We start from the raw sequence: 98,426 nt of genomic DNA on the forward strand, positions 1-98,426 counted from the left end.
GCGCGGCGACGAGTCGAGCACGGAGGTCTGGCGCGTACGGGATGCTGTCCTCGTGCAGCACCGTGCCGTGCAGCGCGCCATCGCTCTCCTCGAAATCCACGACCGTGACGTCGATGCCGTCGTGCGAGGTGCCCGAGAGCAGTCCGAGTATGCGCATGCGTGTTCCTTCCGTCGCCTGCTATGAGCGTAAGGCCGATTTGTTAGGGAGGCGAACGGAATCCATGTCGAACCCGTAATACTGCAGAATGCTTGGCGGGAGGGCACCATCGAACCATGCCCGACCCGGACTTCATCCTTGCCCTCATCGTCTCCGACATCGCCATCGTCGCGATACTCGGAACGGGGTTGCTTATCGGTTTCCGAAAGCTCGGCAGGAGCCTTGATGCACTCGAGGCGGATATCGGGGCTGCCCTCGACAGATTGGCGAAGTGCGGCGCTGAGGCGTCAGCGCAGGACGAGCGCCGCGGCGCCGATGAGCGGACCCTCGTCACCGAGTCCCGAGCGCACGACTCGGGTGCGACGCGAGTAGTCGTGCGCCGCGCTCGCGGTGAGGGCCTGCTGCACGAGGTCGATGTAGTCGGCGGAGACCCGAGAGAAACCGCCGCCGATCGCGACGGTGTCGAGGTCGACGAGGGTCGCGGCATCCGCCAGGGCTTCGCCGACGGCCTTCGCCGAACGTTCGATGGCAGCGCGGGCGATGGTGTCGCCCGCCGCAGCATCCCGCGCCAGGTCCTCGCCGGTCGATCCCGTCCAGCCCTGCTGCTGCGCCCAGGCGGCACTCGCCGGGCCGGAGGCGATCTCCTCGAGCGTGAGTCCGCCCTCGCGGCGCACCTGGCCCAGGTGTCCGGCATTGCCGGTGGCGCCGGGAATGTATGCGCCGTTGACGACGAACCCTCCGCCGACTCCGGTCGAGACGACGATCGACAGTGAGGCGCCGGCATCCTGCGTGGCACCGAGCCACGACTCGGCGAGCGCGAGCGCCCCGCCGTCGTGGCCGAGAATGGTCGGCACCTCGCGGCCGAGCGCAGCGGATGCCGCAGAGCGCACCGATTCCGCGAGCCCGAATCCCCGCGCAAGCGGCATGTTCACCGGCATGATCGCGCCGGCGCCGCGGTCGATCGGGCCCGCACTGCCCGCTCCCGCACCGACGAGTTCCGCGTCAGCGGGGAGAGCAGCCAGAGCATGCGTGACGATCGCGATGACGGCCAGGTCCAGCGATTCGAGCGTCGCCTCGCGTCCGGTCGCCTGACGCGAGCGGCTGCCGTCGACCAGCACGCCGTGCTCGCTCACGAGCGCGGCCTCCATCTTGGTGCCGCCGACGTCGACGGCGAGTGCGTAGCGGGTCACTGGGGGTCGAGTCCGAGGTCGTCGAGGTCGAAGGCCGCGCGCCATTCGAGACCCTCGGCTTCGATCGCGGCCTGAGCGCCGGTCTTGCGGTCGACGATCACGGCGACGGCGGCGATCTCGGCGCCCTCCTTGCGCAGCGCCTCGACGGCCTTGAGCGCGGACTGGCCGGTGGTCGAGGTGTCCTCGAGCACCACGACGCGCTTGCCCTTTACGTCTGCGCCCTCGATCTGGCGGCCGCGGCCGTGATCCTTCGGCTCCTTGCGCACCACGAAGGCGTCGAGCGGCTTGTCGGCGGCGACCGAGGCGTGCAGCACCGAGTTGGCGATCGGGTCGGCGCCGAGGGTCAGGCCACCGACCGCCACGACGTCGAGGTCGCCGATCAGGTCGAGCATGATGCGGCCGATCGCGGGAGCGGCGCGGTGGTCGAGGGTGAGCTTGCGCATGTCGACGTAGTACGTCGCCTTCTTGCCGCTCGAGAGCGTGAAGTCTCCGTGGAACACGGCCTCGTCCTTGATCAGGTCGAGGAGGGTCTGGCGGTCAGCGTCGAGTGCGGTCACGGCATCCAGTGTAGGAGGTGGGCCCTAGGCTTGACGCATGCGCTTGGCCACCTGGAACGTCAACTCCATCCGCACCCGCGTCACCCGCACCGTCGAGTTCGCCGTCAGGGAAGACATCGACGTGCTGGCGATGCAGGAGATCAAGTGCAAACCCGAGCAGTTCCCCTACGCTCCGTTCGAGGAGGCCGGCTACCACGTCGAGGTGCACGGACTGAATCAGTGGAACGGCGTCGCGATCGCGAGCAGGCTGCCGATCACCGATGTGCGCACGGCGTTCGACGGCATGCCGGGCTTCGCCAAGGGGCATGAGGGGCCGGATGCTCCGCTCGAGGCTCGCGCCCTCGGTGTGCTCGTCGACGGCGTGCGCGTGTGGAGCCTGTACGTGCCGAACGGCCGCTCGCTCGACGACCCGCACTACGCCTACAAGCTGCACTGGCTCGAAGAGCTGAAGAAGTCGACCGCTGCCGAGCTCGCGGCGAACCCCGATCTGCCCCTCGCCCTGGTGGGCGACTTCAACATCATCCCGTTCGACGCCGACAACGGCGACCCCGACATCGTCGAGGGTGTCTCGACGCACGTCTCGCCGCAGGAGCGCCAGGCCTTCTTCGCGTTCGGCGACGCGGGAGTCACCGACGTCGTGCGCCCGCTGCTTCCTGAGGGCTACACGTACTGGGACTACCAGCGCCTGAAGTTCCCTCGCAACGAGGGCATCCGCATCGACTTCATCCTCGGCTCGAAGACGCTTGCAGAGGCCGTCACCGGCGCATCCATCCACCGGGAAGAGCGCAAGGGCGAGCAGCCCAGCGATCACGTTCCCGTGGTCGTCGAGTTCGACCTCGGCGGTGCCGACGAAGACGACGACGACCTGCCGATGATCTTCTCCTGACTTCCCCGTCGTTGAGCGAGCGAAGCGAGACGAAACGGATGACCCTGCGCCTGATCGCCACGGACCTCGACGGCACTCTGCTGACGTCGGCATCCGAGGTGAGCGTGCGCACGCGCGCGGCGCTCGACGCGGCGCGGGCACGCGGCATCCACGTCGTTCCGGTGACGGCCCGTCAGCCGATCGGCTTGCGCACTCTCGCGAGTGATGCAGGATTCGACGGATGGGCGCTGTGCAGCAACGGCGCCTACGCGACCCACCTCGTCGACGGGCGGATGCTGTTCGCCGAAGAGCTTCCGGCAGAGACCATCCGCACCCTGGCCGAGGCGCTGCGCGCCAGCATCCCCGGGCTGCTGTTCGCGAGCGTGCGGGAGCGAGGCGAGACGTTCGTGGCCCAGCACGGCTACGCCGAGATCGCCGACCTCGCCGACCACAAGCGCGATCCGCGCACGATGGGCGGCGTCGCCCTCGACCACGTGCTCGCCGCACCGAGCCTCAAGTTGGTGATCCGGCATCCGGAGCTCGCCCCGACAGCGCTGTTCGACGCACTGTGCGCGCTCGAACTCACCGGCTTCGAGGCGACGCTGTCAGGCGCCCCGTTCCTCGAGGTCATGGCCGACGGCGTCACCAAGGCCACGGGGCTGGCTCGCCTCTGCGAGCACCTGGAGATCGAACGCCGCGACGTCATCGCCTTCGGCGATGCCCTCAACGACGTCGAGATGCTGCGCTGGGCGGGCCACGGCGTCGCGATGGCCGGCGCGGCGGACGTCGTGCAGGATGCCGCCGACGAGACCACCGCGTCGAACGACGACGACGGAGTGGCGAGGGTGATCGAGCGGGTGCTCGGGGTCTGCTGACCGGACATGACACGAGAGCCCGGCCGCTTCCGCGGAAGCTGCCGGGCCCTCGTCAGCATTCGGGTCAGTTCTGAGCGCGTCGACGACGGACAAGCAGCATGCCGGCGAGCAGCAGGCCGGATGCCATCATCACCGCGAACGCCGGTGCATCGGCGCCAGTGCTGGCCAATGGTGCGCCGGCCCCTGTCACCGCCCCCGTGACCGTGGCGCCGGGTGCCGCAGTCACCAGGAGCCGGGCACTCGCCACGACCTCCGACTGCGCGTTCAACGCCACGAGCGTGTGCGTTCCGGGCGACGTGCTCGCAGGGACACGGAAGGTACCCGTCAACGCGCCGCTCGCATCGGCGGTCAGAGTTCCCAGCGCTTGAGGAGCCGAGCGCAACTCGAATGCGATCTTCGCGCCAGGCGCGAACCCCGTGCCCGAGATGTCGATGTCGCTGCCGGCCCGGATCGACCCCGTTGCGAGCGCGAGTGCCGGCCCGGGCTCTGGCTCCGGCTCCGGCTCCGGTTCCGGCTCCGGTTCCGGCTCGGGCTCCGGGTCCGGCTTCGTGATGGGCACGAGCGTGAAGTCGATGCCGCCCACTGTCGTGGACGCTGCCGCCGTCACGGGAGTCGCGAGATCCGCCGTCTCGACGCCGTCGTAGAACTGCGGCTTCGCCGTCGTCAGGCTGTCGTTGTAGAAGATCACGGATGCCTTGAGGATGTACGTTCCCGCCGGGACGTTGAGCGTGTATGACCCCGTCTGCCAGTCGGCGATCACATATCCGACACGCTCATCGCCATCCCAGGCTTCGACGAGCATCTCGCGGCCCTCCGAGCTCACCATCGTGACGGTGCCGGTGATTGTCGCTGCTGAGTCGAGCTGAGCATCGGTGCCTGTGATGTCGTCGCCAGATTCGACGACCACTGGAGTCGCAGCCTCCTCGGTGGCGGCGATATTTCGATTCAGTCCTCGAACGTCCCGACCTCCGGCACCCGATCCGTTCGTCCGTAGCGCAGCAGCATCACGCCGCTGTCGTCGACGACCGGCGGCTCGAGCAGGCGCAGCACCGACGGCATGGCACCGTCGTCGAACACCTTCTTGCCCGTGCCGAGCAGGATCGGATACACCCACAGGGTGAGCTCGTCGAACAGCCCTCCGGCGAGCAGCGAGTGCACGAAGTCGATGCTGCCGATCACGTGCACCTCGTCGTGCTGTGCTCTCAGTTCGGCGATCTCGGCGGCGAGATCGTCCCCGACGCGGTGACTGTTCTGCCACGAGAGCGCGACATCAGGGTTCCGCGACGCGACATACTTCGGCACCCGGTCGAAGAGCCTGCCGATCTCCCCCGACGGGCCTTCCGTGTGATGCGGCCAGTACGACGCGAAGATGTCGTAGGTGCGGCGGCCGAGCAGCAGGGCGTCGAGCCGCTGCATCCCCTGCGAGACGGTCTCTCCCATGCCCGACGACGGATACCCCGCCTGCCAGCCGCTGAATTCGAACCCTCCGGACGGATCCTCGTCGGTGCCGCCCGGGCCCTGGGCGACGCCGTCGAGGGTCATGAAGAGGTCGATCAGGATGCGTCCGGTCATCAGAGTGCTCCTTTGCACAAGAGTGCGGCGATGTTCCCAGTATGCGCTCGTGCGCTGCCGTCGCGCCGTCTACCCTTCCGCGCCCCAGCGCCCGAGCTGCTCGATGGCCTCGCGAAGCGCGAGACCACGATCAGTGAGCGCGTAGGCACGCGTGTTGTGCCGCAGCGGAAGTCGACTCAAGACCCCGGCCGCTTCGAGCTCGCGCAGACGGGTCGCGAGGATGTTGGTCGGCACCCCGAGCTCACGCTGCAGGTCGCCGTATCTCTGCGGCCCAGCGAGCAGCTGCTCGACGATGAGCAGCGCCCACCGGGCGCCGACGATGTCGAGGGCGGCAGCGAGGTCGCTCACGCGTTCTGATCGGAATCCGACTTCATCCAGAACGGCGAGTAGTGATACCCGTCGGGGTCGTCGAACTGGCGCTGATACATGAACGAGTAGTCGTCGGTGTCGCCGATCCTGCCACCGGCGGCAGCGGCACGCTCGACGAGCTCATCGACGGCCTCGCGGCTGCCGAGATCGAACGAGACCGTGACCTTCGACGGCGTATCGGGTCCACCGATCACGTCCTCGGTGCCGCCGACGCTCGCATACATCTCGCGGCTGCCGAGCATGACGTACTGCTCGGGCGCGATCGCGAAGCACGACACGTTGTGATCGGACATCTCGGCGTTGAGGGTCCAGCCGAGAGCGGTGTAGAAGGCGGTGGCCCGGTCGACGCTCTCGACGGGGCAGGTGATGAAGATGCTCATGCGCCCACACTTGCAAAATACAAGTAACACGTCAAGAGGTCTCCGCGGCGAGCACACGATCCCCCGTGCGGGGGATGCCACCGCATCCGCCCCGGCTCTACGGTGGGGGGATGCCTGCAGCGCCGTTCACCCGCATCCCCAGCGTCCGCGAGCAGCGCGGCGATCTCGTGCTCGCTGCGGTCATGTTCGTCGGTGCGGTTCTGAGTGCCGCGCTCTCGACGGTGGCCGAGATCTACGGCGACACCAGGGCAGAGCCGTGGACCGCGCTGGTCTACGCGGTCGCCGTCACCGCGCCGCTCGCCGTGCGCCGGCGCTGGCCCGCCCCGGTCGCCGTCGCCATCTCGCTCGCGTACTTCCTCGCGATCACGTTCCAGGTGCCCGAGATCTACGTCGGCAACATCGCGATGTTCGTGTCGCTGTACACGGTGGGCGCGTGGATGAACAACCGCAGAGCCGCGATGATCGTGCGCGTCTCGATCATCGTCGGCATGTTCGTCTGGCTGATCATCACGATGTACCGACAGGCGATCGAAGAGGCCGACAAGGCCGAGGTCGCGGCGGGCCTCCTCTCGCCCTATCTCGCCTTCATGCTCATCCAGCTGCTGCTGAACGTGCTGTACTTCGGAGGCGCCTACTACTTCGGGGAGCGCTCGTGGCACGCCGCACAGGAGCGAGCGGTGCTGGAGCAGCGCACGGCCGAGCTCGAGAAGGAGCGCGAGGTCACCGCTGCCCAGGCCGTCGCGCTCGACCGCGTGCGCATCGCCCGAGAGCTGCACGACGTCGTCGCCCACCATGTGTCGGTGATGGGCGTGCAGGCGGGAGCCGCCCGGCTCGTGATCGATCAGGATCCGGAGAAGTCCAAGAGCATCCTCACGGGGATCGAGGCATCGGCGCGTGATGCGATCCACGAGCTGCGGCAGCTGCTCGAGACCCTCCGCACCCCTGGCGGCGAGACGACGGATGTCGCATCGACGGTGACGCTCGACGACATCCGCTCGCTGGTCGAGGCGTCGACGGAAGCGGGCCTGCCCACGCACTACGTCGTGATCGGCGAGCCGGTGCCCGTGCCCTCGATCGTCGCCGTGAATCTGTATCGCATCGCCCAGGAGTCGCTCACGAACGCCCGCCGTCACGCCGGCGTCGGCGCCACCGCCGATGTGCGCGTGCGTTACGACGACGACGGCGTCGAGGTCGAGATCGTCAACACCGGCCGCGCAGTGGCGGTGCTGCGCCCCGGGCTCGGCCAGCTCGGCATGCGCGAGCGCGCCGCAGCATCCGGGGGCACGCTCGACGTCGCCCCGCGTGCGGCGGGAGGGCTGCGCGTGCGGGCTCGCGTTCCCCTGACCGGCGACGGCAGCCCGACCGCCCCCACCGCCCCCACCGCGCCCACCGCCCCCACGGCGCCCACCGCCCCCACGGCGCCCACCGAGACGTTGATCGAGACGAACACCACCTCATGAGCCAGACCGATGCGCCGATCCGAGTCCTGCTCGTCGACGATCATGCGATGCTGCGAGCAGGATTCCGGACCATCCTCGACACGCAACCCGACATCACGGTGGTCGGCGAGGCGGCAACCGGCGCCGAGGCGGTCGCCCAGGCGTCTGCCCTGCGCCCCGACGTGATCACGATGGACGTGCAGATGCCCGACATGGACGGCATCGAGGCCACCAGGCGGATCGTCGCCGATGCGGGCGTCGGAGCGGCCATCGCGATCGTGACGACGTTCGACCGCGACGACTACCTCTACCAGGCGCTGGATGCCGGAGCGAGCGGCTTCCTGCTCAAGAACGCCGGTGCGGAGGATCTCATCGCGGCGGTCCGGGCTCTCGCAGCGGGCGACGGGATGCTGGCGCCCGAGGTCACGCGTCGAGTGCTGGCTCGATTCACGACAGCATCTTCTCCGGCATCCTCTCGGGCATCCGGCCCGGCATCCGCTTCGGCATCCGCTTCGGCATCCGCCGGGGAATCGACGCCGACCGCCGCGCCGTCACCGGTCGCTCCGACCGTGCTCCTCGACCCGCTCACCGACCGCGAGGCCGAGGTGCTGGTGCTGCTGGCCGACGCCCGCAGCAACGCCGAGATCGCCGGCGCCCTGTTCATCGGAGAGGCCACCGTGAAGACCCACGTCTCGCGGATCCTGCAGAAGCTCGGTGCGCGCGATCGCGTGCAGGCCGTGGTGCTCGCGCACCGGATGGGACTCACGTAACGCTGACCCCGATACCCTCGGATCCATGACCACCGCCGCACCTCTGTCTCGACCGATCCTGGCCGGGGTGGTCACCGCACTGGTCGGATTCACGAGTTCGTTCGCCGTCGTGCTCACGGGTCTCGGCGCTGTCGGCGCCACACCTGCGCAGGCGGCCAGCGGACTGCTCGCCGTCAGCCTCACGATGGGACTCGCCTGCATCGTGCTCGCCTGGCGGTATCGGATGCCGATCACCGTCGCCTGGTCCACCCCCGGCGCCGCACTCCTCGCCGCGACCGGAGTGGTCGACGGCGGATGGCCTGCCGCCGTCGGCGCGTTCCTCGTCGCGTCCGGGCTCATCCTGCTCACGGCGCTCTGGCCGGCGCTCGGTGCGCTGATCGCCCGCATCCCGCCGTCCATCGCGCAGGCGATGCTCGCCGGAGTGCTGCTGCCACTGTGTCTCGCGCCGATCACCGGCCTCGTGGCGAACCCGTGGGGCGTGGTTCCGGTCGTGCTGACGTGGCTGGTCTTCGCACGTATCGCGCCGCGGTGGGCCGTGCCCCTCGCCTTCGTCGCCGCAGCGGTCGTGGTGGCCGTCTCGCTGATCCAGGAGCGCTCAGCAGTCGACGCCGGACTCCTCGTGCCCCGGCTCGAACTCACCGCCCCCACCTTCACGGTCGGCGCTCTCGTCGGTCTGGCTCTGCCGCTGTTCATCGTCACGATGGCCTCGCAGAACGTCCCCGGCATCGCCATCATGCGCAGCTTCGGCTACGAGGTCCCCTGGCGTCCTGCGATGCTCGTGACGGGTGTCGGAACGGCGGTCGGCGCGACCGCCGGCGGCCATGCCATCAATCTCGCGGCGATCAGCGCCGCCCTCGCCGCCTCGCCCGACGCCGACCCCGATCCGAAGCGCCGTTGGGTCGCCGGGGTCTCGACCGGAGTCTCGTACCTGCTGCTCGGCGGGTTCTCGGCGGCCTTCGCCACGCTCGTGCTCCTGGCCCCCGAGGCGGTGATCCCTGCGGTGGCAGGTCTCGCGCTGTTCGCCGCCTTCGGGTCGTCCGTGCAGCAGGCGATCGACGACCCGGGCGAGCGCATCCCCGCGGTCGTGACCTTCCTTGTCGCGGCCTCCGGCATCGCGGTGCTGGGAGTCAGCGCCGCCTTCTGGGCTCTCGTCGCGGGCCTCGTCGTGCGCACGGCGCTGCATGCCGGGCGCCGCTGACCCCGGCCAGCACTGGCACCGGCCAGCACTGACACCGGCCAGCACTGGCACCGCACGGCGCCGGCATCTCACGGAACGCCCTCGGCTACCGTGGACGCGTGACAGTTCCCACGCCTGCTCCTGTGCCGTCGGCCGGTGCGCCAGTCGGATACTTCGACGCACGTGCACTGCTCGACCCGGTGAACCCCGCCGAGGTCGACGCCTTCGCCCGAGCGCAGCGCGCGGCGAACCCCACGCCGGGCGGTCGGATCGTCGCGTGGGTGGTCGCGGGGTTCGCCCTGCTGTGCGTGGTGCCGGTCCTCGCGATCATGATCCTGGGCCTGGGCTATGCGATCGGTCGTGAGACGGGGGTCGCGGTCGCCGCTCTCCTCGGACTGATGATGCTCGCGGGCCTCGTCATCGGGATCGTGATGCTGGTGCGTCGCGGCATCCGTCTGCGCAATCTCACCCGATTCCGCCTCGCGCGCTTCGCCGGGGCGAACGCGATGAGCTACATCGAGCGGATCGACGACCCGCCGCTGCCCGGCATGATCTTCTCGTCGGGGTCGAGCCGCATGTCGACCGACGTGCTGCGAGGGGTCGAACCGCGCTTCGTCGAGTTCGGCAACTACCAGTACACGACCAGCAACGGCAAGCAGTCGACGACCCACCGCTGGGGATACGTCGCGGTGAAGCTCGACGTGCCGCTGCCGAACATCGTGCTCGACGCGCTCGGCAACAACACTCTCGGCAGCACGCTCGCGGCTGCGTTCCGCAGCGACCAGCGACTCTCGCTCGAGGGCGACTTCGACCGGTACTTCTCGTTGTACTGCCCGACCGGATACGAGGTCGACGCCCTGTATCTGTTCACCCCCGACGTCATGGCGCGGTTCATCGACCACGCGGCGCAGCTCGACGTCGAGATCGTCGACGACTGGCTCTTCCTCTATGCGCGCCGCAACCTGTCGACACTCGACCCCGCGACCTGGGCGTGGCTCTTCGGCGCGGTCGGGGCGCTGCTCACCAAGCTCGATCAGTGGGCGCGCTGGCGCGACGACAGGCTGCGGCTCGCGGCGCAGCATCCGTCCCTCCCGACCTACGGCGCCCCGGCTCCGGCGCCTGCCGGAGCACCCGCCTTGCCGTTCGCCGCTCCGGCGGGGGTGCTGACCCCTCCGCCCATCGGCGTCGCCCCGCCCGGTCAGCGCCTCAGGCGACGCAGTCCCTGGCTGATCGTCGGGATCATCCTGGGGATCACGTTCGTCGTGACCGCGGCGCCGTTCGCGCTCGGGATCTTCTCGGTGCTGTTCCTGCACTGAGCACTTTGCTCTCCCGCGCGCGCTTCACCGCTCTCCCCCGCACGGCTGACGACTGCCCACGCGGGGCACTCGCAGATCCCCCGCACGGATCCGCCGCAGGGGGGATGCCGAGGCCGATCACCGCGCCATAGCGTGAGGGCATGCGATGCACTGAGCGAACGGAGTAAGTCGAAGTGACCACAGGAAAGCTCGTACTCACCGGTATCACCAAGAGCTACGGCTCTCGGCGCGTGCTCGACGACGTCTCGTTCGAGGTGTCCCCCGGGCGCCTCACCGGGTTCGTCGGCGGCAACGGCGCCGGCAAGACCACGACGATGCGCATCGTGCTGGGCCTGCTCGGCTCCGACGGCGGACGCGTCGAACTCGACGGCGTCGCCCTGACCAGCGCAGACCGCCGCCTCTTCGGCTACATGCCCGAGGAGCGTGGCCTGTACCCCAAGATGAAGGTGCTCGAGCAGATCGTGTACCTCGCCCGACTGCACGGGATGAGCAAGGCGGATGCCACGGCACGGGCGACCGCGCTGCTCACCGAACTCGGGCTCGAGGAGCGCCTCGACGACACGATCGAATCGCTGTCGCTCGGCAACCAGCAGCGCGCGCAGATCGCCGCAGCGCTCGTGCACGACCCCGAGGTGCTGATCCTCGACGAGCCGTTCTCGGGCCTCGACCCGCTCGCCGTCGACGTCGTCGCGTCGGTGCTGCAGGCGAGCGCCGCCAAGGGTGCGTCGATCCTGTTCTCGTCTCACCAGCTCGACGTCGTCGAGCGACTCTGCGACGACCTCGTGATCCTCGCCGGAGGCACGATCCGCGCGTCCGGCTCCCGTGACGGGCTGCGCACGCAGCACGCCGGCAACCGGTACGAGCTCGTCTCGGCAGGGGATGCCGGATGGCTGCGCGCCGAACCCGGCGTCACCGTCGTCGACTTCGAGGGCGGCTACGCCCTGTTCGATGCCGACGACGTCGACACCGCCCAGCGGGTCCTGCGCACCGCCGTCGACCGCGGCGATGTCGCGAGCTTCGCGCCCAAGCATCCGTCCCTCGCCCAGATCTTCAAGGAGGTCATCCAGTGAGCACCTCGAACACCACCGGCTCGCCGTCGCAGGCATCGCTGATCTGGCTCGTCGCCGAGCGGGAGATCGGATCGAAGCTGCGCAGCAAGGCCTTCCTGATCTCGACCGGCATCCTGCTGTTCCTCGCCCTCGCCGCCATCGTGATCGGCGGCTTCGCGAGCAAGAACACCGACGCGATGCCCGTGGCCGTGACCTCTGAGACCGCATCCGCGGTGTCTGCCCTGCCCGATCTCGAGATCACCGAGGTGGCCGACCAGGCCGCGGCCGAAGAGCTCGTGCGCTCAGAGAAAGTCGATGCCGCGGTCGTCCCCGGCGAGGGCCCGACCGGGGTCACGATCGTCGCTCTCAAGGACGCGCCGACCGGTCTCGTGTCTGCGCTCTCGCAGGCTCCGGACATCGAGATCCTCGAGCCCGCGACGACGAATCCGCTGCTGCGGTACTTCATCGCGATCGCATTCGGCGCCGTGTTCATGGGTGCGGCCGCGACCTTCGGCGGCACGATCGCGCAGAGTGTCGTCGAAGAGAAGCAGACCCGCGTCGTCGAGATCCTGCTGTCGACCATCTCGGCCCGCACCCTGCTCGCCGGCAAGGTGATCGGCAACACGATCCTCGCGATGGGGCAGATCCTCGCCCTGGCGGCGGTCGCGACGATAGGGCTCATAGCGACGGGTCAACGCGAGGTGCTGTCGACCCTCGGCGCCCCCATCATCTGGTTCGCGGTGTTCTTCCTGTTCGGGTTCATCCTGCTCGCGGCCCTGTTCGCCGCCGCCGCATCGATGGTGTCGCGTCAGGAGGACATCGGCTCGACCACGACTCCGATCACGATGCTGATCATGGCGCCCTACGTGCTCGTGATCGTCTTCAACGACAACCCGCTGGTGCTGACGATCATGTCGTACGTGCCGTTCTCGGCTCCGGTCGGCATGCCGATGCGGCTCTTCGTGGGCGAGGCGCAGTGGTGGGAGCCGCTGCTCAGCCTCGTGATCCTGCTGGCCAGCTGTGTCGCGGCGATCGTGATCGGCGCGAAGATCTACGAGAACTCGCTGCTGCGCATGGGTTCGCGGGTCAAGCTGGGCGAGGCGCTGCGCGGCTGATCACAGCCCCGCCCCGGACGCCCGCTCCGACGACGAGGCCCCACACTGCAGATGTCTGCGGGGTGGGGCCTCGTCGTTCAGATGGTCACGGACCGGTTCAGATCAGGCCGTCCGACAGGGTGGTGGGGTTGCCGAACCGGTGGTTGGTGATCGACACGGCCTGCTCGTGCAGGAACGGCAGCATCTCGACGCGACCGGCACCCGTGACCGCATGCGACCAGACGGCGACATCGGGCGTGCCGCCGAGCGCCTCGAACAGCGCAGCCGCATCGCCGCCGACGAGACGCACGCGCTGCCAGCTGTGCTCGGCCTTCGCCGCAGCCTTCGCGTAGCGCTTGACCCAGGCGGCGTCGTTCTCGAGCTTCGGAGTCACTCCCTGGGCGCGCAGCGCCTTCTCGACCCGCGAGGGCAGGGCCGATGCGGACACCGTGAACGGGCTGCCGCTGCGCAGGGCCGCGGCGATCACGCGGATGCCGTCGGCGAGCGGTGCGTCCTCGGCGATGCGCACGTCGACGGCGACCGGGCGGTACCGGAACACGTTGCGCTCGACGCCGAGACCCGACTTGTCGCTCACGGCGCCGAACTCGTCGACCCAGGCGCGCTCGTCGGAGGCGGCGGCACGGTGCAGCCACTCGATCTCGACGGCGCCGAGGTCGGAGCCGGCCGCGCTGAGCACCGCCTCGACCGAGGGGTTCACCGCAGCCCCGGGAGCCGCGGCGGGGAGCTCGGCCGGAGCCCACTCGCCGAGACCGAACAGGTAGTTCGGGCCACCGGCCTTGGCGCCGGCGCCGACGGCCGACCGCTTCCAGCCGCCGAACGGCTGACGCTGCACGATCGCGCCGGTGATGCCGCGGTTGACATAGAGGTTGCCGGCCTCGACGCGGTCGAGCCAGGTGGCGACCTCGTCGGAGTCGAGCGAGTGGATGCCGGCGGTGAGGCCGTAGTCCACGGCGTTCTGCAGGCGGATCGCCTCGTCGAGGTCCTTGGCGTGCATGATCCCGAGCACCGGTCCGAAGAACTCGGTCAGGTGGGTCGTCGAACCGGGGGCGACGCCGATCTTGACGCCCGGCGTCCACTGCGTGCCCTCGTCGTCGAGCTTCTTCGGCTCGACGAGCCAGCGCTCGCCCTTCTCGAGGGTCGTCAGCGCGGTGAGCAGCTTGCCGTTCGCCGGCTCGATGATCGGACCCATCTGCGTGGCGGGGTCTTCGGGCAGTCCGACGCGCATCGAGGTGACCGCATCGACGAGCTGACGCTCGAACCGCTGCGAGTCGGCGACCGAGCCGACGAGGATCGCGAGCGATGCGGCCGAGCACTTCTGCCCGGCGTGGCCGAATGCACTACGGGCCACATCGGCGGCCGCCAGGTCGAGGTCGGCCGAGGGTGTGACGATGATCGCGTTCTTGCCGCTCGTCTCGGCGAGCAGCGGCAGGTCGGAGCGGAACGAGCGGAACAGCTGCGCCGTCTCGTATGCACCGGTGAGGATCACGCGGTCGACCACGGGGCTGGCGACGAGGCGGGTGCCGAGGTCGCGGTTCGCGAGATCGACCAGTGCGAGAAGGTCGCGCGGAACACCCGCGGCCCACAGCGCCTCGACCATGACCGCGCCGCAGCGCTGCGTCAGCTTGGCCGGCTTGATGATCACACCGGAGCCGGAGGCGAGACCCGCGAGCACGCCACCGGCGGGGATCGCGACCGGGAAGTTCCACGGCGGGGTGACGACGGTCACCTTCGACGGCACGAACTCGGCACCCGAGATGTTCTCGAGGTCGAGGGCGCGCTCGGCGTAGTAGTGCGCGAAGTCGATCGCCTCGGAGACCTCGGGGTCGGCCTCGGCGATGGTCTTGCCCGCCTCGTGCGCCATGATCTCGATCAGCTGACCACGGCGGGCGGCGAGCTCATCACCCGCGCGGTGCAGCACGGCGGCACGCTCGGCGGCAGGAAGCGCCGCCCATCGAGCGGCGGCGGCGGATGCGGCGGCGAAGATCCCGTCGAGCTCGTCGGTCGTCTCGACCTTGGCCAGAGCGATCGAGTCCAGACCCAGCGTCGAATCGACCGAGCGCTGCAGGATCTCACGACCCCAGGTGCGGTTCACGGCGATCGCCGGGTCGCTGTCGGGCTGATTCTCGAAGCCGGTGGTGACGGCCCCGCCCGCACCGGCAGCCGCCTCAGCGGCGCGGTCCTGCACGCGGTTCGACGAGGGCACCGAGCGGTCGGCCTCGAGGCCGGCGAGCGAGCGCTCGAACCGCTCGCGCTCCCGGGTGAGCAGCGCCGGGTCGGAGGCCAGCTCGAACACGGCAGACATGAAGTTCTCGGGGCTGGCGTTCTCTTCGAGGCGACGCACGAGGTAGGCGATGGCCACGTCGAACTCGGCCGGGTTCACGACGGGTGTGTACAGCAGCAGCTGGCCGACGTCCTTGCGCACGGCCTCCGCCTGGCCGGTCGCCATGCCCAGGAGCATCTCGTATTCGACGGCGTCCGTCACGCCACGCGCCTGCGCGAGCAGCCACGTGTAGGCGATGTCGAACAGGTTGTGGCCTGCCACGCCGATGCGCACGGCATCCAGTCGCTCGGGAGTCATCGACCAGTCGAGCACGCGCTTGTAGTTCGTGTCGGAGTCCTGCTTGGTGCCATAGGTCGCCAGCGGCCAGCCGTGCACCTTCGAGTCGACCTCTTCCATCGCCAGGTTCGCGCCCTTGACGACGCGGACCTTGATCGGCGCTCCGCCCTTCGCGCGCCGGGCGGCGGCCCACTCCTGCAGGTGCTGCATCGCGCCGAGCGCGTCGGGCAGATAGGCCTGCAGCACGATGCCGGCCTCGAGCTTCTCGAGACCCGGCTGGTCGAGGATGCTGGTGAACGCCGCGATCGTCAGGTCGAGGTCGCGGAACTCCTCCATGTCGAGGTTGATGAACTTCGTCTTGCCTGCGGCCTCCGAGGTCGCCGCGAGCTCGTAGAGCGGGGTGAGCTTCTCGACGACGTCGGCCACGGCCTCGTCGAACGACCACATCGACAGCTGGCTGACGACGCTCGAGACCTTGATCGACACGTAGTCGACGTCCTTGCGGGCGAGGAAGTCGTAGGTGCCCTGCAGGCGACGACCGGCCTCGCGCTCACCGAGCACGGCCTCGCCGAGGAGGTTGAGGTTGAGGCGGTTGCCGCTCTTGCGCAGCTTCGCGATCGCGGGGCCGAGCTTCGACGGGGTCGCGTCGAGCACGAGGTGTCCGACCATGGCGCGCAGCACGCGCCGCGAGATCGGCACCACGACGCCGGGGAGCTTCGGCGCCCAGAACCCGCCCGTCTTGATGGCGGCACGCAGGTATCCGGGCAGCAGCGAGGGGGTGATCTCCGAGAGGTCGGCGAGCGCACGGCCCGCGACGCTGAGATCTTCGGGGCGCATCACGCCGTCGACGAAGCCGACGGTGAACGCGAGTCCGTTCGGGTCCTTGAGGACCTCCGACAGGCGCTGGGCTGCGGGCTCGACGGGGTGGGTCTCGCTCTCGGCGAGCCAGCGCTGCACGAGGGCGGCGACCTCTTCCGTGCGGGGGGTGGCGCCGCGGGAGGTGGCGTCGGGGGTGGCGGTGTCGGCGGCGACAGTCATCGGGGAACCTTCCAGGGGGATCGCACACCCGGGTACGTGTGCGGCTCGATCATTGTCAGGCGCGCGAGTAGGCTACGTCTATCAACCGATTCGCGAGCATTCTGTTCATTCAGAGTGAACGATTCGAACCACTCGGAAAGGGAGCGGATGCTCGACGTCAGCCGACTGCGGATGCTGGTCGAACTGTCGCGTCGAGGAACCCTCTCAGCCGTCGCCGACGCGCTCTCCTACAGCAAGGCCTCGGTGTCTCAGCAGCTCAGCGCGCTCGAACGAGACGTGGGAGTCCCGCTGCTCCGCCGCGTCGGGCGAGGCGTGCAGTTCACCCCGCAGGGCAACGTGCTCGTGGGTGAGGCCATCGGCATCCTCGATCAGCTCGAGCACGCCGAGGTCGCCGTCGCCGAATCGCTGACGGAGGTGACCGGAACGGTGCACATCGCCGTCTTCCAGTCCACGGCGCACTCCCTGCTGCCCGGCGCGCTCAACACGCTGCGTGAGCAGCATCCCGCGCTCCGCGTCGAGGTGACCGAGAGCGACCCCGAGACCGGACTCGTGGGCGTCTCGAGCCGCGACTTCGATCTGATCCTCGCCGAGCAGTACCCCGGTCGCACCCGCCCGATCCACGCCGACCTCGACCGGGTGGTGCTCGTGCACGACTCGATCGCGCTCGCCCGGCGCCCGGGCACGCCGGAGTCCGCCAATGCCACAGCTGCCACTGCCACAGCTGCCCTTGTCACAGCCGCCGAGGCCACCGCGGCGCTGTGGTCTACGAGAGACGAGCCGTGGGTGCTCGAGCCCGCAGGCACAGCGTCACGAGCCTGGGCCGAGCAGCTGTGCCGCACGGCCGGCTTCGAACCCGACGTGCGCTTCGAGGTCGCCGACCTCACCGCGCACGTGCGCCTCATCCGCGCGGGCCTCGCCGTCGGTCTGCTGCCCGAGCTCGTGTGGGCCGGCGAGGCGCCCACCGTGGCGCTCACGCCCTTGCCCGATGAGCCGCGTCGGGAGATCTTCTCGTCGGCTCGCCGGGTGTCGGCCGCCGCCCCGTCGATCCGCGCGGTGCGCCGCGCACTGGCATCTGCCGCATCCCGCAACCTGCTGGACTGAGGCGCCGACGCGTCGGGCACGGATGCGGGCCCGCTCGGGCGCGCGCGGGGTGCGACGTCAGGTCGCCTACAGGGTCGCTGCGTGATCGGGCACGAATGCGTGCTCGTCGATCGGCGGGCGCGGAGCTCCGGACGCCGCGGGACGATCGGGAAAGTGGACCTCTTCGGGGTCGAGCCGGCGATAGGGGATCTGGCTCAGAAGGTGGTGGATGGTGTTGAGCCTGGCGGCCTTCTTGTCGTCGCTGTCGATCGACCACCAGGGCGCTCTCTCGCGATCGGTGACGTCGAACATCGCGTCCTTGGCCTGGGAGTAGTCCTCCCAGCGGGAGATGGAGGCCAGGTCGGTGTCTGAGAGCTTCCAGCGTCGCATCGGATCGTTCAGGCGCGATCGGAATCTCTTCTCCTGCTCGATGTCGGATACGGAGTACCAGTACTTCAGAAGGATGATCCCGTCGTCGACGAGCATCTGCTCGACGACGGGAACCTGCGCGAGGAAGCGATCGTATTCCTCGTCGGTGCAGTAGCCCATCACCTTCTCGACGCCGGCGCGGTTGTACCATGAGCGATCCATCAGCACGATCTCGCCCTTCGTGGGCAGCCGTTCGATGTACCGCTGGAAGTACCACTGCCCCTTCTCGCGCTCGGACGGCTGCGGCAGGGCGACCACCCGGGCGTGCCGTGGGTTGAGGTACTGCATCACACGCTTGATCGCACCGCCTTTGCCCGCGGCATCGCGGCCCTCGAAGATCACCAGAATCCGCGCGTCGGCCGCGATGACCCACTGCTGCATGCTGACGAGCTCGATCTGCAGGCGCCGCAACTCCTTCTCATAGAGCTTCTTGTCGATGCGAGCGTGCTTCTGCTTCTTCTTCTTGTCATGGGTCTTGCTGGCCATCTTGTTCTTCCGTCCGTGGCATGGGTGAAGGGCGGCCGCCCCACGCCCGATCTCGAGAGACAACCAGACCTCGGTCGACCGGAGAAGCCCCTTGCTTTCGGGCAGCGCAGCGGATCGCGCGCCGAACACGGACGCCGCGATGCCCGGTGACAGACGAGCTGGACGTCACGCGGCGTCATCGGGAATATGCATTCACATGCATCTGTTGAGATCCTCGTACCCGGACGAAGGAGTCCGATCGATTCCTTCTGAAAGGCACTTCTGTGAGCACTCCCGTGATCGACCGCACCGCCCCCACCGAGCACCCCGTCCTCGACGTCCTCGCCGGGCGCTGGAGCCCGCGCGCGTACGACGCCGAGAACTCGATCGACGACGCCAAGCTGAACGCCGCCCTCGAGGCCGCTCGCTGGTCGCCCTCCGCCTACAACCTGCAGCCGTGGCGCTTCATCGTCGCTCGGCGCGGCACCGCTCTGTTCGACCAGGTCGTCGACTCCCTGGTCGAGTTCAACCAGCTCTGGGCCTCGAAGGCCTCGGCTCTGATCGTCGCGATCGCCGAGACCGAGTCCGAAGACGGCAAGGCCATCAGCCACGCCGTCTACGACCTCGGCCAGGCCGTGGCGCACTTCTCGGTGCAGGCCCACCACGAGGGTCTCCTCGTGCACCAGATGAGCGGTTTCGACCCCGAGGCCGTCCGCGAGTTCGCCGACCTGTCGCCGCGGTTCTCCGCCATCACCGTGATCGCGGTCGGCGAGCTCGGCGACGCTTCGGGCCTCCCGGAGGGCCTCCAGCAGGGCGAGACGGCGCCGCGCGTGCGTCGCCCGATCGCCGAGACGGTCATCCTCAGCGCCTGACACAGCGCCAGACACAGCAGTCGCCCCCGACAGGGGGCACACAAGAGGGGCGGATGCCGCAGCATCCGCCCCTCTTGTCGTACCCGGTTCTATTCGTCGAGCAACTCGGCCTCGATCACGTCGTCGTCTTCGCCGGATCCCAGGTCGGGTTCGGGCTCGGGCGAGGTCGACGTGAGCACGAGGCCCGCGCCGTCGACCGCGACATCGACCCTCACCAGGTCGCCGTCGTGCACGCCGCCGGAGAGCAGCGCCGTGGCCAGCTTGTTCTGCACCTCGGTCTGGATGAGACGGCGCAGCGGGCGAGCACCGAACATCGGGTCGTATCCGCGCTCGGCGAGCCATGCCCGAGCATCGGGAGTGACCGCCAGCGTGAGTCGCCGGTCGTGCAGCCGGTCGTGCAGCTGATCGATCGACAGCTCGACGATCTGGGCCAGGTCGTCTTGGCTGAGCGCCGAGAACATCACGATGTCGTCGAGACGGTTGAGGAACTCGGGCCGGAATGCCTGGTGCACGAGAGCCATCACCTGCTCGCGCTTCTCATCGGGAGACAGCGTCGGGTCGATGAGGATCGGTGAACCGAGGTTCGAGGTCAGGATCAGGATCACGTTCGTGAAGTCGACCGTTCGCCCCTGCCCGTCGGTCAGACGACCGTCGTCGAGAACCTGCAGCAGCACGTCGAACACCTCGGGGTGCGCCTTCTCGACCTCGTCGAGCAGCACGACGCTGTACGGACGCCGCCGCACGGCCTCGGTGAGCTGCCCGCCCTGCTCGTAGCCGACGTATCCCGGAGGGGCGCCGACGAGCCGCGAGACCGAGTGCTTCTCGCCGTACTCCGACATGTCGATGCGCACCATGGCGCGCTCGTCGTCGAACAGGAAGTCGGCCAGAGCCTTCGCCAGCTCGGTCTTTCCGACGCCTGTCGGCCCGAGGAACAGGAACGATCCGGTCGGCCGACCGGGGTCACTGATGCCCGCCCGCGAACGGCGGACCGCATCGGACACGGCCTTGACGGCATCCTTCTGCCCGATGAGGCGCTTGCCGAGCTCGGATTCGAGGTGCAGCAGCCGCTCGCTCTCACCCTGCAGCAGTCGACCGACGGGGATGCCGGTCCACGCGGCGATCACGGCGGCGATGTCCTCGTCGGTGACCTGCTCGTTGACCATGCGCCCCTCTGTCGAGACCGCGGCCTCGGCCTGCTCGGCTTCGGCGATGTCGCGCTCGAGGCGCTTGATCGTCTCGTATTCGAGCTTCGAGGCACGCGTGTAGTCGGCCTCGCGCATGGCGAGGTCGCGCTGCGTGATCGCGTCGTCGAGCTGCTTCTTGAGTTCTCCGACCCGGTTCAGCCCCTGGCGCTCGCGCGCCCAGCGGGCTTCGAGCTCGGCCAGCTGCGCTTCCATGCCCACGAGCTGCTCGCGGAGGGCCGCGAGTCGTTCTTTCGAGGCGGCGTCCTTCTCGCGCTTGAGAGCGAGCTCTTCGAGCTTCATGCGGTCGACCTGGCGCTTGAGCTGGTCGATCTCGACAGGAGACGAATCGATCTCCATCTTGAGACGCGACATCGACTCGTCGATCAGGTCGATCGCCTTGTCGGGGAGCTGCCTCGCGGGCAGGTACCGGTTCGACAGTGCAGCGGCGGCGACCAGCGCGCTGTCAGCGATCGTCACCCCGTGGTGCGCCTCGTAGCGCCCCTTGAGCCCTCGCAGGATCGCGATGGTGTCTTCGACCGTGGGCTCGCCGACGTAGACCTGCTGGAAGCGCCGCTCGAGAGCCGCATCCTTCTCGATGAACTCGCGGTACTCGTTGAGGGTCGTCGCGCCGATCAGTCGCAGCTCACCCCTGGCGAGCATGGGCTTGAGCATGTTCGACGCGGCCACCGAGCCTTCACCACCGCCGGCGCCCATCAGCACGTGCAGCTCGTCGATGAAGGTGATGATCTGCCCGTCGGATTCGGTGATCTCCTTGAGCACGCTCTTCAGCCGCTCTTCGAACTGCCCGCGGTACATGGCCCCGGCGACGAGGGCCGAGATGTCGAGCGACACCAGCTCCTTGTCCTTGAGCGACTCTGCGACGTCGCCCGCGACGATGCGCTGGGCGAGGCCCTCGACGACGGCGGTCTTGCCTACGCCCGGCTCGCCGATCAGCACCGGGTTGTTCTTCGTGCGGCGCGTGAGCACCTGACTGACGCGGCGGATCTCGCTGTCGCGTCCGATCACGGGGTCGAGCTTGCCCTGGCGGGCGCGGTCGGTGAGGTTGATCCCGAACTGCTCGAGGGCGGACTGCTGGTCGTCGTCCTGCGTGCTCTGTGGGCTGGGCATGGGTTCCTCCTGGGGAGACTCCTTCTGATCACTGTCTTGTCGTCATGGTCCGCAAAGTTGAGTGGACTTGACTCAAGTTTAGCGCATACTGCGCACGGCATCCAGGATCGCTCGTGCGACCGCATGCTTAGAGCCTGACGCGGATGACACGACGGCGCCACCCCCTCCTACGATCTCGACGGCGTTGTCCCTCTTCTCGAAACCGTGATCGGCATTCGCGAGGTTGACGGCAAGCAGGTCGACGCCCTTCCGCTCCCGTTTGCGGCGAGCACGTTCCCGGCGCTCGACCGGATCCTCCGAGGTCTCGGCGGCGAAGGCGACGATCGTCTGGCCGTGCGGCGCTCGGCCCTCGGCGCGCGATGCGGCGAGCGCGGCGACCACGTCTTCGTTCTCGACCAGATCGAGGCGCGTCAGCACGCCCTGCTCCTTGGTGAGCTTGTGCTCCGACACCGTCGCGGGGCGATAGTCGGCGACGGCCGCGGCCATGATCACGATGTCGGCCGCCTGCGCCGCCTCCTTCATCGCGTCGGCGAGCTCCGCTGCGGTGCCGACCGGGACGACTCTGATGGACGGATGCCGCGCATCGGCGAGCACATCGGCCGAGATGTTCGCGGCGACCACCGTCACGTCGGCGCCGCGCGCCGCGGCATCCTCGGCGAGCGCGATGCCCTGCCGACCACTCGACCGATTGCCGAGGAAGCGCACCGGATCGATCGGCTCACGCGTGCCGCCCGCCGAGACGACGACCCGAAGCCCTTCGAGGTCGCGCGGCGCGAGCAGCGCGAGGGCCGCCTCGAGGATCTGCTCGGGCTCCGCCATGCGGCCGGGTCCGCTGTCGCCGCCGGCGAGCTCGCCGTCGGCCGGGCCGACGAGGTGCACTCCGCGCGACGTCAGCGTCGCGATGTTCGCCTGCGTGGCGGCGTTGCGCCACATCTCGGCGTGCATCGCCGGCGCGAGCAGCACCGGCGCTTCGGTGGCGAGCAGCGTGGTGCCGAGCAGGTCGTCGGCGATGCCCGCGGTGATCTTCGCGATCGAGTTGGCCGTCGCAGGGGCGACGATCACGAGTTCGGCACCCTGACCCAGCGCGACGTGCCGCACGCGGGCGACGTCATCATGCACGCTGGTCGTGACCGGATGCCGACTGAGCGCCTCCCAGGTGGGGGTGCCGACGAATCGCAACGCGTCCTCGGTCGGAACCACGGTCACATCGTGTCCCGCCTTGGTCAGCAGACGCACGAGGTGCACTGTCTTGTATGCGGCGATGCCACCCGTAACCCCGACGACGATGTTCACGCTTCGATTCTGCCCCAGCATCCGAGGCCGCGGGCCCGAGACTGCTCGACCCGCTTCTAGACTGAAACGCGTGTGCACCGTGGTGATCGATGTGGCCGGCCCCGATACCGCGCGGCTGCTCGCGGTGCGAGATGAAGACCCTCAGCGTGAGTGGGACGCCCTCGGCGAATGGTGGCCCGACGCCTACCCCGGAGTCTCGGGCATCCGCGACCGGCGGGCGGGCGGCGCCTGGCTCGCGGTGAACCCCGCCGAGCGACGACTCGCGGTGCTCCTCAACCGCGCCGACGTCGTCGACCTCGCCGCCGACGTCGCGGTGTCGCGCGGTTCGCTCGCCCTGGAGTCGGTCATGGGCCGCTCGCCGGCCGCTCCGCTGCCCATGCACGGCTTCAACCTGCTCGAGGTGCGGCCGGAGGGAACGCGCGTGCTCAGCTGGGACGGCGCCGAACTGCGGGAGACATCGCTCGCCGACGGCATCCACATGATCGCGCACGATGACCTCGACGATCTCGGCACTCCGCGCATCGCCGCCTGGCTGCCCGAGTTCCGCGCTCTCGGCGCGACCGCCGACAGCCCCGACTGGTCAGGCGCGTGGACCTCGCTGCTCGCCTCGTCCGCTCGGCTCGACCCAGAGGATGATCGGGCGATCATCCGCGACAACCGTCTGCATGGCTATCCGACGCAGTCGCTGCTGTACTGCACCGCGTCGGTCACCCCCGAGGGTGTCGACGTGGACTATCGCGCCCTCCCGAGCCCAGGACACTGGGACCACTGAGCGCAGCGCTCGTCACAGCGCCCTTCACGGGGCTCGTCAAGCGCTCGTTGCGCGCGCTCGTCACCGCGCGGCAGGGCGATCGAGCGGTCACGCCGCAGACGACTCCGATTCCTCCGCGCACGAGAAGCGCGCGCGGTAGGCCGTCGGGGTGGTTCCGAGCACCCGCGAGAAGTTCTGTCGCAGCACCGCGGCCGACCCGAAGCCGCATTCGTCAGCGATCTGCTCGAGCGACAGATCGCTGCGCTCGAGCATCCGCTGGGCGTGCAGCACGCGCTGTCGCGCAAGCCAGGCCGCAGGAGTCGCACCGTACTCAGCCTTGAACCGGCGGGCGAAGGTGCGGGGAGACATGAGAGCGCGGGCCGCGAGCTGATCGACGCCCAGGTCGTCGCGCAGATGCTCGACCGCCCAATCGGCGACGGCAGCGAGCGAGTCGTTCTGGGCGACCGGGATCGGGCGGTCGATGAACTGCGCCTGACCGCCGTCGCGCTGCGGCGGAACGACCATGCGGCGGGCGATGCGATTGGTGAGCTCGGCGCCGAGCTCGATGCGCAGCAGATGCAGGCACGCGTCGATGCCGGCCGCGGTGCCGGCGCTCGTGATGATCCGGTCATCCTGCACGAAGAGCACGTCGGGGTCGATGTCGATCTGGGGATACATCTCGGCCATCACCTCGGAGTACATCCAGTGCGTGGTCGCGCGTCGCCCGTCGAGCACACCGGCGGCACCGAGGATGAACGATCCGCTGCAGATGGTCAGCACCCAGGCCCCCCGCGCCACCGCGTCGCGCGCGACCTCGAGAAGCAGCGGATCGATCTGCGTCCAGTACTCGCGAGGCACGGGGCAGAAGATGACGAGGTCGGCCTCGTACGCGAAGGACAGGTCGTGCTCGACGTTGATCGAGAAGCCCAGCTTCGACGTCACGACGCCGGGATGCGGCGCGATGACCCGGAAGTCGAAGTTCGGCACGCCGTCGTTCGACCGGTCGAGGCCGAAAGCCTCGCAGGCGAGACCGAACTCGAACGGCGCGAATCCGTCTTGGACGATGCAGGCGACGGTCTTCATCATGGCTCTCTCCCGGCTTTGGCAGTTTTCCTACGAGGAGAGTCTATTCTGCCACTCGTGGCAGATCAAGAGTGATCGTAGCGTTTCTGCCATGATCCTCCTCATCGCACTTGTCGCCCTCGCCATCTGGGCCATCGTCGCCACCGTCATCGAACTCCGCCGCGACGGACATCGACGCGTTCCCACCAACTGGACTCGCGTCGCCGAAAGGGATGCCCTCGACCGCGCGGAGGCCGGCCACGTCTATCGGTGACCCGGGGCGAGCAATCTCCCCCATCCGACGACGCGCGCGGCTACGCTCGGGAGCATGAGCGAGCCTCAGCAGCCTCCCGCGCAGCCACACGGAACTCCCCCGCAGTTCGCGGGCTCGCACTATCCGCCGCAACCGTCGCAGCCGTCGCAACCGGCACAGCCGTCCCAGCCGCCCCAGCCGGACACCGGTCAGCCCTACGGTGGGCAGGCGTACGCGGGACATCCATACCCGACGCAGCCTTATCCTGAGCCACAGCGTGCGGCTTCCTCTGGCAGCTCAGGACTCGGTCGTCTCGCCTTCCTCCTCGCCGTGATCTCGCTCGGGATCGGACTCCTCGTCACGCTGTCGTTTCCGCTGATGTACCGGATGATGGGCGATCCATCAGCCATCGGCGCGTTCGGAGCGGTCGGCAACGGGCTCGTGCTGATCATCGCCGTCGTGGGGCTCATCCTCGGTCTGATGTCGGTGCGGCGACCAGGGCCGCAGATCCTCGCGGGCATCGCGATCGGCGTCACCGCCTCGCAGCTCGCCGGGATCGTCATCTCGTGGGTGTCGAACCTCTTCTACGCGTTTTCCTTCTGATCGTCCGGAGAATCGATGAGCGAGCAGCAGCAGAATCCAGACCGGCCGCAGAACGACGGACAGATCCCGTATCCGCCGCAGCAACCCGGCCAGCCCTATGCACAACCGGGCCAGCCGTATGCCCACCCCGGCCAGCCCTACACGCAACCCGGCCAGCCGTACGCACAACCCGGCCAGCCGTACACGCACCCCGGCCAGCCGTACACGCAACCCGGCCAGCCCTACACGCAACCCGGTCAGCCGTATGCCCGACCTGGCCATCCCGATGGAGTCGCGGAGGCGGCCTATGCTCCGGGCCAGGCGACCGCACGCCGTTCCGGAGGTCTCGGTCGCACGGCATTGGTGATCGCCGTAGGCGCCGTGGCGATCGGGCTGCTCTGGCAGCTCGTCACCCCGTTCCTGTATTCGAGCGTCGGCTTCGGCGTCGTCGACCTGCTGTCGAACCTCGTGAACCTGCTCGTGATGGCAGGCGCAGGTGTCGCCCTGGTGCTCGGAATCATCGCGCTTCGACGCCCGGCGCCTCATCTGCTCCCGGCGATCGCGATCGGCGTGGGAGGCAGCACGGTCATCGGCACGCTCGTCGCGTGGGTGTCGAACGTGTTCTACTACTTCGGGTTCTGAGTCCGAGGATCAGCCCGCGAGCACGCGCTCGTAGATCTCGATCATCGCCTCGGTGCGCGACGACTGACGGAACGACTCCGAGACTTCGCGCATCGGCTGCGGTGCGATGCCGGCGGCGATGTCGGATGCCGCGCGGCGCAGCGTCTCGACGAGACCCGCTCGTCGCTGATCCTCGGTGCCGGCGGCCCCGGGCGCGGCCCAGAGTCCGCCCCCGAGCTCTGCCGCGATGTCGGGGTCGCTGATCACCGACGGCGTGCCGAGGGTGGCCGCCTCGAACGGCGTCATGCCCTGCGTCTCGAAGCCGATCGACGTCTGCACGAGTGCGTCGGCGGCGGCGATGCGGGCGAGAGTGTCTGCGTAGCTGAGCTTGCCGGCGAAGTGCACGTTCGACAGGCCCGAGACGATCTTCTCGGCGGCGGCGCGCTGAGCGCCGCCCCCGATGATCTCGAGGTCGGCGTCGATTCCCGACTCGACGAAGGCCTCGAGGAACGGCAGCAGGCGCTTCTCGGGGCTCATGCGCCCGAGCCAGACGAAGCGGGGACGCCCGGGGGCGCGTCCCTTCGGTGCGGCGGCGAGCGTCGCCTCGCGCACGTCGTCGTCGATGCCGTTCCACACCACGTCGACGGGACTGAAGACCCCGTGCTCTTCTAGGCGGCGTGCGAAATGCGTCGAGGGTGCGGTCACGGCCGACGAGCCACTCGCGATGCCACTCAGGAAGGCCCAGCCGTCACTCCCCCGCACCTGCGCCGCCACGCCCCGCAGCGCGCGGCGGCGCCAGAGGTTGAGTGCTCGAAGCACCGGGCCGTGCAGCGGCGTGACGGCGGCGATCCCGACATCGACGCGGTTGTGCATGGTGTGGACGACGGGGATGCCGTGACGAGCGGCATACCGGTGGCCGATGAAAGCGCCCCAGAAGTCGGCCTGGACATGCACCAGATCGACCGGAGGGCGGTGCGTCATCGCGCGGTCGAGCACACGGTCGGTGGATCGGCCGGGCCAGCTCATCGAGTACTCGCGGTCGGTGGTGATCGGCACGGACGGCAGATCGACGTTCGACGAGTCGGCGACGCGTGAGGCGCGAGCCCCGTGCATCTTCGGTGCGACGACGGTCACCGTGTGGCCGGCGCGCTCGAGGAACTCCCGCTGCAGCCGCATCGACACCTGAGCTCCGCCGAGGGAGTCCAGGTGCTGATCGCCGAAGAAGACGATGTGCATGACGGGCGTCGTCACTCGGGAAGCGGCTCGTCGCGGTACAGCGCCTCGAACGTGTCGAGCGTGCGGTTGATGTCGTGGATCGCGACGCCGTCGAGCGATGCCTGCTGCATCCGCGCGTACTCGCCTGGCGATGCGGTGAGCACGTCGGTCAATCGCGCGGCGAGGGCATCCGCGTTGCCCGGCTCGAACAGGTAGCCGTTCTCACCGTCGTGCACGAGGTGCGGCAGGGCGACGGCATCCGCTGCGACGATCGGCAGCGCCGAGGCCATCGCCTCCATGGTCGCGATCGACTGCAGCTCGGCGATCGAGGCGATGGTGAACACCGAGGCGCGCGACAGCAGTGCACGCAGCTGCTCATCCGTCGTGCGGCCGTGGAAGGTGACACGGTCGGCGATGCCCAGCTGAGTTGCCAGGTTCTCGAGCTGCTTGCGCTGGTCGCCGCCGCCGACGATGTCGAACGTCGCCTCGAGCGCCGGGTCGAGCTTCGTCATCGCCTCGAGGATGACCTCGACCTGCTTCTCGGCGGTCAGGCGTCCGACGAAGATGATGCGGTTCTTGTCGCGAGGAGCGATCACCGGGGTGTACTGCGTGCGGTCGATGCCGCAGCTGACCGGGATGACGCCCGTGACTTCCACCGTGCGCTCTAGGAAGTCCGCCGCCCGACGGGTCGGTGTCGTGATGGCGCGCACCAGACCGAACGTGCGCTTCGCGTCGGCCCAGGCGAACCGCAGCACCAGATCGTCGATGAACTTCGGCATCGTGGTGTGGTCGAGGATGTTCTCGGCCATCACGTGGTTCGTGGCGATCACCGGGATGCCACGTTCGTGCGCGATGCGAGAGAGGCCGCGGCCGATCACGATGTGCGACTGGATGTGCACGATGTCGGGCTGCACGGTGTCGAAGATCTTGCGGGCATAGTGCTTGACCCGCCACGGCCACACGAACCGCAGCCAGTCGTGGGGTGCCCAGCGCACCGACGGCAGCCGGTGCAGGGTCATCGGCTCGCCCTCGATCACCTCGGTGCGCGGTGCAGCTCGGCGGTAGGCCTGGTTCGGTGCGACGACGTGCACGTCATGACCGCGCTGCACGAGTCCGGCCGCGAGACGCTCGGCGAAGCGGGCGGCGCCGTTGATGTCGGGCGCGAAGGTGTCGCAGCCGATCAGGATGCGAAGCGGACGCTGCCCGGAGTCGGGGGCGACGTCGGGAGCGCTCGTCGGATCGGAGGTAGAGGAGGACATTCTGCCTTACGGTACGGCGGTCAAAGAGCCCGATCGGGCGCTGGCCACTCTACCTGAGGGGCCTGATCGGGCCGCCGAGGCATACCGGCATCCCTCAGCCTCACCCCCTAGCGTGGAGGCATGCGACTGACTGCCGACGCCGACCCCCGGTTGTGGATCCCCGTCACCGATTCGCTCGGCTGGAAGGGGCGCCGGCATCGCAAGGCTGCGATAAGGATGCTGCTGGGGCAGGTGAACTCGGCGATCGGCGTCACCGAGCGCCCGGGTTCGCGGATCGGCGCGTGGGCGATGAGCCAGGCGGCGCCGATGCTGATGCGTCGGGCGGACGGTCGCGTGCTCGTGTGGACGTGGAAGGCTGATCCGGAGCTGGTCGTCGCGATGGCCACCGTGCAGGCGCTGACCCCTCAGGTGCGGGTCGCTCGCGCATCGATGCCGATGGACTATGACGACACCCAGTCGTTCTCGAGCCGGTGGCTGGGCACGGGAGAGAAGCTCGTGGTCGCGATGCCGCCGTCGCCCGCGTCACCGCCTTTCGCCACCTACACCTGGGACACCGGCACGCATCTGGTGACACTGACCGCGATGTGCAGCGACCGCGAACGCTTCGGCACGCTCGACGGCGCTCTCGACGACCTGGCGCGCAGCATCCGCGTCGCCGACGAGGTCGCGGGAGGCGAGTCGCCCGAGGTGCTGAGGCTCGACCCGGCGTGACGATCCGAGCGTCGCAGCCGGACGGCTGAGCCGCCACGGGCGGGTATGATCGGCGCCATATCCACGACCGAGGGGGCAACGAGATGTGGAACAGCCAGCCGATAGCGGCGACCGGAGGCACGATCGTGCCGCCGGTGCTCTACCTTCCGGTGATCGATCTTCCCGAAGACCAGGGAAGGCAGTTTGCCGTCCGCCCGCTGACCGACGGACGGACCGGGCTTCTCGCCTACACGGCGCTCGATCGCCTCGCGGCGTGCTGCGGCGAGGCGCAGCCGTGGGTCATGCTGCAGACTCCCGAACTCGGCCGCGTGAAACAGGTCCAGGCGTTCGACATCGTGGCATTCGATCTCCCCGTTCCGGCATCCCTGCGCACGGGAGGGCGACTCGCGTGACGGACATCTATGTGGATCGGGACGGCATGGCGATCCGCCTTCGAGAGGTGATCGCCCGCATCGACGAGTCCGACGCCACGCTCTCGGATCTTCCCTCCGCCCCCGACGCGGGTATCGCCACGTCGATCATCGCTCTGATCGCGTCGGCTGGAGCCGAGGCGGCCGGCGTCGCGAACGACGCCACGAGGGGGCTGTCGGCGATCACGAACGACGTCCTCGACGACATGACGGTGAAGAACGAAGAGATAGCCGACCACATCCGCGACATCGAAGAGGAGCTGGACGGGCGATGAGCATCAGTCTCCGCATCCCCGGCGATCCGACAGCCGTCCGGGCGCTCGGTGATTGGATGTCCCGCATGAGCTCCTCGCTCGTCGAGGTCGACCTCGAGCTCGCCTACGTCGCGGGCCAGAGCGAGAACTACCTGCGAGGGGAGGCGGGCAGCGCGTTCCAGCGCACCGCCACCGCCGTGCGGAACCGCTGCAGTCCCGCCATGAAGTACCTGGGTGATGCCTCACCCGTGATCCACGCCTATGCGAATCGGCTCGACCGTGGCCGCGAGGACTTCGACTCCTACCTGACTCAGGCGGCCGACCGCGGGCTCACTGTCCACGGCAAGGTCGTGATGGAGCCGACAACCGATCTCTCCGCGTGCCCGGCGCCTGACGCCGACCCTCAGCTGACCGCCGAATGGGATGCCTTCATCTCGAAGGTGACCACGTACAACGACCTCGCCACGCGCGTCGGTACGTGGTGGGGTGAGCTCGAGACGTGGTGCTCGGAGAACTTCGCCCCGCTGATCGCGTGCCTCGGGGATCTGTCGCCGCTCGACGGACTCCTCGGCGAACTCAGCGCCACGGATCCGAACAAGACAGTCGTCGACGCCGCGCTCGAAACCGCCGACGCTCGCACCGAGCGCGACCTGGCGGAGTGGCGGACCCTGGCTCAGCAGATGCAGACCGACGCCGACACGTTCACGGACCAGCTCCGATCCGGCAATCCCGCTACGCATGCAGCGGCCGAGGCCGCCAATCCGCGAGCCATCCGCGAGGGCATGGAAGAGCTGCTCGACCACGTCGAACAGGTGAGTCGGATCGGCAAGATCATCCCCATCGTCGGACCGGCCATCGAGATCGTCACGATCGGCGCCGCGATCGCAGAGGGCGAATCGGGCTCGTCCCAGATCGCCGGAGCGCTCGGAGGAGCGGCAGGCGGTGCGGCGGCCGGCGGCGCCATAGCCGCAGCAGGAGGACCTCTCGGATGGGTCATCGGCGGCGCGGTCGTCGCCACGGTCACTGTCGGGTCCGCAGCGACGTGGGCCTGGGAGGCGTGGGTGCCGGTCGATGCCCGCGAGTCGATCGACGAGTGGCTCGAGGACGGCACGCGCTTCTGGCAGCCGCCTCAGCTGGCAGGCTGAACGGATGCTGATGAAGACGATCGCCCGATCACCTCGCATCGTCGACGGTTCCCGGTCCGTACATCCGAAGGGGCACTTCCCCGTTGCAGCACTGATGCTCGTCGGCGTACTCCCGCTTCTGCCCCTGCTGCTCGCCATAGTCGACGGGCGGTCGGGATTCCGACTCGTCATGCTGTCACTCGCCGTCTGCGCCGGCACGCTGGCCGTCGCGCTCGTCGTCCGCGCGAGGTCGCTGCGGGAACGCCTCGTCCGGATCTCGACAGTCGGTCCCCTGCGTTTCACGCCGTCCGGCGGCGCGCGCGCGGTGCTCTGGCTCGTCCCGACCGTCGGCGTGCTCCCCGCCGTGGTGAATCTCCTCGTCCAGACACTCGAGCTTCCGACGATGGGCGGACGGCTTCTCGAGTGGGGTCCGTACGTGCTCGGACTCGTCTCGCTCGTCGGACTCGGACGGGAGCTCCTGTCCCTCCGCACGCCGCTCGGTCTCGTCCTCGACCGCCGCGGATTGCACGGTGTGCGCGGAGCCTCGTCGTTCGACGTCCCTTGGGAGGAGATCGGCGCCGTCGACCTCGTCGGACCGCATGGCCCGAAGCTGACGGTCTCGATCGCCGGTCGCACGCCCGCGATCATCGACGCCTATCATCTGGGGTCGGACCCGGCGGCGGTCGCAGCCGTGATCACGCTCTTCCGCGACGCCCCCGACCGTCGCCAGGCGCTGACGGACGGCATCACGGCGATGCGGGCGGTCGAGCAGAGCCTCGCACCCGGCTCAGCGACAACCTAGTGAATACAGGTAACAATGTAGTACCATCACAATCATGGAACCGCTCTTCGTCGATCGCCTCCTGCTGATCGCAGACCTCTTCCAGAGGGACATGGCCCGCGCTTTCGACGGCACCGGACTCACGACAGCCCGCGTGCACCTGCTCTGGGTTCTTCAGCACGCCGGGCCGTCGACGCAGCAGACACTGGCACAGCTCTGCGATGTCACCCCTCGCAACATCACGGGGCTCGTCGATGCTCTCGAGAAGTCGGGGCATGTCCGGCGCACCCCGCACCCGACCGATCGACGCGCCGTCCTGGTCGAGCTGACCGAGGCCGCCACCGCGACGATGGCGCGGATGCAGGACGAGCACGCGCAGCTCAACGAGACTCTGCTGTCGGCGATCGACCCCGCCGACCGCGCGGCCGTCGAGCGCGGCCTCTCGGCCGTGGCCGCACACCTCGAGCACCTCGTGACCACCACCGCCACGCCCGCTCCCGAGAGCGCGGGCGCCCCCTCCCCTCGCGGAGACGCCGCATGACCGAGCAGCTGCAGACGACCGCTCCGAGCCCGACCCCGATCGCGCGCATCCTCAGCTTCCTCCATCGCGCATGGATCGCCGAGCTGCGGGTGTACTCGAGCATCGCCCGCGCGATCGCCCGCCGCCCCGCAGTCCCGAAGGGCGGCACGGGAATCGGCTACCACCGCCCCGTGCTCACGGTGCTGTTCATCTTCATCGGCCTCTCCGCTGTAGAGATCCCGATCCTCGACCTCATCGTGCACCAGTGGCCCGCCGTGCGGATCACGCTGCTGGTGCTCGGCATCTGGGGCGTCACCTGGATGGTCGGCCTGCTGTGCGCGATGCTCATGCGGCCGCATTCGGTGGGGCCCGACGGAGTGCGGGTGCGCAGCGGACTCGAGCTCGATGTGCCGATCGGGTGGGCCGACATCGCGTCGGTCGCGATCGACCGCCGCGTCGACCAGCCCAAGCAGCCGCGCATCACGGGGTCGGAGTACGCCGAGCGGATGCAGGACGAGACCAACATCGAGATCGAGCTCGAACGCCCGGTCGCGATCCGGCTCCCTGGTCTCGCACCGAAGGGCGGAGTGCACCACGTCGACCGCATCCGGTTGTGGGCCGATGAACCTCGCGCCTTCCTCGACGCCGCCCGGCCGTTCTTGACGGCGACCTGATCAGTCCAACCCGCGATCGGCGAGCCACTGCTTCGCGACGAGCACCGGGGCCCGCACGAGCCACGCGTCCGCGATGATCTCGGCCAGCCGGTCGCGCTCGACCGCGTCGAGCTGCACCAGCAGGCCGGGGTATCCGTCGAAGTGCGGAATCGAGAACAGACCCTCGGGCTCTGCCGCCAGCAGCATCGCCTTCTCCTCGAGGCTCGCGACTCGCACGCCCAGCACCCGGCCGTCGGGCCAGACGAGCCCGAGATCTGCGAGCTGGCGCAGATCGACCTTGCTGGCGCCGCGCACCCAGGCGATCTGACCGCTCGGCAGCCGCCAGGAGGGCTCGCCCGTGTGACCACCGACGCGCTCGGTCACGCCGGGCAGCGCGAGCGCGATCTCTCGAACGTCATCGACTGTCGCCATCCGCCCATCGTCCTCCCATGAGGCAGCCCGCCACAATGGCGACCGCGGATGACGCAGGTCTCAGCGCACGATGCGCAGCGTCCGCACCTCGAACGGCCGCAGACGCAGCTCGCCGCCCACGCGCCCGTCGTCCAGCGCGTCCTCGATCAGAGAGACCTCGCGGATCTCCTGATGCTCGAAGTCGGCAGCGAGCGACCCGACCGCACGGCGCCCGAGCGCCTCGTAGAGTCGCACGATCACGTCGCCCGAGCCGTCGTCGGCGAGCTTCACACCCGAGACCACGATGCCCTCACCCTCGACGCTCACGAGCGGCGCGACCTCGTGCGCGCCGCGCACCAGGGTCGGCAGCGAGTTGAGGCGGATGCCCTCGGCGGTCGCGATCGCGGCGTCCGCACCGACCACGAAGCCGATCTCGATCTGGTGGTGGCCGTGGTCGGTGTCGGGGTCGGGGAACCGCGGCGCGCGCAGCAACGAGAGCCGCACAGTGGTCGTGACGGCCTCATCCGACACCTCGCGCGACGTGTCGTACCCGTAGATCGAGTCGTTCACGAGCGCGACGCCGAAGTCCTGCTCGCGCACCAGCACGAAGCGGTGCATCGAGGTCTCGAACTTCGCCGCCTCCCAGCTGGTGTTGGTGTGCGTCACGCGCGACTGGTAGCCGAACTGCGTCTCGGCCTCGGTGTGCGTTGCCTGCACGTCGAGCGGGAACGCGAGCTTGAGCAGCTTCTCGGTCTCGTGCCAGTCGATGTCGTTGCGGAGCAGCACGGTGCGCTGACCGGGCGCGAGGGTGATGGTCTGCTCGATCGTCGACTCGGAGAACGACCGGGTCACGACGACCGAGGCTGTGCCGTCGACGACGGATGCCGAGATCGAGTCGACCGCGGTGAGGTCGTCGACGCTGTTGCGGTAGTACTTGTCGATGTCCCACGCGTCCCACATGTTCGGGAAGTCCTGGTGCAGCTGGAACAGGTTCGCCGCGCGCCCTTCGGCCACCGCCTCGCGACCCGAGGTCTTGTCGACTGCCGAGACGACGAGCCCCTCGGAGGAGATCAGCACGGAGACGAGCTCGTTCTCGAGGCGCCACCCGCCGTCTTCGCCGGAGAGCATGACGGATGCCGGGGCAGGCGCCTCGACGAAGCCAGCCCCGAGCGCGCGTCCACCGCCACCGACCGACGTCGGGACGAACCGCAGCTCGCGATCCCCCTCGCCCGCGAGCGAACGCCGAGCGGCATCGGAGATGTCCCGGGCATCCGACAGCACGTTCGTGAGGACCTCGACGGCCTCGCGGTGCACCCACGCGATCGACGTGCCCGGCAGGATGTCGTGGAACTCGTGCAGCAGCACGGTCTCCCACAGCCGATCGAACTCGGCCTGCGGGTATGCGGCGCCGGTGCGCACGGCATCCGTCGCCGCCCACAGCTCGGCCTCGACCAGCGCGTGCTCGGCCCAGCGGTGCAGCGCCTTCGTGGCGTGCTGACTGGTGAGGGTACCGCGGTGCAGCTCGAGGTAGAGCTCGCCGACCCAGACGGCCGGGTTCGGCAGCTCGGCGCGGGCGGCGTCGAAGAAGGTGTCCGGGTGCTCCCACACGACCCGCGCGCTGCCCTCGAGGTTCTCGAGGCGCTTCGCCTTGCCGGTCATCTCACGCGTGGTGCCTCCACCGCCGTCGCCCCAGCCCACCGGGGCGATCGACCGCGATGTCACGCGGTTCTCCTTGAACTGACGCGAGGCCTTGGCGACCTCCATGCCGCTGAGCTGGGAGTTGTAGGTGTCCATCGAGGGGAAGTGCGTGAAGACCTGCGATCCGTCGATGCCCTCCCAGAGGAAGGAGTGGTGCGGGAACACGTTCTGCTGATTCCACGAGATCTTCTGCGTGAAGAACCACTCGAACCCGGCACGGCGCATGAGCTGCGGCAGAGCAGGCGAGTAGCCGAAGCTGTCGGGAAGCCAGACGCCCTTCGAACGGATGCCGAACTCCCGCTCGAAGAAGCGCTGTCCGTACGAGAACTGGCGCACGAGCGATTCACCCGTCGGCATCACGGTGTCGGATTCGACCCACATTCCGCCGAGCGGCAGGAAGCGCCCCTCGGCGACGGCGGCCTTGACCCTGGCGTACACCTCGGGCCGGTGCTCCTTGAGCCACGCGTACTGCTGCGCGCTCGACATGCCGTAGAGGAAGTCCGGCTGTTCGTCGATGAGCGTCGTCATCGACGAGGTGGTGCGGGCCACCTTGCGGATCGTCTCGCGCACCGGCCACAGCCAGGCGGAGTCGATGTGCGCGTGGCCGATCGCCGAGATGCGGTGCGCGCTGGCCTCGGCGGGCGCTGCGAGCACGTCTGCCAGGCGAGCGCGGGCGTCGGGTGCGGTCTGCACGATGCGCTGCAGATCGAGCACATCGAGGGCGTCGTCCATGGCCTGCAGGATCTGCATGCGTCTCGGCGACGTCGCCGGCAGCTCGGCCTGCAGCTCGAACAGCACCTCGAGGTCGAGGGACAGCTCGAAGACCTCCTGCTCGAAGACGGCGAGGTCGATGCGGCGGGTGCGATAGAGCGGCTCTCGGGACGACGTCCGGATGTCGCCCTCCTGCGTCGGCAGGAAGGGGTGGTAGTCGAGCAGCACCGGGTTGGCGGCCGCCTCGAGATACAGCTCGACGGGCTCGTCGCCGTGAGCGTCCTCGGTGATGGGCAGCCACTGGTTGCGCGGGTTGATGCTCTTGACCGGACTGCCGTCGGGCCGGTAGACGAGCGCCTCGCACTGGAAGCCGGGCATGTTGATGTCGAATCCGAGGTCGATGACGGCCTCGACCCGGCGGCCGGCCCATTCGGCGGGCACGCGACCGGTGATCTTGAACCAGGTCGTCGACCAGGCGGGGCCCCACATGCTCGGCACGGAGGCCGGGGCGAAGTCGAGAGCGAGCCCGTCCGCGGGGCTGATCGGCTCACCCGGGAGCTGGTTCACCTCGATCGTGAGGGGCACGGATGCGGAGTGGACGGCCGGGCGGATGCGCTCGTCGAGCACCCGCTTGACGCGGCCGACGGTGAGCGAGGTGTCGTCATGCATGGTGTGATTCTCCGGGCTCGACGGTGAGAGGGGACCTGACTCGCGCCCGGGAGTCGGGCGGTTGCCGACAATGCTATCGGATTTACTAAAGCGATCTAGTAAACCCGCCCGGAATCACGCTCGGCGGCTTCCGAGCGGCTAAACCGATCAAGTAGTGTGAGGCGCATGACCTCGGGCAAACGCGTCACCATCGCGGACATCGCGCGCATGGCCGGAGTCTCGCCCGGAGCCGTGTCGTTCGCGCTCAACGGACGCCCCGGCGTGAGCGACGAGACCCGTCAGCGCATCCTCGCGATCGTCGAGGAGAACCACTGGCAGCCCAGCTCCGCGGCGCGCGCCCTGGTCGGCGCCCGCGCCAACACGGTCGGCTTCGCACTCGCGCGTCCCGCCCGTTCGCTCGGATCCGAGGCGTTCTTCACCGACCTCATCGCCGGCATCGAGTCGCGGCTCTCCGAGAGCAAGGTCAGTCTGCAGCTGCGCCTGGTCACCGACATCGCCGAGGAGATGGAGGTGCATCGGCAGTGGCGGTCGTCGAACCAGGTCGACGGCATCATCCTCATCGACCCTCGCGACGACGACCCTCGCAGTGACCGGATCGCGGCGCTCGACGCCCGCGCGGTGATGATCGGCTCGAAGCCCTCCCCCGAGGGAGCAGTGCCGAGCGTCTGGATCGCCGACGACGAGGTGGCCGAGACGCTCTTCTCCTACCTCGCTGCCCTGGGGCACACGCGCATCGCCTACGTCGCCGGCCCCGCCGAGCTCGAGCACACCCGTCTGCGCGCTGAGGTGCTGCACGCCATGGCATCCGACGGCATCGCGGGCGAGGTGATCACGACCGACTTCTCCCCCGCCAGGGCCTCCGCCGTCACACGCTCCCAGCTCTCGGGCCGCCTGCGCCCGACGGCGATCGTCTACGACAACGACGTGATGGCGGTGGCCGGCCTCAGGGTCGCCCAGGAGATGGGCCGCGCCGTTCCGCGCGACGTCTCGATCGCATCCTTCGACGACTCGGTGATCGCCGGTCTGATCAACCCGTCGATCACCGCGATGACCCGTGACACGTTCGAGCTCGGCGAGCAGGCCGCGACACTGCTGCTGCAGCAGATCGTCGCCGGCCTCAACCTGCCCAGCGCTCAGGGCCCGACGCCGACCCTCACCGCCCGCGAGAGCACGGCTCCGCCGGCGGCAGCATCCTGACGACGGCCCTCCGGCGTCTCGCGATGTCGTCGTCAGCCGTCGACGACGGTGTTGACGGAGCCGTAGGGGTCGACCTCGCTCGTCGACAGATCAGGACGGATGAGACGACGGATGCCGCGCGCGGCGAGCGCCGCGTCGTCGAGAGCCGTCTGCGACGTCACGAAGGCAGGGTCGAGGCCGGCGTCGCAGGCATCCACCCAGGCCTGGAAGACCGCACCACCCGGGCTGAGAGCCGCGCGACTCACGGGCGCCTCGCGCTCGTCGACCTCGACCACGATCGCCGTCTCGCGGGCGGGCACCGCGCGGCGCTCGCGCAGTTCGGGGATGAGCTCGGCGAACCGGCGGCCGAGGGGCTTGGCCGCACCGCTCTGATCGATCAGGCCGAGCGAGTACTCGAGCTCGGGGAAGTCGCCGAGCTCGCGGCTCACATCGTGCGAGCACCACCAGGTCACGCCCCAGAGGTTCTCCGTTCGCACCGCCGACCGCAGCGTCGCCTCGAGGAAGCCGGGCATCTCGCTCTCGTCGAGGCAGTTCGACGGGGCGCCCACCTCCTGCAGCCAGACCGGTCGCTCGCGATCGGTGGCGAAGGCGCGGGACAGCTCGATGAGGTACTCGGCGTGGCGGTCGGCGGCGACCGACCTGCCGCCGTAGCGCTGAGCCGTGCCGTTGAAGATCCAGGAGTGGATCGTGGTCATCTCGCCCAGGCGCGACGCATGCGCGGGGGTGAAGCCGTGCCCGTCCATGTACCAGACCGCGTCGTACTCGCTGTGGACGTGCGAGAGACCGGGTGCCGCTCCTTCGGCGGCAGCGAGCAGCGACTCGATCCAGTGCCCCGCTTCGTCGGTCGTGACCGGCCAGGGCGACGGATGCGTGTGCGCCGAGAACTGGTTCGTCTCGTTGCCGAGGGTCAGCCCGAGGAAGTTGGGGGCGTCGCGCAGCGCGCCGGCGAGCGTCTGCACGAGGTCGACCTGCCCGCTGAGCGCGGTCGGGTCGGTGAACATGTTGCGGTCGTGCCAGGTGTAGAGCCAGGAGGGCACGAAGTCGAAGCTCGACAGGTGCCCCTGGATCACGTCGACGCTCGCGTCGAGGTCGAACTCGGCAGCGATGTCGACCATGGCGCGGACATCGTCGATCGCCTTCGTGCGGATGAGCGTGCGGTTCGGCTGCAGCACCGTCCACAGCGGGAAGACCCTCACGTGGTCGAGTCCGAGCTCTGCGAGAGCCGCGAAGTCGCGCCGCACGGCATCGGGGGTGAAGTCCAGCCAGGAGTGCATCCAGTCCTTCGACGGCGTGTAGTTCGCCCCGAATCTCAGGCGAGCATCGAGAGCGCGGCGCTGCGTCATGTGTCCGGACCTTTCCGACAGAGCCCTCCGGCGAGGACATTTCGCACCACTATAACGCTTGAGCGCGAGGCCGCCACCCGGAATTCCGCTATCTGCATGCACGCGGAGCGTCGAGACCTTGACAGAGACCGCGACGGATGGTTTCATCTGCTAAAGCGTTGTAGTCCGCCGGACGGACACCGCCAATCGCCCGCCTCGAGGAAGAAGCACGATGAAAGTTCCCGCACGCATTGTCGCTCTGGCAACATTCACGATCGGCGCCATGGCGCTCGCCGGCTGCACCGGCGGCGGCGCCACATCGGGTGCCGCCGGTCCGATCGACACCTCCGGTGAGCTGAGCGGAACCATCCAGTTCCAGACCTGGTCGCTGAAGAACGAGAAGTTCACCCCCTACTTCGAAGACCTGATCGACGCGTTCGAGAAGGAGCACCCGGATGTCACGGTCGAGTGGCTCGACCAGCCGGGCGACGGCTACCAGGAGAAGATCCTGAGCCAGGCGAACGCCGACACCCTCCCGGACGTGCTGAACCTGCCGCCGGACATCGCGTACCCCCTCGTCGCCGCCGGCAAGCTCGTCGACCTCGAGACGGCGGACCCCGACCTGAAGTCCGGGTACAACGCCGGCGCATGGGATGCGTACAGCCAGTACCCCGGCGTCGAAGGCACCTACGGTCTGCCCTGGTACCTCTCGAGTGACGCCTCGTGGTGGAACCTCGCGCAGCTCGCCCCCTACGGCGTCACGGAGGAGAACCTCCCCACGACGGTCGACGAGCTGCTCACCCTCGCGAAGGACGTGGCCACCGAGTCCGGCGGCAAGGTGCAGCTGCTGTCGTCGATCCCCGCTCTCGACACCTTCACCTCCGCCGGTATGGAGGTCATCAACGACGAGGGCGAGTTCGACTTCAACACCGAAGAGGCCGCCGCGATCATCGAGAAGTACGCCGACGCGTACGCGGCCGGGGCGATGCCCGCCGAGGCTCTGACCGGCGACTACGGCGGAAACGCCGAGGCCTACATCCAGGAGAAGGTCGCCTTCACCACCGGCGGCACCGGCTTCACGACCGACCTCGCCAAGGACGCCCCCGCGCTGCTGGAGAACACCGTCGCCACGCAGCGTCTCGGCATCCCTCCGCTCTATGTGCAGGGACTGAACGTCTCGGCCGACTCCGACAACAAGGAGGCTGCACTCGCGTTCGCCGAGTTCGCGACGAACGAGGAGAACCAGGTCGCCTTCTCGTCCCTCGCCGTGGGCACGGCGCCCGGCACGTCGTCGGGTGGTGACGCCGTGGTGGAGAACATCTCGTCGTCGATCACCGACGAGAAGCAGCTGTCGGCGATCGACACCGTGTTCACCGCGATGGAGGATGCCAAGGCCATCCCGTTCCAGTGGACATCCGACATGGCTACGTACATGACTCAGCAGATCGCGCTCGCCGTCAACGGCGAAGCCGACGCGCAGGAGCAGCTCGACAAGATCGTCGAGTACGCCAACGCGAACCGCGTGGACCAGTAAGCCATGAGCACGGACACCAGCATCCGGAGCCGGAGGAAGAGCATCACGTCCCACCGGTGGTTCACCCCGTGGCTGCTCCTCGGCCCCGCCGTCATCTGGGTGCTGGTGTTCGCGCTCTGGCCGTTCCTCAACACCGTCTTCCTGAGCTTCACCGACGCCCGCCCCCTGCGAACCCCCGAGTTCGTCGGCGGGGCGAACTACGAGCGGATGTTCGGCGACGAGATGTTCTGGAACGCCCTCACCACCTGCATCATCTACGTGGTCGTCTGCGTGCCGCTGCTCACGATCCTCCCGTTGCTTCTCGCTCTGCTCGTGCAGAAGAAGCTGCCGGGTATCGCGTTCTTCCGCACCACCTTCTACTTCCCCGTCATCGCCTCGGTGGTCGTGGTCGCGCTCATCTGGACCTGGCTGTTCGACAGTCGCGGCATCATCAACCAGACGCTCGAGTTCCTCGGCCTGGTCGACAAGCCGATGGCGTTCCTCGTCGACCGCTGGCTGCTGCTCGGCTGCGCGATCCTGCTGACGGTGTGGAAGGGCCTCGGCTACTACATGGTCGTCTACCTCGCCGCCCTCGGCAACGTCGGCAAGGAGCTGCATGAAGCGGCGATGCTCGACGGAGCAGGGTCGTTCCGCCGTTTCCTCTCGGTGACGATCCCCTCGGTTCGCGGTGCCATGCTCCTGATCGCGGTGCTCATAGCGGTCTCGGCGATGAGGGTGTTCGCCGAGCTGGACGTGCTCTCGAAGAGCACCGGCGGGCCGGGCGGCTACGACATGTCGCTGGTCATGCTGATCCGTCAGGTCGGCTCCGGTCTCAACGGCAACATCGGCTATGCCTCGGCGATCAGCGTCGCCCTGTTCCTCCTCACCCTGATCCCGCTCGCCGCGATCGCCATCATGAATCGCGAGAAGAAGGCGAAGGTCCCCGCATGAGCACGCTCACCCCGCCGCGCGTCGACGACGACCGGCGTCCCGACGATCAGACCGCCGCGACCACACGCGAACGCATCTTCCGCCGCCGCGGCTCAGGCGACTTCAGCAAGCCGACGCTCGGCGGGCTGATCGGCCGCTACGCTCTGCTGCTGTTCGTGCTGGTGATCGTCATCGGCCCGTTCCTGTGGCAGCTCTCGACCTCGTTCAAGGGCCCGCAGGAGAACATCTACTCCTTCCCGCCGAACCTCATCCCCCGCGAGCCGACGCTGCAGAACTACGCCACCGTCGCCGAGATCGTCCCGGTCTATCTCTACGCCTGGCACTCCCTGCTCGTCTCGGTCGGCACGGTGCTCAGCAACGTGATCCTCGCCACGTTCGCGGGCTACGCCCTCGGCTGCATGCGCTTCCGCGGCAAGTGGATCGTCATGGCCATCCTGCTGTCGACCCTGCTCTTCCCCGGCGAGGTCACCGTGACGAGCAACTTCCTCACGATCCGCGCGCTCGGCCTCGCCGACACCCTGTGGGGCGTGTTCCTGCCCGGCGCGATCAGCGCCATGAACGTGCTGCTCGTCGCCACCGCGTGCCGGATGATTCCCCAGGACGTGCTGGATGCCGCGACCGTCGACGGCGCCACGACCTGGCAGCGCATCCGCCATATCGTGTGGCCCAACATCCGGGGCATGGTCTCGGTCGTCGCCGTCTTCGCCTTCATCGGCGCGTGGGACGACTACCTCTGGCCCCTCATCGTGCTCTCCGACCCGTCGAAGTACACGCTGACCGTCGGCATGGCCTATCTGAACAGCAGCTTCTCCGTCGATCCGCGTCTGATCGCGGCGGGCACCATGATCGCGCTCGTGCCGATCGTGATCATGTTCTCGTTCACGCAGCGGTTCTTCTTCAAGGGCGTGCAGGAGGGCGCGGTCAAGGGGTGAGCACCGTGCACCTCATGCCCGCCGACGGGCCGGTCGATCCACCGTCATCTCGTCCTCGGGCGGGCGTGATCCCCGGGCAGGTCTTCGCCTTCTCGTTCGACCCCGCGGCGGGTGAGCAGCGGATCGACGTGCCTGGACTCGCAGACATCCCCGTCACGTCCGACACCGTGCTGCACTGGGCGTTCTACTCCGACGGCGCCGACGCGACCCTCGCCCCGCATGCGGCGCTCGCGGTGACCGTCGATGCGCGGCGTGCCGACGGCGCGAGGCTGAGTGACATCGCCGCCGTGCGCGACCGCTACGACTTCCCGCTCACCGCCGATGCGCAGTTCGGGGCCCGCTGGAGTCTGCCGGAGCAGTGGAACGCCGACACGGTGTCTCTCGCCCCGCTGCGTTCGGGTTCTGTGCCGCACACCTCGGTCGCCGTCGAACTCGTCCTGGGCACAGGATCCCTGGCGACCGACGCGGATCTCCCCTCGAGCGTCAGCGGCTTCGTGCAGTGCGTCGTCGAGGAGATGCCGCAGCAGCCCGCGGCGGCGGACCTTCCTCCCGTCGAACGCGTGGACACCCGTCGAGGCACGCACTCCGGACCGCGCTTCTCGCGCGGCAACACGATCCCCGCGGTCGCCGTTCCGCACGGCTTCACGTTCGTCACTCCGGCGACCGATGCCTCGGACACCCGTTGGCCGTACCGCCCCAGCATCCACGACGACCCGCCGGGGCGACGCCTCGAAGCGCTGCAGTTCTCCCATCAGCCCAGTCCATGGATCGGCGACCGCTCGGTGCTCCAGCTCATGCCGTTCGACGGACGCCCGATGTCTGACCGTGGGGAGCGGCGACGCTGGATCACCCCCGGGTCCGAGCGCGCCCGCCCGCACGAGTACGCGGTCGACCTCGGCGGACTGCGCGCAGAGATGACCGCGACCTCGCACGCCGCCGCCTTCCGGGTGCGCGGCGCCGAGGCCGACGCCATCGTCGGGTTCGTGATCGATCAGCCGACCGACGAGGGACGCCTGACCTGGACGGAGGACGGCGGCTTCGAAGGGTGGACGCCCGAGGGCACCGAGGACTGGGGCAACGCTCCGCGCTGCTACTTCGCGGGCGTGGTGCTGCGCAGCGAGGGTGACGACGCGTCGGGCCCGCGCGGCGCGCTCGACGACGCCGAGCGGGTGCACGTCGCCGGCTATGTCGGCGGGCGCGGTTCGCTCGAGGTGCGCGTGGCGGTGTCGTTCGTGTCTATCGAGCAGGCCAGACGCAGCCTCGACCTCGAAGCGCCGGCCGAGGTGACCTACGACGAGGTGCGGGCGGCATCCGCAGCATCCTGGAACCGCGTGCTGGGTCGCGTGACCATCCCGCCCCTCCCCGAGGCGGAGGCTCCGTATCGCCGACTGGCGCACGACGAGCATGTGAGCCGGATCGCCGCGGCCCTGCACCGGATGCATCTGTATCCGAACACCGCCGCCGAGAACGCGGGAACCGCCGATGCCCCCATCCCTCGATTCGCCGACGTCTTCGCGGCGCGAGAGCCGTTCGGCGAACGCACCACCAGCGCCCCGATCGTCGACGGCGAGCTGGTGGTGAACAACGGCTACTGGGACACCTACCGCACCGAATGGCCGGCACTCGCGCTGCTCGACCCTGCCGTGACGGGCAGGCTGCTCGACGGACAGCTCGAGCAGTATCGCCGTGGAGGCTGGATGACCCGGTGGAGCGCCCCGGGATACGTCGACAGCATGGTGGGAACGTCGAGCGACCAGATCTTCGCCGACGCCGCCCGGTGGGGAGTGGAGTTCGACCGTGCGGAGGCGTTCGAGAGCGGCTGGCGCAACGCCTGCGAGCCGGGGCCCGATGCGCTGCGCGGTCGCAAGGGCATCGCCCGCGGGCGCTTCACCGGATTCATCTCGTCCGACGTGCCGGAGGGCATGAGCTGGACCATCGAGAACGCCGTGAGCGATGCCGCACTCGGCCGGTTCGCCGCGCAGCTCGCCGCCGATGCGGAGTCCGCACAGGATGCCGCGCGCTACCGCTCTTTCGCCCGGTACTTCGCGAACCGGGCGCTGTCGTACCGCACCCTGTTCGATGCGGACTCCGGCTTCCTCCGCGGCAAGGACTCCGCGGGCGGCTTCGCGCCGGCCTTCGACCCGCGGACCTGGGGCGGCGACAATGTCGAGACGAACGCCTGGGGCATGTCGGTCGGCGCCGTGCACGACGGAGTCGGACTCGCGACGCTGCATGGCGGCCGCGACGCCTTCGGCCAGCATCTCGACGACCTCTTCGCGGAGCCCGAGACAGCCGACGAGCGCTTCGGCGGAGCATACGGCGCGGTCATCCACGAGCAGCGCGAGGCGCGGGCGCTGCGCTCCGGCATGTGCGCGATCTCGAATCAGCCCGCCCACCACATCCCCTTCATGTACGCGTTCAGTGACCGGCCATGGCGCACCGCGGGGATCGTGAACGAGCTCGCCGCCCGCCTCTTCGCGGGCGCCCACATCGGTCAGGGCTTCCCCGGCGACGAGGACAACGGCGAGATGAGCGCGTGGTGGCTGTGGGCGGCTCTCGGGCTCTACCCGCTCGAGCTCGCGTCGGGAGTGCTGCGGATCGGGTATCCCCTCTTCGACGACATCCGCGTCGATCGCGCCGACGGCTCCTCGCTGCGCATCCGCTCTCACCGCAGCGAGCCGGCCGCCCACGTGCTGCAGAGCGCGCGACTGGACGGGGTCGATCTCGATCGCGCCGAGCTCCCCATCGCCGCGCTGGCCGGTGACGCCGACCTCGAACTGGTCTTCGTCACCGATCCTTCGGATGCCCTCGAGACGGGCGAGCACGCACCGGCAGCCCACTCGACCTGGTGTCGCGATCTGACGGCCGAGCGAGCCGATGTGATCGCAGCGGCATCCGTCGTCGATGCCCGGCGCCTCTTCGACGACGGCGCGCATGGCGGTTCGAGCGGCGTCGCCCTGGCCGCCGGCGAATGGGCGGGATGCCGCTTCGCCGAGCCCCGCGCCGTGAGCGACCTCACCGTGACGATGGTCGCTGCAGCCCCATCGTCGCGCCTGCAGTGGGAGGTCATCGATGAGGACGGGAACTGGACCGCGGCACCGACCACGCACGACGCGGAGCTGGCCGCAGACCGCACCACCCCGTTCGAGCTGGCGGCACCGGTCGTGACCCCGGCGATCCGCGTGCGGGCGGAGGCCGGGGTCACGATCCGTCAGATCGAGGTCTTCGACCTCGGGTGATCGCTTCGATCTCAGGTGATCACTTCGACAGGATGAACGACACCTCGGTGGTGTTCCCGGCGACGTCGACGACCTGTAGCGTGTTCGCGCCAGTGACCGCTCCGAAGGCACCCGACTTCACGAAGTTCAGGTCGCTCCACTCGTTGTCTGTGAGATCCTTCTCGACGCCGTTGACGTAGAGCCTGTCGATCTTGCCCTCGTCGTACAGCGTGAAGCTGACCCGCTGATAGCCGGCCGCCGCATCGCCCTTCGTGAACCGCGCGCCCTCCTTGACCGTGACGGTCGGGGGCGTCGTGTCGCGGGGCGCCGCCCGATACTCGGTCGCCTCGCCCTTCAGCGCCTCGGTGATGCCCGAGAGATACGCCGACTGGTCGGTCGCGGTGAGGTTGTAGGCGACATAGACGCCGTAGCCGTCGGCGACAGTGCGGGTCGCGAAGTCCGCGGCGGTGGCTGCGCTCGTGTTCGCCAGGTCGATGGCCGCAGCCCCGAGCAGACCGCGGTCCTCGAGGCCGGGGACGACGGGCGCATCGTAGGTCGGGTAGTAGGGGTTCCAGGCGTAGTCGAGCACGCTCGCTGCATCGAACAGCGTGAAGTCGGTCGTCGTATAGGTCGGGCCGATCGCGTACAGGCTGATGATCTTGTCGGGGCCGAGGCGGTCGCGCAGCGCGGTGGCCAGCCATCCGAACGACTCCGCATTGGGCTGCGGCGTGCCATTGGCGCCGTAGTTCGTCCACTCGTCGTCGAAGTCGATGCCGTCGAGCCCATAGGTCGTCACGGCGTCGGCGAGCTGAGCGGCGAACGCATCGGCCTGCGCGAACGAGGTGAAGTTCGCGAAGCCGGCACCCTGGTGGTTGCCGAGCACCGAGAGCAGCACCTTGGTGCCCTTCGCCTGCACAGGACGGATCTGCGTCTCGGCATCGTCGAGCGTCTCGGTGACCCGCTCGTTGAAGTGCAGGTATGCCTTCTCACCGTCGTAGTTGATGTTCGCAGCGAAGATCATCGCCATGTCGATGGCTGCATCGTCGGACTCGGCGAGCGTGTAGTCGGCGACGTTGGCTAAATCGTTCGAGTTCACCTCGACATAGACGGCGAGCTTCGGGTCGGCCGGCTCAGCACTCTCGGCGGCAGCCCCCAGCGAACCGGTGAGAATGCCTGCAGCAGCGGTCGCGAGCACCCCCAGCCCGGCGATGCTCTTTCGCAATCGGTGATTCCTGACGTTCTGACTCATGACGGATCGTCTCCTTCGGCGTCGTTGTCGAATCCGGCCGCACCGTCGCGACCTGCGGCCGACTATAGCGCTTAAGTACGCCACGCGGAAGAAGTCCGGCCCGACAGCCAGGAGGGGGGGGATGCCGCAGCATCCGCCCCCTCCCCCGGCCGCCCTCCGGAGCTCACCCTCACCCAGCGGTCAGATCGTCACGTCTCCGACCAGGTTGACCTTGATGCCCATGCCCGCGAACATCGCAGCCTTGGCGACCAGCGCCTTGTCGGCCGTCTCGGCATCCGGCGCATAGACGAGCTGAGCGTGGTTGGCCTTGTGCCGCGCCATGAACTGATCGCGCGAGATGCCGTGCAGCACCACGTGCGCGATCGGCCACTCGGGGTTCGTCGCATCCTTGCGGCGCTGGGTCTCCTCCGCCGGGAGCTCGACGACGGAGGCGCGGAAGATGTCGGCCTGCAGGATGCCGTCGGCGATGAACACGCGCGACAGCACGATCTCGCCGGGCTTCGAGACGCCGTTGATCGTCGCGCCGCCCGCCGGGAAGAACACGTGGCCCTGACGCCATCCTTCGGCGTTCTGCCAGCCGCCGAGGTGCGACGCGGGCACCGACCCCGAGATCTCGTAGACCCAGACGAACTGGCCGTCGTGATCTTCGCCCCAGCGCACGTCGTGCAGGGTGTTGTCGGGCACGAGTCCCATCGCGCGCCACACCCGATCGGTGACCAGCGCGTCGACCGCGACGCCCTCGTCGGCCTCGTTGAAGTGCGGGAACGCACGGCCCTCGTGCAGCACGCGCGAGCCGTCACGGGAGGTGACGGGCGGGCGCTCGGTCGAGTTCAGGATCCCCTCGGCCAGATCCGATGCCGGGACCAGGTCCTTCAGGCCCTGCTGATACTGGATGCCGACCGCGTCGAGGCCGAAGTCGTCGGCGATGCGGAGCGCGGCGATGTACATCTTCAGTTGCCACTGGACCTGCTCGCGGGTCAGCTCGGTCTCGGCGTCCTCGCCGTACCGGAACGTCATGCCCGCGTCGATCAGCCAATCGTAGGCGGCATCCGCCTCGTCGTCGCCCACCTCGAGCATCTCGGCATACAGAGCCGACTGCGAGAGGCGCTCTTTGTAGATGCCGGTCTTGTTGAGCAGCTCGTCGTCGAAGATCGCGTTGTACATGCCCATGCAGCCCTCGTCGAAGACGCCGATGATGGCCTTCTCGGCGCGAAGCTCGGCGGCCAGCGCCTCGCCCAGCAGCTTCTCGGGGCTGTCGGGAAGTTCGGGCAGCGGGCGCACGTGCGACGCGTCGTGCGTGATCGAGCCGGTCTCGGTCCACTCCTCGATCCCGGCCCGGAACCAGTCGTCGGTGAAGTCGACCGACCAGATCGTGGCGTAGGGCTTGTCCATCTTGGTGAGGCCGGCGTTCAGGCCGAGGAGCCCGACGAGGCCGGGCCAGTCACCCGCGAAGTTCGCGACGGTGAGGATCGGACCCTCATGCGTGCGCAGACCTGCGAGCACGTGGTGCGAGTACTGCCACACCGCCTCGGCGACGATCAGCGGGGCATCCGTCGGAATGTTCTTGAAGACCTCGAGACCCATGCGCTGGCTCGAGATGAAGCCGTGGCCGGCCGCAGGGTCGACGTCGTTGGCGCGGATGACAGTCCACCCCAGGTCGTTGAAGACGCCGGTCACGCCTGCTTCGAGCTCGACCTGCACGGGCCAGCCGCCGGTGTTGGCGGCTTCGCGCAGGTCGCCCGAGGCGATCAGGTACGCGGTCTTCGGCGCGGACGCCGGTCGGGATGCCGGTGCCGGCAGGGTGTAGGTCATGACTCGCGTCCTCCTTGATCGCACGTGTTCTGCCACTGTATGTGAAATCGGTTTCAGACCGCAACCGGCCATCCGTTCTGCACCGTCGCCAACATCGCCGACTTGTGCACACCGAGTGTGAACTCCGGCATACAGCGCGGGACCCCGGTGACATCCTGAGTTCCGCGCCGAACAATGGAGGTATGGACTTGAGCGATCCGCAGGCCTGGACGATGATCGGCATCTTCGCGAGCGCGATGCTCGGCGGCATGACCCTGATGACGACACAGTTCAGCCGGGTGCTTCGCGCCGAGATCGGGGGCCTTCGCGGCGAGCTCGGCGGCGAGATCGTCGGCCTTCGCAGCGAGCTCGGCGGCGAGATCGGAGGGCTTCGCGGCGAGTTGCGCGGCGAGATCGACGTGCTGCGCACTGAGATGCGAGCCGGTTTCGAGGTGATGAACGTGCGGCTCGACTCCCTCGACACCCGACTCACTCGTGTCGAGGGCAAAGTCGACGACCTCGACACCGAGCTCACGCACCTCGCGACCCGGTTCTGGCGGTCTCAGTGAGGGACCGCGGGTGCTGTCAGCCCCTGGCCGTGGCGACGGCGCTGGCCGGCTGGATCTCGTTGCGCAGCACCACCGTGCGCGACGGCTGATCATCGCCGCCGATGCGCTCCAGCAGCATCCGCGCCGCCGTCACTCCCATGTGACGTGCGGGCAGCCGCACGACCGTCACGGCTGTGGGCGAGAGCGTCGTGAAGGGCAGCGAACCGATCACCGCCACGCCGACCTGCGGCGGGGTCAGGCCCTGCTCGGACAGCACCTGGATCGCTCCGACGCCGATGAGGTTGTTGCCGGCCACCACGGCATCAGGCGGCTCGGGGAGTGCGAGCAGCTGCTCCATCGCCTCTCGCCCGCCGTCGACGCGGAACGTGGTGAACCGCTCGAGGTCGTCGAGGTCGAGATCCGGATGCGCTGCGCTCAGCGCCTGTCGCCAGCCCGCGGCCCGTTCGGCCGCCGTGTCGATGTGCTCGGGACCGCCGATGTAGGCGATGCGCCGGTATCCGGCATCGATGAGGTCTTTCGCGGCCGAGGCGCCGGCCGCCCGGTTCGCCATGACGACGCCGTCGATGTCGTAGGTCGTGCTGCGGTCGACGGCGACGACCGGCCGCCCCGTCGCGAGGATGCCGCCGAGGTCGGAGCGCTCGTCGGCGGTCGCGATGATCACGCCGGACATGTGCTCAGAGATCGCGATCTGCAGATAGGTCGCCTCCTTCTCGAGCTGCGAGTCGGAGTTGCAGAGCACGACCGAGTACCCGGCCTCCGAGGCGACGTCTTCGACGCCTCGGGCCATCTCGGTGAAGTACGGGTTCTCGATGTCGGGGATCACGAGGCCGATGACCTCGGAGCTCTGCCGCCGCAGGGTGCGAGCGGTGCGGTTGGGGGTGAAGCGCAGCTGTTCGGCGGCTCGACGCACCGCCTCGACCTTCGACGCCGAGACGCTGGTGCCGTTGAACACGCGCGAGACGGTGGCCGGCGAGACCTGCGCGAGTCGAGCGACGTCGTAGATCGTGACCATCGGCACACTGTAACCGATTTCAATCGCGTCGGGGAGCTCGCGATCGGGCGCACGAGGTCCGACGGTCAGTCGGCGAGCATCCGATCCCGCACCTGCCTGCGCAGCACCTTGCCGATCAGCGAACGAGGAAGATCATCGACCGCCGTGATGCGCTTGGGCACCTTGTAGGGGGTCAGCCGGGTGCGACAGAAGTCGCGCAGCGCGCCGGAGTCGAGTGTCGCACCCTCGCGGAGCACGACCGCGGCGGCGACCTCTTCGCCTCCGCTCGCTCTCGGAAGACCGACCACGGCGGCGGCGGCCACGTCAGGGTGCGCCTCGAGCGCATCCTCGACCTCGCTGGGCGAGACGTTGAAGCCGCCCGTGATGATGAGCTCCTTGAGGCGGTCCACGATCGTCACGAAGCCGTCGGCAGAGACCTCGGCGATGTCGCCGGTGCGCAGCCAGCCGCCGGCGAGCAGCACGTCGGCGGTGTCGCTCGAGCGGCCCCAGTAGCCCTGGAACACCTGAGGTCCGCGGATGAGCAGCTCACCCCGCTCTCCCACCGGCATGTCGACGTCGGTGTCGGCAGGATCGACGACGCGGATCTCCGTGCTCGGGAACGGCACGCCGACCGTGCCGGGGCGGCGGCTGCGGCCCATCGGGTTTCCGAGCGCGACGGGCGAGCTCTCGGTCATGCCGTATCCCTCGACGAGCAGGCCGCCGGTCGCCTCCTCCCACCGCTGCACGGTCGCGACCGGCAGGCTCATCGCACCGGAGATCGCGAACCGGACCGTGGAGAGATCGATGGTCCCGCGTGACGCGGCACGCGCGAGCTGGTCGTAGATCGGCGGCACGGCAGGGAGGAAGGTCGGCGGACTCGTGCGCGCCGCCTTGGTGACGAGGCCGAGGTCGAAGGTCGGGAACAGCACGAGCTTCGCGCCGATGCTCATCGCGAACGTCAGGCACAGCGTCATCCCGTAGGCGTGGAACAGCGGCAGCACACCGTAGAACGTCTCCTTGCCGTCGACGAGTCCTGGCACCCATGCGCGACCCTGCATCGCGTTGGCGCGCAGGTTCGCGTGAGTGAGGATCGCGCCCTTCGGGTCGCCCGTCGTCCCACTCGTGTACTGCAGCAGCGCGGTGTCGCCCAGCGAAGGGCCCTCGATGCGACGCGAGAGCGGACGATGGTCGACCAGCTTCTTCCAGGCCAGCGCGCGACGCGTCTTCGGGGTGGCTGTCAGCTTGGCCCTCGACGCCCGCGCCTTGGGTATGGGCAGTCGCAGGAGCAGCCGCTGCGAGGCGGGCATCGCCTCGGTGAGGTCGACGCTCACGATGTGCTCGACCCGCAGGTCCGAGGGGAAGTCCGCGATCGTGTCGACCGTCTTGTCCCAGACGATCGCGACCTTCGCGCCGTGATCCTCGAACTGGTGCCGCAGCTCCCTCGCCGTGTAGAGCGGGTTGTGCTCGACCACGATGGCGCCGAGACGGAGTGCCGCATAGAAGGCCACGACATGCTGCGGGCAGTTGGGCAGCACCAGCGCGACGCGATCGCCCTTGCGCACGCCCAGGCGCCGGAGCCCCTCGGCGGCGCGCGTGATCTGATCGCCGAGCTCGCGGTAGGTCGTCACCGCGCCGAAGAACTCGAGCGCCGGGCGACGCGCGAATGCGGAGACGCTGGCCGCCATCATCTCGGGCAGCGTCTGGGTCGGAGCCTCGATCTCCGCAGGAACGTCATCTGCGTAGGAGGCGAGCCATGGCCGGGATTCGTGCGGGTTGACGGACATGTCCTCCATCCTGCCCCGGTCGGCTGTGAGGCGCCCCCGCCCTGCTCCGACGCACGCGTCTAGCGGTGCACCGCCACGACCCGCGCGACGGCCTCGCGCTCGGCATCCGTCGGCTCGGCGATCGCCATGCGGCAGTGCGTGTCGACGACGTCGAGCACGCGGTAGGCCTCCTTCATGCGCGCCATGTCGCCACCGATCAGCGACACGACGTCGTCGACGGCGGCCTGGGCTGCGGCGATCGCATCCGCATCCCCTGAGCGGCCGGCGTCGGCCAACGCGCGGAACGGCTTGGGAGTGACGGAGGAGACCCCTGAGACGACACCCTGCGCACCCGAGCGCACCGCAGCGATCAGGTCGCGGTCGGCGCCGGTGTAGAGGTCGAAGTCGTCCGGGACCGCAGCTCGGTAGGCGGCGATCTCGTCGAGAGACAGTTCGCTGACCTTCGCGCCCACGATGTTCGGCAGCGCGGCCAGGCGCGTGAGCAGCTCGACCGACACCGGATTGCCGCTGCGCGCCGGGTAGATGTAGACATAGAGCCGGCCGTCGCCGACCGCTGCCGACAGCGCTTCGAAGTAGTCGAAGATCGACTGGTCGGTGGCCTTCAGGTAGTAGGGGGTGAGCGCGGCGAACTCGGTCGCACCGAGGCCCTTCGCGATCTCGACCAGCCGCAGCGCCTCGAACGTGCTCGGCTGACCGACATGCACGACGACGCGCATGCGATCCTTCAGCTCGGCCAGCGCCGCCTCGACGATCGCGGCGAACTCGGTCGCGTCGATCGCCGGGAACTCGCCCGTGGTGCCGAGGATGAACGCGCCCTCGTTGCCTGATTCGGCGACGAAGCGGAAGATCGCTCGCGATCCCTCGAGGTCGAGTGCACCGTCGCTGTGGAAGGCGGTCGGCACGGCGGTGAGGATGTCGTAGCGGGTCACTTCTCGTTCTCCTTGGAGTTCTTTCGGGTCTTTCGCGGGCGCCGCGCCGGAGCGTCGACGTTGCGGACGGTCGAGGTGAGCAGATCCGGGTCCGCGGCGAGCTCGCCGTGCGCCTTCTCGATCTGCTCGCGGCTCTCGGCGGGGAGGATCGACTCCGAGAGGGAGGCCCGCTCGGCGCGCGGGGTGCGGGCGGCTCGGATGGCCGGCATCACGATCGACAGCACGGCGAGCACGAGCAGCACGATCGCGATCGGGCTCACCACCTCGAAGAACGGACGCGTCGGCAGGATCGCCAGGGTGCGAGCCAGGTTCTCTTCGGCCAGAGGCCCGAGAAGCAGTCCGAGAACGATCGGGCCGGCAGGCACCTGCATCCGCTTGAGCAGCACCCCGATCACGCCGAAGACGAGCATGGTGACGACCGTCGAGAGACTGTTCGAGGTGGCATACGTGCCGATGATGCAGAAGATCAGGATGCCGCTCCACAGGTACGGCTGCGGCACGTCGAGCAGCTTGACCATGCCCTTCATACGGACGAGGCTCAGTGCCAGCGAGAGCAGCGTCGCGACGAGCATGATGCCGACGATCGAGACGACGAGGTCGGGGCGGTTGGTGAACAGCGTGGGGCCGGGGGTGATGCCCCAGATGATCATCGAGCCGATCATCACGGCCATCACCGAGTCGCCGGGGATGCCGAGGGCCATCGTGGTCGTGAGCGAACCGCCGAGCGTGGCGCTCGAGGCCGTGTCGGAGGCGGCGACGCCCTCGATCGACCCCTTGCCGAACATCTCGGGGTGCTTCGACGCCTTGCGCGCGCGTTCCCATCCGATGAGTCCGGCGATGTCGCCACCGGCCGCGGGGATGAGCCCGACGCCGAGTCCGACAGCGCCGCCGACAGCGGTGGCGCGTCCGCTCTGCTTCAGCTCGGCCCTGTTCGGCCACCAGCGGCCGAGGCTCGAGATGGGCCGCACGTTCGACTTGCGGTAGGTGAGCAGCTGGTCGAACAGCTCGGCGATGCCGAAGAGCCCGATGATCACCGCGATGAAGTTGACGCCTTCGACGAGCTCGAGCACGCCGAAGGTGAAGCGCTGATCGGCCGTCGCCGCGTAGGTGCCGACGGTGCCGAGCATGAGCCCGAAGAGTCCGGCCAGGATGCCCTTGAGCATCGACTTCGACGAGATGCCGATCATGATCGAGATGCCGAAGACGACCAGGGCGAAGAGCTCGGGCGACTTGAAGTAGTCGCGGGCGAAGCTGGCGATCGGCACGGCTGCGACAGCGAACAGCACCAGCGAGGCGAGGATGCCGACGGCCGAGACGATCGCCGAGATCGTGAGGGCGAGACCGGCGCGACCCTGCTTCGCCATCGGATAGCCGTCGAGGGTCGTGGCGATCGAGGCGGGCGTGCCCGGGGTGTTGATGAGGATCGACGGCACGCGGTCACCGAAGTTCGCGGCCACGTAGATCGTCAGCAGCACGGCGAGACCCTGGACGGGCTCGAGCGTGAGCGTGAATCCGGCGGCGAGCGCGACCGCCATGGTCGCGGTGATGCCGGGGAAGGCTCCGACCATGAACCCGAGCAGCAGCCCGACGAGCATGTAGAGCAGGATCGAGATGTCGAGGAGCGAGTTCAGCCCCTCCATGAGCGCGTTCACAGGGGGATCCTCAGGAGCATGCCGAACACGACGTAGACGAACGCGGTGACGGAGGCGGAGTAGATGATCAGGCTCAGCCAGCGGCGGTGGCCGTAGAGGAGCATGAGAGCGGCCATCAGCACGGCGGCGGCCACCGGGAAGACCTCGACGCGGTACCCGAACAGGATGACGGTGCCCAGCGACCACACCGCGATGAACGCTCCGGTGATCGCGAGGGTGGCGACGACCCTGACCACACCGCCGGGCTGGATGCGGTCGAGATCCTCGCGCCCCGGCGCGGGCCGGGTGACGGCGAGCGCCAGGATCGCGAGCGAGATGACGACCGCCGTGACGGCGATGACCATCGGCCAGAAGCGCGCGTCGATCTGACCCGGGAGCGCTTCGCGGCGCAGCGGGATCTGCGTCGTGAGGAAGAGATACCCGGCGCTGAAGGCCAGGGCGACGGCCCCGAAGACGATCTCGAGCGGTCTGGACGCGGGTGCGCCCTGGTGTTCGTCCTGCTCGACCGCGGATGTGGCATCGGCGTGGGACATGGTGCTCCTTCCCTGGTCTGACGTCGGCGACTGGCTGCGGGGCCGGCGTGGCGGCCGGCCCCGCAGTCCGGGCCGGTCAGCCCAGGAGGTCCTTGAAGAGGTCGAACTGCTCGTCGACGAACCTCGTCCACTCGGCGGAGTCGCGGTAGACCACGAGGTTGCCGGCGTCCTTCTGGAACTGCTGGTAGGTGTCGGACTCGACGGCTTCCTTGACGGCTGCCTCGAGCTCGGTCTTCACGTCGTCCGGCAGACCCTTCGGGGCGTAGATGCCGCCCCACCCGCCGAAGACCACGTCTTCGCCGATGGCCTCGTCGGCCGTCGGCACGTCTTCCGCATCGGGGTGACGCTCATCGTTCAGGACGGCGAGGATGCGCACGGCTTCGCCCTGTGCGAGAGCCTCGCCGAGGCCCGACACCGCGGCGACGGTCTCACCGGAGGCCGCGGCCGCCACGGCGGTCGCTCCACCGTCATAGGGAACCGGGGTGAAGTCGGCGCCGGTCGCGTCGCCGAGGCCGATCGTCGCGGCCTCCCAGATCGAGCCGGCTCCGGAGTTGGCGACGGTCACCGCGCCGGACTCCGCCTGCGTGACGAGGTCTTCCAGCGTCTCGATCCCGCTGTTGGCGCCGACCGTGACGACGCCGGGAGCCAGCATGATCTGACCCAGGAGGTCGAAGTCCTCGGGCAGGACGTTCGCGCTCTGCGTGGTGTTGAGCATCGCGATCTCGACCGGGGCGAACCCGATGACGTAGCCGTCGGGGTCCTGCGCTCCGACGTACTCCATGGCGAGCGCACCTGCGGCACCCGGCATGTTCTCGGGGATCACGCTGACGCCGAGGATGCCCTCGAGTTCGGTCGCGAGGGCGCGGGACGACAGGTCGGATCCCCCACCGGGGTTGGCCTGGATGATCAGGCGGATGTCGTTCTCCGGAAAGGTCGACGCCGCTTCCTCCCCCTCTTCGACCTTCGTGCAGGCCGACAGGACGAGAGCGGTGGCGGCGACGGCCGCGAGGGCGGCGGCCGCCCGGGTGATGCGCTTGCGGGGCATCTTTGCTCCTCTACGTGGGTCGACCTTGTTGTCGACTCCCCGACCGTACCAGTGTTGACTGTTAACAGTCAACACTCTTGCCCTGTGCGCCTCCCGCGAGGCTCACTGTCCGCACCGCCCTCCAAGATGCCAGTATGAGAGCAGCTACGAGGGAGGCGGAGCATGTTCGACGAGCTCAGAAGACAGCAGGCACTGGAGGAACTCGGGATCCTGGACACCCCCCGGGATGAACGAGTCGATCGCGTGGCCCGCCTGGCGAAGCAGATGTTCGGCGTGCCGATGGTGAGCGTCTCTCTGCTCGACGGCGACCGCCAGTGGCGCAAATCCGAGATCGGCCTCGGCGGCGACGAGGCCCCGCGGCAGGATTCGTTCTGCGACTACACGGTCGGCCAGGACCGCACGGTCGTGATCGAGGATGCCAGCGCGACGGAGACGTTCGCCACGAACCCGTTCGTTGTCGGTGACCCGCACCTCCGGTTCTACGCCGGCCACCCGCTCCACGCACCCGGCGGCGAGCCCGTCGGCACGCTGTGCGTGCTCGACACGGAACCGCACTCGTTCTCGGAGGCGCAGCGCGGCCTGCTCCGCGACCTCGCCTTCTGGGTGCAGAGCGAGATCGCCTCCGACGTCGAACTCGATCAGGCCACTCTGATCCAGAGCGCCCTGCGCCCGCAGTCCATCCCCACGATCACCGGATACACGGTCGCGGGCGGCGGCGCCTCGCGCGGGCGCCTGGCAGGGGACTTCTACGACCTGCGCCTCCACGACGGGGCTCTGCGCATCACCCTCGCCGATGCGATGGGCAAGGGCACGGGACCCGCCATCGTCGCGGCCGGAGTGCGCGCATCGCTGCGCACGGCACCCGAACGCAGCATCGCCGAAGCGATCGCCGACGCCGACCGCCTTCTCGAGGAGGACCTCTCGGAGACGACGATGTTCGTCACGGCCGTCCATGCCGAGCTCCAGCCCGAGACCGGCGACCTGGAGGTGATCGATGCCGGTCACAGCCTGGCGTTCATCCTGCGCGGCGACGGCTCGTGGGAGCACCTTCGTTCGACCGGGCTGCCCCTCGGAATGGGCGCCGCACTGCCCGACCAGGGCGCTCGGGAGTCGCGGCGCACCCGCCTCGAACCCGGTGACGCGTTCGTCTGCTGCAGCGACGGGCTGCTGGACGTGCTCGACGCCGATGACCCGTTCGCCCACGTGGCCAGGGTGCTCGACACCCTCGGCCCCGACGGGGCGATCGGCGAGGCGCTCCGGCTCATCTCGGACGACAGGGCGACCGACGACATCACCGTGGTCGTGGTGAGGCGCGACGCATGACAGCTCGCTTCGCCGCGATCCGGGTGATCGCTGTTCTCTCGGTGCTGCTGGGAGTGAACTACGTCGCCTGGCGGTGGCTGGAATCGGTCAACTGGTCGGCGTGGTGGATCGCTGTGCCTCTCGTGGTCGCCGAGACCTACAGCCTGATCGACACCTTCCTCTTCTGCCTGACGATGTGGCGGGCGAAAGAGCGCCCGGCGCCCGTCTCGCCACCCCAGGGCACGGTCGACGTGTTCATCACCACGTACGACGAGCCGATCGAGCTCGTGATGACGACGGCCCGCGCCGCACGGGGGATCGCCTACCCGCACACGACCTGGATCCTCGACGACGGGGCCCGCCCCGAACTCGAGCGGGCGGCTCGCGAGGCCGACATCGGCTACCTCACCCGCTCCGACGACTGGACGGGCAAGCCGCGCCACGCCAAGGCGGGCAACCTCAACAGCGCGCTGTTCGAGACCGACGGGGAATTCCTCCTCATCCTCGACGCCGACCAGATACCCGACCCGCTGATCCTGCACCGCACCCTGGGGTATTTCGCCGACGATCCCGAGGTCGCCGTGGTGCAGACCCCGCAGTGGTTCGTCAACGTCGACGAGGCAGACCCCCTCGGCAGCCAGGCTCCGCTGTTCTACGGCCCGATCCAGCAGGGCAAGGACGGCTGGAACGCGGCGTTCTTCTGCGGATCCAACGCGGTGCTCCGTCGCGACGCCCTGATGCAACTGGGCATCATCGGCTACGTGCGCGAGGTGACCGACACCGCGGCCCGCGCGCTGCGCACGTCGGAGACCCTGATCGAGAAGGAGATGCGCTCGGCATCCGATCCCGAACTCCGCCGCGAGCTCTTCGCGCTGCACGTGGCGATCGGCCGGGGTCGTCGCGATCTCGCCGGCGGCGCCCCCGTCAGGGAGGTCGCGGACGCCGTGCTCGCTGCGGTGCACAACGCGTCGGTGATCCTCGTCGCGAAGGACCTCGCGGGGATCCGCGCCGATCTCGCAGAGCTCGGCTCGCTGCCGATCGCACACGACGCGCAGCTCGATGCGATCGTCGTCGACGAGGTGGGCCTCACCGCACTCGCCGACTCCGACCTCTCCCCCATCAACGCGCTGGATGCGGTCAGGGCACTGCTCGACGCGCTCCGGCTCGATCGAGGCGACGAGGCGCAGCCGATCCTCCCCCTCGCCACGATCTCGGTGACCGAGGACATGGCCACGGCCATGCAGCTGCACTCGCTCGGCTGGCGCAGCGTCTATCACCACGAGATCCTCGCCAAGGGCCTCGCCCCCGAGGATCTGCGCACGATGCTGACGCAGCGTCTGCGCTGGGCGCAGGGCACCCTGCAGGTCATGCTGCGCGACAACCCGCTCGCCAAGCGCGGGCTGTCGATCGGTCAGCGGCTGATGTACTTCGCCACGATGTGGAGCTACCTGTCCGGGTTCGCCGCTGTGGTCTACCTCACGGCGCCGGTCGTCTACCTCGTCTTCGGCGTGCTGCCGGTCACCGCCTGGTCGGTCGATTTCTTCGTGAGGTTCCTCCCGTATTTCCTCGTCAACCAGGTGCTGTTCCTCGTGGTGGCCAAGGGGCTGCGAACGTGGAGGGGGCAGCAGTACTCGCTCGCGCTGTTCCCTGTCTGGATCCGCGCCTGCTGGTCGGCGTTCGCCAACGTCGTGCTCCACCGCCCGCTCACATTCGCCGTGACGCGCAAGGACGGACGGGATCCACGAGGGGTGCCGTGGCGGGAGATCTGGCCGCAGCTGACGGCGATGGTCGTGCTCGGCATCGCTCTCGTGATCGGTGTGACCCGGGTCATCATCGGCACCGGCGACGGGACGGGCACTCTCGTCAACACGGTGTGGGTGCTGTACGACCTCGTCGTGCTCAGCGTCATCATCCAAGCCGCCCGCTACCGCGGACCGGCCCGCACCCTCGAGGAGGAGAACCATGGATCTCAGAACTGACATCAGAGACGGCTTCGCCGTGATCGCCCTGTCCGGCCGCCTCACCGCGACAGGAGCGCCTCTGCTGCGCAAAGCGGTCAACGACCTCGTGGCAGGAGGCGATTCCCGGATCGTCATCGACATGACCGACCTGCAGTTCGTCGACTCCTCTGGTCTCGGCGCTCTCGTCGGCGGACTCAAGAGCGCCAGGGTCGCGGGCGGCGATCTGCGCATCGCGGCAGTGCCCGAGGCGGTTCGGACGGTGCTGCACCTGACCAACCTCGACCGCGTCCTGCTCGACCACCCCACGCCCGAGACGGCGTTCGATGGGCGCTGACCGGCGCACCGCGCACGTCGCCGGCCTCGCTGGGCCCGCCTTCGTCGAGCACGTCCTCGACGCCCTCGACGCGCTGTGGGAGGCGTCTCCGCACGTGGCCCCGGAAGACCGCACGCTGTTCGCGCTGGCGGTCAGCGAGGTGTCCACGAACATCGCCGCGCACGGCGAGGCCGAGGGCGAGCCGGATGCCGGCATCACCGTCGAGGTCGACATCGCGGTGGCCGACGATGAACTCGTCGCCACCTTCGTCGACACGGCTGATCCGGCCAGGATCGACTGGGATGCGGTGGCGATGCCCGGCGTCGACAGCGAGAGCGGACGCGGTCTGGCCCTCACGACGGCTGTGCTCGACGACTTCGAGCACAGCGTCGATGCGACCGGCAACACCTGGGTGCTGCGACGCCGTCTCGCACCGCACGCCTGAGCCCGGCGCCTGGCGCCGCGCGGCAGCCGCTGTCAGGCGGCAGCCGCAGTCAGGCCGGCCGGTCGGCCAGTTCGCTGAGCATCCGATCGCGCGCGCCGTCGAGGTGCGCGGTGAGCACTGACGCCGCCTCCTCGGGCGTGCCTGAGCGCATCACGTCCATGAGCTTCATGTGGTCGTCGGAGGACTCGTGAAGGTCGTCGTCGTGGTTGATGGTGACCTCGAGAAGCGACGCGAAGGTCGGCAGATACTGACTCCACGCACCCTGCAGGCGCGGATGGTCGGCCAGCACGTAGATCTCCGAATGGAACTCGAGGTCGGCTGCGACGAACGCCGCATGGTCGCCCGCGTCCGCGGCCTGCCCCATTCTCTCGACGGCGGCCGCCATCGCCGCCCAGCGCGCGTCGTCGTCGACTCTCATGGCACGTGAGAGCGCGAGCTGCTCGAGAGCGCCGCGCAGACTGTAGAGCTGATCGACGTCGTCCTGCGAGAGACCCGTGATGTACACCCCGCGCGGACGCTGCACTTCGACGAGCTTCTCGAAGCTGAGCTGGGTGAGGGCGTCGCGGATCGGCCCCCGGCTCACCGAGAACTCCTCGGCGAGCGCCTCTTCGGTGATGCGCGCGCCGGGCGAGAGCTCGCCTCGGACGATGCGCTGACGCAGGACCTGCGCCACCTGTGCGCCGAGGGACTCTCCGCGCTTGACCGTCTGTGTCACGGTGACCTCCTGTTAACTGTTGACAGGATACACACCGGCCGAGGGGGCGTCCCGTGGAACGCCCCCTCGTCTCGTCAGCTGAGCCAGGCGGGCACCCGGCCGCGCAGGAAGGCGCCGTCGAGCGAGAAGCGCCCAGCGCCCGTGAGCGCGAGAGCCAGCGCGGCTGCACCGAGCACGGCGACGAACTCGTATCCGCCTTGACCGACCCAGAGTCCCGCGGCGAGGTGCACGAGGACCAGCGCCACGACCATGTCGATCGCGAGCAGGATGCCGGCCAGGCGGGTGAAGAGGCCGAGGACCAGCAGGATTCCGCCGATCAGCTCGACGAAGGCGACGAACGGTGCCGCGATCTCGGGCATGGGGACCCCCATGCCCGAGAAGCTGCCGATCGTGCCGGGGATCGTGTATTCGAAGATCTTCTGCGCCCCGTGAGCGGTGAAGACGGCGCCGACCACGATGCGCAGGACGAGGAGTCCCAGCGAGGCGGCGGCGGAGGGGGCGGTGGTGTTCGTCATGAGGAGGTGTTCCTTCGTGGCAGGACACCGCGCGCCAGGCGCGGAGCAGGGGCTATCCCTCCTTCCACGCTATTCAGACGACTTTTCCGTCTCCTGTGCGCAGCTCGTCGCAGCCCCGCGCGCCGCGCCTTCCGTAGACTCGCCGGATGGGAGATGCGCCGTCTGGCCGACGATGCGCACAGCCGGAAAGGGGCACGAGGCGAGAGTGAGGGCACGATCGGCGTTCGGCGTGCTGCGCTTGGCCACGGCCGCAGTGTGCACCGTCGCGCTCGTGCACCGGCTGTTCTGGGGCCTGAGCTCCCGATCGATCGCGGGAGAGAACTTCTTCGCGTACCTGACGGTCCAGTCCAATTGCGCGCTCGTGGTCGTGCTGCTGATCGGTGCGGTGCTCGCCTTCATCCGGGCGACGGATCCTCGCTGGTTCACGGTCGCGCTGGCGCTCGTGCTCACCTGGACGATCACGGCAGGACTCGCCTTCGCGCTGATCGTCTGGCAGGCGGGACTCCGCGGCATTCGCGTCGACGTGCCATGGTCTGATCAGGTGCTGCATTTCTGGCTGCCTGCGTGCACCGCCCTCGCCTGGGTGCTCACACCGGGGCACCGCGGCGTGCCCTGGTGGGTGGTGCCGACGGCGCTCACCTTCCCGCTCGCGTGGGGCGGTGTCACGATGTGGCGCGGGCCGTCTGTGGGGTGGTACCCGTATTACTTCCTCGACCCCCGACAGGTATCAGGGCCTCCCGAGTTCCTGCTCACCAGCGGGGTGGCGCTGGCGATCTTCGCGCTCGTCGCGACGTTCATCGTGCTCGTCAGCCGGATGCGGCGACGCGGCCAGGAGCGCCCGGAGGTCTGAGCCCGCTGCGGCCGGTGCGAGTCAGGCCGGTGCCGTGAGGAACGGTGCGAGCGAGGCGATCGCCGCCTCGAGCGCCTTCTGCTCGCTCATCTCGGCGAACGTGGCTGCCGCTTCTCCGCCGACGATCCCCACCACGACGTTCTCGCCCGTGGCCGGTGCGAGGTCGATCCAGGTGCGGATCAGCGCATCGCCGCCGACGACGTGCCAGAGCGTCGCAGCGGACTCGGCGTCAGCACCCTCTTCGGCGTCGCCGTCAGCGTCGCCTTCGGGCTCGGGTGCCGACACGATCAGAGGATCGTCGAAGCGCAGCCAGACCGTCTCGATGAGTCCCATCCCGAGCTCGGCGATGGCACCGCGATGACCGAAGGGCAGCGCCGGAGCGAACTCCACGCCCTCGCCCTTCAGCACTCCGAGCGGCACCGTGATCAGGACTCGGTCGAACGACAGCGACTCCCCCGAGGCGATGCCGAGGCTGACGCCGGCGTCGTCGTAGGCCACGCGACTGACGGGCGATGAGAGGCTCAGCTTCGCGCCCTCGAGAAGCTCGTCGATGGCCGGGGTCAGGTCGCCGAGAGGTGCCACCAGCTCGTCGGTGGGAAGCCGAGGGGGGAACCAGGTCGACTCGTCGGAGGCATCGGCCCCCGATGCGGCCGCGATCGAAGCGAGCAGCGCCGCGAGTCCCGGCTCGTCAGGATCAGCGCCCGCTGCCGTCAGCGCATCCTCGAGAGACGAGTCGGTCGGCCCCTGCTGGGCGGTGGCGATCGCCGCCTGCACCGGTTCGATCGGCGCCGGCTCGACGTCTCCGTCAGTCGATCGCCACAGCGAACCCGAGATCGGTGCCGTCCGGATGTCGCGGGCGTTGAGAGTCTCGAGCAGGACGTCGTCGGACGAGCCGAGCAGCCAGCCGCCCAGTTGCGCGGGGAAGGGCCAGGCCGTGTCGTCGACCACCGAGTGCACGCGTCCGCCGATGCGGTCGCGCGCCTCGAACACCGTGACCTGCAGCCCCTCGGCGACGAGTCGGGCAGCGGCGGCGGCACCGGCGAGACCTGCGCCGACGATCGCCACGCGCTCACCGCTGTCGGCGGCGCGAACGAGCTCGTCGGCGGCTCGATCACCGGATCGGAGCGCGGCGGCGATCGTGCCCGGCGCCTCGACGTCGGTCGCTTCGCCCGAGAAGAAGAGCCGGTCGTCGATCGGCTCGGCCAGCGCCTCGCGGGCCCTCGCCTGTGTGCCGACCGGAGTGAAGCTCGCAGCGCCGAGCGCGAACGGGTCGGTCGTCCACGAGCTGCGGGCGAATGCGGCGGGGGTGATCGCACCCGCGGTCGGCTTCGGAGTGGGCGAGCGATCGGGCGTGGGCGACGGCGCCGGCTCGGGAGTGCAGGAGGCCAGCAGGACTCCCAGGACACCGGCTCCGGCGCCCATCAGCAGTGTGCGACGCGTCATCCTCATCGTGTCGCAACGATACCGCGCGCGGGTGGCCGACGCGTGCGAGGACCCCTCCTGCACAGACTCGCCTGCCGCTCGATCCGCCCCCACGCCTGCGGGATCATCGCGGTCGGGCCTCGTCCGATCACGCAACACTGCCATTCTGGCGCGACGTTCACAGGATGGAGACATGACGATGAACGAACCTCAGATCTGGACGCTCATCGCGGTGTTCTCCGCGACGATGCTGGGGGTCGTGACGGTCATGACCACGCAGTTCAGCAGAGTCATCCGGGCTGAGATCGGCCGTCTCGACGGCAGGCTCACCGGACAGATCAGCGGGCTCGAAGGAATGCTCACCGGCAAGATCGAGGCACTCGACCACCGACTCACCGGCAAGATCGAGGCACTCGACCACCGGCTCAGCGGACAGATCGAAGCACTCGACCACCGGCTCAGCGGACAGATCGAAGCACTCGACCACCGGCTCAGCGGACAGATCGAGTCGCTCGAGTGGCGGCTCAACGGCAGGATCGACGCTCTCGACTCGAAACTGACCGCGCGCATCGACACGCTCGACAAAGAGGTGGCCGACATCGCAACCCGATTCTTCGGTGCCGCCTAGCAGTCGTGCAGTTCGCCGACTATCAACTGCGGCCGCTGCCCGGGTGCCAGAGCACGACCTCGGCCGAGCGGCGGATGCGGCGGCCACTGGGCACCGGAATGACGCCGGCGGATCCCGCGGCGAACACGCGCATGCCCGGACGGTTGTCGCGCTCGGCACGCAGCGCGGCGTCGAGTTCGGCCACGCGGCTGCGCAGCATCCGGTTCTCGTCTTCGAGGTCGAGGACACGCGCGATCGCCGGAAGACTCATGCCCTCGGATGACAGCTGGGCGACCTCGCGGAGCTGTTCGATGTTGCGGGTCGAATAGCGACGAGAGCCGCCGGAGGTGCGACCGGGCACCACGAGCCCGATGCGGTCGTACTGCCGCAGCGTCTGCGGGTGAAGACCCGAGAGCTGGGCGGCGACGGCGATCGCGAACACCGGGGTGTCGGCGTCCACGCGCTGGTCAGCCACAGTGGATCACCTCCTCCTCGGTGTTCGCGTTCGTCATGATCTTCTAGCGCCGTGCCTTCGCCATGAGGTCGGCACGCGGGTTCTCCGCCGGCTCCAGCGACTGGAACTTCTCCAGTGCCTCCCGAGCGGCCTCGTCGAGGTGCGACGGCACCGCGATCTGCAGCTCGGCGAGCAGGTCGCCCGTGCCCTTCGAAGTGGCGACGCCGCGACCCTTGACGCGCAGGACGCGTCCGGACGGCGTGCCGGGTGCGACACGGAGCTTGACCGTGTCGCCGCTGAGCGTCGGAACCTCGATCGTCGCGCCGAGTGCCGCCTCGGTGAAGGTCACCGGCACGACCACGCGCAGGTTCAGCCCCTCGCGGGTGAACACCGGATGCGGTCGCACCGCGATCTGCACCACGACGTCGCCGTTCTCCCCACCATCGGGCGAGGAACGACCGCGTCCGCGGAGTCTGATCTTCTGCCCGTCGGCGACACCGGCAGGGATCTTCACCTTGAACGGTTTGCCGTCGTCCCCCTGCAGGCTGATGGTCTCACCCTGCACGGCTGTGGCGAAGTCGAGCGTGGTGCGCGCCGTGACATCGGCGCCCTTCTGGGGCCCGCCGAAGCCGCGGTATCCGCCGGAGGTCTGGCCGAATCGACCGGAGCCGAACGGGCCGCCCTGACCCTGGTTGAACATCGCGAAGATGTCCTCGAAGTCGGCGGACTGCTGCTGCCCGCGCCCCTGCTGCCCGAACCGGCTGAAGACGTCTTCGAAGCCGCCTGCTCCCGCACCGCCCGCCGTGAAGCGTGCGCCCGAGCCCATGGCGCGGATCTCGTCGTACTCCTTGCGCTGCTCGGGATCCGAGAGCACCGAGTACGCCTCGCTGATCTCTTTGAACTTCGCCTCCGCCTTCTCGTCACCCTGATTGGAGTCGGGGTGGTACTTGCGAGCGAGCTTGCGGTAGGTCTTCTTGAGATCAGCGTCGCTGACGTCCTTCGAGACCCCGAGGATCTTGTAGAAGTCCTTGTCGAACCAGTCCTGGCTAGCCATCGATCACCTACTCTGCGGGTACGGCGACGACGACCTTCGCGGGACGCAGCTCGACGTCACCGAGGCGGTAACCCACCTCGACGACCTCGAGCACCGTGGTCTTGTCGGCGCCCGGGGTGGGCTGCTGGAAGATCGCCTCGTGGCGCTGCGGGTCGAATTCCTCGCCCTTCTCACCGTACGAGACGACACCGAGACGCTCGACGACCGTGCGCACCTTGCCGGCGATCACGGCGAAGGGCGTGCCTTCGACCAGATCACCGTGCTGAGCGGCGCGATCGAGATCGTCGAGCACGGGGATGAGGCCCTTGGCGGCCTCGCCCTTCGCGCGCTCGATCTCGACCTGACGCTGCTCTTCGGTGCGTCGGCGGTAGTTGGCGTATTCGGCCTGGAGCCGCTTGAGGTCGTTCAGCAGCGCGTTCTCGGCGTCGGCGATCGCGGCATCCCCCGCAGCGGCCTCAGCCGTCTGGTCGGCGTTCAGGATGTCGTCGATCGTGAAGTCCGCGTCGTCAGAGCCCTCCGCAGCCCGGGCCTCATCAGAGTCCGGGTTGTGCGGCGCGGGGCCGGATGCCTGAGCATCCGACCCCTCGCTGTGACCTTCGGCGGGCTCAGGAACCTGATTGTCGTCGAAGTTCTTGTCCGTCATGATTACTTCTTCTCGTCCTCGTCGTCGACGACCTCGGCGTCGATGACGTCCTCGTCGGAGGAGCTGTCATCGGCCGGAGCCTCGCCCGCGGCGTCGGCGCTCGGGGCGCCCTCCGCCTGGGACTGTGCGTAGATGGCCTCGCCGATCTTGCCCTGCGACTGGTTCAGCTTGTCGAACGCGGTCTTCACGGCCTCGTCGTCTTCGCCGGCCAGAGCCGTCTTGAGAGCGTCGACGTCGGCCTTGACCTCGGTCTTCACGTCCTCGGGCAGCTTGTCGTCGTTCTCGGTGATCAGCTTCTCGATCGAGTACGCGAGCGTCTCGGCCTGGTTGCGGACCTCGGCAGCCTCGCGGCGAGCCTTGTCCTCAGCCGCGTGCTCCTCGGCCTCGCGCACCATGCGCTCGATGTCCTCCTTCGACAGCGACGAGCCGCCGGAGATGACGATGGACTTCTCGGTGCCCGTGCCCTTGTCCTTCGCGGACACGTGCACGATGCCGTTGGCGTCGATGTCGAACGTGACCTCGATCTGCGGGATGCCACGGGGAGCCGGGGCGATTCCGGTGAGCTCGAACGTGCCCAGCGGCTTGTTGTCGCGGGTGAAGTCGCGCTCGCCCTGGAAGACCTGGATCGCGACGGACGGCTGGTTGTCGTCTGCCGTGGTGAAGGTCTCGCTGCGCTTGGTCGGGATGGCCGTGTTGCGCTCGATGAGCTTGGTCATCATGCCGCCCTTGGTCTCGATGCCGAGGCTGAGGGGGGTGACGTCGATGAGCAGAACGTCCTTGCGCTCGCCCTTGAGGACACCGGCCTGGAGGGCGGCGCCCACGGCGACGACCTCATCGGGGTTGACGCCCTTGTTGGCCTCCTTGCCGGTCTCGCGCTTGACGAGCTCGGCGACGGCGGGCATGCGGGTCGATCCACCCACGAGCACGATGTGGTCGATGTCGGCGACCTTGATGCCGGCTTCGCGGATGACGTCCTCGAACGGCTTCTTGGTGCGGTCGAGCAGGTCCTTCGTCAGGTCCTCGAACTTCGCGCGGGTGATGGTCTCGCTCAGCGACACCGGACCCGACTCGGTCAGCGACAGGTACGGGAGGTTGATGCTGGTGCTGGTCGAGGAGGAGAGCTCCTTCTTGGCCTGCTCCGCAGCCTCCTTGAGACGCTGCAGGGCGATCTTGTCACCCGAGACGTCAACGCCGGTGGTCTCCTTGAACTGCTTGATCAGGTGGTCGACGAGGCGCTGGTCCCAGTCGTCACCGCCGAGGCGGTTGTCACCCGCGGTGGAGCGCACCTGGATGGTCGAGAAGTCGTCGTCCTTGCCCACCTCGAGCAGCGAGACATCGAACGTTCCGCCACCGAGGTCGAAGACCAGGATGAGCTCGTCTTCCTTGCCCTTGTCGAGTCCGTATGCCAGAGCTGCGGCGGTGGGCTCGTTGATGATGCGCAGGACGTTGAGGCCCGCGATCTCGCCGGCCTCCTTGGTGGCCTGACGCTCGGCGTCGTTGAAGTACGCGGGGACGGTGATGACGGCGTCCGTCACCGTGTCACCCAGGTAGGACTCGGCGTCGCGCTTCAGCTTCTGGAGGATGCGCGCGGAGATCTCCTGCGGCGTCCACTTCTTGCCGTCGACGTCGAACGTCCAGTCGGTGCCCATGTGGCGCTTGACGGACGCGATGGTGCGGTCGACGTTCGTGACGGCCTGGCGCTTCGCGGTCTCGCCGACGAGCACCTCGCCGTCCTTCGTGAATGCGACGACCGAGGGGGTGGTGCGGAAGCCCTCGGCATTGGCGATGACCTTCGGCTCGCCACCCTCGAGGACGCTGACGACGGAGTTCGTCGTACCGAGGTCGATTCCAACAGCACGTGCCATGTGATTCTCCTTAGTTGCTGAGGTTGATGTGGGTCTGGAAATCCGGGGCGATCAGGGAAACCTGAGTCGCGATGGCTCAACTGTACTCCGACCTCCGGACGCTGTCAAATAAAGTTGATATGAACCGGCTCAACTTTTGAATCGGACGCCTCGACCCCGCACATCCGCACCTGCGTCGAGGCGAGGATCTCGAAACACCGCCGTCACACGGCTCACCTAGAGTCCCTGCATGAGCCGCCCCATCCTCCTCGCCGTGTCGCACGGAACCTCGGATGCTGAGGGAGCCCGTGCCATCTCCGATCTGGTCGGCGCGGTCGCCGCAGCGATGCCCGAGGTCGAGGTGCGCAGCGCCTTCGTCGACGTGCAGCAGCCCGATGCCGCCGACCTGTTGCCGACGATCGACGGGCCCGTCGTGATCGTGCCGCTGCTGCTCTCGCGCGGCTTCCACGTGCATCACGACCTGCACGGCATGGCGGCGAAGAAGGCGGATGCCGTGGTCAGCGCCCCGATGGGCCCCGACCCCCGGCTCGCCGAAGTTCTCGCGGAACGGCTGTCCGAGACGCTCTCGACCGTTGCCGACTCGAAGCACACCGAGGATGCGTCCGTGATCCTCGCCGTCGCCGGCTCGCGCGACCCCGCCTCGCTGACGGATGCCGAAGCCATGGCGTCTCTTCTCTCGCTGCGGCTCGGCAGAAGGGTCGAGCTCTCCTACCTCGCCGCGCGCGAGCCCGACCTGCCCCATGCGCTGCGCGAGCACCCCGACGCGGTCGTCTCGACATACCTGCTCGCCCGCGGCTTCTTCTTCGACCTCACCCTGAGGCAGGCGCCGGGCCGACGCGTCACCGCGCCCCTGCTCGACGGCACGACCGTGCCGCAGCCGCTGATCGACCTCGTCATCGCCCGATACGAGGAGGCGTCGGAGCAGCTGCTCACCGCACAGTCCCCCGGGGCCGCGCTGACGCCCGAGCCCGCACAGTCATGACCCTCGGCACGGTCACCCTGGTCGGAGCAGGACCCGGCGATGCCGGCCTGCTGACCCTGAGGGGGCTGCGCGCCCTGCAGCAGGCCGATGTGATCGTAGCCGACCGCCTCGGAGCCCGCGCCGTGCTCGCACAGCTCGCCGACGAAGGAGTGCAGCTCGACGCCGAGGTCATCGACGTCGGCAAGCTCCCCGGTCATCACCCGGTGCCGCAGGACGGCATCAACGAGCTGCTCCTCTCGCTGGCCCAGCAGGGCCGGCATGTGGTGCGGCTCAAGGGCGGCGACCCCTTCGTCTTCGGACGAGGGCGCGAGGAGCAGCTCTTCTGCGAAGCCGCCGGCATCGCGGTCGATGTCATCCCGGGCGTCACGAGCGCAGTGGCGGTGCCAGGTCTCGCCGGGATCCCCCTGACCCAGCGCGGCATCGCTGAGACATTCACCGTGGCCAGCGCCCACGACCAGATCGAGGCGCTCGGGGGCGGACGCGACCACACCGTCGTGCTGCTGATGGGAGTGAACACGCTCGGGCATTCCGCGCATGTGCTCGCCGCGGGGTCGCGCGGCGCCGACTGCCCGGTGGCCATCATCGAAGACGGGTTCGGTGCCCGACAGCGAGTCACGGTCGGCACCCTCGGCACGATCGCCCACCTCGCCGCGGTTCGACAGGTGCGATCCCCCGCGGTCGTCGTGGTCGGTGACGTGGTCGCGCTCAGCCCGCACGCCGGGATCAGCCCGAGTTAGGCGACCCTCAGTCAAGAGGTGGCAGACTGTCGTCAGCGGACCGATTCTCGCCCGATGAGCGCGTCCGTCGGCGGCGCCGCCATGGTCGGCGCATCCGCGCCCGGTCACACGGCGGTCACCGCTCTTCTCCCGGGAGCGCGAATGACTGACACGGACACCTACGACGTGCTCGTGATCGGCGGTGGCCCTGCAGGGCTGTCCGCCGCCCTCAACCTGGGCCGTTCGCTCATGCGCGTGCTGGTGGTCGACGCCGACCGTCCGCGCAACGCCGCCACGCTGAACTCGCACGGCTTCCTCACCCGTGACGGGGTGGCCCCGCACGAGCTGCGCCGCATGGCCCGCGACGAGCTCGCCGCGTACCCGAACATCGAGGTGCGCACGCGCGTCAGGGTGCTCGAACTCCGCAGATCGGCTCCCCCGGCGGATGCCGGGACGGATGCCGAGACGGATGCCGAGACGGATGCGGGAACGGATTCGGGGACGGATGCCGGTTTCACGGCATCCGTCGGCCGCAAGGACCCGACCGACGTGGTGACCGCTCGGAGCGTGCTGCTCGCGACGGGCCTGCGCGAGACCCTTCCCGACGTCCCGAATCTGCGGGGCTTCTACGGCATCAGCCTGTTCAGCTGCGCGGCATGCGACGCGTGGGAGCTGCGCGGGCGACGACTCGCCCTCATCGGAGAGACGCCCGACCTCGCCGACCGCGCCCGGCTCATCTCGCGCTGGACCGAGAGCCTCACCGTCTTCACCCTCGGCGCGGACACGGTCACGGCCGCGGAGGAGGCCGAGCTCGCCTCCACGGGGGTCGCCGTGCTGCGGCATCCGATCGCCGAGCTCGTCGGAGACCGCGGGCGCATCGAGGCGATCCGGCTGACAGACGGCACCGTCGTCGCGGTCGAGGGCGGTTTCGTGCGACCCGAGTGGCAGACCGATGTGTCATTCCTGCACGGGTTCGCCCCCGCCATCGACCACGACGGGCACCTCGTCACCGATCGGTCGGGCCGCACCGACATCCCGGGGCTCTATGCCGCCGGTGATGCGGCGATCCCCGGCCCCCAGCAGCTGATCGTCGCAGCAGGCGCGGGCGCGAGGGTCGCGTCGGTCATGGTGCACGATGCGGTCGGCATCGCCACGGCGCACTGAATCAGCCGGCATACCGGCGACTAGGCTGACCGGCATGACGCGCATCTCGCAGGCCCCGCAGCTCGCCCGCCTCGCCGCCCTCTCGGTGATCGCGCTGGCCGCGCTGCCGCTCAGCGGCTGCCTGTATGCGCAGATCCCCGTGAACGTGCCGGATGGCGACGGGCCAGAGCCCTCCCCGACTTCGATCCCGTCCGAGCAGCCCTCGGACGAGCCCGCCGGCGACCTGCCATCGACCATGACCTTCGCAGACGGTGCCGACATCCCTTCGGAGGCGTACATCCAGTGGGGCGACGGGCTCATCGCCGACGACGGCTGGAAGATCGTCAAGCCGGACGACGGCAACGGAGGCTGGACGTACGGCACGGTCGACGACACCTGCACGGCCCAGTTCTGGCAGGGGCTGATCCCCGATGTGCCGACCGTGGCCGGCGACGACAGCGTCAGCTCGGATGCCATGCTCGCCGTCATACTCGGCGAAGCGGACGCCGCCGCGATCACCCCGCTCGCGACGACGGGGTCGTTCAGCTATCAGGTCGGCGGCAACGCCGACGTCGAGAACCGCCAGGTCGTGGGCGAAGAGGGCGAACGCCGATGGGCGATGGCCGCACGGGCCTTCACCGCGACGGGTGTCGGACTCTACGTGATCGTCGACTGCACCGGTGGCGACCTGCAGGCCACGATGGCCGAGGTCATCGACAGCAACGCCGTCGTCATCCAGTGACGCCGGCCGCCCGGCATCCGCTCTGCTGACGCCGGGCGGAGATCACTTGCCGCCCGGCGGGCCCACGAGCAGCAGGATCACGTACAGCGCGACGATGCCGACGACGAGCAGGATCGCCAGCACCCACGGGCGGCGCAGGAACCAGCGCATGAGCCTGTCGTACCAGCGCGCATCGCGCGGGTCCTGCGTCTGCTCCAGCCGCCACTCGCCGGCCAGGCGGCCGGTGCGATGCAGCCAGATCTCCATGGGAATGGTCGCGTAGGGGACGATGGCGCTCGCCACGGCCAGGACCGCGACGCCGAGGTGCCAGCGCTGGTTGAGCGCGACGAGCACGGCGGTCGCCGCGTACGCGAGGAACACGAACCCGTGGACGCCACCGCCGATCGTGACGACGATTCCCGGCGCACCTGCGGCACGGGCGATGATCGCCGAGATCAGGATGGTCCAGGTGATCGCCTCCGCGATCGCGAGAACTCGGAACAGGCGGTCGGGTGTGCGGAACACGGGACTCCTCGGGTGGGGGTCCGTCCAGCGTATCCGGAATAGCTATGCGCCCCCGGGTGTTGCCGAAGGCATGGTGACCGTCGACTCCGCAGCCCTCGGGCACGTGCTCGACTCCGTCGACCTCCGCGTCGGCATCGCCCGTCGCGTCGCCCTCGCCCCAGGCGGGCTCCTGCCGATCCCGTCGGGTTCGGCCACCCTCGTCTACATCGCCTCGGGCTCGGTGCACGGGCATCCCCCGCTGACCACCGGATGCCGCCTCGACGTCGACCCCGCAGCGCAGATCGTCGCGGTGGACGATCGCCCGCTGCACGCGAACCTGGTCGCCGGAGACGCGTTCCTGACGCTCGGCCGCTCGTCGATCGCCCTCGAAGCCGACGGGGTGACCGACCTCGTCGTCGTCGACCTCGAATTCTCCGACAGCGCCGCGATGATCGCCGCGCTCCTTCCCGATCCGATCACCGTCATGTCGTTCGCCGCGCTGGAACCGGCCGCAGCCGCACTCGCCGGAAGCATGGGCCCCACCGACCCCACGACCTGCCCGTCACGCCAGGGCGACCCGGTGATCTGCCGGATGATGGCGCAGACCGTGCTGCTCTCGGTGATCCGCGCATGGGCCGCCAACGGCTGCGCGCCGGCCGGCTGGCCCTCCGTGTCGAATGATCCGTTCCTCGACCGCGTCGTCGAGGCGATCCATGAGCAGCCCGGCCGCGACTGGACGGTCGAACGCCTCGCGAGCGTCGGCGCGATGTCGCGCTCCGTGTTCGCCGAGCGATTCCGCAGCGCGATCGGCCGCTCACCCGCCGACTACGTCACCGAGGTGCGCGTCGACGCGGCGAAGCGGATGCTGAGCGAGGGCCGCTCGGTCAGCGAGACGTCGCGCGAACTGGGCTACGCCTCCGACGAGGGCTTCAGCCGGGCTTTCCGCCGCCGCACGGGGATGACTCCGTCGGTCTGGCGGGCGACGCAGCTCACCGCCGTCCCTGCCTGAGCCGGCCCTGCCCGCCGCTCAGGCGCGCTTCGCCGCCGCGACGCTCCTGCGGTTCGACATTCCGAAGAGCACGGCGCCGACCAGCAGGGACGCGGCCCCGAGCACGTAGACGAACTCGACATCGAGGGTGTCGACGAGCAGTCCGCCGACTCCGGCGGCGATCGTGATCGCGCCCTGGAATCCCACGACCACGAGGCTTCCGCCCGCCTCGAGCCGGTCGGGCGAGCGGTGCCCCACCCACGTGTTGATCACGAGCAGCCACGAGGAGAAGAAGAAACCCCAGACCAGCACGACGATGCCGATGCCGAGGACCGACCCCGAGAGGAAGATCATCGACAGCACCGACGCAGCGATCACCAGGGGGGCGAACACCGCGAAGAAGCCGAAGGTGCGGTCGATGAAGAACCCGAGCCCGAGGTTGCCGGCGAGGCCTCCGAGTCCGAAGAGGGCGAGAAGCAGGATGATCGTCGACGGCTCGATCTCGGGGATGCGTTCGAGCGCGAGTCGCACGTACGTGTAGGCGAGGAAGTGACCGAGCACGACGAGCACGTGCCCGACCATGCCGAGCCCGATGCCGGGACGACGCAGCGTGTCGACGAGGAGCCGGATGCTGGCGCCCTGCTCGGCCGGGACCGAAGGGAGCATGAACCGCAGCGCCACGGCGACCAGCACCATGAGGACGCCCGCGATCGCGAACACGGTCTGCCAGTCGACGATCTCGCTGAGCATCACACCGAGGGGCACTCCCGCGACGGTCGCGAGCGACACACCCGCGGAGGTGAACATGACGCCTCGCCCGAGGTGCTCCGGGCCCGCCAGGCGCACGGCGACCGTGATCGACATCGCCCAGAAGGCGCTGATCGCCGCACCCAGCAGGAACCGCGCGAGCAGCACGATGATGAGGTTGGGCGCGATCGCGACGATGAGGTTCGACGCGGCTGCGGCGAGCGCCATCCAGACGAGCAGCGAGCGCCGGTCGAGGCGGGGGAAGATCAGCCCCACCGTGGGCGCCACGATCAGACCTACGAGCGCGGTGACCGTGACCGTCTGCCCCGCCTGGCCTGGTGTGACGCCGAGAGCGTCGGCCATCTCGGTGAGCACGCCGTTGGGCAGGAATTCGGCCGTGACGAGAAGGAACCCCATCAGCATCAGCACGATGAGTCCGCCGTAGCGGATGCTCTCGGTGCGGGCGGTCGTCACGGGTACGGGCGCGGTCGTGGTCATGGTTCAACACTCCCAGGCGCGGAGGCCGGTCGCCCGACGCGGCGTCCAGGGCATCCGACCATTCGTCCGGACTGCGGTGAGACCGGGAGAGCCGGGTCTGGACAGCATCCGCCCGCGCCCCCTAGGCTCGACGACGCACCGGGTTCTCCCGGAAGGCCAGAGCGAGAGGAGTGGATGACATGAACACCGTCTCTGTCGTGCCCGTCGCCGACATCCTTCCTCTCGAGGCCTCTCGCTCCTGATCCGCGCGTGGCCTCCCTCTCTCGGAGCCACATCGTGTCTGATCTCTTCGCTTCTTCCGAAGCATCCTCTTCGTCCTCCTTCTTCGACGCATCCCCTTTCGATTCCGTCCCCACCTTCGCCGACGTCGAACCCGGTGAGCACCAGCGCTGGACCACCTGGCCGGCGATCACCCCGTCGGAGCGAGGGCCGCTCCCCTGGCCCGAATGGGTGGTGACGAGCGCCGGCGCACTCGACACCGAGCTCGGCATCCTCAAGACCGGCAAGGAGGCCGACGTGTTCCTGCTCGAGCGCGCGGTGCCGGATGACCCGACCCAGCGCACCCTGCTCGCGGCCAAGCGCTACCGCGACTCCGACCACAGCAGCTTCCACCGCTCGGGCGTCTACACCGAGGGCCGCAGCACGAGGAACACCCGGGACACCCGAGCCCTCGCGAAGAAGTCCGAACACGGCCGAGCCGTCGCCGCCCTGCAATGGTCGTTCGCCGAGTTCGACGCGCTGTGCCGCATGTGGGAGCTCGGCGCGCCGGTGCCCTACCCCGTGCAGGTCAACGGCACCGAGCTGCTGATGGAGTTCATCGGCGACGCGTCAGGAGTCGCGGCGCCCCGGTTGGCGGCCGTGCGCAGCGACCGGGCCGAGCTCGCCGGTCTCTACGATCAGATCGTCGATCTCATGCGGATCTTCGCCGCGGCGGGCTTCGCCCACGGCGACCTCTCGGCCTACAACCTGCTGGTGCACGAGGGTCGCGTGCGGGTGATCGACCTGCCGCAGATCGTCGACATCATCGCCAACCCCCAGGGCCTCGACCTGCTGCACCGCGACTGCGTCAACATCTGCGAGTGGTTCACCCGCCGCCGCGTCGAGCGCGATGCCGAAGAGCTCTTCGCCGAGATGCTCGCGGCGTCGTATGCGTGAGGGGTGTCTCCGACCCGACCGAGTCAGACGCGGCCGAGTCAGCTGCGGCCGATGCGGGCGGCGAGCAGCGACACCAGCTCGTACACGACGTGGCTCGCCGCGATGCCGGTGATCTGCGCATGGTCGTACGCGGGCGACACCTCGACGACGTCGGCGCCCACGATGTCGCAGTCTCCGAGGGCACGGAGGATGCGCAGCAGCTCGCGGCTCGTGAGGCCCCCGGCCTCGGGTGTTCCGGTGCCCGGTGCGTGCGCGGGATCGAGCACGTCGATGTCGATCGACACGTACAGCGGCCTGTCTCCGATGCGCTGCAGGATGCGCTGGATGCCGGCCTCGACGCCGTGCTCCTCGATGTACTCGCTCGACACGATCGAGAATCCGAGGCGCTCGTCGTCTTCGAGGTCCTGCTTCGAGTACAACGGCCCGCGGGTGCCGACGTGGCAGCTCGAGGTGAGGTCGATCAGCCCCTCCTCGCTCGCGCGGCGGAACGGCGTGCCGTGTGTGATCGGGGCGCCGAAGTAGGTGTCCCAGGTGTCGAGGTGGGCGTCGAAGTGCAGCACGGCGACCGGGCCGTGCTTCGCCGCCACCGCCCGCAGCAGCGGCAGCGCGACCGTGTGGTCGCCGCCGATCGTGACGATGCGCTGCACCTGCTCGCCGAGCGCGAGCGCGGCGCGTTCGACCTCGGTCACCGCCTCGGTGAGGTCGAACGGGTTGACCGGGATGTCACCGGCATCCACCACCTGCGCGACCGCGAACGGCGACACGTCCTGGGCGGGGTTGTACGGGCGCAGCAGCCGCGAGGACTCGCGCACGTGCGACGGGCCGAAGCGCGTGCCGGGGCGATAGCTCACGCCGGAGTCGAAGGGGATGCCCACGACGGCGATGTCGGCGCGAGGCACGTCTTCGATCCTCGGCAGGCGGGCGAAGGTCGCGATCCCGGAGTACCGGGGGTTCACGGAGGCGTCGATGGGGCCCACGTTCTCGGTCATGATCAGTCCTGTCTCTGCGTGGGGATGTGCACGAGCTGCACTCCGCCGGCGGCGATGGCGTCGCGGATGCTCGGCACGACGTCGTCTGGGTCGTCGACCCGACGCCCGGTGGCGCCGAAGGCGGTCGCCAGCGCCGCCCAGTCGGGCTGCACCAGGTCGACGCCGATGGGGGTCATGCCTCGGTCGACCTCGTTCTGACGGATCTCGGCGTAGCCGCCGTTGTCGACGCACACGATGGTGACGTCGAGCCGCTGTTCGACGGCCGTCACGAGCTCATTGACGCAGAACATCAGCGCACCGTCTCCGATCACGGTGACGACGGGATGCTCGGTCTGCGCCACCCTGGCGCCGATCGCGGCGGGAAGGCCGTAGCCGAGGGTCGCATAGGTGGGCGTGTAGAGCAGGGAGTGCGGATGCTGCGAGCTCAGCACGCTGCCGAGCGCCATGTAGACGATCTGCGAGGAGTCGCCGGCGACGATCGCGTCATCGGGGAGAGCGTCGGCGATGAGCTCGGCCAGCGCGACCGCCTCGGGGGCGGTGTCGCGCATCTCGGCCTCGATCGCGGCGCGCTCGGTGGTCAGGTCTCGAGCAGCCCTGCCCTCGTCGGGCAGCAGCGCGAGCAGGGCGGCGCTCACCGCGGCGGCGTCACCGACGATCCCCACGGTCGCGTCGAGGTTCTTGTTCCGCTGCAGCGGCGAGATGTCGATGCGCACGACGGCGCCGCGCGCCTCCAACCGCGGAGCCCAGAGTTCGGCCTCACCGAGCTTCGATCCGATGACGAGCACCACGTCGGCGTCTTCGGCCACCTCGCGGGCCGCAGCGAGACGCAGGTTCGAGCCGAGCGACAGCGGATGCCGCTCGTCGATGACACCCTTGCCGTTGAGCGTGGTGAGCACCGGGGCACCGAGGCGTTCCGCGAGTGCGGTGACCTCGTGCGCGGCATCGACCGACCCGCCACCCGCGACGATGACCGGCCGCTGCGCACCCTGCAGCAGACGTGCGGCATCGGCGAGAGCTGACGGATCACCCGACACCCGCGGAGGCATCACCCTGGGGTGGCGCGCCTCCGCGGGGACATCGGCCGGGGCCTCGAGCACGTCGAGGGGGATCTCGATGTGCACGGGGCGGGGGCGGCCGGTCTGGAAGAGCGTGAAGGCGTCGTGCACCGCATCGACCGCCTCGGCGGCGCTGGACACCCGGCGCGACCACTCGGCGATCGCGCCGACCATGGCCGTGGCATCCTTCGTCTCGTGCAGGGTGCCGACATCGGCGAACTCGGCGCCCAGCGGCACCCCGGGAGACAGCACGATCAGCGGCCGTGACTCGCAGAACGCCGTGCCGATCGCGCTCATGGCGTTCTGTAGACCGGGGCCGGAGGTCGTGATGACGACACCGGGAAGACCCGTCTGCTGCGCCCAGCCGTCGGCGCCGTAGCCCGAGCCCTGCTCGTGCCTGTTCGTCACCGCGCGGATGCCGAGAGAGGCGAGCGGGCGATACAGCTCGAGGTTGTGCGTGCCCGGGATGCCGAAGATCGCATCGACGCCGTAGGCGCGGATGGTCTCGAGCACCGCGCGGCCGGCGGTATCGGCGTAGCGGCCGGCGGTATCGGCGTAGCGCTCGTCTGTCATGGTCGCATCCTCGCTCATGCCGAGACCATGACTGCGGCGCCGACGTGGCGGCGTGTGCCGTCGACCCACGTCTCGCGCACGGCGATCGACGAGATCTCCTCGGCGTCGACGGCCAGCGGGTCGTCGGAGAGCACGACGAAGTCGGCGTACTTGCCGACCTCGAGCGAGCCGAGGTCGTCTTCTCGGCCGATCGACACGGCGCCTTCGATCGTGTGCGCGCGCAGAGCCGAGAGGGCGGAGACCCGCAGATCGTCTGGCCCGAGCTTGTGCCCTCGACGGGTCACGCGGGTGACGGCCGTCTGGATCGCCTCGAGCGGGATGGGCTCGGCCACCGGAGCATCCGACGAGATCGTGAACGGCACCCCCGCCCTCTCGAACTCGCCGAGGGGGTTGAAGCGCTCGCCCGGGGTGCCGATCGCCTCTTCGACGCCCTCGCCCCAGTTGAAGTAGTGCTGGGTCTGGTTGACCGGGCGGATGCCGGAGGCCGCCATCCGGTCGATCTGCTCGGGCGTCGGCAGACCGCAGTGCTCGATGCGGTGCCGCGCATCGGAGTCGGGCCGCTCGGCGAGCGCCGCCTCGATCGCCGACACGACCATCTCGATCGCCGTCGGCGACTGCGCGTGTGTCGCCGTCTGCAGGCCCGCCGCGTGCGCCCGGCTGATCAGCGCCGCGTATTCGGCGGGCTCGTGATACAGCTGACCGGTGCGGCAGGGGTCTCCGACATACCCGTCGGGGAAGTACGCCGTCCAGCCGCCGAGCGTGCCGTCGGCGTAGAGCTTGATGCCGGCGAAGCTGAGGTGGGCGTTGCCGAACTGCCCCACGAGACCCATCTCGAGCGCCTCGTCGAGCAGGTGCGACAGCAGGTACATCGACACCCGCAGCTCGAGGCGGCCGGCCTCGGCGAGACGCAGATACATGTCGAACTCGCGTCGGGTGACCTGACAGTCGCCGATCGAGGTGACTCCCCCGGCGAGGAACCGCTGCGTGGCGGCATCCAGCTGACGCAGGTGCTCCTCCGGCTCGTCGGCGAGGTGGAAGTTCGGTCCGTGGTGGCCGATCTTCACCCCGTGCACGCCGGTGAGGATGTTGCACGCGGCATCCGAGAGCTCGCCCGTCAGCTCGCCGTCGGCGTCGCGGAAGAACTCGCCGCCGTCGGGATTCGGCGTGTCACGGTCGACGCCGTTCTTGGTGAGCGTGTACGAGTTGACGACGCCGCCGTGGCCCGAGGCGTTCATCAGGTAGACCTCTTGGTCGGCGGCGACCTCGTCGAGCTCGAAGCGGGTGGGATGCCGCTTCTCGGCGAGGTTGCGCTGCTCGTAGCCGTAGCCGCGCACCGGGCGTCCGGCGGGTGCGTCCACCGCCGCCGCCTTCAGCAGCGCCACGATCTCGGGGATGCTCTCGGCCTTCTCGGGTCCGCAGTCGACCCACGTCATCAGCTGCCCGAACATCAGCGGGTGGGCGTGCGCATCGACGAAACCGGGCACGATCACCGCGTCACCGAGGTCGACGTGGTCGGGTGCGAGCCCCGCGCGCTCCGCCGCGGCCCGGCACTCGGCCGGGGTGCCGATCGCGAGGATCCGGCCGCGATCGGTGAGCATGGCGGTCGCCGTCGTGGCATCCGCATCCACCGTCCGGATCACGCGAGCCGTGAACAGCTGCGGGATCGTCTGGGCGGAGCGGTCGAAGGGAGTGAGCTTTCTCATGGCAGCCTGTTCGCGGTCGTGTCGGTGCGGGCGGTGAAGGATGCCGTGACCGGGGCCTCATCCGAGTGCTGCGGGGCGAGCTTCGTGCAGATGCCGGCGATCACAGCCATGCCGGTGAACATCGCGAGGACCGACCAGATGTTGCCTGTCCAGGCGATGAGCTGCGTCGCGAACCAGGGCGAGAATCCTGCCCAGATCGCGGCACCCACGCCGTAGGACAGCGCGATCGACGTGTACCGGGACTGCGGACGGAACATCTGGGCGAGCAGGGCGGCGATCGGGGCGTAGGTCGCGCTCATCGCGATGCGCACCAGCGAGGCGAAGAGGAAGATCAGCGGCTCGATGCGTCCGGGGAGGATCAGCAGGAACGGGACGAAGGTGAGCACCGAAGTGATCAGACCGATGTACATCACGTTCTTGCGGCCCCACTTGTCGCCCAGCCAGGCGACCGGCAGAGTCACGACGAACTCGACGAAGGAGGCGATCGTCATCGCGTCGAGGATCACGCGCTCGTCGATGGCGATCGGGTCGCCCGTCGCATAGGCCGTGGCGAAGGTCGTCGCAAGGTAGTAGCCGCCGGTCGAGATGGGCAGGATGCCGATGCCGAGCAGGATCGGACGCCAGTTGGTGCGCAACGCGTAGGCCAGGGGCATCGACTGCTTGCGCCCCTCGATCTTCGTCTCGAAGACCGGGGTCTCCTCGACGCGGTAGCGCACCCAGAACCCGACGCCGACCAGCACGATCGACAGCAGGAACGGGATGCGCCAGCCGCCGTTGATGATGAAGTCGTCGCCGACGCGCGACATGATCGCGAAGATGCCCGAGGCCAGCAGGGCGCCGGCCGGGTTGCCGAGCTGAGTGAAGCCGCCGTAGAAGGTCTTCGACTTCTCGGGGGCGTGCTCGACGCTCATCAGCACGGCGCCGCCCCATTCGCCGCCGACCGCGAGGCCCTGGACGGCACGGAGCAGGATCAGGAGGATCGGAGCGAGGATGCCGATGTTCTCATACGTGGGCAGGCAGCCCACGAGCACGGTCGCCGCGCCCATGAGCAGCAGCGTGATGACGAGCGACGTGCGCCGGCCGAGCTTGTCGCCGATGTGGCCGAAGATGATGCCGCCGAGCGGGCGGACGAGGAACGCGACGGCGAACGTCGCGAAGGCCGCTGCGGTCTCGGCGAGCCGGTCGCCGCTCGGGAAGAACAGCGGACCGAAGACGAGGGCGGCAGCGGTCGCGTAGACGTAGAAGTCGTACCACTCGATGGTGGTGCCGACGAAGGCGGCGAAGCCTGCGCGTCGCGCCTTGCTGTGGGTGGAAGTCATGTGTGGCCCGCTCCTTTGCGGAAGATGTCGGATAGCGAAGGATGCTACGGACGTGTGGACGCGAGGACAAGGTCAGAACTCCAGTGTGAAGCCTGATTCACTGATGTTGTGCTCGCTGGATCACGCACTATTCGCCTACCCAACCGCAGCAACGGCTCTTACACTGCAGTTATGCACCTGCGGCGGCGCGTTCGCGGGAAACTGACGAATATGGGTGATCCATGGATTTCGATGCCGAACTGATCCGCGCTCTTCAGGAAGACGGTCGCGCCAGCATCCGCTCGCTGTCGCTGCGCCTCGGACAGTCGAGAGCCGCGGTCGCCGCCCGACTGCGCACGATGCTCGACGACCGCACCGTGCGCGTCGTCGCCGCGGTGGATCCGGTGTTCCTCGGGCAGCACGTGCTCGCGCACGTGTCGATCCGCACCGATGGGGCCGTGGAGATCGTCGCCGAGCACCTGCGCGACATGAGCGAGACCGTGCTCGTCTCGGCGGTCGGCGGCGCCCACGACCTCGTCACCGAGGTGCGCCTGGGCACCATGGCGGATCTGCACGACCTGCTGGCGCAGATCCGCGCGATCGACGGCGTGCTCGACATCAACACGATCATCTACTCGACCGTCGTGAAGGGCTTCTTCGTCTCGGAGTACCACGGTGACGTCACGCTCGACACGGTCGATGAAGACCTCATCGAACGGCTGCAGTCCGACGGACGCATGAGCTTCCGTGCACTCGGCGAGGCCGTGCGTCTCTCCCCCTCGGCTGTCGCGACCCGGGTGCAGCGACTGATCGACGGCGGGGTGATCAAGATCAGCGCGGTCGAGGCCAGGGGTCTCGCGCACCGACAGCTGTCGATGGGCGTCGGCCTCAATCTCAACCACGACGACGAGGCGGTGATCGAGGAGCTGAAGACCGGGCGAGGGATCGACTTCGCCGCCCGCACCCTCGGGCGCTTCGACGCGGTGGCCACGCTGGTCGAGCCGTCTGCGGGGGCGCTGTACGCGAGTCTCGAGCGGCTGAGGTCGCTGGCCGGCGTCACCCGCATCGAGGCGTGGCTGCACCTGGCCGTGCTCAAAGAGGACTACGCGCGGACGCTGCGCGAGCCGATGCCCCACCCCTGACGTGCGGCGCGCCGTCACCGTCCGTTCACCGCGCGCCGCCAGACTGCGATCATGAGCGAATCCCCGCAGAGCGGCGCGGTGCCCGAGCCCGCCGCGACGGCGAACAGCGGCGCGGTCGGCGTGATCGGCCTCGACCTGCGCGGCGAGACCCCCGCACCGAAGAAGCAGGTCTACTCGTGGGCGCTGTGGGACTGGGCGACGCAGCCCTTCAACACCGTCATCCTCACCTTCATCTTCACGGCGCTGTATCTCACGACCGAGGCGTTCCTTCCGGCGGAGATCGCCGGCCTCGACGCGAAGGACCCGATCCGCGAGGCAGCCGAGGCGGACCTCGCCTCGGGTCTGGGCCTCGGGTCGACGATCGCCGGGATCGCGATCCTCCTGATCGCACCGGTGCTGGGTCAGCGCGCGGATGCCGCGGGGCGTCAGAAGCTCTGGCTCGGGATCGGCACCGGGGCGCTCGTCGCCTGCATGCTCGGCCTGTGGTTCGTCGAACCGACGCCGACGCTGTTCTGGCTCGGCGTCGCGCTGATCTCGGCAGGGTCCGTCTTCGGCGAGATCGCCGCGGTCAACTCGAACGCCATGCTGATCGGCATCGCGAACCCGAAGACCGTCGGGCGCATCTCGGGCCTCGGCTGGGGCTTCGGCTACATCGGCGGCATCCTCGCACTGGTGCTCGTCGTCGTCTTCTACGTCTTCGACTGGTTCGGCCTGCCGGATGACGCGGGACTGCCGTTCCGCATCATCGCGGTCGCCTGTGCGCTCTGGGCGATCGTCTTCTCGATCCCGATCTTCCTCAACGTGCCGGAGCCGTCGCTCGGACGCCCCGAACGCAAGGTGGGCTTCTTCGCCTCCTACGGCCTGCTGGTGAAGGACGTCGTCGGCCTGTACCGCAACCCCGACACTCGTCAGACGTTCTGGTTCCTGCTGTCGAGCGCCGTGTTCCGCGACGGGCTCGGCGGCGTCTTCGCCTTCGGCGCCGTGATCGCCAGCCAGGTGTTCGACTTCGGCTTCCTCGACCTCGTGATCTTCGGCATCGCCGCGAACCTCATCGCGGGCGTCTCGACGATCATCGCCGGGCGCTACGACGACCGCTTCGGCCCGAAGCGGATCATCCTCGTCTCGCTCGCCGCCATGGTGGTCGCAGGCCTCGCGGTGTTCTTCCTGGTGGACGCCGGAACGGTCGTCTTCTGGATCGGCGGTCTGGTGCTCTGCGCCTTCGTCGGCCCCGCCCAGGCGGCGTCGCGGTCGTTCCTCGCCCGCATCACGCCTGCCGGGCGCGAGGGAGAGATCTTCGGCCTGTATGCGACGACCGGGCGGGCGGCGAGCTGGATGGCATCGGGCGCCTGGACTCTGCTGATCGTGCTTTCGGGCTCGACGTCGTACGGCATCCTGGGCATCGTGCTGGTGCTGATCGCCGGGTTCCTGCTGCTGCTGCCGGTGAAGGCGACGCAGCGCGGCTGAGGGGCGGTGCGGGAGTAGCCTGACCGCGTGACGGTCATCATCGCTTTTCTCGCCAACATCCTCGTCGCGATCGCCAAGACGATCGCTGCGGTGATCACGTCTTCGGCGTCGATGGTCGCCGAGGCGGCGCATTCGTGGGCGGATGCCGGCAACGAGGTGTTCCTGCTCATCGCCGACCGCCGGGGCGCGAGGGTGAAGGATGAGCGGCATCCGCTCGGCTACGGACGTGCGGCGTTCGTGTGGTCGTTGATCGCGGCGTTCGGGATCTTCACCGCGGGGTCGATCGTGTCGATCATGCACGGCGTGCAGGAACTCGCCGAGACAGGCCCCGTAGAGAGCCCCGGGGTGGCGTACACCGTGCTCGGCATCGCCTTCGTGCTCGAGGGTGCGTCGTTCACGCAGGCGATGGTGAAGTCGCGACGGTTGGCGCGCGAGCGCGGATCGTCGACCTGGGACTATGTGCTCGAAACGAGCGACACGACGCTGCGGGCGGTGTTCTTCGAGGACATGGCAGCCCTGATCGGGCTGGTGATCGCGGCCGGTGCGATCGCGATGCACCAGATCACCGGAGTCGCCGCGTGGGATGCCGTGGGGTCGATCCTCGTCGGCGTGCTGCTCGGGGTGGTCGCGATCATCCTCATCGGCCGCAACATCGCCTTTCTCGTGGGCTCGAACGCGTCGCCCGCATTGCGCGATCGCGTCGGGCGCGCACTGCTCTCGTCGCCGCAGATCCAGCGGCTCACCTATCTGCACATCGAGTACGTGGGCCCGAACCGACTCTTCATCGTGGCCGAGGTCGATCTGACCGGAGACGCCCGTGAACACGATGTGGCCCGGAGCCTGCGCGTGATCGAACAGCAGATCGAGGCGCATCCGGTCGTCGAGACCGTGGTGCTGTCGCTGTCGGTCGACGACGAGAAGTCGCTGGAGTTCGGCGAGGTCTCCTGAACCTCTCACCCTGGACGCCGAATCATCCGGCGGGAGCAAGGGCCGACTCTTCCGGAAGACTGAGCCGCGGGGTGCGCCATCGCTGTGCCGGGTCCCACCATGCCGGTCCCCGCACTTGCGGAATGCCGTCGTTCATCCGGATCTCCCACCCGGACGTGCCCAGACTTCGGTGGTGCCACCAGCACAACGGCACACCGTTGTCCGTATGCGTCGGCCCACCCCTGGCGTGCTCGGTGACGTGGTGGATCTCGCACCACGACGCCGACACGTGACACCCCGGGATGAGACATTCCCTGTCGCGTGCGATGATCGCGCGGCGTTGGTGCACGGAGAACACCCGATCCGTCGTTGTGATCCCGATGATCCGACCCTCGTCGAGAAGGACCCGCTGTATCGTCCCCGAGCATCCGACGTGCGAGGCGACACTCGCGGGCAGCTGTCCCCACGCACCGCTGACGCTCGCGCGCCCAGTGCCGTGCTCGAGGTCCTTCGCATCCACCGTCACGACCAGAGTCGGGGACGCTCCGCCGAGAGTGGGCATGTCTCGGTGTCGGGCGGCGATCGCCAGGGCGACGGCGAATGCGTCGTGCCGCTTCTGCGCCGCCGTGCGGTCATCGATGACGGCACGCGGATCAGAGTTGTACGGATCGTCGTCGTCGGCCGCGCCCGAATCGGTGGGGGTGAACGCCACGCCCGGCATCGGCGGCCCGTCGCCCTTGGGGTTGTTCACCGCATCGAGGATCAGCTCGAGCTGGGCCGCGACCTCGGGCGTCAGGTATCCCTTGATCGACCGCAGTCCGTCGCGTACCCGCCCGAGGGTTATCCCCCGGCGGCGGGCAGGCTCATCGCCGGGCTCGTCTCCGTCGGGGTCGAGCAGCGAGACCAACGTCTCTGCAAGGAGCTTCAGCTCGTCGAGCGTCGGGGCCGGGCCCTGCACCTCTGCGCCGGGGCCGGCCTGCGGGTCGGGCCTGACGCCCCTCGCCGCACGGGCGAGGCACTCGTCGGCATCGAGCCGGTCAACGGCGCTGATGCGATATGACACCTTCTCGATCGGCTCGGTTGCGGCGAGCATCCCGGCGACTCCGATCGCACCGTCGAGCATCGCCTCTCGCAGCGCCGGCCACCGTGCAGGCATGCGGTCACCGGAGACCAGGTTCACCCTCCGCCGCACCAGATCGACGACCTTCCCGACGCGCGTCGCCCCGCGCAGGTCTGTCAGCAGCGTGCGCTGCAGCAGTTCGCTCTGCGTGCGGCATCCGGTGGAATGCGGGAACTCCACCGCATCCCCCGTCGCGATCGTCTCGACCACCACGGCCTCGACCCGACGGAACGCTGCGCTCGCCGCCTGCAGCACCTCCACCCGTTCTGCGTCGGACAATCCGGCGAGCGCGTCATCGGACAGCACCCGATCGAGGTCGGCGACGACCTGATCGAGGAGGGCGCGAGTGCGGGATGACATGACTCCATCCAACTCGGGGCCGCCGACATTCAGACCGCAGAATCGAGGACTTTTCGACCAGATCAGAAGCATATTCCGGAACACCGGATGAGCGTTCCGGAACACCGGTCAGCGATCGCGGAACACCGGCGATCGGTAACGCCGGCCGACAGCGCACGTCACGTGCGTGCTCAGCTCTCCCAGTTGTCGGCGAGCTTGTTCAGCAGCGTCGCGAGCTGGTCGCGCTCGTCATCGGTGAAGGCCGCGAGAGCCTTCCCCAGCGCCTCTCGCCGTTCGCCCCGCATCCCACGGGCGATCTTCCGACCCTCGTCGGTCAGCGCGATCCGGGTGCGCCGCGCATCGTCGGGGTCGGCCTCACGGCGCACGAAGCCGTGTGCGACCCCCTGCTGCACGAGCCTCGATGCTCGGGGCTGGTCGACGCCGATCGCCGCACCGAGGTCACTGACGCTGAGCGGGGCCGACGCCGCGGCGAGCGCCTCGAGCATCCGCGTGCGAGCCGGTCCGCCGAAGCGTCCGGACGGGTCGTTCATCCAGGGCGGCATGCCCGGGTGCCCAGGCCGCCCGTGCCCGTGATGCCCCTGGTCGGAATGGCCCGAATGGCCCGAACCGTCTGCGTGGTCGTCATGGTCCGCGTGGTCGGAGTGCGGCCCGCCGTGCCACCCGTGCGGCCCGCCCATGCCTCGCGGGCCACGCCCGCGCTCGCCAGGACGTCGTCCGCGCAGACGCGACAGGGCGCGGGCTATGGCCTCGGCGGGGTCATTCTCAGCGGAGCTCACGATTCGATTTTACATGCGACTTGACATGGATCGTTACTGCATGTCACACTACATATACATGCATAGTGACAAGCACATGCCCCATGACATCTAAGGATTCCACTCATGAACACCTCTGACACTCAGAACACAGACAGCCCCCACCGCCCCTTCGGCTACTGGCTGAAGGCCGTCGACCGCCTGATGGCGGCCGAGTTCGACTCCGCCTTCGAGGGCGAGCACGCCAGCCGCCGCGACTGGCGGATCCTCAACGTCATCGATGGCACCGCGCCCGCCCGTCGCCCTCTGAACGCCCACAAGCTGCACGCCCTCGTCGAGCGTGGCTGGGTCGTCGCCGACGGCGACGGCTGGACGCTGACCGACGACGGCCGTGCGGCCAAGGAGCGCCTCGGCGGCATCGTCGACGGCATCCGCGCCAAGGTCACGGACGCCGTGAGCCCCGAAGACCTCGAGACCACGATGAACTCGCTCGAGCAGATCGCCCGTGCGTTCGGCTGGGACGAAGAGACTCCGCTCCCCCGTGGGCGCGGTCGTCGTCACGGCTTCGGACCCCGCGGCTTCGGTCGCGGCTTCGCGCCCGAGCACGGGTTCGGCCCCGGCCGTCCCGGACGTGGCTTCGGCCGTCGCCACGGACACCCGTTCGGACGCGGTCGCGGCTTCGCACCCGGGTTCGACTCCGAGCACGAGCACGAGCACGAGCACGGAGCGGATGCCGAGCTCGGCGGCCACGACTGCGGACACCGCGGGCACCCGGGGCACGACCGCTTCGCGGACGCGCACGATCGCGCGCACCACGGTCGCGCAGGCGGCGGGCACGAGCACAGCAGGCACGAAGGGCCCCGCCACGGCGAGCACCGCGTCGCCCGAGCGGCGCAGCACGCCTATGAGCGCGGCTTCGACGCCGGGTTCTCCCGCGGTCGCGACGCCTGACGGCATCCGTCAGCAGGCACCTGATCCAAAGAACGCCCCGTTCGCTCCGGCGAACGGGGCGTTCGCCGTTCACCGGGAATGGGGCCACCTCCTACCGGAGAGCGGGAAGGACGACTTCGTCCACCAGCTGCACCACCGCATCCGGTTCGAGCGCACGCCGGCGCAGACTGATGCTGCCGAACGCGGCGGTCGGCACGAGACCCGCGATGAGCGCGACCGGAGCGTCCGCCCGGACCTCGCCCCGCTCGATCCACCGCTCTATCACCACGCCGAGCGCAGCGACGGGCGGTCCTCCGACCACTCGATAGGCGACGTCACGCAACTCGTCGTCGCGGCCGATCTCGCTCAGGATGCTGGCGAGCACGCCCGCCGTCCGTTCATCCGCCTGGGCGAAGTGCATAGCCGCGGCGATGAGATCACCGCGGAGCGTTCCGGTGTCCGGAACCGCGGCGGTCACCTGCAGCGCCCGGACAGCCGCCACGACGAGTTCGGCCTTGTTCTCCCAGCGACGGTAGATGGCGGACCGTCCGCAGCGCGCACGATCAGCGACCGCGCCGATCGTCGTGCCGGCATAGCCGTTCTCGATGAGGAGCTCCTGAACCGCGTCGAGGATCGCCCCCTCGACGCCGGGGTCGCGGGGACGCCCTGCGCGCCGATTCGATTCGTCTTCGCTCATCGCACCCCATTGTATGTTCCGGTATCGAGCAGTACCGTTATATCCGGTACTGGTCAGTACCGGAAAGAGATCAGCGAAGGAGTCGTCATGGTCACCACCACCGCCCGCGGGGATCGGCACGCCACCGGTTCACGGTTGCGTCGCGCCCTCATGCTCGCCGCCGCCGTGGCCATCGCGATCGCGGCGAACTCCATGGTCGCCCTCATCGCCGTTGCCGCCGGCGCGCCGACGACCTACGGCCCGCTGACGTTCCCCGCCTTCAGCCTGTTCACCACCGTGGGCATCGTCGCCGGGTGGATCGGATGGTCGCTCGTGCGCCGCCACGCGCGCGACCCCCGCCGCACTCTCACCATGGTCGTGCCGATCGTGACCGTGGCGTCGTTCGTCCCCGACGTTCTGCTGCTCGCCCTGCGCTTCATCCCCGGGACGACAGTGAGCGCCGTCATCGCGCTGATGGTCATGCACCTCGTGGTCGTCGCCGTGGCAGTGCCCGCGTACATGTGGGCGTCGCGGTCGAGCTGACGGGAACCCGCTGCATGTCAGACGGCGCGGCCCTCCGGACGGAGCAACCGAGAGGCACCGAGGAGTTCGATGCCGAGCAGATGGCCGTCCTCGTCGAAGTCGAGGAACAGCTCATCCGAGACGCCGTCCGGCAGGTCGACCGGAACGGTTCGTGCAACCTCACCGTCGGCGATCGGAGCACCCAGAGTCACATAGGCGGCATCGACCTCGGGTTCGTATCTCAGATCACCCATGCCACAGCGACCCGGCGACCGTCGCAGGCTCGCCAGTCGCCAGCGCGAACGACACGTTCGTGCCGAGATAGACGGCCCCGGCGATCGCTGCCACGAGCAAGACGATGAGGAACGCGAAGATCACGAAAGTCAGCGCGCCGTATCCGCCTGATGTCGGCGCCTCGGGCGCGACGGACGGCTGCGACCAGTCCTCCGCGACCGGCGCAGGTTGGTCGCCGGTGAGGATCGCCGGCTTCGGCCGCGATCGGCGCGTCGACGGAAGCATCGCCTCCGGGGGAGGCGGCGGGATCACCGCATCCGGAATCGCAGACTCCGACGGAGGCGGCGGGATCACCGCATCCGGAATCGCAGACTCCGACGGAGGCGGCGGGATCAGACCGTCCGGGATCGGGATCTCGGCCGGAGGCGGCGGAACGACAGCGTCCCCCGACGGGATGTACGGATCTCTGCTGTCACCGCTCATGTCAGCCCCCTACGGCTCCGACGTCGGTCGTTCCGACGTCGGTCTTGTGGAAGTTCTGGAACGAGCGGGATGCCGTGGGCCCGCGCTGTCCCTGGTAGCGGTTGCCGTACGGACCGGAGCCGTACGGATTCTCAGCCGGAGAGGTCAGCCGGAAGAAGCACAACTGTCCGATCTTCATGCCCGGCCACAGCTTGATCGGCAGCGTCGCGACATTCGCGAGCTCGAGCGTCACGTGCCCCGTGAAGCCGGGGTCGATGAAGCCCGCGGTCGAGTGCGTGATCAGCCCCAGGCGACCGAGTGACGACTTGCCCTCGAGGCGGGCAGCGATGTCATCGGCCAGCGAGACCTGCTCGAACGTCGCGCCGAGCGCGAACTCACCGGGGTGCAGGATGAACGGCTCGTCGGGGTCGACCTCGATCAGCCGAGTCAGCTCCGGCTGATCGACCGACGGGTCGATGAACGGGTACTTGTGGTTGTCGAAGAGACGGAAGTAGCGGTCGAGGCGCACGTCGATGCTCGACGGCTGGATCATCTCCGGCTCGTGCGGGTCGAGACCGATGTGGCCGGAGGCGAGTTCTGCTCTGATGTCGCGGTCGCTGAGAAGCACGGCCCCAGCCTAGTCACCACACGCGGCCGACACTTTGGCCATGACGGATCGTGCGGGTAGGCTTGCGTTCACCCGCTCCTCGGATGCGGGTACGGGGCTGTAGTTCAATGGCAGAACTTCTGCTTCCCAAGCAGATAGCGCGGGTTCGATTCCCGTCAGCCCCTCCATATATGTGACGCCCCGCTCGCTGTTCCCGCGACGCACTCCGGCACCTCCTCGTAGATCCATCACGGATTCGTCGGTGGGTGGTCGAGGGTGATGACGAGTTTCCGTGCCGATACGCCAAGGCGAAGGGTGTCGATGGCTTCTTGGATGGCCGAAAGCCCGTGTCCTGCGATGTGGGCCTCCGGGTAGAGGTGGTGGCTGCCCGAAGCGAGAGCGGCAGGGAGATACCCGCCCCAGACGGCCGGACCCACGGGAGACGTGGCGATGGCGCTCCCCCAGATGAATGATGCCCTGATGCCGCGAGCGCGACTGCGCACCTGCAGGAGGGCGGTCTTCGTTCCGAGCTTCAGGAAGAGGCGGATGCGGGCGAGGGAGAGACCGCCACGCCGGGGTTGTTCGTAGAACGAGACGGGAGGGCTCGCCATCGCGATCCGCGTGGCACCGGTGGCGCGGGCGATCCTCAGACAGGGCTCGGCCGATCCCACCGCGACGGCGAGGATCCCCGCCACGGCGGAACCGCCGACGGCTTCGACGATGCGATTCGCCGCTTTCGGGTCGCGATAGTCGAAGGCGGCTTCTGCGCCCAGCCGCCTCATCCGGTCGTGGTTCTTCGCAGAGGCCGTCGTGATGACGCGATAACCGGCCGCTCGGGCGAGTTGGATCGCATTGCCTCCGACGGCTGTCGCGCCGCCCCAGATCACGACGACCTCATCGCGATGCGCCGCGTCTCCGAGACGGGAGTAGTCCAGTCCCAGCTGCTCCTTCTCGAACAGGCCGGCCGCCGCTGTGGACACCGCCAGCGGCAGGACGGCGGCATCCTCGAAAGCGGTGGTGGCCGGCAGAGCGGCGGCCAGGCTCGCGTCGACCGCGACGTAGGTCTGGAAGCCGCTCTCGGAGACGGCATCCCGCCCCTTCTCCAAGCCCATCGCATACGCCACGACGCGGTCTCCGACGGCGAAGTCGTCCACGCCCGCTCCGGTCTCGACGACCACGCCCGCGACGTCCTCCCCGAGGATCACCGGGTAGCGCAACCATCCGTACATGACAGTGCCGTTGGACTGGATGATCGCATCGAGCGGATTCACCGCCACCGCATGCACCTCGAGCAAGAGCTGCCCCGCCCCCGGCTTCGGCATCGGGGCATCTCGAATCGTCAGGTCCGCATAGGCGGAATCGATCCACGCCGCAGTGTTGTCGCTCATCTTCCTCTGCTCTCCGTATCCGATGACATCTCGTGTCATCACGATCGAGCTTACGACAGTTCGTGTCATCATTGCTGTATGCCTCGATGGTCACCGGATGCTGCACTGCGGTTGGAAGCTGCAGCGATGAACCTGTTCACCGACCAGGGGTACTCGGGAACCACGGTTCCCCAGATCGCCGAGGCGGCGGGACTCACCACTCGGACGTTCTTCCGCCACTTCTCCGACAAACGGGATGTCCTGTTCCTCCGAGATCGCGAGTTCCCCCAAGCGGTGAGCGACTTCATGGAGTCCATCCCGCAAGAACGCGGCGGGACGGCCACCGTGCGCGCAGGCCTCGCGGCAGCATGCCGAGGCCTCCAGGAGTGGCGGGAGCAGATCGCACGTCGACGCAGCATCATCCGCAGCGAACCCGCGCTGCACGAACGCGATCTTCTGCGCAGTCACTACCTCGCGCGCGCCATCGAACGGTCACTGAACCAGCGCGGCATCGCCCCTGAGCACGCACATACCCTGGCCGCCCTCGCCGTGACGTGTTTCGACCTCGCGATGGACCGATGGCTGGAAGGCCCCTCCGATCTCTCACTCGAGGATGCCCTGACTGCGGTGTGGACCGACATGCAGGGATGGATCAACGGGTGACATCGCCGGCGGGAGCGATCGTTCTTCGGCGCGTCACGCGTCGGTAGCTGTCAGAGGTCTTCCCAGGGGGTGAACTCGACCGTCACGTCGTCTCCGTCGACCGTGTACGTGCCGATGAGATCGGTCCTATAGTCGGTCGTGCCGGTTCCGGACGAGGCTCCCCCCTCCGGGCGGTACCAGAAGACGACGTCGACCATGAATCGGTGGTCGGTTCGAAAGGTCACGTTGTACGGGGCCCGGATGACCCCGATCGTCGACGGATCCTGTTGCCTCAGGAGCAGAGGACAGGCCGCATCCGCCGAGGTCCCGGGTTCGACACACGCATCGGCTCGGACGTTCGCCGCATCCGTCAGCGCCGTCTGCAGCGCCTCCGTCGCGGCGACCGAGAGTTCGGCCGTCGCTGTCGGCGGGACGGCTGCCAGCTCATCGGTCGCGACTGTGAAGTAGGTACCCAGGTCTGGGCCGATCAGGTCATAGACGGCGGGATACACCTGCACCGGCTCCGACCGCGAGTCCGCAGACACCCCGGCGACCTCTTTCACGGCGAGCTCGAGTTCGGTGCCGGCGAGATCGACCTGCTCCACACCCGTGAGGGAGATGCTGTCCCGCACGGCCACGGTCGCCTCGACCGTCAGCGGCGAGTCGGGGCGCCATCCCGGCTGCAGCAGCCAGTAGGCACCCGCATCTCTCGTCATCGTGAACGTATGTGTGAAGGTCTGCGACGCGAGCTCCATCACAGCCCTCACCTCCGCGGTGTCGCCCTCATGCTTCTTCGTGGTGACGGACACCACCTCGATACGCTCGGTGGCAGCACCGAGAATGTCGTCGGTCAGGTACGTCGCATCGATACCGGATGCATCCGGGTCGACGATCTGCGCGGCGGTGGAGGCATCGCCGTCGGCGATCGCCGCGAGGTACGAGTGCACTGCCTCCGACGGATCACTGGAGTTCGCCACCAGTGCTGCCGCGGTCAGATAACCGCCGACCGCAAGCGCGACGGCACCCAGGGTGATCCACACGCGCCGCTCGCGTCGAGCCGCACGCGCCGTCGGTGAACTGCCAGTCGTCGAAGCTGTCGTCACTGATCGATCCCTGTCCCTGAGGTCCTCATCGAGCTGTCCGACTCAGACTACGGCGACACCCGGATACCGACCCTCCGCGAGCTCCACATGTGTGACGACTCCTTCACGGAGAGTCAGCGCCGCGGCTTCCGGGCCTCGATGAGCGTGCGCGACGAGTGAGCGACGAACGGGCCCTCCTGCAGCCGCTCGTGCAGACTCTGCAGACGCTCGCGGTGCGAAGCGGAGTCGAAGCCCGGCACCAGCCAGATCACCTTTCTCAGGAACCACACGATCGCGCCGACGTCGTGGAACTCGATACGCAGGCGCTCCGTGCGCAGATCGACGACGTCGAGACCGGCCGCCCTCGCCTCCGACGCCTCGACCTCGGGGTCTCGGCGACTGCGGATCTCCGTGGGCTGCGGCCCGAGGAACTCCTCGACGAGCTCGAACGCGCTCGCCGGCCCGACGTGCTGCGCGAGGTAGCTGCCGCCGGGTGCGAGCACCCTGGAGACCTCCGCCCAGTCGACGGCCACCGGATGCCTACTCGAGACCAGAGCGAAACTGTCGTCCGCGAACGGCAGGGGCTGCCCCTCCGTCACGCGGACGACGACCACTCCGCGCGGCTGCAGACGCGCGGCGGCGCGCGTGAGGTTCGGTGGCCAGGACTCGGTCGCCGCGGCGAGCGGCGGGATCGTGGGTGCCGTGTCGAGGACCTCGCCACCCCCGGTCTCCAGGTCGAGGAGAGAGGGGACCACGGCGATGCGCCGAGCGAGCAGCTCCGAGAAGCGCCACGTCGGACGCTGCTCCGTCGCGCGGCCGTCGATCCATCCGAAGTCCCAGCCGTCGACCGACGCGGCGTCGGCCTCGGCGATCAGAGCGTCGACATCCTGAGCGGACGCCCGCTCCGTCGCCCCCGCCCGTTCCTGCGAGCTCATCCGACCCGCTCCAGTCGGGCCTCCTCGGACCGAGCGGTGTCGAAGCGCGGCACCGCGTCGAGCAGCTCCCGGGTGTACTCGTGGTGCGGATGCTCGAGCACGACGTCCGCCGACCCCGTCTCGACGACGCGTCCGTCCGACAGCACCGTGACCTCGTCGGCGATCTGGCGGATCAGTCCGAGGTCGTGCGAGATGAACAGGTAGCTGAGGTCGCGCTCGTCGCGCAGGTCGAGCAGCAGCTCGATGACCTGCGCCTGAACCGAGACGTCGAGCGCCGATGTCGGCTCGTCGAGCACGAGCACGGACGGCGCGATCACCAGGGTCCTCGCGAGCGCCACGCGCTGACGCTGCCCGCCGGACACCTCGCGTGCACGTCGTCCGAGCGAACTCGCCGGCAGAGCCACCTGATCGATGATCTCGGCGACGCGGCGCCGTCGCTCGACCGCCGAGCGCACCCCGTGGATGCGCAGCGGCTCCTCGATGATCTGCCTGATCGTCGAGCGCGGATCCACTGCCGACAGCGGGTTCTGGTAGACGAGCTGCAGCTGCCGCGCGAACGGATTGGCGACCGACGGGGTCTGCGGCAGGTCGCGACCGGCGACGGCTACTGCACCGTCGTCGAACGACGTCAGTCCAGCGGCGATGCGCGCGAGGGTCGACTTTCCCGATCCGGATTCGCCCACCAGCGCATGGATGCTGCCGCGTCGGAGAGTCAGCGAGACGTCGTCGAGCGCCTTCGGCGCATCCGGGTCGCGACCATACCGCTTGGAGACCCCGGCGACCTCGACCACGGCTTCCCGCTCCGCACCGGCATCCGAGGTCTCGCGTCGGGAGTCCCTCTGCGCGATCCGATCCCGGTACCGAAGCGGCGAGGACGCCGGCGAATCCGAGAGCAGGCGGATCGTGTACGGATGCCGCGGGTCGGACAGCACCTCGTCGGCGCGCCCCTGCTCGCGGATCTCGCCGTCCTGCAGCACCACGATCGCGTCGCTGCGCTCCTGCGCGAGCGCGAGATCGTGGGTGATGAACAGGATGCCGAGGCCCAGCTCGTCGCGGAGCCCGTCGAGGAGATCGAGAATGCGGCGCTGCACTGTCACGTCGAGCGCAGAGGTCGGCTCGTCTGCGATGAGCAGCTGCGGGCTCGCGGCGATCGCGATCGCGATGAGCACGCGCTGCAGCTGGCCACCGGAGAGCTCATGCGGGTACGCCCTGACCCGCGACGCGGCGTCACGGATGCCGACGTGCTCGAGCAGCTCGACGACCTTCGAGGGCACGTCGACCCTCGCGACCTCTCCCGATACGGCGACGGCCTGTGCGATCTGGGTGCCTATGCGCTGCAGCGGGTCGAGTGAGCTGAGCGGATCCTGCGGGACGAAGCCGAGGGTCGTGCCGCGCAGCGGACGCCACTGCCTGCTCGACCTCTGTGCGACGTCGTGGCCCGCGACCTGGATGCGCCCTGAGGTCACCCGGCCGTTCACGGGGAGGAGCCCGGCGACCGCGCGAGCGATCGTGCTCTTGCCCGAGCCCGACTGGCCGACCAGCGAGACCGTCTCACCGCGACCGACCTCGAACGAGATCTCGCTCACACTCCGCAGCGGTCGGCGCGAACCGGGCACCGAGTACCCGACGGCGAGGGAATCGACCACGAGCGGCAGCGGCCTCTCGGGCACGGCATGGAGGCCGGGGGCGGCCTGGCCACCGAGATGCTGAGCCAGGTGCGGGTGGGTAGTGCCGGTCATGCTGCGGTCCTTCCACGGGAGAGCTGGCTGAGGCGACTGATGGCGAGTACGGTGACGCCGATCACGAGTCCGGGCACGATGACGAGCCACGGCGAGGAGACCACGTACTGGCGCCCCTCCGAGACCAGCAATCCCCATTCGGGCTCGGGTGGCGGCGCGCCGTAACCGAGGAAGCTGAGCCCGGAGATCCAGATGATCGCGAGACCGAACTGCAGTGCCGTGAGCGACAGCACGGCCGAGTACGAGTTCGGCAGCACATGCCTGATGAGGACGTGGAGGCGTGACCCGCCGAGGTGATGGCTCGCCTCGACGAACGGCAGGTCCTTCACGGTCAGCACCTCGGAGCGCATGATGCGGGTGAAGGCCGCGATCGAGGAGATACCGACGGCGACGGCAGCGTTGAGCGTGCCGAAGCCCAGCGCGACGATCACGACCATCGCGAGCAGCAGGCCCGGGATCGACAGGAGAACGTCGACGATCCGGCTGATCACCGCGTCGACGATCCCGCCGAACGAGGCGGCGATCAGACCGAGCACGGTGCCGACGCCGAGGCCGATGAGGACGGCGACCGCGGAGCCGAGCAGGGTCCGACCGGTGCCGTGCACGATCCTCGACAGCACGTCGCGGCCGAGGTAGTCGGTGCCGAACCAATGCGCTGCGGACGGTGCGGCGAGTGGATTCGCATCGTCAGGTGCGAGCGGGTCGTAGGGCGCCAGGAGTCCCGGCGCGAGCACCGAGAGCAGCACGAGAGCGAGGACGAGGAGCGCCAGGAGGTCGCCGAATCCGAGCCGGGCGGTGAGCCGACGGAAGGCACTCGGCTCGACGTCCACGGTGTCGTGGACGGAGGCGGGGAGTCTGTCGAGTGCAGTCGTCATGCGAGCGCGCTCTCTTCCTGGACGGGGGCGGACGACGACGGGCCGAGCGGACGACTGCGACCGTCCGCGGCGGCTGACCGCCGTCTCGACTGCGCGGTCACCCGGCCGGGGGTGACGATGCGAGGATCGAGGATCGGGTAGAGCAGGTCGGTGATCAGATTGATGCCGACGTAGATGGCGGAGATGAGGATCACGACCGCCAGCACCACGGGCGTGTCCTGATCGCGGACGCTCTCGAACGTGATGAACCCGAGCCCGGTGCGTGTGAAGACGGCTTCGACGATCACCGCACCGGCGAGAAGCTCTCCCACGATCAGAGCGAGCATCGTGATCGACGGGATCGCCCCGTTCTTGAGCACGTGTCCGAGCGCGATCCTCGACTCGCTGCGCCCTTTGGCGCGGAGCACCGTGACGAACGGCTCGTCGGCCGCTTTGCGCAGCCCTTGGATGAGCACCTGCGACAGCGGCCCGTTCACCGCGAGGGCGAGCGTGAGCGCCGGGAGCACATACGACACGAATCCCTCATCGCGCACCGACGAGACCCAGCCGAGCTGGAACGAGAAGACCGCGAGGAGCACGAAGCCGATGAGGAAGCTCGGTGCCGAGATGGAGGCGATCGGCAGGGCGCTCGCGAAACTGCGCACGGCCTTCCAGGGCGCGTAGACGGCGACCAGGGCGGTCGCCAACGCGATCACGATCGTGAAGACGAAGGCGATCGCGGCGAGGACGATCGTGTCGGAGAGCCCCTGGGCCACGAGTTCCGACACGGGCCGGTTGCTGACGAGCGAGAATCCGAGATCGCCCTGGAAGAGACGGCTCACGGCCAGGAAGAACTGCTCCACGGGTGAGAGGTCGAAGTGATAGTACGCCCGCAACGCCTCTGCCGCGGACGGCGGCAGCGGATTGAGCGGGCTGATGAGCTTGTTCTCGATCGGATCGCCGGGGAGTACGAAGAGCGCGAAGAACACGAGGGTGTAGACGAGAGCGATCACGAGCAGTGCCTGCGCGATGCGGCGGACGACGTAGGTGCGGTACTGCATTCGGGCCTCCTTGCGGCCATCGGGCGTGGGGGGGGGGGGGGGGGGGGGGGGGGGGGGGGGGGGGGGGGGGGGGGGGGGGGGGGGGGGGGGG

At 68.9% G+C, this 98,426-nt stretch carries 95 protein-coding genes and 1 tRNA gene (1 of these 96 cut by a window edge); 46 read left to right on the forward strand and 50 right to left on the reverse strand.

Annotated elements, in window-relative coordinates; translation table 11 throughout:
* From OPU70_RS06805 to pyrE, 3 genes are all read right to left on the reverse strand, one after another.
* Positions 1-157: the 5' end (the start) of an anhydro-N-acetylmuramic acid kinase gene (locus tag OPU70_RS06805; RefSeq protein ID WP_498557390.1), read on the reverse strand. Its footprint begins 1,001 nt before the window's first position; 157 of the gene's 1,158 nt are visible here — the first part of the coding sequence; the start codon lies at positions 155-157; its stop codon lies beyond the left edge, outside the window.
* A 287-nt stretch (positions 158-444) separates the two neighbouring features.
* Complete coding sequence (locus OPU70_RS06810; RefSeq protein WP_498557391.1) at positions 445-1,347, reverse strand: ROK family protein; 903 nt, start codon at positions 1,345-1,347, stop codon at positions 445-447.
* Positions 1,344-1,904, reverse strand: a complete 561-nt coding sequence (gene pyrE / locus OPU70_RS06815) for an orotate phosphoribosyltransferase (protein WP_498557392.1) — start codon at positions 1,902-1,904, stop codon at positions 1,344-1,346. The genes OPU70_RS06810 and pyrE overlap by 4 nt, the downstream gene beginning before the upstream one ends.
* Before the next feature lie 37 nt (positions 1,905-1,941).
* Between pyrE and OPU70_RS06820 the strand changes: the two genes are divergently transcribed.
* Complete coding sequence (locus OPU70_RS06820; RefSeq protein WP_042541263.1) at positions 1,942-2,790, forward strand: exodeoxyribonuclease III; 849 nt, start codon at positions 1,942-1,944, stop codon at positions 2,788-2,790.
* Between the two features lie 38 nt (positions 2,791-2,828).
* Positions 2,829-3,644 (forward strand): Cof-type HAD-IIB family hydrolase, encoded by an 816-nt coding sequence (locus OPU70_RS06825; protein WP_498557393.1) that lies wholly within the window; start codon positions 2,829-2,831, stop codon positions 3,642-3,644.
* A gap of 64 nt (positions 3,645-3,708) precedes the next feature.
* Here the strand turns inward: OPU70_RS06825 and OPU70_RS06830 are convergent, their stop codons facing one another.
* The 4 genes from OPU70_RS06830 to OPU70_RS06845 form a co-directional block, all read right to left on the reverse strand.
* A complete protein-coding gene (locus OPU70_RS06830) occupies positions 3,709-4,551 on the reverse strand; it encodes an LPXTG cell wall anchor domain-containing protein (protein ID WP_498557394.1) in 843 nt (280 codons plus the stop codon).
* A 38-nt stretch (positions 4,552-4,589) separates the two neighbouring features.
* Positions 4,590-5,216, reverse strand: a complete 627-nt coding sequence (locus OPU70_RS06835; protein ID WP_498557395.1) for a dihydrofolate reductase family protein — start codon at positions 5,214-5,216, stop codon at positions 4,590-4,592.
* A 69-nt stretch (positions 5,217-5,285) separates the two neighbouring features.
* Positions 5,286-5,564 carry a winged helix-turn-helix transcriptional regulator gene (locus OPU70_RS06840; RefSeq protein WP_042541257.1) on the reverse strand — a complete coding sequence of 93 codons (279 nt, stop codon included), beginning with the start codon at positions 5,562-5,564 and terminating at the stop codon, positions 5,286-5,288.
* Positions 5,561-5,965: a VOC family protein gene (locus OPU70_RS06845; protein ID WP_042541255.1), complete on the reverse strand. Its 405-nt coding sequence runs from the start codon at positions 5,963-5,965 to the stop codon at positions 5,561-5,563. The genes OPU70_RS06840 and OPU70_RS06845 overlap by 4 nt, the downstream gene beginning before the upstream one ends.
* Before the next feature lie 110 nt (positions 5,966-6,075).
* Here OPU70_RS06845 and OPU70_RS06850 point away from each other — a divergent pair, with 110 nt between their 5' ends.
* The 6 genes from OPU70_RS06850 (at position 6,076) to OPU70_RS06875 (ending at position 12,831) form a co-directional block, all read left to right on the forward strand.
* On the forward strand, positions 6,076-7,425 hold the full coding sequence (locus tag OPU70_RS06850) for a sensor histidine kinase (protein ID WP_498557396.1): 1,350 nt from the start codon (positions 6,076-6,078) through the stop codon (positions 7,423-7,425).
* A complete protein-coding gene (locus tag OPU70_RS06855) occupies positions 7,422-8,174 on the forward strand; it encodes a response regulator (RefSeq protein ID WP_498557397.1) in 753 nt (250 codons plus the stop codon). Before OPU70_RS06850 ends, OPU70_RS06855 begins: the two co-directional genes overlap by 4 nt.
* 25 nt (positions 8,175-8,199) lie before the next feature.
* Positions 8,200-9,372 (forward strand): benzoate/H(+) symporter BenE family transporter, encoded by a 1,173-nt coding sequence (locus tag OPU70_RS06860; protein WP_498557398.1) that lies wholly within the window; start codon positions 8,200-8,202, stop codon positions 9,370-9,372.
* Positions 9,373-9,470: 98 nt separating this feature from the next.
* Positions 9,471-10,667: a hypothetical protein gene (locus OPU70_RS06865; RefSeq protein WP_498557399.1), complete on the forward strand. Its 1,197-nt coding sequence runs from the start codon at positions 9,471-9,473 to the stop codon at positions 10,665-10,667.
* Positions 10,668-10,840: 173 nt separating this feature from the next.
* Positions 10,841-11,737 carry an ABC transporter ATP-binding protein gene (locus tag OPU70_RS06870; RefSeq protein ID WP_042536799.1) on the forward strand — a complete coding sequence of 299 codons (897 nt, stop codon included), beginning with the start codon at positions 10,841-10,843 and terminating at the stop codon, positions 11,735-11,737.
* Positions 11,734-12,831, forward strand: coding sequence for an ABC transporter permease (locus OPU70_RS06875; RefSeq protein ID WP_079113707.1), 1,098 nt, complete (start codon positions 11,734-11,736; stop codon positions 12,829-12,831). Before OPU70_RS06870 ends, OPU70_RS06875 begins: the two co-directional genes overlap by 4 nt.
* Positions 12,832-12,928: 97 nt before the next feature.
* Here OPU70_RS06875 and OPU70_RS06880 read toward each other — a convergent pair whose 3' ends face one another.
* A complete protein-coding gene (locus OPU70_RS06880) occupies positions 12,929-16,426 on the reverse strand; it encodes a proline dehydrogenase family protein (protein ID WP_498557400.1) in 3,498 nt (1,165 codons plus the stop codon).
* A gap of 147 nt (positions 16,427-16,573) precedes the next feature.
* Here OPU70_RS06880 and OPU70_RS06885 point away from each other — a divergent pair, with 147 nt between their 5' ends.
* Positions 16,574-17,527, forward strand: coding sequence for a LysR substrate-binding domain-containing protein (locus OPU70_RS06885; RefSeq protein WP_498557401.1), 954 nt, complete (start codon positions 16,574-16,576; stop codon positions 17,525-17,527).
* A 66-nt stretch (positions 17,528-17,593) separates the two neighbouring features.
* Here the strand turns inward: OPU70_RS06885 and ppk2 are convergent, their stop codons facing one another.
* Positions 17,594-18,421, reverse strand: a complete 828-nt coding sequence (gene ppk2 / locus OPU70_RS06890) for a polyphosphate kinase 2 (RefSeq protein WP_042536803.1) — start codon at positions 18,419-18,421, stop codon at positions 17,594-17,596.
* A gap of 263 nt (positions 18,422-18,684) precedes the next feature.
* Here ppk2 and OPU70_RS06895 point away from each other — a divergent pair, with 263 nt between their 5' ends.
* Positions 18,685-19,272 carry a nitroreductase family protein gene (locus tag OPU70_RS06895; RefSeq protein WP_042536804.1) on the forward strand — a complete coding sequence of 196 codons (588 nt, stop codon included), beginning with the start codon at positions 18,685-18,687 and terminating at the stop codon, positions 19,270-19,272.
* 89 nt (positions 19,273-19,361) lie between these two features.
* Here OPU70_RS06895 and OPU70_RS06900 read toward each other — a convergent pair whose 3' ends face one another.
* Both OPU70_RS06900 and coaBC read right to left on the reverse strand, forming a co-directional pair.
* On the reverse strand, positions 19,362-21,584 hold the full coding sequence (locus tag OPU70_RS06900; protein ID WP_498557402.1) for an ATP-dependent Clp protease ATP-binding subunit: 2,223 nt from the start codon (positions 21,582-21,584) through the stop codon (positions 19,362-19,364).
* 78 nt (positions 21,585-21,662) lie between these two features.
* Complete coding sequence (gene coaBC / locus OPU70_RS06905) at positions 21,663-22,877, reverse strand: bifunctional phosphopantothenoylcysteine decarboxylase/phosphopantothenate--cysteine ligase CoaBC (protein WP_498557403.1); 1,215 nt, start codon at positions 22,875-22,877, stop codon at positions 21,663-21,665.
* A 70-nt stretch (positions 22,878-22,947) separates the two neighbouring features.
* Here coaBC and OPU70_RS06910 point away from each other — a divergent pair, with 70 nt between their 5' ends.
* A complete protein-coding gene (locus OPU70_RS06910; protein WP_498557404.1) occupies positions 22,948-23,649 on the forward strand; it encodes an NRDE family protein in 702 nt (233 codons plus the stop codon).
* Between the two features lie 87 nt (positions 23,650-23,736).
* On the opposite strand, the gene OPU70_RS06915 is transcribed toward OPU70_RS06910, so the two are convergent.
* Positions 23,737-24,711, reverse strand: a complete 975-nt coding sequence (locus OPU70_RS06915; RefSeq protein WP_194286050.1) for a GlxA family transcriptional regulator — start codon at positions 24,709-24,711, stop codon at positions 23,737-23,739.
* Positions 24,712-24,802: 91 nt separating this feature from the next.
* On the opposite strand from OPU70_RS06915, the gene OPU70_RS06920 reads away from it, so the two are divergent.
* Genes OPU70_RS06920 through OPU70_RS06930 form a run of 3 tightly spaced genes read left to right on the forward strand, consistent with a single transcriptional unit; the run spans position 24,803 to position 26,167 of the window.
* Positions 24,803-24,964, forward strand: coding sequence for a hypothetical protein (locus OPU70_RS06920; RefSeq protein ID WP_498557405.1), 162 nt, complete (start codon positions 24,803-24,805; stop codon positions 24,962-24,964).
* A gap of 54 nt (positions 24,965-25,018) precedes the next feature.
* A complete protein-coding gene (locus tag OPU70_RS06925; RefSeq protein WP_498557406.1) occupies positions 25,019-25,546 on the forward strand; it encodes a hypothetical protein in 528 nt (175 codons plus the stop codon).
* A 15-nt stretch (positions 25,547-25,561) separates the two neighbouring features.
* Positions 25,562-26,167, forward strand: coding sequence for a hypothetical protein (locus OPU70_RS06930; protein ID WP_498557407.1), 606 nt, complete (start codon positions 25,562-25,564; stop codon positions 26,165-26,167).
* A 9-nt stretch (positions 26,168-26,176) separates the two neighbouring features.
* Here OPU70_RS06930 and OPU70_RS06935 read toward each other — a convergent pair whose 3' ends face one another.
* A complete protein-coding gene (locus OPU70_RS06935) occupies positions 26,177-27,397 on the reverse strand; it encodes a glycosyltransferase family 4 protein (protein ID WP_498557408.1) in 1,221 nt (406 codons plus the stop codon).
* Positions 27,394-28,620, reverse strand: coding sequence for a glycosyltransferase (locus tag OPU70_RS06940; RefSeq protein ID WP_309691748.1), 1,227 nt, complete (start codon positions 28,618-28,620; stop codon positions 27,394-27,396). The genes OPU70_RS06935 and OPU70_RS06940 overlap by 4 nt, the downstream gene beginning before the upstream one ends.
* A 120-nt stretch (positions 28,621-28,740) precedes the next feature.
* On the opposite strand from OPU70_RS06940, the gene OPU70_RS06945 reads away from it, so the two are divergent.
* The 7 genes from OPU70_RS06945 (at position 28,741) to OPU70_RS06975 (ending at position 33,094) form a co-directional block, all read left to right on the forward strand.
* Positions 28,741-29,331: a hypothetical protein gene (locus tag OPU70_RS06945; RefSeq protein ID WP_042536809.1), complete on the forward strand. Its 591-nt coding sequence runs from the start codon at positions 28,741-28,743 to the stop codon at positions 29,329-29,331.
* Between the two features lie 83 nt (positions 29,332-29,414).
* Positions 29,415-29,723: an SAV_915 family protein gene (locus OPU70_RS06950; protein ID WP_042536810.1), complete on the forward strand. Its 309-nt coding sequence runs from the start codon at positions 29,415-29,417 to the stop codon at positions 29,721-29,723.
* Entirely contained in the window at positions 29,720-30,016 is a 297-nt protein-coding gene (locus tag OPU70_RS06955; protein ID WP_498557409.1) for a hypothetical protein, read from the forward strand. Before OPU70_RS06950 ends, OPU70_RS06955 begins: the two co-directional genes overlap by 4 nt.
* Positions 30,013-31,140 (forward strand): hypothetical protein, encoded by a 1,128-nt coding sequence (locus OPU70_RS06960; protein ID WP_042536812.1) that lies wholly within the window; start codon positions 30,013-30,015, stop codon positions 31,138-31,140. Before OPU70_RS06955 ends, OPU70_RS06960 begins: the two co-directional genes overlap by 4 nt.
* Positions 31,141-31,144: 4 nt before the next feature.
* Positions 31,145-31,921, forward strand: coding sequence for a hypothetical protein (locus tag OPU70_RS06965; RefSeq protein WP_498557410.1), 777 nt, complete (start codon positions 31,145-31,147; stop codon positions 31,919-31,921).
* A 34-nt stretch (positions 31,922-31,955) separates the two neighbouring features.
* Complete coding sequence (locus OPU70_RS06970; RefSeq protein ID WP_498557411.1) at positions 31,956-32,441, forward strand: MarR family winged helix-turn-helix transcriptional regulator; 486 nt, start codon at positions 31,956-31,958, stop codon at positions 32,439-32,441.
* Positions 32,438-33,094 (forward strand): hypothetical protein, encoded by a 657-nt coding sequence (locus OPU70_RS06975; RefSeq protein ID WP_079113718.1) that lies wholly within the window; start codon positions 32,438-32,440, stop codon positions 33,092-33,094. The genes OPU70_RS06970 and OPU70_RS06975 overlap by 4 nt, the downstream gene beginning before the upstream one ends.
* Here the strand turns inward: OPU70_RS06975 and OPU70_RS06980 are convergent, their stop codons facing one another.
* Both OPU70_RS06980 and OPU70_RS06985 read right to left on the reverse strand, forming a co-directional pair.
* On the reverse strand, positions 33,095-33,505 hold the full coding sequence (locus OPU70_RS06980; protein WP_498557412.1) for an MmcQ/YjbR family DNA-binding protein: 411 nt from the start codon (positions 33,503-33,505) through the stop codon (positions 33,095-33,097).
* A gap of 60 nt (positions 33,506-33,565) precedes the next feature.
* Positions 33,566-36,562: an alpha-mannosidase gene (locus OPU70_RS06985; protein WP_498557413.1), complete on the reverse strand. Its 2,997-nt coding sequence runs from the start codon at positions 36,560-36,562 to the stop codon at positions 33,566-33,568.
* 165 nt (positions 36,563-36,727) lie between these two features.
* Here OPU70_RS06985 and OPU70_RS06990 point away from each other — a divergent pair, with 165 nt between their 5' ends.
* Positions 36,728-37,759: a LacI family DNA-binding transcriptional regulator gene (locus OPU70_RS06990; RefSeq protein ID WP_042536817.1), complete on the forward strand. Its 1,032-nt coding sequence runs from the start codon at positions 36,728-36,730 to the stop codon at positions 37,757-37,759.
* A gap of 32 nt (positions 37,760-37,791) precedes the next feature.
* Here the strand turns inward: OPU70_RS06990 and OPU70_RS06995 are convergent, their stop codons facing one another.
* Positions 37,792-39,102: a glycoside hydrolase 5 family protein gene (locus OPU70_RS06995; RefSeq protein ID WP_498557414.1), complete on the reverse strand. Its 1,311-nt coding sequence runs from the start codon at positions 39,100-39,102 to the stop codon at positions 37,792-37,794.
* 211 nt (positions 39,103-39,313) lie between these two features.
* Between OPU70_RS06995 and OPU70_RS07000 the strand changes: the two genes are divergently transcribed.
* From OPU70_RS07000 to OPU70_RS07015, 4 genes are read left to right on the forward strand one after another with little or no spacing between them, the layout of a single operon-like run.
* Entirely contained in the window at positions 39,314-40,615 is a 1,302-nt protein-coding gene (locus OPU70_RS07000; RefSeq protein WP_042536819.1) for an ABC transporter substrate-binding protein, read from the forward strand.
* Between the two features lie 3 nt (positions 40,616-40,618).
* Complete coding sequence (locus tag OPU70_RS07005; protein WP_197065931.1) at positions 40,619-41,545, forward strand: carbohydrate ABC transporter permease; 927 nt, start codon at positions 40,619-40,621, stop codon at positions 41,543-41,545.
* The gene (locus tag OPU70_RS07010) at positions 41,542-42,477 is read left to right on the forward strand and encodes a carbohydrate ABC transporter permease (RefSeq protein WP_042536820.1); all 936 of its coding nucleotides are present in this window, start codon (positions 41,542-41,544) and stop codon (positions 42,475-42,477) included. Before OPU70_RS07005 ends, OPU70_RS07010 begins: the two co-directional genes overlap by 4 nt.
* Positions 42,474-45,716 carry a glycoside hydrolase domain-containing protein gene (locus OPU70_RS07015; RefSeq protein ID WP_498557415.1) on the forward strand — a complete coding sequence of 1,081 codons (3,243 nt, stop codon included), beginning with the start codon at positions 42,474-42,476 and terminating at the stop codon, positions 45,714-45,716. The genes OPU70_RS07010 and OPU70_RS07015 overlap by 4 nt, the downstream gene beginning before the upstream one ends.
* 19 nt (positions 45,717-45,735) lie before the next feature.
* Here OPU70_RS07015 and OPU70_RS07020 read toward each other — a convergent pair whose 3' ends face one another.
* A complete protein-coding gene (locus tag OPU70_RS07020) occupies positions 45,736-46,944 on the reverse strand; it encodes an endo-beta-N-acetylglucosaminidase H (RefSeq protein ID WP_498557416.1) in 1,209 nt (402 codons plus the stop codon).
* Positions 46,945-47,124: 180 nt separating this feature from the next.
* Positions 47,125-48,756 carry a fucose isomerase gene (locus OPU70_RS07025; protein ID WP_042536821.1) on the reverse strand — a complete coding sequence of 544 codons (1,632 nt, stop codon included), beginning with the start codon at positions 48,754-48,756 and terminating at the stop codon, positions 47,125-47,127.
* A 182-nt stretch (positions 48,757-48,938) separates the two neighbouring features.
* Between OPU70_RS07025 and OPU70_RS07030 the strand changes: the two genes are divergently transcribed.
* Positions 48,939-49,304: a hypothetical protein gene (locus tag OPU70_RS07030; RefSeq protein ID WP_042536822.1), complete on the forward strand. Its 366-nt coding sequence runs from the start codon at positions 48,939-48,941 to the stop codon at positions 49,302-49,304.
* A gap of 16 nt (positions 49,305-49,320) precedes the next feature.
* Here the strand turns inward: OPU70_RS07030 and OPU70_RS07035 are convergent, their stop codons facing one another.
* From OPU70_RS07035 to OPU70_RS07060, 6 genes are all read right to left on the reverse strand, one after another.
* Positions 49,321-50,316, reverse strand: a complete 996-nt coding sequence (locus OPU70_RS07035) for a LacI family DNA-binding transcriptional regulator (RefSeq protein ID WP_042536823.1) — start codon at positions 50,314-50,316, stop codon at positions 49,321-49,323.
* A 65-nt stretch (positions 50,317-50,381) separates the two neighbouring features.
* Positions 50,382-52,079, reverse strand: coding sequence for a long-chain-fatty-acid--CoA ligase (locus OPU70_RS07040; RefSeq protein ID WP_042536824.1), 1,698 nt, complete (start codon positions 52,077-52,079; stop codon positions 50,382-50,384).
* A gap of 59 nt (positions 52,080-52,138) precedes the next feature.
* Positions 52,139-53,008, reverse strand: a complete 870-nt coding sequence (locus OPU70_RS07045; protein ID WP_079113725.1) for a dihydrodipicolinate synthase family protein — start codon at positions 53,006-53,008, stop codon at positions 52,139-52,141.
* Positions 53,005-54,660, reverse strand: coding sequence for a tripartite tricarboxylate transporter permease (locus OPU70_RS07050; RefSeq protein WP_042536826.1), 1,656 nt, complete (start codon positions 54,658-54,660; stop codon positions 53,005-53,007). The genes OPU70_RS07045 and OPU70_RS07050 overlap by 4 nt, the downstream gene beginning before the upstream one ends.
* On the reverse strand, positions 54,657-55,193 hold the full coding sequence (locus tag OPU70_RS07055) for a tripartite tricarboxylate transporter TctB family protein (RefSeq protein ID WP_498557417.1): 537 nt from the start codon (positions 55,191-55,193) through the stop codon (positions 54,657-54,659). The genes OPU70_RS07050 and OPU70_RS07055 overlap by 4 nt, the downstream gene beginning before the upstream one ends.
* 76 nt (positions 55,194-55,269) lie before the next feature.
* Positions 55,270-56,238 (reverse strand): tripartite tricarboxylate transporter substrate binding protein, encoded by a 969-nt coding sequence (locus OPU70_RS07060; RefSeq protein ID WP_498557418.1) that lies wholly within the window; start codon positions 56,236-56,238, stop codon positions 55,270-55,272.
* A gap of 162 nt (positions 56,239-56,400) precedes the next feature.
* On the opposite strand from OPU70_RS07060, the gene OPU70_RS07065 reads away from it, so the two are divergent.
* Genes OPU70_RS07065 through OPU70_RS07080 form a run of 4 tightly spaced genes read left to right on the forward strand, consistent with a single transcriptional unit; the run spans position 56,401 to position 60,259 of the window.
* Positions 56,401-57,561 (forward strand): PP2C family protein-serine/threonine phosphatase, encoded by a 1,161-nt coding sequence (locus tag OPU70_RS07065; RefSeq protein WP_042536829.1) that lies wholly within the window; start codon positions 56,401-56,403, stop codon positions 57,559-57,561.
* Positions 57,558-59,519 (forward strand): glycosyltransferase family 2 protein, encoded by a 1,962-nt coding sequence (locus tag OPU70_RS07070; protein ID WP_309691800.1) that lies wholly within the window; start codon positions 57,558-57,560, stop codon positions 59,517-59,519. Before OPU70_RS07065 ends, OPU70_RS07070 begins: the two co-directional genes overlap by 4 nt.
* On the forward strand, positions 59,503-59,835 hold the full coding sequence (locus OPU70_RS07075) for an STAS domain-containing protein (protein ID WP_042536831.1): 333 nt from the start codon (positions 59,503-59,505) through the stop codon (positions 59,833-59,835). Before OPU70_RS07070 ends, OPU70_RS07075 begins: the two co-directional genes overlap by 17 nt.
* Positions 59,825-60,259 carry an ATP-binding protein gene (locus OPU70_RS07080; protein WP_052492811.1) on the forward strand — a complete coding sequence of 145 codons (435 nt, stop codon included), beginning with the start codon at positions 59,825-59,827 and terminating at the stop codon, positions 60,257-60,259. The genes OPU70_RS07075 and OPU70_RS07080 overlap by 11 nt, the downstream gene beginning before the upstream one ends.
* 49 nt (positions 60,260-60,308) lie before the next feature.
* Here OPU70_RS07080 and OPU70_RS07085 read toward each other — a convergent pair whose 3' ends face one another.
* Together OPU70_RS07085 and OPU70_RS07090 are read right to left on the reverse strand one after the other, a co-directional pair.
* Positions 60,309-60,974: a GntR family transcriptional regulator gene (locus OPU70_RS07085; RefSeq protein WP_042536832.1), complete on the reverse strand. Its 666-nt coding sequence runs from the start codon at positions 60,972-60,974 to the stop codon at positions 60,309-60,311.
* A 74-nt stretch (positions 60,975-61,048) separates the two neighbouring features.
* On the reverse strand, positions 61,049-61,489 hold the full coding sequence (locus OPU70_RS07090) for a DoxX family protein (RefSeq protein ID WP_498557419.1): 441 nt from the start codon (positions 61,487-61,489) through the stop codon (positions 61,049-61,051).
* Between the two features lie 205 nt (positions 61,490-61,694).
* Here OPU70_RS07090 and OPU70_RS07095 point away from each other — a divergent pair, with 205 nt between their 5' ends.
* On the forward strand, positions 61,695-62,339 hold the full coding sequence (locus OPU70_RS07095) for a Pr6Pr family membrane protein (RefSeq protein ID WP_056374645.1): 645 nt from the start codon (positions 61,695-61,697) through the stop codon (positions 62,337-62,339).
* A gap of 21 nt (positions 62,340-62,360) precedes the next feature.
* Here the strand turns inward: OPU70_RS07095 and OPU70_RS07100 are convergent, their stop codons facing one another.
* Entirely contained in the window at positions 62,361-63,782 is a 1,422-nt protein-coding gene (locus OPU70_RS07100; RefSeq protein ID WP_498557420.1) for an FAD-dependent oxidoreductase, read from the reverse strand.
* A gap of 172 nt (positions 63,783-63,954) precedes the next feature.
* On the opposite strand from OPU70_RS07100, the gene OPU70_RS07105 reads away from it, so the two are divergent.
* Complete coding sequence (locus OPU70_RS07105; RefSeq protein WP_311877925.1) at positions 63,955-64,389, forward strand: hypothetical protein; 435 nt, start codon at positions 63,955-63,957, stop codon at positions 64,387-64,389.
* 22 nt (positions 64,390-64,411) lie between these two features.
* Here the strand turns inward: OPU70_RS07105 and OPU70_RS07110 are convergent, their stop codons facing one another.
* From OPU70_RS07110 to dnaK, 4 genes are read right to left on the reverse strand one after another with little or no spacing between them, the layout of a single operon-like run.
* Positions 64,412-64,843: a heat shock protein transcriptional repressor HspR gene (locus OPU70_RS07110; RefSeq protein ID WP_042536837.1), complete on the reverse strand. Its 432-nt coding sequence runs from the start codon at positions 64,841-64,843 to the stop codon at positions 64,412-64,414.
* A 43-nt stretch (positions 64,844-64,886) separates the two neighbouring features.
* Entirely contained in the window at positions 64,887-65,876 is a 990-nt protein-coding gene (locus OPU70_RS07115; protein ID WP_498557421.1) for a DnaJ C-terminal domain-containing protein, read from the reverse strand.
* A 7-nt stretch (positions 65,877-65,883) separates the two neighbouring features.
* On the reverse strand, positions 65,884-66,519 hold the full coding sequence (locus OPU70_RS07120; RefSeq protein ID WP_042536839.1) for a nucleotide exchange factor GrpE: 636 nt from the start codon (positions 66,517-66,519) through the stop codon (positions 65,884-65,886).
* A 2-nt stretch (positions 66,520-66,521) separates the two neighbouring features.
* Positions 66,522-68,384 carry a molecular chaperone DnaK gene (dnaK, locus tag OPU70_RS07125; RefSeq protein ID WP_042536840.1) on the reverse strand — a complete coding sequence of 621 codons (1,863 nt, stop codon included), beginning with the start codon at positions 68,382-68,384 and terminating at the stop codon, positions 66,522-66,524.
* Between the two features lie 229 nt (positions 68,385-68,613).
* Between dnaK and OPU70_RS07130 the strand changes: the two genes are divergently transcribed.
* The 4 genes from OPU70_RS07130 to OPU70_RS07145 all read left to right on the forward strand — a co-directional run bounded on the left by OPU70_RS07130 (position 68,614) and on the right by OPU70_RS07145 (position 71,967).
* Complete coding sequence (locus tag OPU70_RS07130; RefSeq protein WP_498557422.1) at positions 68,614-69,366, forward strand: sirohydrochlorin chelatase; 753 nt, start codon at positions 68,614-68,616, stop codon at positions 69,364-69,366.
* Positions 69,363-70,103 carry a uroporphyrinogen-III C-methyltransferase gene (cobA, locus tag OPU70_RS07135; RefSeq protein ID WP_079113732.1) on the forward strand — a complete coding sequence of 247 codons (741 nt, stop codon included), beginning with the start codon at positions 69,363-69,365 and terminating at the stop codon, positions 70,101-70,103. Before OPU70_RS07130 ends, cobA begins: the two co-directional genes overlap by 4 nt.
* A gap of 141 nt (positions 70,104-70,244) precedes the next feature.
* Positions 70,245-71,246 carry an NAD(P)/FAD-dependent oxidoreductase gene (locus tag OPU70_RS07140; protein WP_498557437.1) on the forward strand — a complete coding sequence of 334 codons (1,002 nt, stop codon included), beginning with the start codon at positions 70,245-70,247 and terminating at the stop codon, positions 71,244-71,246.
* 34 nt (positions 71,247-71,280) lie between these two features.
* Positions 71,281-71,967 (forward strand): hypothetical protein, encoded by a 687-nt coding sequence (locus tag OPU70_RS07145; protein WP_311877923.1) that lies wholly within the window; start codon positions 71,281-71,283, stop codon positions 71,965-71,967.
* Positions 71,968-72,009: 42 nt separating this feature from the next.
* On the opposite strand, the gene OPU70_RS07150 is transcribed toward OPU70_RS07145, so the two are convergent.
* A complete protein-coding gene (locus OPU70_RS07150; protein WP_498557423.1) occupies positions 72,010-72,471 on the reverse strand; it encodes a DUF3817 domain-containing protein in 462 nt (153 codons plus the stop codon).
* Between the two features lie 70 nt (positions 72,472-72,541).
* On the opposite strand from OPU70_RS07150, the gene OPU70_RS07155 reads away from it, so the two are divergent.
* Positions 72,542-73,459, forward strand: coding sequence for a helix-turn-helix transcriptional regulator (locus OPU70_RS07155; protein ID WP_079113735.1), 918 nt, complete (start codon positions 72,542-72,544; stop codon positions 73,457-73,459).
* An 18-nt stretch (positions 73,460-73,477) separates the two neighbouring features.
* Here the strand turns inward: OPU70_RS07155 and OPU70_RS07160 are convergent, their stop codons facing one another.
* Positions 73,478-74,683 carry an MFS transporter gene (locus tag OPU70_RS07160; RefSeq protein ID WP_498557424.1) on the reverse strand — a complete coding sequence of 402 codons (1,206 nt, stop codon included), beginning with the start codon at positions 74,681-74,683 and terminating at the stop codon, positions 73,478-73,480.
* Positions 74,684-74,959: 276 nt separating this feature from the next.
* Between OPU70_RS07160 and OPU70_RS07165 the strand changes: the two genes are divergently transcribed.
* Entirely contained in the window at positions 74,960-75,838 is an 879-nt protein-coding gene (locus tag OPU70_RS07165) for a serine protein kinase RIO (RefSeq protein WP_311877922.1), read from the forward strand.
* 38 nt (positions 75,839-75,876) lie between these two features.
* Here the strand turns inward: OPU70_RS07165 and speB are convergent, their stop codons facing one another.
* Genes speB through OPU70_RS07185 form a run of 4 tightly spaced genes read right to left on the reverse strand, consistent with a single transcriptional unit; the run spans position 75,877 to position 81,477 of the window.
* Positions 75,877-76,827, reverse strand: coding sequence for an agmatinase (speB, locus tag OPU70_RS07170; RefSeq protein WP_309691848.1), 951 nt, complete (start codon positions 76,825-76,827; stop codon positions 75,877-75,879).
* Between the two features lie 2 nt (positions 76,828-76,829).
* A complete protein-coding gene (locus OPU70_RS07175) occupies positions 76,830-78,455 on the reverse strand; it encodes a thiamine pyrophosphate-dependent enzyme (protein WP_475123245.1) in 1,626 nt (541 codons plus the stop codon).
* A 14-nt stretch (positions 78,456-78,469) separates the two neighbouring features.
* Positions 78,470-80,158 (reverse strand): amidohydrolase, encoded by a 1,689-nt coding sequence (locus OPU70_RS07180; protein ID WP_498557425.1) that lies wholly within the window; start codon positions 80,156-80,158, stop codon positions 78,470-78,472.
* Positions 80,155-81,477 (reverse strand): MFS transporter, encoded by a 1,323-nt coding sequence (locus OPU70_RS07185; protein ID WP_498557426.1) that lies wholly within the window; start codon positions 81,475-81,477, stop codon positions 80,155-80,157. The genes OPU70_RS07180 and OPU70_RS07185 overlap by 4 nt, the downstream gene beginning before the upstream one ends.
* Before the next feature lie 221 nt (positions 81,478-81,698).
* Here OPU70_RS07185 and OPU70_RS07190 point away from each other — a divergent pair, with 221 nt between their 5' ends.
* The 3 genes from OPU70_RS07190 to OPU70_RS07200 are packed head-to-tail and all read left to right on the forward strand — an operon-like array spanning position 81,699 to position 85,010.
* The gene (locus OPU70_RS07190; RefSeq protein WP_042536852.1) at positions 81,699-82,598 is read left to right on the forward strand and encodes an Lrp/AsnC family transcriptional regulator; all 900 of its coding nucleotides are present in this window, start codon (positions 81,699-81,701) and stop codon (positions 82,596-82,598) included.
* A gap of 51 nt (positions 82,599-82,649) precedes the next feature.
* Positions 82,650-84,062, forward strand: coding sequence for an MFS transporter (locus tag OPU70_RS07195; RefSeq protein WP_042536853.1), 1,413 nt, complete (start codon positions 82,650-82,652; stop codon positions 84,060-84,062).
* A 27-nt stretch (positions 84,063-84,089) separates the two neighbouring features.
* Positions 84,090-85,010, forward strand: coding sequence for a cation diffusion facilitator family transporter (locus OPU70_RS07200; protein ID WP_498557427.1), 921 nt, complete (start codon positions 84,090-84,092; stop codon positions 85,008-85,010).
* 22 nt (positions 85,011-85,032) lie between these two features.
* On the opposite strand, the gene OPU70_RS07205 is transcribed toward OPU70_RS07200, so the two are convergent.
* Both OPU70_RS07205 and OPU70_RS07210 read right to left on the reverse strand, forming a co-directional pair.
* Positions 85,033-86,469, reverse strand: a complete 1,437-nt coding sequence (locus tag OPU70_RS07205; protein ID WP_194285973.1) for an HNH endonuclease signature motif containing protein — start codon at positions 86,467-86,469, stop codon at positions 85,033-85,035.
* Between the two features lie 170 nt (positions 86,470-86,639).
* A complete protein-coding gene (locus tag OPU70_RS07210) occupies positions 86,640-87,245 on the reverse strand; it encodes a MarR family winged helix-turn-helix transcriptional regulator (RefSeq protein WP_498557428.1) in 606 nt (201 codons plus the stop codon).
* Between the two features lie 105 nt (positions 87,246-87,350).
* Between OPU70_RS07210 and OPU70_RS07215 the strand changes: the two genes are divergently transcribed.
* On the forward strand, positions 87,351-88,175 hold the full coding sequence (locus tag OPU70_RS07215; RefSeq protein WP_498557429.1) for a MarR family winged helix-turn-helix transcriptional regulator: 825 nt from the start codon (positions 87,351-87,353) through the stop codon (positions 88,173-88,175).
* A gap of 91 nt (positions 88,176-88,266) precedes the next feature.
* Here the strand turns inward: OPU70_RS07215 and OPU70_RS07220 are convergent, their stop codons facing one another.
* Positions 88,267-88,851 carry a TetR/AcrR family transcriptional regulator gene (locus OPU70_RS07220; protein WP_309691873.1) on the reverse strand — a complete coding sequence of 195 codons (585 nt, stop codon included), beginning with the start codon at positions 88,849-88,851 and terminating at the stop codon, positions 88,267-88,269.
* Positions 88,852-88,938: 87 nt separating this feature from the next.
* Here OPU70_RS07220 and OPU70_RS07225 point away from each other — a divergent pair, with 87 nt between their 5' ends.
* Positions 88,939-89,373 carry a DUF6069 family protein gene (locus tag OPU70_RS07225; RefSeq protein WP_498557430.1) on the forward strand — a complete coding sequence of 145 codons (435 nt, stop codon included), beginning with the start codon at positions 88,939-88,941 and terminating at the stop codon, positions 89,371-89,373.
* A gap of 17 nt (positions 89,374-89,390) precedes the next feature.
* Here the strand turns inward: OPU70_RS07225 and OPU70_RS07230 are convergent, their stop codons facing one another.
* From OPU70_RS07230 to dcd, 3 genes are read right to left on the reverse strand one after another with little or no spacing between them, the layout of a single operon-like run.
* Positions 89,391-89,606: a DUF2283 domain-containing protein gene (locus OPU70_RS07230; protein WP_498557431.1), complete on the reverse strand. Its 216-nt coding sequence runs from the start codon at positions 89,604-89,606 to the stop codon at positions 89,391-89,393.
* Positions 89,599-90,069, reverse strand: coding sequence for a hypothetical protein (locus tag OPU70_RS07235; protein ID WP_498557432.1), 471 nt, complete (start codon positions 90,067-90,069; stop codon positions 89,599-89,601). Before OPU70_RS07235 ends, OPU70_RS07230 begins: the two co-directional genes overlap by 8 nt.
* A gap of 1 nt (position 90,070) precedes the next feature.
* Positions 90,071-90,676, reverse strand: a complete 606-nt coding sequence (gene dcd / locus OPU70_RS07240) for a dCTP deaminase (protein ID WP_042536862.1) — start codon at positions 90,674-90,676, stop codon at positions 90,071-90,073.
* A gap of 93 nt (positions 90,677-90,769) precedes the next feature.
* On the opposite strand from dcd, the gene OPU70_RS07245 reads away from it, so the two are divergent.
* Positions 90,770-90,843 (forward strand) — tRNA-Gly (locus OPU70_RS07245).
* A 60-nt stretch (positions 90,844-90,903) separates the two neighbouring features.
* Here the strand turns inward: OPU70_RS07245 and OPU70_RS07250 are convergent.
* The gene (locus OPU70_RS07250) at positions 90,904-92,043 is read right to left on the reverse strand and encodes a zinc-binding alcohol dehydrogenase family protein (RefSeq protein WP_475432981.1); all 1,140 of its coding nucleotides are present in this window, start codon (positions 92,041-92,043) and stop codon (positions 90,904-90,906) included.
* A 126-nt stretch (positions 92,044-92,169) separates the two neighbouring features.
* Between OPU70_RS07250 and OPU70_RS07255 the strand changes: the two genes are divergently transcribed.
* Positions 92,170-92,685 (forward strand): TetR/AcrR family transcriptional regulator, encoded by a 516-nt coding sequence (locus tag OPU70_RS07255; RefSeq protein ID WP_187249261.1) that lies wholly within the window; start codon positions 92,170-92,172, stop codon positions 92,683-92,685.
* A gap of 50 nt (positions 92,686-92,735) precedes the next feature.
* On the opposite strand, the gene OPU70_RS07260 is transcribed toward OPU70_RS07255, so the two are convergent.
* From OPU70_RS07260 to OPU70_RS07280, 5 genes are all read right to left on the reverse strand, one after another.
* The gene (locus OPU70_RS07260) at positions 92,736-93,767 is read right to left on the reverse strand and encodes a hypothetical protein (RefSeq protein WP_498557433.1); all 1,032 of its coding nucleotides are present in this window, start codon (positions 93,765-93,767) and stop codon (positions 92,736-92,738) included.
* Positions 93,768-93,880: 113 nt separating this feature from the next.
* Complete coding sequence (locus tag OPU70_RS07265) at positions 93,881-94,681, reverse strand: class I SAM-dependent methyltransferase (protein ID WP_498557434.1); 801 nt, start codon at positions 94,679-94,681, stop codon at positions 93,881-93,883.
* A complete protein-coding gene (locus OPU70_RS07270) occupies positions 94,678-96,420 on the reverse strand; it encodes a dipeptide ABC transporter ATP-binding protein (protein ID WP_498557435.1) in 1,743 nt (580 codons plus the stop codon). The genes OPU70_RS07265 and OPU70_RS07270 overlap by 4 nt, the downstream gene beginning before the upstream one ends.
* Positions 96,417-97,295 (reverse strand): ABC transporter permease, encoded by an 879-nt coding sequence (locus OPU70_RS07275; RefSeq protein WP_455903810.1) that lies wholly within the window; start codon positions 97,293-97,295, stop codon positions 96,417-96,419. The genes OPU70_RS07270 and OPU70_RS07275 overlap by 4 nt, the downstream gene beginning before the upstream one ends.
* Positions 97,292-98,335 (reverse strand): ABC transporter permease, encoded by a 1,044-nt coding sequence (locus OPU70_RS07280; RefSeq protein ID WP_498557436.1) that lies wholly within the window; start codon positions 98,333-98,335, stop codon positions 97,292-97,294. Before OPU70_RS07280 ends, OPU70_RS07275 begins: the two co-directional genes overlap by 4 nt.
* Between the last annotated feature and the right edge of the window lie 91 nt (positions 98,336-98,426).

It is taken from the genome of Microbacterium sp. SWDP-B6, from assembly GCF_059803615.1.

Coding starts and splice junctions, on each gene's coding strand:
- OPU70_RS07075 (WP_042536831.1), top strand. CDS start 59,503: ATGGATCTCAGAACTGACATCAGAGACGGCTTCGCCGTGATCGCCCTG.
- OPU70_RS07230 (WP_498557431.1), bottom strand. CDS start 89,606: ATGGGTGATCTGAGATACGAACCCGAGGTCGATGCCGCCTATGTGACT.
- OPU70_RS07005 (WP_197065931.1), top strand. CDS start 40,619: ATGAGCACGGACACCAGCATCCGGAGCCGGAGGAAGAGCATCACGTCC.
- OPU70_RS06945 (WP_042536809.1), top strand. CDS start 28,741: ATGCGACTGACTGCCGACGCCGACCCCCGGTTGTGGATCCCCGTCACC.
- OPU70_RS07280 (WP_498557436.1), bottom strand. CDS start 98,335: ATGCAGTACCGCACCTACGTCGTCCGCCGCATCGCGCAGGCACTGCTC.
- OPU70_RS07020 (WP_498557416.1), bottom strand. CDS start 46,944: ATGAGTCAGAACGTCAGGAATCACCGATTGCGAAAGAGCATCGCCGGG.
- OPU70_RS07205 (WP_194285973.1), bottom strand. CDS start 86,469: ATGTCATCCCGCACTCGCGCCCTCCTCGATCAGGTCGTCGCCGACCTC.
- OPU70_RS07010 (WP_042536820.1), top strand. CDS start 41,542: ATGAGCACGCTCACCCCGCCGCGCGTCGACGACGACCGGCGTCCCGAC.
- OPU70_RS07250 (WP_475432981.1), bottom strand. CDS start 92,043: ATGAGCGACAACACTGCGGCGTGGATCGATTCCGCCTATGCGGACCTG.
- OPU70_RS06920 (WP_498557405.1), top strand. CDS start 24,803: ATGATCCTCCTCATCGCACTTGTCGCCCTCGCCATCTGGGCCATCGTC.
- OPU70_RS07235 (WP_498557432.1), bottom strand. CDS start 90,069: ATGAGCGGTGACAGCAGAGATCCGTACATCCCGTCGGGGGACGCTGTC.
- OPU70_RS07160 (WP_498557424.1), bottom strand. CDS start 74,683: ATGACCACGACCGCGCCCGTACCCGTGACGACCGCCCGCACCGAGAGC.
- OPU70_RS07100 (WP_498557420.1), bottom strand. CDS start 63,782: ATGACGCGTCGCACACTGCTGATGGGCGCCGGAGCCGGTGTCCTGGGA.
- OPU70_RS07060 (WP_498557418.1), bottom strand. CDS start 56,238: ATGCCCCGCAAGCGCATCACCCGGGCGGCCGCCGCCCTCGCGGCCGTC.
- OPU70_RS06930 (WP_498557407.1), top strand. CDS start 25,562: ATGAGCGAGCAGCAGCAGAATCCAGACCGGCCGCAGAACGACGGACAG.
- OPU70_RS07215 (WP_498557429.1), top strand. CDS start 87,351: ATGAACACCTCTGACACTCAGAACACAGACAGCCCCCACCGCCCCTTC.
- OPU70_RS06940 (WP_309691748.1), bottom strand. CDS start 28,620: ATGTCCTCCTCTACCTCCGATCCGACGAGCGCTCCCGACGTCGCCCCC.
- dnaK (WP_042536840.1), bottom strand. CDS start 68,384: ATGGCACGTGCTGTTGGAATCGACCTCGGTACGACGAACTCCGTCGTC.
- OPU70_RS06925 (WP_498557406.1), top strand. CDS start 25,019: ATGAGCGAGCCTCAGCAGCCTCCCGCGCAGCCACACGGAACTCCCCCG.
- OPU70_RS07040 (WP_042536824.1), bottom strand. CDS start 52,079: ATGTCCGTCAACCCGCACGAATCCCGGCCATGGCTCGCCTCCTACGCA.
- OPU70_RS06845 (WP_042541255.1), bottom strand. CDS start 5,965: ATGAGCATCTTCATCACCTGCCCCGTCGAGAGCGTCGACCGGGCCACC.
- speB (WP_309691848.1), bottom strand. CDS start 76,827: ATGACCGAGAACGTGGGCCCCATCGACGCCTCCGTGAACCCCCGGTAC.
- OPU70_RS06970 (WP_498557411.1), top strand. CDS start 31,956: ATGGAACCGCTCTTCGTCGATCGCCTCCTGCTGATCGCAGACCTCTTC.
- OPU70_RS07220 (WP_309691873.1), bottom strand. CDS start 88,851: ATGAGCGAAGACGAATCGAATCGGCGCGCAGGGCGTCCCCGCGACCCC.
- OPU70_RS06985 (WP_498557413.1), bottom strand. CDS start 36,562: ATGCATGACGACACCTCGCTCACCGTCGGCCGCGTCAAGCGGGTGCTC.
- OPU70_RS07145 (WP_311877923.1), top strand. CDS start 71,281: ATGACGCGCATCTCGCAGGCCCCGCAGCTCGCCCGCCTCGCCGCCCTC.
- OPU70_RS07265 (WP_498557434.1), bottom strand. CDS start 94,681: ATGAGCTCGCAGGAACGGGCGGGGGCGACGGAGCGGGCGTCCGCTCAG.
- OPU70_RS07155 (WP_079113735.1), top strand. CDS start 72,542: ATGGTGACCGTCGACTCCGCAGCCCTCGGGCACGTGCTCGACTCCGTC.
- OPU70_RS06820 (WP_042541263.1), top strand. CDS start 1,942: ATGCGCTTGGCCACCTGGAACGTCAACTCCATCCGCACCCGCGTCACC.
- OPU70_RS07035 (WP_042536823.1), bottom strand. CDS start 50,316: ATGGTCACGATCTACGACGTCGCTCGACTCGCGCAGGTCTCGCCGGCC.
- OPU70_RS07275 (WP_455903810.1), bottom strand. CDS start 97,295: ATGACGACTGCACTCGACAGACTCCCCGCCTCCGTCCACGACACCGTG.
- OPU70_RS07225 (WP_498557430.1), top strand. CDS start 88,939: ATGGTCACCACCACCGCCCGCGGGGATCGGCACGCCACCGGTTCACGG.
- OPU70_RS06950 (WP_042536810.1), top strand. CDS start 29,415: ATGTGGAACAGCCAGCCGATAGCGGCGACCGGAGGCACGATCGTGCCG.
- OPU70_RS06885 (WP_498557401.1), top strand. CDS start 16,574: ATGCTCGACGTCAGCCGACTGCGGATGCTGGTCGAACTGTCGCGTCGA.
- OPU70_RS07130 (WP_498557422.1), top strand. CDS start 68,614: ATGAGCCGCCCCATCCTCCTCGCCGTGTCGCACGGAACCTCGGATGCT.
- OPU70_RS06900 (WP_498557402.1), bottom strand. CDS start 21,584: ATGCCCAGCCCACAGAGCACGCAGGACGACGACCAGCAGTCCGCCCTC.
- OPU70_RS07070 (WP_309691800.1), top strand. CDS start 57,558: ATGACAGCTCGCTTCGCCGCGATCCGGGTGATCGCTGTTCTCTCGGTG.
- OPU70_RS07140 (WP_498557437.1), top strand. CDS start 70,245: ATGACTGACACGGACACCTACGACGTGCTCGTGATCGGCGGTGGCCCT.
- OPU70_RS06995 (WP_498557414.1), bottom strand. CDS start 39,102: ATGACGCAGCGCCGCGCTCTCGATGCTCGCCTGAGATTCGGGGCGAAC.
- OPU70_RS07195 (WP_042536853.1), top strand. CDS start 82,650: ATGAGCGAATCCCCGCAGAGCGGCGCGGTGCCCGAGCCCGCCGCGACG.
- OPU70_RS06825 (WP_498557393.1), top strand. CDS start 2,829: ATGACCCTGCGCCTGATCGCCACGGACCTCGACGGCACTCTGCTGACG.
- OPU70_RS07090 (WP_498557419.1), bottom strand. CDS start 61,489: ATGACGAACACCACCGCCCCCTCCGCCGCCGCCTCGCTGGGACTCCTC.
- OPU70_RS06855 (WP_498557397.1), top strand. CDS start 7,422: ATGAGCCAGACCGATGCGCCGATCCGAGTCCTGCTCGTCGACGATCAT.
- OPU70_RS07185 (WP_498557426.1), bottom strand. CDS start 81,477: ATGACTTCCACCCACAGCAAGGCGCGACGCGCAGGCTTCGCCGCCTTC.
- OPU70_RS07025 (WP_042536821.1), bottom strand. CDS start 48,756: ATGACCTACACCCTGCCGGCACCGGCATCCCGACCGGCGTCCGCGCCG.
- OPU70_RS06915 (WP_194286050.1), bottom strand. CDS start 24,711: ATGAAGACCGTCGCCTGCATCGTCCAAGACGGATTCGCGCCGTTCGAG.
- OPU70_RS06965 (WP_498557410.1), top strand. CDS start 31,145: ATGCTGATGAAGACGATCGCCCGATCACCTCGCATCGTCGACGGTTCC.
- OPU70_RS07190 (WP_042536852.1), top strand. CDS start 81,699: ATGGATTTCGATGCCGAACTGATCCGCGCTCTTCAGGAAGACGGTCGC.
- ppk2 (WP_042536803.1), bottom strand. CDS start 18,421: ATGGCCAGCAAGACCCATGACAAGAAGAAGAAGCAGAAGCACGCTCGC.
- OPU70_RS06850 (WP_498557396.1), top strand. CDS start 6,076: ATGCCTGCAGCGCCGTTCACCCGCATCCCCAGCGTCCGCGAGCAGCGC.
- cobA (WP_079113732.1), top strand. CDS start 69,363: ATGACCCTCGGCACGGTCACCCTGGTCGGAGCAGGACCCGGCGATGCC.
- OPU70_RS06835 (WP_498557395.1), bottom strand. CDS start 5,216: ATGACCGGACGCATCCTGATCGACCTCTTCATGACCCTCGACGGCGTC.
- OPU70_RS06860 (WP_498557398.1), top strand. CDS start 8,200: ATGACCACCGCCGCACCTCTGTCTCGACCGATCCTGGCCGGGGTGGTC.
- OPU70_RS07065 (WP_042536829.1), top strand. CDS start 56,401: ATGTTCGACGAGCTCAGAAGACAGCAGGCACTGGAGGAACTCGGGATC.
- OPU70_RS07115 (WP_498557421.1), bottom strand. CDS start 65,876: ATGGCTAGCCAGGACTGGTTCGACAAGGACTTCTACAAGATCCTCGGG.
- OPU70_RS06975 (WP_079113718.1), top strand. CDS start 32,438: ATGACCGAGCAGCTGCAGACGACCGCTCCGAGCCCGACCCCGATCGCG.
- OPU70_RS06990 (WP_042536817.1), top strand. CDS start 36,728: ATGACCTCGGGCAAACGCGTCACCATCGCGGACATCGCGCGCATGGCC.
- OPU70_RS07000 (WP_042536819.1), top strand. CDS start 39,314: ATGAAAGTTCCCGCACGCATTGTCGCTCTGGCAACATTCACGATCGGC.
- OPU70_RS06980 (WP_498557412.1), bottom strand. CDS start 33,505: ATGGCGACAGTCGATGACGTTCGAGAGATCGCGCTCGCGCTGCCCGGC.
- OPU70_RS07120 (WP_042536839.1), bottom strand. CDS start 66,519: ATGACGGACAAGAACTTCGACGACAATCAGGTTCCTGAGCCCGCCGAA.
- OPU70_RS07180 (WP_498557425.1), bottom strand. CDS start 80,158: ATGAGAAAGCTCACTCCCTTCGACCGCTCCGCCCAGACGATCCCGCAG.
- OPU70_RS06960 (WP_042536812.1), top strand. CDS start 30,013: ATGAGCATCAGTCTCCGCATCCCCGGCGATCCGACAGCCGTCCGGGCG.
- OPU70_RS07030 (WP_042536822.1), top strand. CDS start 48,939: ATGGACTTGAGCGATCCGCAGGCCTGGACGATGATCGGCATCTTCGCG.
- OPU70_RS07105 (WP_311877925.1), top strand. CDS start 63,955: ATGACGATGAACGAACCTCAGATCTGGACGCTCATCGCGGTGTTCTCC.
- OPU70_RS07255 (WP_187249261.1), top strand. CDS start 92,170: ATGAACCTGTTCACCGACCAGGGGTACTCGGGAACCACGGTTCCCCAG.
- OPU70_RS07175 (WP_475123245.1), bottom strand. CDS start 78,455: ATGACAGACGAGCGCTACGCCGATACCGCCGGCCGCTACGCCGATACC.
- OPU70_RS07055 (WP_498557417.1), bottom strand. CDS start 55,193: ATGTCCCACGCCGATGCCACATCCGCGGTCGAGCAGGACGAACACCAG.
- OPU70_RS07080 (WP_052492811.1), top strand. CDS start 59,825: ATGGGCGCTGACCGGCGCACCGCGCACGTCGCCGGCCTCGCTGGGCCC.
- OPU70_RS07270 (WP_498557435.1), bottom strand. CDS start 96,420: ATGACCGGCACTACCCACCCGCACCTGGCTCAGCATCTCGGTGGCCAG.
- OPU70_RS06880 (WP_498557400.1), bottom strand. CDS start 16,426: ATGACTGTCGCCGCCGACACCGCCACCCCCGACGCCACCTCCCGCGGC.